Raw genomic sequence first — 113,757 nt, forward strand, 5'->3', positions numbered from 1 at the left:
GAACCGGTTGGCGTCGAACAGGCAGGCGCTCGGCAGGGGATCGGCGCTCACCGACAGCGTACGTGCCACGCCCGCGTACAGGGTGACACTGCGGTCGAGCCGGTCGCCTGTCAGGTGCGTGTGCTGCAGGATGGCCTCGATGTCAGGCTGAAACAGCATGACGCCATTCGCATCGCCACCGTCACGCCTGGCGTCGAGGTCCTTGGGCGAGATCTTTTCCCAGTATTGGTCGCTGCCAGCCTGCGCGTAATAGAACACGTTTTCCACACTGCCGTCGTCGGGAATGACGGGCACCACGAAGAAGATGGGGGCACTGCCTGGCACGGATGCTGCAATGGAGACCGGCGCTGCTGTTGTCATGGTGCGATCCTGGTTGAAACTGCTTTAAGAAATGCTGGCGATTGCGGCCGGTAGCCGCCTTGCGTCAGCGTTTGCACATCGGCGCCGGTGATGGCGCCTTCCCCTGCACATGCACGTGCCACCAGCCAGGCTTCGCGCACGAATCCCGCCTGGCCAGTGTCGATGGCCGGCTGCAAGGCGCTGCGCGCCGCCTTGCACTGCGCGGCCGGATAGGGGCTAGTTGCCGCGCCGGCCTCGGCCTGCAACAGCAGCATGGCGGCCCGTGCCTGCAGCTCCCGGCCCTGCCACAGATACGGGTACTGCGCCATCAGGCCGCGGATGTCCTGCGCCGCGGCGCTGGCCTCGGCCCGCCCTTTGGCCGGATCGCGTGCCCGCAGCGCTTGCGCGGCGATCACGAGGCGCGCCTGCACGGCGCTCTGGCGCCACTCGCGTATGGCCTGGCCGGCCTGGTCGTGACCCGCCAGGCGGCGCTGCAATGCGGTCATCTCGGCAGTGACGGACATGCCGGCATCCGACTGCGCCAGCAGCAGGGCGCTGTCGGCCAGCAGGCTTTCGGCCTGCCAGAAGGCGTTGCTGGCGCCGGCGACCAGCGCCTGGCGCATCCAGCGGGCCCCCGCCTGTCTGGCCGCGATGGCGTCAAGGTGCCGGCCCAATGCCTGCAGTGCTTCGGCGCGCCGACTCTCGATGACGCCCAGATCGCGCAGCCGCACCGCTTCGCCCGGGCGTGCCTGTTGCAGCCGCTGCTGCACAGTGCGCGCGGTGTCGTACAGCGCCAGCGCGCGTCGGTTGTTGCCTTTCAGATGCGCGAGCTGGCCCAGCCAGGCGCGCGCGCTGGCAACCGCGTCCTGGGCGTCAATATCGTCCGGATGGTCGGCCAGCACCGCCAGCTTGAGTGCGAGCGAGGCCTCGAAGCCGCGCTGCGCATCAACCCAGCGGCCGCGCCGCATCGCAATCGAACTCAGGCTGCCGAGCGCATAACCCAGCTCGGCCCTGGCCTGGGGATGCGCCGGCGCGGCGGCCAGCCAGGCCTGGCTGGCCATGCGATAGCGGTTCATCTGCACTGTGGCGTCATCGAGGCGGCCGGCGTCATAGGCGATCTGGCCCAGCCAGAACGCGCTGGCGCCCAGCGTCTTGTAATACTCGCCAGAATCGAGGCCCGGCGCCGGTCCCATGGCCGCGAGCAGGGCGTAGGCGCGCGCCAGCGCCGTGCCGGCCATCGCGAGCTGCTGCGTTCCCCGGCTGCTGTTGACTTCGCCGATCACGACGAGCGCCTTGGCGCGCTGCAGGGTGTCGGCCGGCAGCTCGTCCCGGACATCCTGCGGGTTGAGCACCTGCAAGCCTTGTTCACCGATGCTGCCGAGCAGATCGAGCTTGCCGATCGGCCGCAGCTGGTCGGCAAGCTCACCGAGCATGAAGGTGGCCAGGCGCCGGCTCTGGCGCTCGCGTGCGGTCACGGTGTCGGCCAGTTGTGCGTTGTGCACGGCGACCAGGCCGGCGGTCAACGCCAGCGCCAGTGCGCCGACCAGCGCGCCCACGCGCCAGCGCGCCAGCGCCGTGAGCCGCGCCTGGGAGCGCGTCACGAAGTCATGCTCGTCGCGCCCGAACAGTTGCGGCGCGGCGCGCACCGCATCCCGTGATTGCCACAGCAGCGGCACCCGCGGCAACAGGCACGTCCTGGCGCGGCCACTGTCCAGCCAGCGGCGCACCCACGGTCCCAGCTCGGCGCGGGCGGTCAGCGTCGCCCGGTGCTGCGCAATCCAGGCAGTAACCCGTGGCCAGCGGCGCAGCAACGCTTCGTGCGCGACGCGAAAGCCGATTTCGCCGCCGCCTAGGCGGTCGGCCACCAGCAGGCGCGCCTCGATCAGCGCATCGACCAATGCCCGCTCATGCACGTCGGCCAGGCTGGCGCCGGTGACCGAGCGGCTGCTGGGCGAGGCGTCGTCGGCCGACAGGGTGACCAGACGCGGCAGCAGGCGCGTCAGCGCAGCCTGCTGGGCGACCGGCAAGGCCGCCAGGATCGCCTCGGCCCGGCTGCCGATGGCGCCTTCCAGGCCGCCCAGCGCATCGTAGGCGGCCCAGGTCAGCTCGTCGCCCGGCGCACGCGCCAGGTACAGGGCTTGCAGCGTGTATTGCAGCAGCGGCAGGGCGTCGCCGGCCTGCATCGCATCGGCGCACAGGCGGTCGTCAAGCCGGTTCAGGCTGCTCGCATCGCTGCCATAGACCAGGTTGGCCGCGCGGGCGGGCAGGCGGATCATCTGCATGATCGCCTGGGCGTCGGGCGGGGCCAGGTCCATGTGCGCGCCGTGCTCCTTGTCGTGCATGAACAGGCGGTGGGACGACAGGCTGGGATAGACATCGTTGCGGCACACGGCCAGCACCAGCGCCATGCCGCTGCGTACCAGCCGCCCGATACAGTCGAGAAAATCCGGCAGGCCCGCGGCCATGGCCGGGCCGAACAGGCTCTCGAGACGGTCCAGTACCAGCAGCGGCAGGTCCTGGTTGCCAGCGCGCCGTGCCTGCAAACCGATCCGCAGCAGCCGCAGCACGTCGTCCGGTTCGGCGCGCAGCAGCGCCGCCAGTGAGGCAATGCTGTGGCCCGACAACAGCGCGACACTACCGATCTCCCAATCGAGCAGGGCGCCGGCCAGCGCCTGCCAGGGGCCGGTCTCGTCGAGTGCGCCCAGATCCAGCACCGTCGCGGTGCAAGCCCGCACGCGCGCATCGCCCGGCGCGGGCGCGGCCAGCATGGCGGGAATGAGGCCGGCCCGTACCAGCGACGTCTTGCCGGAGCCGCTCGGACCCAGCAGCACCACCAGCGCATGGCCCCGCGCCTGCTGCTCACCAAGACGCCGATGCAGTTGCTTGATGGCCTCATCACGGCCGAAGTACACGGCCGCATGTTCCGTGCCGAACGGTTCCAGTCCCCGAAACGGTGACGCGCCGCGCCACGCGCCGCTCAGGCTGCGCGGTCCGCCATCGGACAATACGCGGATCGGGGCGATCATCCGGTAGCCCTGCTTGCGGATCGTTTCGATGTAGCGGGGGCTGGCGGCCGCGTCCTGCAGCGCCCGGCGCAGGCCGGCAATCACTTTGTGCACCTGGTTGTCGCCCTGCACCTGGCCAGGCCAGCAGGCATCGAGCAGGGTATCGGCCGTCACGACCTCGCCGCTACGGCGGCACAGTTCAGCCAGCACGGCCATCGGTCGCGGCTCCAGTGCGATCACGTCGTCGCCGCGCGCGATCCGGTGCGCCGCCACGTCGATCGTCCAGTCGCCAAGCAGGAAACGGCCGTTGTCGATCAGCGGGTCGCCCTCGCGTAGCGCACGTAATTCCGGTGGTGATGCGTAGTTCAAGATCACTCCCTGGGGGTGGGTGAAGCGCATCCCGGTCGGCCGGGGCAGGCGGGGCAGGGCCCGCCGACTTTGTAGGCTGTAAATATCTCACGTGAAAGATGGTTTTGTAAACCTGACAATCTTTCGGTTGCACTGACTGTGGTTATCTGGATGGACGCCGCGCCGCTGACTGCAGGTGCGGGAGCGGGCAGGATGGACTAGTCACTTTACTCAGTCGAATCAAGTACTTGCGGTATGTGCAGGCGCGGGAAGGTAACCGGAAGGCGCCGACGCCGGGGTTGCCATAGGATGCGTCGGCACAGTGCGTACAACACGCGCCAGAGGAGAGCACGATGAACCCCCCCGCATTGTCACTCATCACCGGAACGCCGGCCGTCGCCAGTGCGCCACGGCCATGCTCCGATGACGTCGTCCGCGAGGCGTTGCAACGTGTGGTGATGAGCAAGCGATTTGCCAAGGCACGCCGGTGCACGGCGCTGCTCAGCTATCTGGTCGAGCGCGTGCTGCGGTGCGACGAGACGGCTGCCTCGCCGCCGGAACACGAGATCGGCGTTGCCGTGTTCGGCCGCGATCCGGCATCGTATCTCCCCGCAGACGATCCCATCGTCCGGGTCCAGGCCGGGCGTCTGCGCCTGCGCCTGACCGCGTATTACGCGGACGAAGGGGCCGCCGATCCCTTGCGCATCACTGTGCCGCAAGGCCGCTACCACGCCCGCATCGCACTCGCCGACAGCCAGCCGGCAGGCAACGCAAGCCAGGTCGCCGCGCCGCTGTTGCTGTTCAGCCCACTCATCTGCCTGTGCGGCGACGCGCAGGCCGCGCACTTTACTGCAGGCTTGAACGACGAACTGGGATTCCGGCTGTACCGTGAACTCCACTCACTCAGTCTGGCGAGCGCGGACCGCGCGGCGCCACCGGCCGACCGGCCTCGCGCCCTCTACCTGCTCGAGGGCGCCGTGCGCCAGGATGCCTTGCTGCTGCGGGTCTCCCTGATCCTGCGGCAGGGGACAGGCGGGGCAGTGCTGTGGTATGCGCAGTTCGACCGCGCGCATGACAGCGACCTGGACAGCGACAACGCCATCGGCGACCAGGAGCAGATGGCCGCGCGCTGCATGGCAGCGTTGCAGGAACATCTGCCCCGTTGCCTTTCGCTGCGGACGCCATAAGGCGATGGCCAGGTACCGGCCCATGCTGGCCATCGTGGTCAGTCACCCGCATCTGGCGGGCAGGGCCATTGACCTGCGCTTCATCCCCAGCCTTGAGACGACGGCGCTGATGCTGCGCGACGGCCTGCTGCTGCGCCATACGCCGGATGGCGCCGAACTGTGGTGCGATGCCGCGCAGGCGTCGGCAGCAGCACAGCATTTCGTCGTGCTGCCGCTGGTGTTCCAGGTATTCACGCGCAATGCCCGGCTGGAAGCCTGCACCCACTGGCCGGTGGCGCGCCCACTGCGTTATGTCTGCGCTGCCGGGGAGGCGCAGATGCAGCCCGAGACCCTGGCTGGCTCGGGCGCTTCCCGCCGGCCCTTGCTGACGGTCGAGATCGGCCACCGTCCGGCGCCCGATGGCGCATGCGCCCTGTACCGGATCGCGCTGGCGGCGAAACGGCCTCAATGAAGGCTTCATTGAGCGCTTTATTAAAGCCCGGTGCTACGGGCGAGTATCGTCTTCACCATCGATGTACGGACGGGGCGATTGGTAGGACGACGATGCGCGATGTGCGGCGTGCTCAACGAGGCGACAGTCAGTTGGCATAGCCGCTATAGTCTGCGTTATCAAAATTACCAATAAGGTCAACCCCATGTCTACTGTCACCACGGCCAGCGCAGGCTATGTCCGCGCGCCAGGCGTGCTCCACACGATCCTGCTTGCCGGCAGTGTGTCGCTGTTCCTCGGCGCATTGCTCAGCGATTACACCTACTACAACACCTACCAGATCCAGTGGAGCAATTTCGCTTCGTGGCTGAACGCCGGTGCCTTGCTGTTCGCCGGACTGGCGCTCGTGTTCGCGCTGGTCAATCTGCTGCGCGCCAGGCCAATGGCCGGTCGGCCGTTGAACTACTTCGTGCTGCTGCTGCTGACCTTCGTGATCGGTCTGGTCAACGCGTTTCAGCATGCCAAGGATGCCTGGGCGCTCATGCCGACCGGCCTGTTGCTGTCGGTCATCGTCTTTATCCTGATTTGCATTACCGCTGTCTTAGGCCTTAACCCACGTTCGGGAGGACTGAAATGAATCGCTCGAGCGCACTTGCCCTTTTTAGCATGACCCTGCTGGCCAGCGCCTGCAGTAATGAAGCCAATACCAACCTGGCCAGCGGCCCGGATCCGAAGCTGCCGGCGCCCGAGCGCGGCCTGTTCCCGAGCATGAAGATTGCCGAGCCAACCGCATGGGGTGATCAGAAGCCGACCGTGCCAGAGGGTTACAGCATCACGGCCATCGCGACCGACCTGAAGATTCCACGCCAGATGCTGGTGCTGCCGAACGGCGACATCCTGGTGGCGGAAGGGCGTGGCGGCAGCGCTGCCAAGCTCAAGCCGAAAGACGTCATTGCCGGCTACATCAAGGCGCAGGGCAATACCAAGGTCAAAGGCGGCAATCGCCTGACGCTGCTGCGCGATGCGGACGGTGACGGCCAGTACGAGCTCAAGACCGTGTTCGCCGAGAACCTGAACGCCCCATACGGGCTGGCGTTTGCCAACAACAAGCTGTACGTGGCGAACCAGGATGCAGTCGTCACCTTTGATTACCAGCCGGGTCAGACCAAGGCTGCCGCAGCGCCGGTGACGCTCACCCAACTGCCCGCCGAGATCAACCACCACTGGACGAAAGCGATGACCATCAGCCCCGATGGCCGCTATGTCTACGTCGGTATCGGTTCGAACAGCAACATCACCGAGCGCGGCATGGAAGCCGAAGTCGATCGCGCAATGGTCTGGCAGATCGACGTGACGACGGGCGCCCACAAGCCGTACGCCACGGGCCTGCGCAACCCGACAGCGCTGGCGATGAACCCGGAAACGGGCCAGTTGTGGTCAGTCGTGAACGAGCGTGACGAGCTGGGCCCGGACCTGGTGCCGGATTACCTGACGTCGGTGAAAGAGGGCGGCTTCTATGGCTGGCCGTACAGCTACTGGGGCCAGAACGTCGATCCGCGCGTGATGCCGCCGAACCCGAAAAAGGTGGCGGCTGCGATCAAGCCGGACTATGGCCTTGGCTCGCACGTCGCGGCGCTGGGTCTGCACTTCTCGCTGCCGACGATGGGCGCAAAATTTGCCAATGGCGCGTTTGTGGGCGAACACGGCAGCTGGAACCGCGACAATCCGGTGGGCTACAAGGTGATCTTCGTGCCGTTCGCGAATGGCCGTCCAGCCGGCACGGCGATCGACTTCGCCACGGGCTTCCGGGATGCCAACGGCAAGACGCGTGGCCGCCCGGTCGGTGTGACGGTCGATCCGCGCGGCGCGCTGATCATTGCCGATGACCTGGCCAACACGGTCTGGCGCGTGGTGCCGAACCGCTGATCGGCCTCTAGAGCAACCGCCGCAGCGTGAATGATGCCAAGCCTGGCGTCATTCGCGCTGCGGCTTTTTTTCGCCCTTTACTTCCCCCACTTGCAGCGTGATGTTTCCATTGCGCCCATGTCTTCCTCGAATCTGAACGTCTTCTTGTCCCGGGCACGCAGATACGTGAACTCGTTGATGAGCGCGCCCTGGGTCGCGACGGTGTACGTGCCGCCGTTCTTGCCGGGTTCCTGCCAGATTGTGGTGAACTCGAACGGTCTGCCCGGTGTCATCTCCACTGAACTCGTCTTGAGCGCCCGCAGTGGTATCGGCTTGCTGCCGCGCTGGTAGCGCACGGCGGCGTGTGCGCGTTCGGACTGTGGGAAGTCGAACTGAAGCCGGATGGGCGTCGTGGCGTCGATCGAGACCAGGCAGCGAAACTCGGTCGCCTGCGCCATCGCAGGGTTGGCAAGCAGAGCGGCGAACAGCAGGGCGGTCAGATGCTTCATAAACACAATTTTCATGGCGAGTTGGCTTGCCTCGGTGGGGCGATGATTCAGCATACCCCATGCCGAGCAACATCCCACATATTGCCATCTCTACTGAGAATGGTTTATCATTATCGACTCAGCGGGCATCGCCGCTTGCGCCGTTCATGACAAGGTTTTTCTGATGACATTCAAGCTCCTTCCTGTTGCCCATGCACTTGCTCTGGCAACTCTCGGTTCCACGTTGGCTCACGCCGCCGATCCTGCAATCGTCATGGGCGAGGTGCGCGTGAGCGCCCAGCGCGATGCCGGCGCCTTGCGTTCGAGCCGCGTCCTGACATCGGTCGACGTACTGGGCGCGGACAAGATCGAAGACAAGAACGTGACCAACAGCTGGGAGCTCGTCGGCCAGTTGCCCGGTGTGCAATTGACCGAGACGCGGATGGGCGCCGAGTCGGGCAAGGCGAGTTTTCGCGCATTCAATGGCGAAGGCTATATCAATGGCATCAAGGTGCTGATCGACGGCATCCCGAGCAATGTCAACAGCGGCAACCAGCGCTTCATCGACATGATCTTCCCGCTCGAAGTCGACTATATCGAAGTGGTGCGCGGCACGAACGACCCGCGCTACGGCCTGCACAATATCGGCGGCAACCTGAACATCGGCACGCGCCAGGGCGGCAATTACTTCGACAGCCGGTTCACCTACGGCAGCTTCAATACGCGCGAAGTGCAGGCGGCATACGGTCGCGAAGCCGATGGCTTTGCGCAAAACTATTTCGTGGCCAGGCAATTGACTGACAGCTACCGCGCGAACGGCGACTCCAACAAATACACGGTCGGCGGCAAGTGGTTCGTCACGTCGAACGACAAGGCGGTCACGGCTGGCCTGGTCGTGCGCACCTATCAGCACACGTCGGGCGAGCCGGGCTTCCTGACCGCAGCCGAGCTGGCTGCCGACCGCCGCCAGTCGCCGCGCAAGAACGCCAACGACAAGACCGACCGCGACATGCATCACGCAAGCGCGCACCTGGACTGGCACATCACGCCAAACGCGTTCCTCAGCAACAAGCTGTACTACAACGAGTACAAGGACGACCGCCGCGTCACCTTCACCAGCAATCCCGAAGGCAATGCACCGCGCCAGCGCCGTCTGTGGGATGAAGAGCAGCTCGGTTTCATGAGCACCCTGACGTGGCGGGCGAACGAGCGCGTCACGGTCGATGGCGGCGTCAACACCGAGCGCCAGGACAACGGCTACCGCCGCCTGCGCTACAACTTCTCGATCCCGACGGACTTCACGACGCCGGCCCGCATCCAGAACGACGACCGCTACAAGTTCAACAATGTCGGTGCCTATGTGCAGGCGGTGATCAAGGCAACGGACACCATCCAGCTCGTGCCGGGCTACCGGGTCGACCGCTTCACCGGCAACCAGCCACTGGCGGGTGGAACGAGCGCAGGACTGCAGGATTACGGCTGGATCAAGCAGCCCAAGTTCAGCATGGTCTGGAGTCCGGCGACAGACATCAGCGTGTATGGCAACTGGGGCCGCACGTTCCAGATCCTGACGGGTTCCGTGGGCCCGGCTTACCTGGTACCGGGCCAGGCGCCGTTCGACGCGTCGGTCAATACCGGCAAGGAAGTCGGCGTCAAGCTCAAGCCCACCACGCGCAGCGACCTGCGTCTGGCGCTCTGGCGCCAGGATGCCACCGGCGAAGTGGCAAACATGCCGGCCACCGGCACCACGGTGGGGCTGGGCGAGACGCGCCGCGAAGGTCTCGACTTCCAGCTGTCGGGCAAGGTCACCGACAAGCTCGAACTGTCGCTGTCGCACTCGCTGCAAAAAGCGGAAGTGCTCAAGGCCACGGGCGCAAATGGCGTCTCGCTGGCCGGCAAGGAAGTGTTCTCGACGCCGCGCCACATCACCAATGTGAGCCTGGACTACAAGCATTCGGACAGCTGGCGCTTCGGCCTGCAGGGCCGTTCGCAGGGCAGCTACTACATCGACAATCCGAACGAGCAGGGCAAGTTCGGCGGCTTCGTGCTGTTCGACGCCAATGTGCGCTACACGATCTCGGCGCGCACCAGCATCGATGTCCAGGTCAAGAACATCGCGGACCGTCAGTACGAATACGCGTGGTACGACAACTTCTTCTGGCCGGCAAGCCAGGCGCAGCCGATGTTCTCATCGGGTAACGGCCGCGCTGCGTATATTTCACTGAACGTGAAATTATAGGGCGCTCAGACCAGCTGCTCAGAGGGGACGATGTGCACGCCCGGGCGCGCCTGCAGCGCGGCGTCGATCAGGGCGTGCGCGATGCGCGGGGCAGGGTTGATGCGCCAGCGGCGCGGCAGCACGGGCCCGAGCAGCCCCAGTATGACGCCAGACACGCGTTCACCGGGGCGTTGTTCATGGCGCTCTCCGCCAATCAGGCCCGGCCGCACATGGGTCAGCGACGCGAATCCCAGCCCTGCCAGGTCGCGTTCGAGTTCGCCCTTGACGCGGTTATAGAAAAAACGTGCGTCCGGATCGGCGCCGATGGCCGAGTTCAGCACGTGACACGGCGTGCCGTGCTGGCGCGCCAGCCTGGCCACGGCCAGCGGGTAGTCATGGTCCACGCGCCGGAACGCAGCTTGCGAACCGGCACTGCGCATCGTCGTGCCCAGCGTGCAGATGACGGCGTCGGCCTGCCACCAGGCCGCGTCCGGCGGCAAGGCGTCGAAGTCGACGACGGGCGCCTGCAGTTTTGGGTGCACCGGCAGCGCTCGCCGCGTGGGCGCCACCACCGACGTGACCTTCGGGTCGGCCAGCGCCATCTCCAGCACGTGGCTTCCAACCAGTCCGCTCGATCCAACCAGCAGCAGTTTCATGGGGTGTCCTTCGTCGCAAACGTAAACGACGCGAGGCCGGCATCATGGCCGGCCTCGCGTGTGAAGCATGGCCTGCAAGGCAGGCCCGGGCAACGGCTTATTTGGCCAGCGCTTCTTCGTAGCGGCGTTCGACTTCCGCCCAGTTGATGATGTTGAAGAAGGCCGCGATGTAGTCAGGGCGCTTGTTCTGGTATTGCAGGTAGTACGCGTGTTCCCACACGTCCAGGCCCAGGATTGGCGTGCCGCCCGACATGCCGGCGAACTGGCCCATCAGCGGGCTGTCCTGGTTGGCGCTGCTTTCGACCAGCAGCTTGCCATCCTTGCCGACGGTCAGCCAGGCCCAACCGCTACCGAAGCGGGTCTGCGCGGCTTTGGTGAAGGCATCCTTGAACTTCTCGTAGCCGCCCAGGTCGTCTTCGATCGCCTGTGCGACCTTGCCGGTTGGCTGGCCGCCTTCGGGAGTCAGCACGGTCCAGAACAGCGAATGGTTGGCGTGACCGCCGCCATTGTTGCGCACGGGGCCCTGGACGGCTTGCGGCAGGCTGCCGATGTCGGCGATCAGCTGCTCGACTGGCATCTCGGCGACGCCGGCTTCACCCAGCGCGTTGTTGACGTTGGTGATGTAGGCCTGATGGTGCTTCGTGTGGTGGATTTCCATCGTGCGCGAATCGAAATGCGGCTCGAGGGCATCGTAAGCGTAAGGCAGTGGTGGCAATGTGTATGGCATGATCATTCTCCGTTCAGATGGTTGGGAACACTGTTCCGGTATGAAGCGAGGCACCAGGGCCATGTTCGTCACGGCCCGGCGTCGTGCATGTGCTGGTCAACGTGGGATGGGCAACGCACACCCCGGGGCACCCGCCGAAACGTGTTCAGCGTGCGCCCTGACTTGTCCAGAATACCAGCATCTGCAATTGGCTGCCGCGCAGGGCGAGCGCGAAGGCAGTTATCAGCGTGCCGGCCGGATCTCGGTGCTCTGCATCATCGTGTTGCGCCAGCCGTCGGTCTGCAGCTGCCAGACGCGGACATAGCGCCCGCGAAACTCGCGCGGCCCGCCGGCTGGCTGCAGATCGGCCTGCATGCGACCGCGGACGATGGCCGTGTGGCCGCTGTCGAGCAACTGGATTTCCATGCTCACATTGCTGTACGTGCGAAACTCGTATTCGTCGCGCGCCAGCACCTGCATGAATTCGCTGCGGGTGCGCACGCGGCCATTGGTTTCGACGTGATAGTAGTCGGTGGCGATCAGGTCGCGCAGGGCATCGACGTCGCGGGTGGCGACGGCCTCGGCAAGATGCCGTTCGGCATCGCGCAGCGCCACCATCAGTGGCGACTGCGCGGTCGTGACGGCGAGGCCGGGCGGGGCGCCCCGCAGCGGCACGTGCGCCGTCGCGACGCCCGAGGCAAACAGGCATGACAGGAAGAGAGCAGACGGCGAGACGCGCATGATGACTGGTCCAGAGAAACTGTAAGTCAGTATATAAAGTCTGGTGTGCCACGAATGTAACAGAATGTTTCACCAGAAGGCGGTTGTTGTACGTATTTCTGTTGTCGGCACGACAATAGGACTACACTGGCGGCTCCGGCACGATTGGCCGGTGACTTACCGGAGTATTTCATGACGATGGCAGGCGGCGGAAACGTCCCTTCGAACGACGTCGCACTGCGCGCGTCGATGGGTATCGATGCCGTGCGCGTCGCGCTGGCAACGGCGATGATCCTGCTGGTGCCGCTGGCGGGGATGCAATTCGCGCATGGCGTTCAGTGGACCGGTGTCGATTTCGCGGTGGCCGCAGTGCTGCTGGCCACCGCTGGCTGGACCTGTCTGCGCACGGGCCGCCGCGTCGCGCGCCTGGTCCTGTGGCAGCGCGTCGCCGTTATCGGCGTGCTGGCGCTGGTGTTTGCCGCGCTGTGGGTCGAACTCGCGGTAGGCGTGCTGTTCAACTTCGGCAGCTAACCTAAGGCACACTTCACCAGAGTGTTGACCTGCCCGCAGTGGGAAGGTTTATCCTTGTCGGATGGATGCCAATACACTCTCTCCCGCACAGCCGCCGGTCACACTGGTAATCGATGGCATGACCTGCGCCTCCTGCGTGGCACGCGTCGAAAAAGCCCTGGCACACGTCCCTGGCGTCACGGGCGCCAGTGTCAACCTGGCCACCGAAAAGGCCCGGATTGACGGCGCTGCGCCACCGGCAGCACTGTTGGCCGCCGTCGAAGCGGCCGGCTACGCGGCCCGCATCGAGACGGCTGACGCGCCGACTGTGCCTGTCAAGACCGGCGCCGCCACATGGTGGCCGGTCGCCGTCGGCGCGCTCTTGTCCATCCCGCTGGTGTTGCCGATGGTCCTGGCGCCGTTCGGCATCGACGCGATGCTGCCCGGCTGGGTGCAGTGGCTGCTGGCCACGCCCGTGCAATTCTGGCTCGGCGCCCGCTTTTACCGCGCCGGCTGGAGCGCACTGCGCGCCGGTGCCGGCAATATGGACTTACTCGTGGCCATCGGCACGAGCGCCGCCTACGGCCTGTCGCTGTACCTGCTGCTGACGCAGAGCAGGCATGCTGTATCCCACCTGTATTTTGAATCGTCGGCCGTTGTCATCACGCTGGTTCTACTCGGTAAGTGGCTGGAAGGCCGCGCCCGGCGCCAGACGATCGAGGCACTGGGCGCGCTGGAACGCCTGCAGCCCGCCGACGCCCTCGTGCGGCGCGACGGCGCCGATGTGCGCGTGCCGTTGGCAGCGCTGCGCGTGGGTGACGTCATGGTGGTCAAGCCCGGCGAGCGGGTTCCTGCCGATGGCGTTGTGCTCGAGGGCCTGAGCCACGTCGACGAGTCGCTGCTGACCGGCGAGAGCCTGCCACTGGCTAAGGGACCGCTTGACGCGGTCGTGGGCGGTGCCGTGAACGCGGAGGGCCTGCTGCTGGTGCGCGCCAGCGCCGTCGGCAGCGCCACGACGCTGGCGCAGATCATCCGCATGGTCGAAGACGCGCAGGCGGCCAAGGCGCCGATCCAGCGCCTGGTTGACCGTGTCAGCGCCGTGTTCGTGCCGGTGGTGCTCGCCATTGCGCTCGTCACGCTGCTGGCCTGGGGCGTGGGCACGGGGGACTGGCAGGGCGCGCTGCTCAACGCAGTGGCCGTGATGGTGATTGCCTGTCCGTGCGCGCTGGGCCTGGCCACGCCGACGGCGATCATGGTCGGCACCGGCGTGGCTGCGCGTCACGGCATTCTGATCAAGGACGCCGAGGCGCTGGAAACGGCGCATGCCGTCGACGTCGTCGTGTTCGACAAGACCGGCACCCTGACCGAGGGCCGTCCGCAATTGCTGGCGCTGGAAGGCCCGGATGCGACGCGCCTGCTCACGCTGGCTGCCGCGGTCCAGCAAACCAGCACCCATCCGCTGGCACGCGCCGTGCTGGACGAAGCGGCGCGGCGCACGCTGCCCGTGCCGGATGCGACCGACGGGCGCGCGGTGCCGGGCCGTGGCGTGCAAGCCGACGTCGAAGGCGCGACGATCCTGCTTGGCAACCGGCGCCTGATGAACGACCTCGGCGTCTTGGCGGGCGGGGCAGAGGCGCATGAGGCGGACGGGCGCACCGTGTCCTGGCTGGCCGAGCGGCGCGGCGACGCCGTCACCGTGCTTGGCCTGCTCGCGTTCGGCGACCGGCTCAAACCCGGCGCGCAGGATGCTGTCGCGCGGCTGGTTGCGCGCGGCATCACGCCCGTGCTGCTGACCGGCGACAGCGCCGGGGCCGCGCAGGGCGTGGCGCGCGCGCTCGGCATCACGTGCGTGCACGCTGAGGTGCTGCCGGCCGACAAGGCCGCCGTCATCGCGGCGCTGCGCCAGGCTGGCCACACGGTCGCCATGATCGGCGATGGCATCAACGATACACCCGCGCTGGCTGCCGCCGATGTCGGCATGGCGATGGCAACCGGGACCGATGTGGCGATGCACAGCGCCGGCATCACGCTGATGCGGGGCGATCCGATGCTGGTGGCCGACGCGCTCGACGTCTCGCAGCGTACCTGGCGCAAGATTCGCCAGAACCTCGGCTGGGCCTTCGTGTATAACCTGATCGGCGTGCCGCTGGCCGTCTTCGGCCTGCTCAATCCGGTGCTGGCCGGCGCCGCGATGGCGCTCAGTTCGGTCAGCGTAGTGGCCAACGCCTTGCTGCTGCGCCGCTGGCGCGCCGCGCCGAATGCCACCCCTGCCACCCCTGTCACCGGTGCGCCTGCACCCGAGTCCGACCCCATTCCTGCACCCCCAACCAAAGGAGAACTTCCCATGTATGAATTGACTGTTGCCGACATGACCTGCAAACACTGTGTTGGCCGCGTGACGGCCGCCGTCCACGCCGTCGACCCGGCCGCCACGGTGAACATCGATCTGGCCAGCGGCAAGGTCCGCATCGACAGCGCGCTTGAGGTGGCCCCGCTGGCCGCGGCCATTGACGGCGCTGGCTATCCGGTGACGGCCGGCGCCTGAAGCAGACCGGTCACACGGCCCAATGTGTTTCCTGGACGATAAGCGGATAAATACACCCCCAAACAATATTCATTTAGGCTATATTTTGTAGAAAGAACAATACCGAACACTGGCATCCCCGACCGACCTCGTCAGCGGAATCCTCATGAGAGATGGTGTGCTCGCAGAACCGATCGACCTGGTCAAGCATCCGCCCGGTAGAGCCCAGCTGCGTCGGGCGGTCATGGTGCTCGCGGCGCTGGGGCTGCTGTTTGCAGTCCTGGTGCCGGCAGCCGGCGTGCCCTTGCCGCGCGCGCCCGAATTCCTGCCGATCTATCTGTCGACGCTGATCGCAAGCAACTTCGTCACCGGCATCCTGCTGCTCGGTCATGTCCACACGCGACGCTCGCTGGCCCTGGGCATCCTTGCCCTTGGCTACCTGTTCACGGCGCTGATCGCTGGCGCCCACATGCTTACGATCCACGGGCTGCTTGGCGACAAGGGCGTGCTCGGCGGTAATCCGCAAACCGCCGCCTGGCTGCACGCGGCGTGGCACGCGCTGTATCCGCTGTTCGTGCTTGGCTACTCGCGCAGTGCGCGCGGGCGCCTGGCCGGGGCGCCGCTGCCACCACACTTCATGCGCATCGGCGCGCTGCTGACCGCGCTGTTCGTGTCGCTGCTGGTGCTGGTGGGCACGACTGGCGCGCCGTATCTGCCCAGACTGATCGATGGCACGCGCACCTTGCCGCTCTACCATGGTATTTCGGCTGCGATACTGGCGCTGTCGGTCTACGTCCTGTACGCCACGGTGCAAAAGCGCCCGCGTACCGTGCTCGATGTCTGGCTGACCGTGGCAATGGCGGCCTGGGTGTTCGAAGTGGGCCTGTCCTGCGTGTTCAATACGGGTCTCTACGACCTCGGGTTCTATGCCGGGCGCCTGTACGGGCTATCGACGTCGCTGTTCGTGCTGGGCGCGCTGGCGATCGACAATATCGCGCTGCATGCGCGCCTGCATGCAACGTTCCAGGAAATGATCGAAACGCGCGCCCATGCGCAGTGGCAAAGCCTGCTTGGCACCGTGTTGCGCCAGTTGCCCGACGGCGTGCTGATCGTCGATGCCCGGGGCTGCTGCGTGATGGCGAACGACCAGGCGACGCAGATGGCGCGCCACTTCGGAGCCGACGGCGTCAAGGGCATGCTGGACCTGATCTGCGAACCGGTCGCACGTGCGATCAGTGGCCGGGCCTTTGACGATGCCATGATCGAGAGTGTGCAGGGCGGCGCGCGCCGTGTGTACGCGGTCAGCGGCGCGCCGCTGCGCGAGAGCGCCGCCGAACTGGCCGCCGCCGTGATCGTCATCGACGACATCACCGAGCGCACCGAGGCCAGTGCGGCGCTGGCACGGGCGCTCGACCAGACCCGCTATCTGATCGAGAACACGCCGCTGGCCGTGATCGAATGGGACCGCGACCTGGTCATCACGCTGTGGAACCGCCGCGCCGAAGAGTTGTTCGGCTGGTCCGCAGGCGAGGCCATCGGCCAGCGGATCGACGGCATGGGCATGATCCACGAGGGCGATGCCGATCAGGTGGGCGCGATGATCGCGCGCCTGATCGACTCCGGCACGCGCTACGCCAAGTCGGCCAACCGCAACCGCACCCGCGACGGGCGCGCGCTGTGCTGCGAATGGTACAACTCGGTGCTGGTCGACGAGGCAGGCGAGATCCAGACCGTGTTCTCGCTGGTGCTGGATGTGTCCGAGCGCGAAGCGGCGATGCACAGTCTGCGCGAGGCCGACGGGCGCAAGGACGTCTATATCGCCACGCTGGCGCACGAGCTGCGCAATCCACTCGCGCCGATCGCCAACGCGGCCTCGCTCCTGCGCAGCAAGGCGCTGGCGCCGGAACGCATCGAATGGATCGCCGCCATGGTGGCGCGCCAGACCGACCAGATGGCGCGCCTGCTCGACGACCTGCTGGACGTATCGCGTATCAGCCGCGGCAAGATCGAGCTGCGCCGCGTGCGTGTGGACCTGGGCCGCCTGCTGCGCGAAACGCTGCAAACGAGCATGCCGCTGATCGAGGCCGGGCGCCATCAGGTGGCGCTGCGGGTGGTCGACGAACCGCTCTGGGTCGACGCCGATCCGCTGCGCCTGACGCAGGTGTTCGCCAACCTGATCACGAATGCGGCCAAGTACACGCCGCCCGGCGGCGGTCTCGAACTGGGCTTGCGGCGCGAAGATAACCAGGCCGTGGCGTGGGTCGCGGACAGCGGCGTGGGACTGGCGCCCGACATGCTCGAACGCGTGTTCGAGCCGTTCGTGCAGGCCGGCAGCGCCAGTCACCTGGCGCAGGGCGGCCTGGGGATCGGGCTGTCGCTGGCCAAGGGGTTCGTCGAACTGCATGGTGGCAGCATCCGCGCCGACAGCGACGGGCCGGGCCACGGCGCGACCTTCCTCGTGCGCCTGCGCCTGTGCGAGGAGCCGGCCATGGCGCCGGGCGAAGTACTTCCCGTGACTGATGGCGCTGCGCTGGGCAAGCATATTCTGGTGGCCGACGACAATGTGGATGCGGCGGAATCGCTGGCCTGGCTGCTGCGCTCGGAAGGCGCGACCGTGATGGTGGCGCACGATGGCGCAGAAGCGCTGCGCCTGCACCGCGAACGGCCGGCCCGGATCGCGGTGCTCGACCTGGGCATGCCGCACCTGGATGGCCTGGAACTGGCGGGCATGCTGGCCCAGGATGCGCCGCGCCCGTACCTGGTGGCCGTGACGGGGCGCGGCAGAAAGGAAGACCGGGCCGCCTCGCTGGCGGCCGGCTTCGACGAGCACTTCACGAAGCCGGTCGCGCCGCAGCAGCTGATTGCGCTGCTACGCCAGGTACCCGAGGTACCCGAGGTGCCTGAGGCACCTGCAGCAGGCTAGTGGTGTTCGTGCCCCGTCATGTCGTTCGCGCCGGGTTTGCGCGCATCCATCGCCTGGCCGGCGGGCGCCGGTGCCGGGCGGGCATCGGGCGCCCGTGGCGCTGGCGGTAGCGCCCCGGCCCCGTCACCGGTCCATTCGCGCGCCACCGTGCCAGGCGGATGCCGGTACCAGCCAGGGTCGCTGTAGTCGCCGCGTTTGAGGCCTTCGCGCACCTTGAGCACTGTGAACATGCCGCCCATCTCCAGGTTGCCGAACGGGCCGTCGCCGCTCATCATCGGCAGCGTGTTGGCCGGCAGCGGCATCTTCATGTCGCCCATCGAGCCGCCCTTGTCGCCCATGACCATATAGCCCGGCACCAGCTTGTTGATCTTCTCGGCCACGCCGCGATGGTCGACGCCGATCAGCGTGGGCACGTCATGGCCCATCGCGTTCATCGTGTGGTGCGATTTGTGGCAGTGGAAGGCCCAGTCGCCCGGTGCGTCGGCCACGAACTCGATGGCGCGCATCTGGCCGACGGCGACGTCGGTCGTCACCTCGGGCCAGCGCGCCGACTTCGGCACCCAGCCGCCATCGGTGCCAGCGACCTCGAAGCGGTGCCCGTGCAGGTGGATCGGGTGGTTCGTCATCGTCAGGTTGCCCACGCGGATACGCACCTTGTCGCCCAGGCGCGCGACCATCGGGTCCAGGCCCGGGAACACGCGGCTGTTGATGGTCCACAGATTAAAGTCGAGCATCGTGTTGGTGCGCGGCGTATAGCTGCCCGGTTCGATGTCGTACGAGGACAGCAGCATCACGTAATCGCGATCGACGGCGTGCTGGCGCGGGTTCTTCGGGTGCGTGACCCAGAAGCCCATCATCCCCATCGCCATCTGCTGCATCTCGTCGGCGTGCGGGTGGTACATGAAGGTGCCCGCATGACGCGCGACGAATTCGTAGACGAAGGTCTTGCCGGGCTGGATGCCGGGCTGGGTCAGGCCCGTCACGCCGTCCATCCCGCACGGTAGCAACTGGCCGTGCCAGTGCACGCTCGTGTGTTCGGGCAGCTTGTTGGTGACAAAGATGCGCACGCGGTCACCCTCGACCACTTCGATGGTCGGGCCCGGGCTCTGGCCGTTGTAACCCCACAGGTTGACTTGCATGCCGGGCGCGAATTCGCGCACGACCGGTTCGGCCACCAAGTGGAATTCCTTGACGCCGTCCTTCATGCGCCACGGCAGCGTCCAGCCGTTGAGCGTGACGACGGGGTTGTACGGTCGCCCGCCCGTCGGGGCCAGCGGCGCGGCGGTGGCGCTTGACGTATGGGTCGGGGCTTCCGGCAGCGACGCCGCGCCGGCACGGCTCACGAGCGAGGCACCCAGTGCCGTGATGCCGGCGCCGGCACCGGTCAGGAACGATCTGCGGTTGGTCATGGTGGGGTGTCCTTCATATCAGTGGTCGATGGCGCCGGCAGGCGCGTGCCGATGGCGGTTTCCAGGTCGACCTGGGCCAGCCAGAAATCCTTCAGCGCTTCGATGGTGGCGTGCACCGCGGCAGCCTGTTCGCGCGCGTCGGCCAGCAGCTCGAACGGGCTGGCCAGCATGCCGTTGTAGCGCAGCAGCATCTCGTCCGCGATCTGCTTGCGCAGCGGGATCACCTGATCGCGGTAGTGGCGCGCCACGTCGTAGCTGGCGCGGTAGGCGAGGTAGCCCGCGCGCGCTTCGCTGCGGGCGTTGACCGCGACCGCCGCGACCTGCCCGAGCGACTGCATGTACACCGCTTCGGCGCGCGCCACGCGGGCGCCGCCCCAGTCGAACAGTGGCAGCTCCAGGCCAATCTCGTAGCCATCGCTTTTCGGTTCGCCTGTCTCGCGCTTGTCCGCATAGCCCAGGTCGAGCACATTGACGAAGCGCGTGGTGCGGGTGAGGCCCAGGTCGGCGGCGGTGCCGGCTGCGGCGGCGCGCGCGGCCTGCACGTCCAGGCGCTGGCTCAGCGCCGTGCGCTCGACGCCGGCCAGTTCGGCGGGCGCCGCCGGCAGGTCGGGCAAGCGCTCGGGCAGTGTGTAGCTTGCCTGCGCGCCCCACAGGCCGAGCTGGCGCGTCAGATGTTCGCGCGCGGCGTTGGCCAGGCGGTCGGCGCGCAGTACGCCGGCACCGGCTTCGGCGTGGAAGGCCGACTCGCGCGCCAGGTCCAGCGCACTGGCATTGCCGGCCTGGGTCATGCGCGTCATCAAGGCGCTTGACGCGTCGGCGGCGTCGGCCACCTGCCGTGCGTAGGCCACGGCCTGGTGCGCCGCCACCGCCTCGATCCAGGCGCGCCGGGTGGCGTTGACGTGATGCTCGATGGCCGCGGCCACGCGCAGCGTCGTTTCGTCAAGGCGCCGCGCGGCCATGCGCTGGCGCAGCGGCATCGTGAGCAGGCCCGCCAGGTCGATCGAGACCGAGCGTTCGGTTTCCCGGCTGCCGCCGCCGTCCATGCGCGAGAACCCGAACCCCGGATTGCGCAGGCGCGCGGCTTGGGCCACGTCGGCTTGGGCAATGCCGGCTTCCCAGTAAGTGGCCTGCAGGCCAGGGTGATTGAGCGCGGCGATGCGCACGGCCGCGTCCTGCGTCAGCGGCGCCTGCAGCAGCGTGTCGATCTCCGTTTGCAAGGCCTGGCGGTCGGCATCGCTGCGCAGCAGGCGCGCATCCACGCCCGTGCGCGCCTGCGCTGCAGCGGCGCTGGCCTCGAAGGCGCGCTCGGGCGCGACGCTGGCGCAGCCGGCCAGCAGCAGGCCCAGGCTTACGGCCAGGCTCGGGGCCAGCGCGGCATGCCATGAAATTGGACTAGCCATCAGTGGTGCTCCTTGTGGTCTGGCTGGGCAGGGGTGTGGTGGTGCGCGTGTGGATCGGGCGCCGGCTTGCCGTGCCCGGCATGCGCGTCGTGGCCGGGCTGGGCTGCCACGATGCGGTTGTGTTCCTGCCAGGCGCGATCGGGCGTGGTCGTGGCGGCGGCGCGTGCCGGGGGGACGTACGCCGGCTGGTAGCGGGTTTCGGGGACGGCGGCGTCCGGGTCGGTGGCGTTGGCGGCCGGCGTGGTGCGGTGGCCGCTCTGCGCTGCGGCCGGCGTCAGGGCGCTGGCCAGAATGCAGGCCAGCAGCAGCTGTGGTCGGGTAAAGGTCGACATGGTTCCTCGTTCGGTGAAATGCAGTGATGCCGCGCCAGCGTGGCGCGGTGGTGTGCTGATTCAGGCGAGCGGGAGGCGGGGAGGTCGTTCGGGTAACGCAAGGTCGACGGCCTCGGGGCGGCCGGTGGCTGCCTCGATCAGCCGGGTCGACAAGGTCTGCGGCGCGGCAGGGACAGTGGGTGCGCCAGCCATGGCGGCCCCGATGCAACAGGCGGCGCAGGCGCTGCAGCGCTCCTGGTCGTGGTCCGTCGGCCCATGGTCGGTGGCCTTGGTAACCTGCGGGCCGGCATCGTGGCAGTGCTCCGCCCCGGCAGCCATGTCGTGCGGCGCGGTCACGGCGGTCACGCCGCCGTGCTGCATGGCCGCATGGGTGCACGCCAGCATGCCTGCCGAAGCGATGCCCTGGAAGGGAATCGCCAGCAGCAGCAGCCACACGAGCGCGCGGCGCAGGCAGACATGGACGGTTGAATTCACCCGGTAATTCTAGCATGGCGTCCGCGCAACACTATCGTCATGATGGCGGTCGGAAACCTTGCCGGGCAAAGGGTGTGGCTGATAGCATGCCGACTTGATTCAATGACAATTCAATGACAAGGGCAGGCATGGTGTTGATCGAGCGGCTGCTCGCTCTGCGGCGCAGGAAGAATCAGGAAGAAGTAGCCGGCAGGGCGGCCGAAGTCATCGCGCACGTGCTGTTCGACGTTGGCGCCGACCGTTTTCTGAACGGGAGCATGCTGCTCGATCGCCAGTTCCGCCTGCGTTTCTACGCAGTGCTGCCGCCAGCGTCGGACGACATGCTGGCGGCTATCGCGCTGTGCGACTTGCCCGAAGCGCAGCACATGCGCAGCTGCATGGCCGACGTCGCTTTCGATGCCGAGGTCGTGGCATGTCATACGCAGGGTCTGGCCGATGGTCTGATGCGCGAATTGCTCGCTTGTTCGGGTGAGCTGCGTGCGCTGCCCGAGCGGCGCATCGGCGGCGTGTTCGCCTTTCGCTAGCCGCAACGCAGGATTTTGTGCGCGCTGCAGCACGCCATAGCGGTATGCTGGTGGTCCTTGACGCCACTGACGCAAAGGTCCCATCCATGTCGCATGCCGCCTGCTTTCTGAACCGCCCGGCCATGCCGCGCACCTTCCCCGTACGCTCATGAGCGTCCGTAACCTGCAGCACCTGTTCGCGCCGCGGTCGGTGGCGTTGATCGGCGCCTCGGCGCGCCCGGGCAGCATGGGCGCCACGCTGCTGGCCAATCTGCAGGGCGGCGGCTTCAAGGGCAAGCTGTTCGCCGTCAATCCCAAATACAAGCAGCTGGGCGACTTGCCGTGCTACGCCAGCGTGGCCGACCTGCCCGAGGCGCCCGACCTGGCCGTCATCTGTACACCGGCCGCCACCGTGCCGCAGCTGGTGCGCCAGCTGGGTGAACGCGGCACGCGCGCCGCCGTGGTGCTCACCAGCGGCCTGGCGCGCGGGCGCGATGCCCGTGGGCGCAGCCTGCGCCAGGCCACGCTCGACGCGGCGCACCCTTATCTGCTGCGTCTTCTCGGCGCGAACAGCGCGGGCTTGCTGGTTCCTGGCCTCGGCCTGAACGCCAGCGTGGCCCACAGCGGCGCACTGCCGGGACGGATTGCGTTCGTCTCGCAGTCCGGGTCACTGATGACGGGCGTACTCGATTGGGCGCGCACGCGCGGGATCGGCTTTTCGCACTTTATTTCGCTGGGCGACTCGGCCGACGTCGACCTGGGCGACGTACTCGATCACCTGGCCAGCGATGGCAATGCCGGCGCGATCCTGCTGTATGTCGACCAGCTGCGCTACGCGCGCAAATTCATGTCGGCGGCGCGCGCCGCCGCGCGCAGCAAGCCGGTAATCGTGCTCAAGTCGCGCAGCGATACCGACGGCGCCCGGCCTGCCGCCAGCGAAAGCGGCGCGCTGGCCACCGAGGACGACGTGTTCGACGCCGCGATCCGGCGCGCCGGCATGCTGCGCGTGCACACCACCGAGCAGCTGTTCGCGGCGGTCGAGACGCTGGCCTATGCGCGCGTGCTGCATGGCGAGCGCCTGGCCATCGTCAGCAACGGCCTGGGACCGGGCGTACTGGCGCGCGACGCCCTGCGCTACGGCGGTGGCGTAGCGGCGACGCTGTCGCCCGAATCGGTCACGCGGCTTGATGCCGTGCTGCCGGCCGGCTGGAACGGTGCGCAGCCCGGCAATCCGGTGCGTGCCAGCCCGGTGAACCTGCTGGGCGGCGCGCCGCCCGAGCGCTACGCCGCGGCGCTCGACGTGCTGCTGGCCGACCCCCAGGTCGACGCCGTGCTGATCGTGCATTCACCGACGGCGACCGTCGACAGCCGCGACGTGGCCAATGCGATTGCGCCACTGGCGCGCGCCGCGTCACGCCCCATCCTGTCGTGCTGGCTGGGCGGCGCCTCGGTCGTCGCTGCGCGCGCCATTGCAGCCGAGGCGCGCATGCCCACGTACCGCACGCCCGAAGACGGCGTCAACGGCTTCCTGCAACTGGTGAACTACCGGCGCAACCAGAACCTGCTGATGGAAGTGCCGCCGTCGATGGCGGGCCATATGGCGCCCGATCGCAGCGCCGCGCGCGCGCTGGTGCGCGAGGCGATTGCCGCCAAGCGTCTCTTGCTGTCGGATCCCGAGACCAAGGCGATCCTGCGCGCGTACGGCCTGGCGCTGGTCGAGACGCGCGCCGCCGTGGACGCCGACGCGGCCGTCGCGGCGGCGCGCGCGATCGGGTTTCCGGTGGCCGTCAAGATCCTCACGCCCGACGTGATGCACAAGTCCGATGTGGGCGGCGTGACGCTCGACCTCGATTCGGAAGACGCCGTGCGCGCCGCCGCGGTGCGCATGCGCGCGCGGCTGGGCGAACTGTTCCCGCAGGCGCGCTTCGACGGCTTTTCGGTGCAGGCCATGTGCCGCCGCACGCACGGCCACGAACTGATCGTCGGCGCTGCGCTCGACCCGGTGTTCGGGCCGGTGCTGGTGTTTGGCCAGGGCGGCGTGGCGGTCGAGGTGCTCGACGATTATTCGGTCGGCCTGCCGCCGCTGAACCTGGTGCTGGCGCGCGACCTGGTCGACCGTACGCGCGTGGCGCGCCTGCTGGCTGGCTACCGCAACCGGCCGGCCGCCAATCTCGACGCCGTGCTGGCGGTGCTGATCCAGGTCTCGCGCCTGATTTCCGATATTCCTGAAATCGTCGAGCTGGACATCAACCCGCTCGTGGTCGACAGCCGCGGCGCCATCGTGCTCGATGCGCGCATGCGGCTCGCGCTGGCCGACCGTTCGGGCAGCACGCTCGACCGGCTGGCGATCCGGCCCTATCCGCGTGAGCTGGAAGAGACGATCGAGTGGCAGGGCGCGCCGCTGCTGCTGCGCCCGATCCGCCCCGAAGACGGGCCGGCGCACCTGGCGTTCTTCGACGCGCTCACGCCCGACGACGTGCGCTACCGGATGTTCGTGCGCATCCGCGAGCTGCAGCCTTCGCAGCTGGCGCGCTTCACGCAGATCGACTACGACCGCGAGATGGCGTTCATCGCCACCCGCAAGAACGCGGACGGGGTGTTCGAGACGCTGGCGGTCGCCCGTGTCGTGGCCGATCCCGACAACACGAGCGCCGAATTCGCCGTCACCGTGCGCTCGGATCTCAAAGGCATGGGGCTGGGACGCATCATGATGGAAAAGCTGATCCGGTATTGCCGCGCGCGTGGCACCGGCGAGATCGTCGGCGAAGCGCTGCCGCAGAATTCGCGCATCGTCGCGATGGTCAAAAAGCTGGGCTTTGACGTGACGATCGACCGCGAGGACGGCACCCGAAATATGCGCCTCGCATTACGCTAACCGTTTCGCGCGCCATGTGACATTCGGAGGATTTTGGGCTGTTTTGCGGTGGTAAGGTGGCGGTGTTTGTCGCCCTGTCACGTCGTGACGATTTGTACCGCCTCTTGTCAACAGGGTCCGACCCTGCACCTGCGATGTCCCGACTCGGTTTGTTGTTGTGCGCCCCGTACGCCGTGTTCATTCTGGTCTGCGTCGGCATTGTCTCGCTCGGCGCTGGCGACGATGCGTCGCAGTTGATCTTCCTGCAATTGCCGATTGCCGCCCAGCTGGTCGTGGTGCAGGCGCTGGGCCTTGGCCGCGCCCTCGAATTCCTGTCGTGGCCCGACGCATACGGCCTGTTCGTCACGCCGGCCTTTGTGCTGCTGTATGCCGCCGGTGCGCTGTGCGAACGGGGCCTGGCGCGCCGGCGCGGCCTGGCGCCCGCGCGCAGCGGCGTCTGATCCGGGCGCGGCGCAACGCCGGCCTGGACCGTCTAATAAAACCTGTTATTGGCTTTCGCGGCAACATGGCCGTACAGTCAGCCATACCGACCGTCCGCTTTCCGCCCAGACTGTGTAAAAAATTAAAAGTAGGCCTAAACGTGATCTTGGTCTGCATCCGCTGCTTTGCCGCTCATCCGCTGAGCTATCGGCACCTTGAGGAGATGATGCAAGAGCGTGGCGTGTCGGTCGACCATTCGACGATTAACCGGTGGGCGATCCGCTTCTTGTCACTGATTGAGAAAATGGCGCGCAAACTAATGAGCGGAACGGTGCCCTTACAGCATATTCCTCCGTTTGGTCAACAATGCGAAAGAACCGTCAGTTCGGTGACGTCTTGAATCTGAGTGGAGTTTCCAGACGACTCATATCGACCAGGCTGGTACGAGGGCTATATTCGCATCGCAGGCGATGAGTCGGAAGTGGTAGATCTCGATTAGACGACTGTGGCTGCAAACAGTTTGCGTCAGAGAAATCGAAGATTTCAGTGGAAGAGCTTGGCAAAGCTGCCAATATCCTGCGTTTGCTTTACGTAGTTATTGCAAGGTGACCGCCCCCGCGTGGCGTGCCAGTTTTTGAGGATTGCACATGACTGACTTGCCGTTTGACCCGCTCGAGTTACTGCGTAGCGGTTCGGGTTCTTTGAACATTCCCGGTGGACTCCTAACCAGGAAAGGCGCCCAACCCTACGTCGGCTGCGTGCCGGCTATTGCTGGGACTCTGTTCTTTGCTGATGCGCATCTCCCTGCAATGCGCGATGCTATCAAAGTATGCTTCGAAGACTACATTGCGATTGCTCAACCAAACCTCACATGGCTCTTCCGAGAAGACCCGCCAGAAGGGCCGAGCAAACAGGTGTTCGCAAAGGCTAGGCCGCTGGCATCCATGCTCACTGACATGGATAAGGACAACGCCCTGAGCTTTTGCTACACGAGCGGCAAGGAGGCGCACGATGCCGGCCCTTGGGAATTTCAGATTTTCGGTTTACCCGCCTGGCGAGCCGAAATGGGTGACTGGGGCCTTTGCGGGATCCGTTTTTCTGTTCCACTACTGTTCGTCGAGGAGACTCCAGGCGTCTTCCGCGATATGTTCGTTGCTTTTGCAAAACGACTACGAGCCGTGCACGGTTACGCCGGTTACAGCCTGATCCGGTCGGCTCTGCGCGACCTTGAAAACCAGGCCTTCGAGGCGTTTTTGACATCGAAGTTTCGCGGATTCGACGCTGGGAACCTAATTCCAGGCGCAACCAATGCACACCTGGGCATTAAGACGGTCAGTTGGCTTACGGCTATTAACCACACTTACCTCGAGACGGTCGGTGGGGAAGGTACATTGCGCTCTGAACTGCCTAGCGATTGGTTCGGCGCATTCGATTACGGTAGTGGCGTTGTCATCCAAGCGGGCCCACGGCCAGAAGCCGCCCCTGTCGACGCAGCGCTACCAGCCTTGCTCGCTCTGCCCAACATGTTCTTGCGCAACGTGCGAGTGCCAAAGGCACGCTTGCATTACGCATCTGCAAACAATGAGCCCAAGCTGATAGGCTGGGCGGCGGAGCAGTGGCTCAAACGCCTCGATGTCGATCCTGATCAACTGCTTGAGTTTAGGGCACGACTCTTGAAAGAGCCAAAACTCTAAGGAACGGACATTTATATCTTGCACCCGTATGGGCCTAAGCCTGGAAACCATTTTGCAACGTCGACCACGGGGTTAAAGGGCCACTCCTTATCTCTGCCCGGGCGAAGGAATCCAGTACTTCATTGAAAACGGTGACAATCCAAAGTGGGGTGATACCGTTGTGAAGTTTTGAAATGATCACATTGAATATTTACTTTTCTTCGAACGACGGTGTTTTGCGCACCGATGATCAAGTGCTAGCCTGTCCCGGCTTTGCACGCCTGGAATTCGACCATGGGTTCGGCCAGCACATGACCGGACAAAACTCCGGTCCGGATTTCGTTGTGTATGGGCCGGTTTCGGTTCAGCTGTGGGGACAGGGCTTCGTGGTCGGTCTCAGATTCTTCAAAGAGGTCGTACATGGGGTCACCCTGACGCTCAAGCAGAGCAGGACGGCAGCCCTGGATTATGACGCCACTGAGACAGACCTCTTGGCCGAGAAGAAGAAGCTGACAACACTGCTTTCAAAACAACTGGAATGCTCGCCGTCATCGACATCAACTGGCGCCGACGTGTTCGAATTTTCTTGGGGCGGCATAGTTTCGAGAACAGATCTGAAGTCGACTTGGTGCGGTATCGAGGTTCGGTATAAATGAACAACCTTGTATTCGTTGAAGATTTCGTGTTAGTGATTATCCTTGAGTGTCCTGGCTATGGCGTTCATTTCGCAGGCAGTCCGGCCTGGGGTGTCTGTCGGCGCGAAGTCCCGGCCTTGTTCTCCACTGCGCCGCAGGCATTGCATGCTGCAGGAAAGCCATGTTCGTATTCGCCATAACGTCCGCGTGGTTGGCATTGCTGCAGGCGTTCCTTGCGAAGCGTTTGCCGCGCGAGCAGTTCGGACGCGCGGCAGCATCGTGCAGACTGTCTGTACATACAGTCGCCGTAATGACGTGGCGGAGGGGACATCATGAAGAGTGAAAATCGCGAACCTGTAATGCTGAGCCTTTAGTTATCCCGACAGCACTGAAGGAAAAGTAGAAGGAAGCGATTTCCTGGCCTGACTGTATGGGTGGCGAACTCGCCTCGTGACGCAATCAAGTCGATTCGGCCGGTATAGGGTCCGGTCAAGAGCTCCCTGCGTTGGTGCTCGTCGCTAGGCTGGTCCAACGCAAAGGCAGCAGCTCGAATCGCGCGCTATGGCGTAGAGTCGCGCGAACCGCTCGGCCCATGACCGCGGGGCGTCGAGCGCGCCTTGGGTTGGCGACACCGCTTTCGCAGACTGCGCGCACGACTTGAGCGACGAGCAGACATCCGCCAGGCGTTTCTCTCACTTGCCCGCTCGCTCATCTGTTCTCGATATGTCGAACGGTTTGTCAGCCGCTCTTAACGCCGAAAGCGCACATCCTCGCTGACCACCGGCGCATTGCCCTTGGGCTTCTTCGGCTTTTTTGGCTTCTTGACGATTTGCCCCTTTGCATCGGTCTGCGGCACGCGGTGCTCGGGTGCATAGCCCGGTTCTTCCACGCGTTCGAGCGTCTGGCGCGTGAGCACTTCGATCGCCGCCAGTTGCTCCACTTCGTCGGCGCACACCAGCGACACCGCTTCGCCGCTCGCGCCCTTGCGGCCCGTGCGCCCGGTGCGGTGCACGTAGTCCTCGGCCACGATCGGCAAATCCACATTGATCACGGCGGGCAGGTCATCGATGTCGATGCCGCGCGCGGCCACGTCGGTGGCGATCAGTACGCGTACCTCGCCGGCCTTGAACCGGTCGAGCGCGCGCAGGCGCGCCGGCTGCGGTTTGTCGCCGTGGATCGAGTCGACCGGGATGCCCTTTGATTCCAGCAGGCCGACCAGTTCGTCGACGCCCTTGCGGGTACGGGCGAAGGCCAGCACCTGCGTCCAGTCGCGCCGTTCGAGCAGGTGCACGAACAGCGCGGCTTTGCGCTTCTTGTCGACCGGGATCACCCACTGGCGGATCGCAGCGACGGTCGTGTTGCGGGGCGTTGCCTCGATGCGTACCGGTTCGCGCAGCATCTGGTTCGACAGCGCGCGGATCGGGTCCGAGAACGTGGCCGAGAACAGCAGCGTCTGGCGTTTCTTCGGCAGCAGTTTCAGGATGTTGTCGAGCTCGCGCGCAAAGCCCAGGTCGAGCATGCGGTCGGCTTCGTCCAGCACCAGCGTTTTGACTTCGTTGAAGTGCACCGCGTTCTGCCGGTGCAGGTCGAGCAGGCGGCCCGGCGTGGCGACGAGGACATCCACGCCCTTGCGCAGCGTCATCATCTGCGGATTGATGCTGACGCCGCCATACGCGACCATCGAGCGCAGCGGCAAGCCTTCGGCATAGGTGCGCACGCTTTCGTGCACCTGCTCGGCCAGTTCGCGGGTCGGCACCAGGATCAGCGCGCGCGCCGCGTTGTTGCCGACCTTGCCGCCCATGACGAGACGCTGCAGGATCGGCAGCGTGAAGCCAGCCGTCTTGCCGGTGCCGGTCTGAGCGGCGGCCATCACGTCGTTGCCAGCCAGGATGGCGGGAATCGCCTGCTCCTGGACGGCGGTGGGCGTGTGGTAGGCGAGGGCGTCCAGGGTGCGGACGATCGGCTCGATCAGGCCGAGGGAAGCAAACGACATGGGCAGGACACCTTGCGACGAAAAATGGACAGGCCGCAGTGTAACCTGCCGGCGCCGGCATGGCGATCATTGGCACGCCGCCAGGGTAAGCGTGCCGCGCTCATTCGTACAGGATCAGGACGACACTGGCGTGTGCGGCGCGGTTTGCGCGGCAGGGGCGATTGGCTGGGCCGGGCCATTGTGTTCGCGGCAGCCGCCCAGCATCAGGCAGGCGATGGTCAGTACAGCGGAGCAATAGGTGCGTAGTTGCATGATGAATCCTCCGGGTAGCAGACAACCATCATACGCCGGACCAGCGCCTGCTGGCACAGTTCCGGTTGCGCGGTGCCCCTTACGGCAGGATGTCCTTCCTGACGGGAACATAGCGATAGAGTGCGTGGCCGACTGGTCCGTCGCAGCGTTCACGCAGCGCCGTGGCGTCGAGAATGACCCAGTCGCGGCGATGGGCCTGGCCAAGCACGCGTTGTCGCGTCAGATCGAAACAGCGCAGCGCCAGATGGTCGGGCACCAGCAGCACGCGCGCAGGATCGGCGCGCATCCAATGCCATGCGCTCGACTCTTGCTGCGCCAGCGGCGCCAGATAGCTGAAATGCACCAGCGGCCGGTCCGCAAACAGCAGGAACTGCTCCTTGAACTCGAGCATGCCGACCTGCGTCCCTGGTGCAATCTGGCGCTCGAGTTCCTGCAAGACGGCGCGCGGCGTGCGATGCGGGTCGAGGGTTGGCCATAGCCAGAAGGCGACGCACAGCCAGGTCAGCAGGCTGGCCAGCGCAAGTTGCTCGAACAAGGCGCGCTTGCGCAGCAGCAGGGGGATGCCGGCCAACGCCAGTCCCAGCAGCAGCACACCGGGCGCCAGTGCCGCGACGGCATCGGCATAGTCGTCCGCCCGGGCTGGCAGCCGGTGAGGCGCCAGCCATGCGACGCCCGCCAGCGCGATCAGCAGCACGCCCATCAGCACGAGCACTGCGCGCAACAGCACTGACGCGGCGCGGCGGCCCGCAGGAGGCGTTTGCTCCCAGACGCGGGCGAGCGCCAGCGCGCACATCGGCAGCGCGGGCAGGATGTAGACCTCGCGCTTGCCTGAGCTGAGCGAAAAGAACAGCAGCACGAGTGCAACCCAGCTCAGCAGGATGCGCAGCGCTGCGTCACGCGGCCACAGGGCGGTGATGCCGCGTAGCCGCAGTACGAACAGCACGACCAGCGGAAACCACATCGTCGGCAAGGCAGTCGTCAGGTAGTAGTGCCACGGCTGGATGTGGTGCCATGCATTGGCGTAGCGCTCGGCCGTCTGCCTGAACAGGATGTTGTCGCGGTATGCGAGCAGTTCGGGGCTGTGCACGCGCTCGACCGTGAGCCACATCGGCGCCAGCCACAGCGCGAGCGTGGCCAGCATCAGTGCGGGCCCCCACCACGCGCGCAGGCGCCAGGCCTGGTGCCCGGATTCATCAAAGCGGTGGCGCCAGATGGCCAGCGGGATCAGCATCAGTGCCGGGAGAAACCCCACGCCCTTGGTCATGACGCCCAGTGCCATTGCCACCCAGCTGGCGGCATACCAGCCCCAGGCGGGCCCGACCAGAAAGTGGCGGACCAGCCCGTAGCAGCCGAGCGTGATCCAGAAGCACAGTACCGCATCGATCTGCGCCCCCTTGGCCTGCAGCAGGAACTGCGGCGTGAACACGAGGATCAGCACGGTCGAGCGCGCGACGTGGTCGCCCCACAAGCGGCGCCCCAGGTCGAACACCAGCCACAGCGTCCCCAGCCCCGCCAGCGCACTGGGCAGCAGAAACGCGATCTTCAGTTGTCCGGTCAGCTGATAGAAGAGGGCGATCAGCCACATGAAGACGGGCGGCTTGTCCGGATAGAATTCGCCGCCCCGCGTGGGAAACAGCCACTGGCCCGATTCCACCATTTCGCGTGCGACCTGGGCAAAGCGCGGCTCATCGGCTGGCCAGGGCGCGCGCAGCCCGATGCCGGCGAACAGCGCAATGAGCGTCAGCCCGACGAGCCACGGCCACCAGCTTGGGGCCTGATCAAGGTTGCCGGTGTGCGGGCGTGGCATGCATTTGCCCCCGGATGTGCTGCAGACGCTGCTTGAAGCCATGATGGTAGAGGTAGAGCGCGAGCGCCGTCGACAGCGCCAGCGTCAGCAGGCCGAACCAAAGCTGCTGTTCGTCGTGCAAGGCCAGGCCCGCGCCGGCAAAGCTGAACAGCAGCATTTGCGGCAGGTAGCCCAGCAGGCTGCCCCAGAACACTGCCGGTATGCTCAGCCGGGCCAGTCCCACGGCAATATTGGTCGCCAGGTTGCTGCCGACCGGCATCAGCCGCAGCGTGCAGATCCACAGCCAGGTGTCGCGGGCCAGCAGTTGGCGGATGATGGTGACCCAGTCGCCATAGCGGGTACTGGCCCAGGCGGTGCCGATGTGGCGCACGCAGCAGATTGCCAGCAGGGCGCCGAACCCGGTCAGCAGAGTGCTCAGCAACGCGCCCGGCACGCCACCGATGACGCAGCCGCAGGCGAAGGCGAGCACCTGGCGCGGGCCGCCAAGCGCGGTGTAGACGATGCCGGTGATCGCGAACACGGGCCAGGCAACGGCCCAGTGCCGCTCGAACAGGTGGTTGAGCAGATCCAGTTCGGTAAACGACCCCCACCACTGGAAATGGAGCGACACGAAGCCGAGCGTCAGCACGCTAGTTAGCAGCAGCGGTTTGACCAGCAGGGCCAGCGCGGGCTTCACTGCCGCACTTCCATGCGGTCGATCAGCGGCACCTTGTTGCGGCGGATGAGCCAGGTGACGCCCCACATGTCGACGATGCCCACCCACAGCCGGTTCCACGCCGTGTATTTCGACACGCCGGCAGTGCGGTGGCGATGGCGCACCGGCACGATGGCGATCACGCCGCCCAGGCGCTTGACCAGCGCCGGCACGAACCGGTGCATGTGGTCGAAATAGGGCAGGCACAGCCAGGTGGCGCGCGGCACGAGCTTCAGGCCGCAGCCGGTATCGGGCACCCCGTCGTCGAGGATGCGGCGGCGCACGGCGTTGGCAATGCGCGACTGGATTTTTTTCCAGCGCGTGTCGCGCCGGTCGGCGCGAAAGCCGGCAATGCAAAAATGCCGGTGCGTTTCACTTAGAGTAAGTCCCTGCGCCACCAGCGCTGGAATGTCAGCCGGGTCGTTCTGGCAGTCACCGTCTATCGTGACGAGAAAACGCCCGGTGGCGTGGCGCGCGGCGGTCCACAAGGCCGTGCTTTGACCGGCACTGTGTGCGTGGCGGATCAGCCGCGCCGGCATGCCCCATCGCTGGCAATGCTGCAGGAAGACGGCGCCGGTGTCGTCGCCGCTGCCATCGTCCACCAGCACGACCTCGTGCGTCAGATGCCCGGCGAGGGCATGGTGGATTTCGTCCACCAGATGGCCGATATTGCCGGCTTCATCCTTTGCGGGAATCAGTACCGACACCAGCCACGCATGCTCGTTGTTCGCTTCGTCAGCCATATCGCGCAAGCTCTCCAAAAAGAGCGCAGCACACACACTGCGCATCATGTTCTGCAAGAATTCTGGATAACGACGTCTGACGCTCGCTCGCTAAAGATGAGCTGTCAATACAGGCTAGTGTACGAGTTCGTGATCACTTTGGAAAGTCATAGTTGATGGCAAGCGCCTGGGGCGGAAAGGTTGTCGCGAGCGCGTCAGAAGCTGTACGACACGCTGGCGCGCAGCACGGGGAAGAACTTGTGGTCGGCCAGTTCGTTCGTCAGGCGCGCTTCTTCGACAGCGACGTCACGGGCCAGCACGGTGCAGACGGCCTGCGACGTGCGGCAGCCGCGGCTGATCAGGTCGACCTGGCCCTTGCCCTGGTAGAAGGCGCCGAGATCGGCGCTGACGTTCCAGCGCTTGTTCGGCGTGAGGGCATTGCCCCAGCCGATGCCGAAGTAGGGCGCGGCCTTGCGGAAGTCGACGTCGCCATCGAGCGTGCCGACGTCTGCCGCGCTGTAGCTCTGACCATTGATGAGGTAGCGGCCGTTGCTGTTTGGCCGCGCTTTGGCCGTCACTTCGTTGCCGTTGTAGACCACGCCGGCGGTGAGGCGGAGCGCGGTGTCGGCGAATGCATACCAGTCGAACAGGGCGTCGAACGTTTGCAGCTTGGCGTCGCCGTCGTAATCGATGCCGCCCGAACGCTTGTCGAAATCGTGCTTGTAGTAGTTGATGCCGAAACGGCCATTGAGCGTGCGTTCCATCGGCACGACCAGATGGACGCCCGCGCCGGTGGTGCCCAGGGTGGCCGTGACGCCCACGCCGATCTCGGCATGGGCGGATGCGGCGGCGACAGTGGCGGCAATGGTTGCGGCAATGGCAATGGCGTTACGTGGGATGGACATTTCGACGACCTCTCTGTCAACAAACGGAAAGGCGCGATTGTAAGGCCACGGCTCATGTGCATACTCAGCAAATTTGTAATGCGGCGGGTTGGCAACACTGGCTTGCGCCCAACGGGAAATGCCGCCAAGGCCGGTTTCGTCGGCCCAGCCGCGGCTTCGTCGCATAATGCTGTCTTGCGAACCATGGCGTGCCTATGCTGGCGCCATTCTTCAACGCTTGAAAGCCCATCATGATGTCGAGTTTTTTCCACCACGGTCGCCTGGTTGTTGCCTGGGGCGCCGTGTACCTGGCGCTGAGTATCTTCATCAGCGAAACCGTGCTGCACGATATCGATCTGAATATCGAGGCGTATGTCACGTTGCTCGGGTTCGCACTGGTCGGCTGGGTGCTTCTGATCGCGTTCTCGCACACGCGCCGCGTGCGGCTGCTGGCCGGCACCGTGAACGCGGCCACGCTGGCAAACCGGCAGCGGCGCCAGATCGAAATCCCGTTCGAGGCTGGTGAAGCGTTCGACATGATCGACGCCGCGATCCGCGAACTGCCCGGCGTGACCGCCGTCGACAGCGCCCGCGACAGCCTGCAGGTGCGCGCCAAGGTCGAGCGCACCGACCTGTATGGCGGCAATGCGTCGGCCGGCGCGGCGCTGGCCCGCCTGTCGACCTGGCGCAACCAGATCCGCGCGACGATCACGCCCAATGGCGACGCGGCCGGCAGCGTAACCTTGATTTGCGAACCGGAAGACCCGGCCTGGATCGACTGGTTCCTGGTCGACCAGGGCAGCAACCTGGAAAACGCCGACGCCATCGTGCGCGCCATCACGCGCCGCATCGCCGAGCGGCGCCGCCTGGAAACACAGGCCGTGCGCGAGAGCGCGACCGAGAAGGAATTGACGGTGGCGCGCCTGAACCTGCTGCACGCCCAGGTGGAACCACATTTTTTATACAACACGCTGGCCAGCGCCCAGGTGCTCACGCGCACCGATCCGGCGCGCGCCGACGCCATGCTCGGTAACCTGATCCAGTACCTGCGCCACTCGCTTCCACGCACCGAGGATGCACCGTCGACGCTGGGCGAAGAGCTCGAACGGGCGCGCGCCTACCTGGAAATCCTCGCCATCCGCATGGGGCCGCGCCTTGCGCTGCAGGTCGACGTGCCGGACGAACTGCGCCGGCTCGTGTTTCCGCCGATGATGCTGCAGACGCTGGTCGAGAACGCCATCAAGCACGGGCTCGAACCCAAGCCGGGTGGCGGCACCGTCTGGATCCTGGCGCGCGCCATCGACAATGCCGCGGCCGTCACGGTGGCCGACGACGGCCGCGGCTTCTCGCTCGAGACGGCCGGCACCGGCATCGGCCTGCGCAATGTGCGCGAGCGCCTGCGCCTTGGCTACGGCAGCATGGCGAGCTTTGCCATCGTCGCCAACTTCCCGAGCGGCGTGGCCGCTACCATCACGGTGCCGCTGGCGCTGCAGGGTGCGGGGGTGCGCACATGACCCGTTGCGTGATTGCCGAAGACGAACTCCTGCTGCAGGAAGAGTTGGTCAAGCTGCTGGGCGAGGTGTGGCCGGACCTCGAGATCGTGGCCGCCTGCGACGATGGCGGCAGCGCGCTCGACGCCATTGCCAGCTACCGGCCCGAGGTCGCGTTCCTCGATATCCGCATGCCGGGGCTGTCGGGCCTCGAGGTAGCCTCGAGCGTGCTGGCGGCGGGACTGCGCACGGAGATCGTGTTCGTGACCGCGTATGACCAGTACGCACTCGACGCCTTTGACCGGGGCGCCGTCGACTACCTGCTCAAGCCGATCGGGCGCGAACGCCTGGCCGCGACCGTGGCCCGGCTGCGCGATCGCCTGGCGCGCGGTGTGGCGGATACGACACAGCTGGCGGCGCTGCTGGCGCGCCTGCAGAGCGTCGCGCCGCCGGCGCCGCGCGCCCAGCCGCTGGTCTGGCTGACGGCCAGCCGCGGCGTCGAAACGCGCCTGATCCTGGTCGACGACGTGGCGTATTTTCAGTCCGACTCGAAGTACACGGTGGTGATGACGGCCGAGGGCGAGTCACTGCTGCGCAAGCCCATCCGCGACCTGCTCGAGGTGCTCGACCCGGCCATGTTCCGGCAGGTGCACCGCTCGACGATCGTGAACCTGCGGGCCGTGGCGGGCGTCACGCGCGACGACAGCGGCAAGGGCGTCATCCGCCTGCGCAACCGGCCCGAGACGCTGACAGTCAGTCAACCGTTCATGGCGCTCTTTCGTCACATGTAAGCGCAGCCCAGCGTTCGCGACGTTGCCGTAGTAAAATCTCAGATGGCCATCAGGCCGGCGTTGTTGCCGGTTGGGGCATCAAGAAGGAGGCAAGCTTGCGTAGCGATATCGTGATCGTGGGTGGCGGCGCTGGCGGTCTGGAGCTGGCATGCAAACTGGGCCGTAAACTCGGCCCGACAAAGGTGACGCTGGTCGACAGCCGCCTGTACCACATCTGGAAACCGTCGCTGCATGAAGTCGCGGCGGGCACCCTGGACATCCACCAGGAAGGTCTGTCGTACGCGATGCTCGCGCACGACAATGGATTCAATTTCGTGCTCGGTCCGATGACCGGGCTGGACGAGGCCGGCCAGGCGATCGAGATCGGGGCCGTGTATTCGGCCACCGAACACGACGAAGTGCTGCCGGCGCGTCGCCTGGCGTACACGTCGCTCGTGATCGCAATCGGCAGCACCTCGAACTACTTCGGCGTGCCGGGCGCGCAGGAACATTCCATTTCGCTGAATGCGACCGAAGACGCCGAACGCTTCCGCCTGCGCATGCTGCGCCTGATGCTGGCGGTCGAGCAGCAGCGCGAAGAGGGCCGTGAGACCGGCCTGGACGTCGTCATCATCGGTGGTGGCGCCACCGGCGTCGAACTGGCCGCCGAACTGCGCGAAGCGTCGGGCGCGTATGCGCGCTACGGTTTTGCACGGATGGACGTCAAGCGCGACGTGCGCATCACGATCCTCGAAGGCGCGCCGCGCATCCTGGCGCCGCTCCCCGAGCGCGTGTCGAATGCGGCGCTGGGCCTGCTGAACAAGCGCGGCATCCGCGTCGTCAGCGATTGCCGCGTCACGGCGATCGACAGCGACAAGGTGCTCGACGCCAATGGCAACGTGTATCCGGCCGACCTGTGCGTTTGGGCGGCGGGTATCCGCGCCCCCGAGATGCTCGGCAAGCTCGGCCTGCAGACCGCACGCGGCGGCGGCCTGGATGTCGATTCGCATCTGCGCGTCAAGGGCGCCAAAGCGATCTGGTCGCTGGGCGACTGCGCGGTCTGCATCGACGGCAACGGCTTGCCGGTGCCACCACGCGCGCAGGCGGCGCACCAGCAGGCCGATTATCTCGTCACGACCTTCCTGCGCATGGACAAGGGCCAGCCGGCCTTGACCGAGCCTTACGAGTACCGCGATTACGGGTCGCTCGTGTCGGTCGGTCAGAACACCAGTGTCGGTAGCCTGATGGGTTCGCTTCGCGGCGCCAGCTGGTTCGTGCAGGGCGGCATTGCGCGCCTGATGTACGCCAGCCTGCACCTGATGCACCACCGCGCAGTGATGGGCATTACCCGCACGGGCCTGCTGGCCGTGGCGCGCTTTCTGATCCGGCGCAGCACACCGCTGGTCAAGCTGCACTGACGGGATTGTCGTCAGGCGACAAACAACAACGGCGGCCAGTGGCCGCCGTTGTTGTTTTTAAAGACCCTACCGCTGTCTAGGCCGGCAATTCGCGCGGCAGCGTCATTTGCAGCATGGCGCCGCCTTGCTCGGTGCGCACCAGGATCAGATTGCCACCGAGCGTGCGGGCGCGTTCGCGCAGCAGGCGCAGGCCATGGCGTTCATCCGCGGCCAACGGATCGGCGCCGGGACCGACGCCATCGTCGCGCACCGTCAGCATGGCCATCTCGCCATCATCATCCAGGATCACGTCCACGCGCGTGGCCTGCGCATGCGCCGCAGCGTTACGCAAACCTTCCTCGGCGCAGCGCAGCAGCAGCACGGCGTGTTCGCGCGACCAGGCGCCATCTTCCTCGGGCAGGCTGGCTTGCGCCTGGATGCCGTGCTCGGCGCCGAATTCAGGCACCAGCTCGGCCAGCGCGGTGCGCAAGCCCAGAAATTCGAGCTTGTCGTTCCACAACGCGAGCTGCATCTGGCGGTTGGTCTCGATGACGCCGCCGAGCAGGACCTTCATCTGCGCGGCGCGATCGCGCAGCGCTTTGTCTTCGGCCGGCAGGCGTTGGGTGAGCAGGGCGAGGTGCATCGTCAGGGCCGTCATCGACGAACCCAGACTATCGTGCAACTGGCGCGCGAGCTGGCGACGCTCCTGGTCCCAGCTGTTGGCCAGCCAGGACACCATGTCGGAGAGTTCAGCAGTGCGCGCCGCGACCAGGCGTTCCAGCTCCGGGTCGGGATGCGGTAGGACCGGTTCAGTCATCAGGGTCTCAATTAAATGTTTCCCAAATCATACAACAATTGTCATTTATCCGTCGCGCATTGGGTGCTGCAAGAGCGGTTCGTTCTGTTCGCACCGAGTGTGAGGTCGCGAACAGTGCCGATCGCGTGGCAGGCGCACTCTGGGGATGTGGCCAACGAGTCATCATTCAACCAACAATACGGGGGTAATACCATGACCAAAGCAACGACCAAAAAGACGAGCGGCCCGCAGGATGCGCTGGAGCTGTTGAAAAGCCAGCACGACGAAGTGAAAGACATGTTCGACAAGTACGAAGAACTCGGTGAGCGCGCCAATGTCAGCAAGAAAAAGCTGGCCAACGAGATCTGCGAAGCCCTGATCATGCACACGTCGATCGAGGAAGAAATCTTCTATCCGGCGCTGCGCAAGACGTCGAAGGAAATGGAAGACATGCTCGACGAAGCGTTCGTCGAACACGCGTCGGCCAAGGACCTGATCGCACAGGTGCAGGAGATGGAGCCGGACGAAGACTACTACGATGCCAAAGTGAAGGTGCTGGGCGAATACGTGTCGCACCACGTCGAAGAGGAAGAGGAAGAAATGTTCCCGAAAGTGCGCAAGCTCGACCTCGACCTGGAAGCCATGGGCGCCGAGATGGCTGCCCGTCGCGACGAAATTCTCGCCACGGTCTAAACCGTCGTTGACAGACTGGCCGGCCTCCCCGGGGCCGGCTTTTTTACGCCCATGCCATTGAGCAAAGAATTCGACGGTGCGGACGGTCAAGACGTTCGCTGCCGCACATACGTGCTATTGCTGGTATGCGATAGTGAAAGCTAGCCGGTTCCATCGAGGACGGGAGCGTTATATAAGAGAGGACACACCATGAATATCGATAACATCGTAAATGAGCAGTTCCGTGGCAAGAGTTTCCGTGAACTGGCCGACGCGCCATTGTCGGCACTGCGCGGCATCGGCGAGCAGCAGGCCAATGCGCTGGCCGACACGCTTGGCGTGAAGACCATCGGCGACCTGGCCAGCCTGCAGGCAGTCAGCTTCGCTGTCGCGATCAAGGCACTGGCTGGCAGCGAGACGCAGTCGAGCAAAGAGCAGGCCGAACAGACCTTGCTCGATGATGCCGTCGAAATGACGTTCCCGGCCAGCGATCCGATTTCGGTCGACGCCGGCATCACCCGCATCGAAGTACCGCCCGAGATGGTCGACGCAGGCCGCGATCACCAGAACGCGCGTTCGATCGAAGAAACGAGCACCATTCGCGATTGCCCACCCGCCGAAAAGCGTTAAGCACACAGCAGGGCAGGATGGAGCAGGCCACGGAACGCAGGTTCCGTGGCCTGTTTTTTTATGGCGCAGTCAACGTTAAATAGAGACTAGCTTTGAACTGACGAGTAGTCCAGTGGTCCAACCCCTGTCCCCAGCGTCAGGAGTCGATCATGAAAGCGCCACGTTTCAAGGGCTGGTTCGCAAAACTGCCTTCCCTGAACCAGCCCCAGCGCCGGCAAGTGCTGGATGCCCTGCATCCTACAGCCGGGCTTGATCAGGTTGTTGCGCTCATCACTGAGGTCAGAACGCCAGGCCGCTGCTGCCCCAGGTGCAGCAACGAGCACTGCTACCGGCATGGTTTCGCCAACGACTTGCAGCGCTATCGCTGCTGCGCCTGCGGCCGCACCTTTAACGACCTCACCGGCACGCCACTGGCGCGGCTCAGGCACAAAGCCAAATGGCTCGCGTATTCGCAGGTGCTGCTCGATTCACTCCCCGTGCGCAAGGGCGCAGATCGGGTCGGCGTACACCGCAACACCGCCTTTCGCTGGCGACACCGCTTCCTGCATCGGATCAAGCTCGACCGGCCCGCGCTCCTGAATGGCATCGTCGAGGCTGACGAAACATTTCTGCTCGAATCACAAAAAGGTTCGCGTACGCTTGATCGGCCACCGCGCCACCACGGCGGCCATGCTGCCAAACGGGGCATTTCCAGCGAACTCGATTGCATTCTGGTCGGCCGCGACCGCGAGGGTCGCACGGTCGATGCCGTCACTGGCAGGGGTGCTCTCACGGCTGCGCAAATCGAGCGTGACTTGTTGCCCAGACTTGACAGGCAAGCCTTGCTTGTCAGTGACGGCCATCCCGCTTACCGCACGTTTGCACACAAGCACAGGATCGCGCACGAAGCGGTCAATGTGCGCGCCGGTGTACGTGTAAGACGTCTGGGGAGTCTTGCCATCCACGTGCAGAACGTGAACGCCTACCACCAGCGCTTCAAGTCGTGGCTACAGGGCTTTGGTGGCGTGGCGTCGCGCTACCTGCCCAATTACCTCGGCTGGCGCTGGGCGTTGGATGGAGAGCGGGTTATTTCGCCGGAACAGTTGCTTCGCATTGCCATCAGCGTCATCAACAGATAACGCTAAATGAGCCTTTTTTATTGGCGCAGCCGATGCAAAAGCAAACCGGGGCGCTCGCTTGCGCGAGAGCCCCGGTTCTTAGTCAGCTGAAAGCAGATGACGTATCAGCGATGCGGCGTTGCCAGCTCGGGCGTCAGCGCCGGCACTGGCGCGCCGGTGGTCTTGGACGCTGCTTGGCGATTGGCCGCCGGCGAGCAGAAGCGGTTCTTGCCGGCGCGCTTGGCTTCGTACAGCGCGTAATCGGCGATATTGATCAGGGCGTCGACCGATTCGGCGTCGTCCGGATAGATGCTGATGCCAATCGACGTCGACAGGCGCAGCGTCAGGTCGTTGATGAAGAATGGCTCGGACAGGGATTCAACCAGCTTGGCCGCCGGGCCCTGCGCGTCGACCAGACCATGGATGTCGCCGAGGACGACCATGAATTCATCGCCACCCAGGCGGGCAACGGTGTCTTCCTTGCGCGAGCTGGCCAACAGACGCTGCGACACGGCTTTGAGGATCTCGTCGCCATAGGCATGGCCATAGGTGTCGTTGATCGCCTTGAAGCCATCCAGGTCGAGATACATAATCGCGGCCTTGGCATGGGTACGGTTGGCATGCTGCAGTGCCGTCTCGATGCGGTCTTCGAGCAAGCGACGGTTCGGCAGGCCGGTGAGGGCGTCGTGCAGTGCCAGCTCCTGCTGGGCCTTCGAGTACTGGGCCAGCTCCTTGTACAGCAGGCGCACTTCGAGCATATTGTGGATGCGCTTGTGCACCTCGAGCAGGTCGAACGGCTTGCTGATGAAGTCGCGGGCGCCGGCTTCGAGCGCGGCAATCTTGAAACTTGGCTGGGCCGTCAGGGCAAGCACAGGCAGATAGCCGCCTTGTTCAATTTCCTTCAGGCCCTTCATGACCTGGAAACCATTCAAGCCCGGCATTTGCAGGTCGAGCAGAATGAGGTCGTAATTGTGTTCACGATGGAGCGGACACACCTGCTCCGGCAGCATGGTCGAGCTGACGCAGGTATAGCCTTCTTCGCGCAATATCTCTTCCATCAGCTCGATATTGTCGGGCGAATCGTCTACCACCAGAATTTTGGCGTTCAAAATGTCTTGTCTGCTCGGCATGCTTATCTCTTTATCGAAACTGGGCGGCGCCCCATTTCGGGGTGGAATCTAACGATACCTTACCTCTAATTAGTGTAGCAAGGACCATAAAATTTCTTGTAGGACAGCGCCGCGTCCGCAGGTAGGAACATCAACGACTATGGCCGCGACCGCTTTCCGCGAGCATTGGGACGGCGGGTGGCGTGCTGACCATGCCGATGGCCGCCATCAATTCGCTCTGTTCGACCGGCTTTGACACATGGGCCGAGAAACCGGCCTCGAGCGCCTTCAGGCGGTCTTCGGAGCGTGCAAACGCCGTCAGCGCGATGGCCGGAATCAGGCCGCCAGCGTCGCGCGGCAGGGCGCGGACCCAGGCGAGGAACTCGAGGCCGTTGACATCGGGCATGCCGAGATCGCTGATCAAGAGGTCGGGCGGGTTCGCGCGCAGCTGCGCCATGGCGTCCTGTGCGCTGCCGGCCAGCCGCACGTTGGCATGGCAATCGGACAGGATGCGGGCAATCAGCTCGCGCGCATCGCGGTCGTCGTCCACGACCAGCACCGACATGCCGCGCATGTCGCGCACCATGGGTTCGGGCGCTGCCTCTGGCGCAGCAGGCAGGGTGGCTGACGCCATCTCGGGCAGCGCGCCACCGGCAAGGTCCGCCTGGCGGGATGCGCGTGGCATGCTCGACAGCGCTGCCGGCAGTTCGAGCGTGAAGCTCGCGCCCTGGCCAGGTCCGGCGCTGTCGGCGCGTACCGTGCCGCCGTGCTGCTCGATCAGGTGCTTCACGATCGACAAGCCCAGGCCCAGGCCGCCATGGCTGCGTGTCATCGACGCATCGCCCTGGCGGAAGCGTTCGAACACGTGCGTGATGAATTCGGGCGCGATGCCCGAGCCCGTGTCGCGGATCGTGATGGCCACCTGGCCGTCGTGGTAACCCAGCTCGATCGTGACCAGCCCGTCGCGCGGCGTGAACTTGATCGCGTTCGACAGCAGGTTCCAGACCACTTGCTGGAGCCGACCCGGGTCGCCCGCGACGGACGGGATGGCGACGCCTTCGGGATAGAGCCGCTCGATGCGGATGCCCTTGGCGTCGGCCGCCGGGCGCACCGTTTCGATGGCGGCGTCGATGAAGCTGCCCGGCGCCAGCGTCTGCATGTCGAGCAGCACCTTGCCGGACGTGATACGGCTCATGTCGAGCAGGTCTTCGATGAGCTGCGCCTGGGCGCGCGCATTGCGCTCGATCGTCGACAGGCCCCGCTGCAGGTCGGCGCCATCGCGGCTGCCGCGCCGCAGCACCTGCGACCAGCCAAGAATGGCCGACAGCGGCGTGCGCAGCTCGTGCGACAGCGTGGCCAGAAATTCATCCTTCATCTGGCTCGTGCGTTCGGCTTCGGCGCGCGCTTCGCGCTCGTTCTCGAGCAGCACCTTGCGCTCTTCAGCCGCGCGGCTGGCCACTTCGTACAGGCGGATATTGTCGACCGCGATGGCAGCCTGCGCCGCGATGCCGCTGACGATGCGTTCACTGCGCTCGGTGAACACGTTCGGTTCAGGATGGCCAAAGAACATCGTGCCCAGCAGTTCGCCCGAGCGCGCCATGACAGGCACGGTCAGATAGCTGCGCACCGGAGGATGGCCGCTCGGCAGGCCGAACTGCAGCGCGCTGCTGGCCTGGACCGGATCGGCCGCGAGGTCGGCCACGCGTTGCAGAATGGTGGTGCGCAGGCCTGGCCCGAACAGTGCGCTGGCGCCCGGTTCGGCAAAGTCCTGGAACTGGGCCGACGTGGCGCCCGACAGCGTGTGGAGCGAATACAGCGTGCCCTCGCCAGCCTGGCCGTAATGGACGAAGGCGGCATGACGCGCGCCGCAGACGCCGCCGGCCACATCGGTGGCGGCCTGCATCACGGCGCGCAGATCGCGTGTCGAGGCCAGCATGCTGCCCGTGCTGTTGAGCAGTTCAAGCACGTGCGATTCGTCGCGCAGCGCCTGTTCTGCGCGCTTGACCTGGTCGACGTCGGTGTTCGTGCCGAACCAGCGCACCACGTTGCCGTCGCGGTCATGCACGGCTTCGACCCGCGTCAGGAACCAGCGGAAATTGCCGTCGGCGCCGCGAATGGGAAATTCCATCTCGAACGCCGTGCCGGTGCGCACCGACTCATCCCAATGTTCGAGCACGGCAGGCAGCACCGCCGGGTCGTACACTTTTTGCCAGCCCCAGCCCGTCGATTCTTCGGGCGTGATGCCCGTGTATTCATACCAGCGCTCGTTGAACCAGACGATCGAGCCATCGGGATCGGCCATCCACGCCAGTTGCGGAATGGTGTTGGCCAGCGCGCGCAATTCTTCTTCGCTCTGGCGCAGGTGGTCGTCGGCCGCGCGCCGGGCGCTGATGTCCTGCGCCATGCCCGTCATGCCCAGCACGCCGCCGCCGTCGACGGCGCTGGCGTAGTCGGGGCGGCCGACCAGGGCCACGCAATGCGCGGCGCCGCCGGGCAGGTTGCCGCGTGCGAGCAGGCGGCATTCGAGATCGAGGTCGGTGCCCTGCGAGAAGGCGGCCAGCACGGCGCGCCGCACGACCTTGCGGTCTTCGGGTTGCAGCCGCTCGCGCAGGCTTGGCCACGCCAGCGCGACATCGGCCGGCAAGCCGAGGATTTCGGCTGCGCGCGCGCCGAACGTGACACGGTCGGTGGCCGCATCCCAGCGCCAGTCGCCCAAGCGCCCGGCGGCGATCGCCAGTTGCAGGCGGTTGTTGTTGTCGATGAGCGCCTGCTGGTCGAGCTTGCGCGCCGTGATGTCCTGGAAATACAGGGTCAGGCCTTCGGGGGACGGGTAGACCCGCATGTCGAGCCAGGCATTCAGGCGGCGGTAATAGAATTCGCGATTGACGGTAACGCGCTGCTCCATTGCGCGCACGCAATCGAGGGCGACGGTCGTGCCGTGCAGGTCTTCGAACTCATCCCACAGCTTGGCCCCGACCAGGTCGCCACGCCGCTTGTTGAGCGGCTCGACCATCTGCAGGGCGCGGCCATTGATATAGGTGATGTGCCAGTCGCGGTCGACCGCGCAAAAGCCGTCGGTGAGGCTTTCGAGCATGTTTTCCATGCGCTCGGTGGCGCGCTGGAGCGCCTCTTGCGCGGCGACCAGATCCTGGCCGGACACGTCGCGGGCAGTGCTCATGCCGGCCTCCGAAGGTGGCGCGCGATGCGGCGGACGTGTTGTGATGAAGAGTTCATGCCGGGGTTGCCATGCGCCCGAAGCCGGGCAGGATGCGTTTCATTGTAGACCAGCCGGGCGGGTCCGACTCACACTTTGTGAATACGGACCGTTTCGCCCATCGGTCAGCGTCGGCCCGGCTGACGCACTACCTTGGCCAGCGCATCCTGCAGCTGGTCGATTTCATACGGTTTTTGCAGCGACTGGTACGGGAACTCGAGGTGCCGCAGCAGCGTGTCGCCGTAGCCCGACGCGAAGATGATCGACAGTGCCGGGTCGTCGCTGATGGCGCGCTGCACCAGTTCGACGCCGGACATGCCGGGCAGGCTGACGTCGGAAAACAGCACGTCATAGCGCTGGCTCGCCAGCAGTGTCAGGGCATCGTCGGGATGCGCGACGCCGTCGGCTTCGTGGCCGAAGGCCTTGAGCATTTCGCACACCAGATACTGGGAGTCGACATTGTCTTCAACGACCAGGATGCGCAGGCCTGCATCGTCGACCGCTTCCTGGGCCGGCTGCGCGGTGGCCGGGGCCAGGGCGATCTGCACGCCACGCACGGTGCCGGTTTCGTCGCGCACCGGGGACAGGCGCAGGTCGAAACGGTTGTCGGCGTTGCCGTCGAGGCGGCGGAAGGTCAGGGCGGTGTCGGCCAGCACACCGGCCTCACCGCGCCAGGCCGCAGCCAGCGCCGCACCGGCCGCAGCCAGCGGTGGCGGCATCACGGGCGGCACCGAGCCGCCCGGCACGCGGCCATAGCCGGGGCCGGCCAGAGCGGCGTAGGCCTCATTGAATACCAGGACCGTTTCCGGTCCCCATACCAAGAGGGTCGGGAGCGACGAATTGAGCAACAAATCGCTGCACAACCGCAGCGGCAACGGCCAGCGGGCAGCGTCGCCCAGGGCGGTCGTGCTCCAGTCGTAGGAAGCGGTGCTCCGGGCGGAAAGGTCGAGGTCGGGCATGGATTGTTGTAAAAACGAAAATATGGGCGGCATCCTACACCAAACGGGATGCACCTGCTCGGGCAACCGTGCGCGCAAAAAAAAGCCCGCTTCGTGAGAGGCGGGCTGAATCTATTTCCTAGGAGGAGAATAGAGGAGACAGTGCAATCATGCTGCATTGCGTCAAATCAGTCCAATTTATATTTCCAATAACCGTCATTGGTTTAATCAATATCCCGCGGATGTTGTCAAGAACCGCGTTGTGGCGTGTGCGCACTTGGTGCGATCGAGAAAATGTTCTACGATGGCAACTATGCCACCTTTTTCGTTGTACGTTTGCGCCATTGCCGCACTGTTATCGACCGCCTATTCCTTTGATGCAAGCGCGCAGGATGGCTCGGGCCCGCTGCCGTGGGCCGATTATTCGCTCGAGCAATTATCCGATATCGCCGTGACGTCCGTCTCGCGCCAGAGCGAGCCGCTGGCGCGCGCGGCGGCGTCGGTGTTCGTGATCAGCGCTGCGGACATCGCCCGCTCGGGCGCGACCACGCTGCCCGAAGTGCTGCGGTTGGCGCCGAATCTCCAGGTTGCCCGCATCAATACCCATGAGTATGCGATCAGCGCCCGCGGATTTTTGTCGCCCCAGGCCAACAAGCTGCTCGTGATGATCGATGGCCGCAGCGTGTACTCGCCGTTGTTCTCGGGCGTGGTCTGGGAAATGCAGGATGTGGGGCTGGAAGACGTCGCGCGCATCGAGGTGGTCAGCGGGCCGGGCGGCACGGTATGGGGCACGAACGCCGTCAATGGCGTCATCAATATCATCACACGCAGCGCGGCCGAGACCCACGGCGGCGTCGTCACGGCGCACGCCGGACCGGACGAGCATGGCGCCAGCGTCCGCTACGGCGGGCAGTTCGAGAACGGCCCGCACTGGCGCGTGTATGCCAGGCAAACGCGGATCGAGGCCGATCGCAGCGCGCCGGCTGACACCCCCGACAATCGCATGGCGCGCGAGCAGGCGGGCTTTCGTCTCGACTGGGAAGGCAGCGAACAGGATGTCACGCTCAGCGGCGATGTGTACCAGGGACGCCTGCGCAACACGTCCCTGTTATCGAGCGGGACGATGTCCGGCGCCAATCTGCGGGCAGAGGTCCAGCGCGACCTCACTGATGCCGGCCAGGTGCGCATGCATGCGTGGCTCGATCAGACGCGCCGCAGCAAGCCGGGCGTGGGAATGCAACAGATCGACACGGTCGACGTCGAAGCCCAGCACCTGGTGCGCTTCGGTGAGCATGGCATCACCTGGGGCGGCGGCTATCGCAACAGCCGCGACCAGATCGACGGCGGGCCCGTGCTGCGTTTCACGCCGGCGCGCCGCAACCTGCGCTGGTCGCACCTGTTCGTGCAGGATGAATTGACCCTGACGCCGACGCTGCGCGCCGTGGCCGGCATGCGCGTCGAGCACAATGTATATACGGGCAGCGAGTTGCTGCCGAATCTGCGCCTGGCATGGGACGCGAGCGACCAGGCAACGCTGTGGGCGGCCCTGTCGCGCACGGTGCGTGCGCCGTCGCGCATCGACCGTGATCTGTTTCTCGTCAATCCGGCTTCGCCGCGCCAGTTCCTGATCGCCGGCGGCGCTGACACGGTGGCGGAAACGGCGCGCGTGGCCGAACTGGGATACCGCGCCCAACCCATGCCGACGCTGTCGTATTCGGCCACGCTGTTCTATACCGACTTCGAACGGCTGCGTTCCCTGGAGCCGGCGACGCCCGGTGTGCGGTTGCCGTATGTCATCAACAGCCTGGGCAAGGGCAACTTGCGCGGCATCGAATTCTGGGCCAGCTGGCAGGCCGCGCGCGGCTGGCGCCTGCACGCCGGCGGGGTGCTGCAGGACGTCGACATGGGGCGCGAACCGGCCAGTCGCGACACCACCGGGTTGTCCGGCCTGGGCGGGAATGATCCCAACCTGACCTGGACCTTGCGCAGTGCGCACGATCTGAGCGAGCGCATCTGGGCAGATTTTTCACTCCGTTACGTCGCACGACTGCCGCAGCTGGCCGTGCCAAGTTATCATGAGCTCGACGCGCGGATCGCGTGGCAAGTGCGTCCCGATCTCGAGCTCGCGCTTGCCGGGCGCAATCTGTTGCATGCCCGCCACGCCGAATTTGTCGCGGCAGGCAGCCGCCAGTTGCTCGAGCGCACGGTGTTTGCCAGCGCCACGCTGCGTTTTTGACGTGCGAATGGATTTCATGACTATCAATCAACCAGCTTGTCTGCCGCGCCGCAGGGCGTGCCTGGCCTTGATGCTGCCGCTGCTGGCCAGCCTCGGCCTCGGCCTGCCTGCGCACGCGATCGTGGTCGACGCTGCGCCCGTACTCGAACGACGCGTCAAGGCCGCTTTTTTGTACAAGTTTTTGGGGTATGCCGATTTTCCGGCCGGCTCGTTTGCCGATGCGACGACGCCGGTCAGCATTGGCGTGGTGGGCGCCGACGACATGGCGGCCGAGCTCACCCGGATTGCCGCCGGGCGCCTGGTGGCCGGGCGCATGATCACGGTGCGCGCGCTGCGCGAGCAGGATCTGGCGCAGCCGCTGCACGTGCTGTTTGTTGCCGGCCAGGATGATGCGCGCGCCGCACGCCTGCTGCGCGCCGCCAATGCGCAGTTGACCGTGACCGAGTGCGATGGCGGGCTGCGCAGCGGCAGCGTCATCAATTTTACGATCGTCGATGATCGGGTGCGTTTTGACGTCTCCCTCGATGCGGCGGAAAAGAAGAATGTAAAGCTCAGTTCGCGTCTGCTGACAGTGGCGAACCGTGTGCAAAAAGGAGCCACGTGATGTCTATGCACGATACCGGCTCCGTGCGCAGCAAATTGATCCTCATGGCGGTGTCCACCACCGCAGTGGCGTTGCTGTGCGCGGGTATCGCCATGCTGTTGCTCGACCTGCGCACCTTCCAGCGCTACTGGATCGACGATCTGACCACCCAGGCCGACATCGTCGCCAGCGTGACTGCACCGGCCGTCTCGTTCAACGACCCGGCCGACGTGGCGCAGAGCCTGACCCTGCTGCGCGTGCGCCCGCAGATCGTGGCCGCGGCCGTATTCACCGCCAACGGCACGCGCTTTGCCACCTATGTGCGCAGCGGCGTCAAGGCCAGACTGCCCGAGCGGCCAGAGCCGGCTGGCTATCGCATCGAGCGCGGCGAAGTCGTCATGTACCACGACATCGTCGAAAATGGCGACCGGGTCGGCACCGTCTACCTGCGTTCGCGCTATGGCGTGCTGGACCGTGCCCTGAGCTACGGTGCGATTCTTGGCGGCGTGCTGCTGGGCGCCCTCGTGATTGCCGCCATCGTCGCCTCGCGCCTGCAAGCATCGATCACGCGCCCGCTCGAAGCCGTGACCGATATCGCGCGCCAGGTCATGCTGCGGCGCGACTTCAGCCTGCGCGTGCCGGGCCACCAGAAGGGCGAGATCGGCGTACTGGTCGAAGCATTCAACGACATGCTGGCCGAGATCGGCCGTCGCTCGGACGCGCTGCAGACGGCCAACCGCACGCTCGAGCACGAGATGGACGTACGGCAGAAGGCCGAGGGCGCGCTGATCGTGGCAGACCGCCGCAAGGACGAGTTCCTCGCCACGCTGGCGCACGAACTGCGCAATCCGCTGGCACCGATCCGCACGGGGCTGGATATCCTGCGCATCCGCAGCGGCGACGCCCAGGCCACGCAGCGCGCGACCGACATCATGGAACGCCAGCTGCGCCAGATGGTGCGGCTGGTGGACGATCTGCTGGACGTCTCGCGCATCAATACCGGCAAGTTCACGATCAAGATGGGCCGGGTGGAGCTCAAGGCCGTCGTCAACGATGCACTCGAAGTGGTGCGCTCGTATATCGAACTGCACGGGCACGAACTGGTGCTCGAATTGCCCGACCGCCCCGTGTTCCTGCATGGCGATGCGACGCGTCTGGCCCAGGTGCTGTCGAACCTGCTCAACAATGCGGCCAAGTACACCAACCGGGGCGGGCGCGTCGTGCTCAAGGGTGAGGTGGACGAGAACACCCTGATCCTCGAAGTGGCCGATACCGGCATCGGGCTGGCGCCGGAGATGCTCGACTCGGTGTTCGACATGTTCGTGCAGGTCGATTCGACGCTCGAACGCAGCAATGCCGGCCTGGGTGTGGGCCTGTCGCTGGCGCGCAAGCTCGTCGAGCTGCATGGCGGCACGATCACGGCGCACAGCGAAGGCCTCGGCCATGGCAGCCGCTTTGTCGTGCGCCTGCCGATCGTGGTCGAACCGGAGCCGCCCACCAAGCCGACCCCGGCCGCGTTCATCAGCGCCGAGAGCTACCGCATCCTGCTGGCCGACGACAACGTCGACTTCGTCAACAGCATCGGCGCGCTGCTCACGGCCATGGGGCACAGCGTGGTCATTACGCACAACGGACCCGATGCGCTGGCCGCCGCCGCGCGCTTCTGTCCGGACTACGCGTTTCTGGATATCGGCCTGCCACACATGTCGGGTTACGACCTGGCGCGCGGGATCCGCAAGCTGCCCACCGGCGCACTGACCGTGCTGATCGCCGTCACGGGCTGGGGTCAGGAAAAAGACCGTCAGCTGGCGTTCGAGTCGGGCTTTGACCACCACATGGTCAAGCCGGTGCGCTTCGAGCAGATCGAGGAAATCCTGGGCAGCCGCAGCATCATCAAGAAGCTGCGTACCTGAGTGTGATGCGTCGTCTAGCAGGGCAGGGCAAGCCTGTCCTCTAGATGACGTGGTGATGTCGATGGCAATGTAAAAAAGCAGCGCGCAAAGAAAAATGGCTCAGAATTTCTTCTGAGCCATTCTCTTGAAACTTTGGTGCGGCTGGCAGGAATCGAACCCACGACCCCTTGGTTCGTAGCCAAGTACTCTATCCAGCTGAGCTACAGCCGCCCGAAGCACGCATTATAGCAGCATGTATCGGATTGGCAAAGTCTGCCGTGTTTCAGTGTGGTCGCTTACCGGGAGACATCTCGACCGATCAGGAAGCAGCAGAAACTGACGCGCAAAAGAAAAATGGCTCAAAATTTCTTCTGAGCCATTCTCTTTGAAACTTTGGTGCGGCTGGCAGGAATCGAACCCACGACCCCTTGGTTCGTAGCCAAGTACTCTATCCAGCTGAGCTACAGCCGCCCGAGGCACGCATTATAGCGGGCTGTGGTGATCTTGGCAAATACCTATCGGGAGATTGTTTCTGCCGGCGTCGGCGAGGCGTCAGATCCGTCGCAGGGCATCAATGACGACCGCATCGTTCGGATTGCCCAGCACCGTCTCCAGCAGCGCCATCGGCACCAAGTGCACGGCCTGGCTTTCCCAGCCCATCAGCGCCGGATTGCCGCCCAGGCGCCGCGCCAGGTAGTAGCGCGTGAGCGTTTGCGTGCGCCGGCAGTCGATCAGGTGCCGGACGATCTGCACGCGCAGACCGGATTCCTCGAACGCTTCACGGATCGCCGTCGCCTGCAGGCTGATGTCCGGGTCGACACGGCCCTTGGGGAAGGTGGCGTCATATCCGCCAAAGGCGTTCGACGGCGCCACGGCCCACACACGGCCATCGTCTTCCACGATCACGACGCCTGCAGCGGGCGCGAACCCTGCGGGCACAGCGAAGGGCGGCTCCTCGATGGCAGCCTGGCCGGGGACCGTTTGCCACTCGGCGGTGCTGGCCGGGATGTCGAGCCAGGGCGCAAACGGCACATCGTTCAGCGATGGGGGCAGGGCGCCGAGCGGAATCACGGTGGCGATGCTGGCCGGGTCATCCCAGGTGGCGGTGGCTGTTGGCGTCGACGGATGCGCGAGACGTACCGGCGCACCGTGCTCATCGGGTTGGGGATGGAAGGTGGTCATTGGCGGAGAGTGTATTGGGAATAGCGCGTGACACGAGCCCAAATGCAATAAGGGCACTTCTTGCGAAGTGCCCTTATCTTGAAAAGGTTTGGTGCGGCTGGCAGGAATCGAACCCACGACCCCTTGGTTCGTAGCCAAGTACTCTATCCAGCTGAGCTACAGCCGCCCAATGCGAGCATTATAGCGGGCGCGGAGCATCTTGCAAAGACTGATTATTCATTCGTCATCGCCGATACAACCGGCGCCCGGAAAAAGGCGCAGTCACGTTCAATGGAGGAGGGCTTTGAACTGATGAGCAGCCATCGGCGTCATCAACAGATAGCGTTGACAGCGCAAAGAAAAAGGGCCAGATCTCGCGATCTGGCCCTTCGTATTTTCTGGTGCGGCTGGCAGGAATCGAACCCACGACCCCTTGGTTCGTAGCCAAGTACTCTATCCAGCTGAGCTACAGCCGCCCGAGGCACGCATTATAGCAGCGACATTTTATTTCTGGAAGACTCAAATTATTTCACGGCAACAAAGTCCTCTGGTAGATTGATTGCAGCGCAAATCGATCGGATGACCATGCCAGGTTCTACCTGGGCTGCCTGTAGCAGCCTGTTTCGTTTCACCTTCTTCCTGCTGCTGGCGCTGGCCTTGCCGGCCGACGCCAGCCAGCGCAATCTGCGCTTCGAGCGCCTGTCGGTCGAAGAAGGCTTGTCCCAGCACTCGGTGATGAGCATCCTGCAGGACCGCCAGGGCTTCATCTGGTTCGGCACCCAGGCCGGCCTGCACCGCTACGACGGCTATCGGCTCGTCATCTTCCGCAACGACGCCAATGATCCTGCCAGCATCCCGGACAACTTCATCTCTGCCTCGTACGAAGATCCGGCCGGGGGCCTGTGGTTCGGCACGAAAGGTGGGCTGGCGCGGCACGATCCGGCGACCGGCCGGTTCGAGCGGTTTGCGCTGGCCCAGCCGGGCCGCACCGTCAAGCGTTCGGTGGTGGCGATCGTGCCGGGGCCCGATGGCGCGCTGTGGCTCGCAACCAATGACGGCGTGGTGCGCTTCGACCCGCACACGGGCCAGCAGCGCAACTACGTGTCCGATCCGAACAATCCGGCGAGCCTGCGCGACAACCGCGTCAACGCACTCGCATTCGACGGGCGCGGGGCGCTGTGGGTCGGCACCGCGGCTGGCCTGGACCGGCTCGACCCGGCCAGTGGCCAGGTCACGCGTTTCACGATGGCGCCGCTTGACGATGTCGAGCGCAATGCCGTGCTGGCGCTGTCGATGGGCCCGCGCCAGACGCTGTGGATCGGTACCGCGGCGGGCCTCGAGGCGTGGCGCATCGATGGCGATGTGCCGCAGCGGCGCCGGATCGGCGCGGCGGACGGGATGCGCGGCGCGCGCATCCGCACGCTGTATCACGACAGCGGCGCGCAGCTGTGGGTCGGTACCTCGTCCGATGGCCTGAAGTGGCTCGATCCGGCCAGCGGCCGGTTCACCGGCTACCGCCACCTGCCGCAGGACCGGCACAGCCTGTCCGACAACATGGTGTCGGCGTTGCTGGTCGACCACACCGGGACGCTGTGGGTCGGCACGTATTTTGGCGGGATCAACCGCACCGACCTGGCCAGCGGGGGCTTCGCGCGCTTTGGTGAAACGGAAGGGATGGGCCGCGCCAGGGTGCGCGCCATCGTCGACGATCCGGCCGGGCGCCTGTGGCTGGGCACCAGCGGTGATGGCCTGATGCTGCTCGATCCGGCCTCACGCACGACGCGGCGCTTCGGCACCGATGCGTTCACGGGCAAGGTCGTCACCGCGCTGGCCCAGGCCGGGGGGCGGCTCTGGATCGGTACACCGACCGGCCTGGCGTGGCGCGACGCGCGCGGGCGCATGGGGCGTGTCGAATTGGGCCAGAGTCCGGGCGCTAACCATATACAGGCGCTGCGCGAGGGCCGCGACGGCACGCTGTGGGTGATGACGCGCGACGGCCTGTCCGCAGTCACGCCGGGCGCCACGGCCGTGCGCAACTGGCGCAACGTGCCGGGTGACGCCACGAGCCTGGGCGACAACTATGGCTTTGCCCTGGTCGAGGACCGGCGCGGCGTGCTGTGGATCGGCACCGAATCGGGCCTGGAGCGCTTCGACCCCGTCAGCGGCACCTTCAGCCGTTTTCGCCATGACCCGGACGACAGTACGAGCCTGCGCCACAGCCGCGTCTACCATCTGCTCGAGTCCAGGGCGGGCGACCTGTGGGTCGGCACCGCAGGGGGCTTGCACCGGATGGTGCAGGCTGGCGGACGCACGTCGTTTCGCTACTACCCGTTCAGCAGCCAGGACGCGCAGTCGATCGGCGCCATCCTCGAAGACAACGACGGCATCATCTGGGTCAGCACCACTGCCGGCATCACGCGCGTCGATCCGGTCACGGGCCAGACCAAGAGTTATAACGCCAAGGATGGCCTGATCGACGGCGCCTATTTCGTGGGCGCCGGCCGGCGCGGCGCCGACGGACAGCTGCATTTCGGCGGCGTCAGCGGCGTCACGTCGTTCAATCCGGCCGATGTGCACGACAATCCGTTCCCGCCGACGGTGGCGATCACCGACCTGCAGGTGCTGAACCGCTCGCGCGGCATCCACAACCTGGCGGCGCAGCGGGCGATCACGCTGTCGCACCGCGATACCGTGATCTCGCTCGAATTTGCGGCGCTGCACTACGCCGACCCGATGGGCAATCTGTATGCCTACCAGCTCGAAGGTTTCGACGCCAACTGGGTCAACACCGGCGCAGGGCGGCGCTTTGCCACCTACACCAATCTCGATCCCGGCCATTACGTGTTCCGGGTCCGGGCCAGCAACAAGGATGGACTCTGGAGCAAGGAGGCAGCCACGCTCGCGATCACGATCACGCCGCCGTACTGGAAGACATGGTGGTTCCGTACGCTGGCCGTGGCGCTGGTGGTGACGCTGTCGTACCTCGCCTATCGGCTGCGCATTGGCGCGCTCGTGACGCGCCAGGGCTTGCTCGCGCGCGAAGTTGACGCCCGCACCGGCGAGCTGCTGCTGCAGAAAGAAGCGGCCGAACGGGGCAAGCGCGAGGTCGAACGCCAGAAGGAATCGGTCGAGCGCGCGCACCGCAATATCGCGCTGCTGTCGGAAATGGGACGCATGCTGACCACGAACCTCGACCACGAGGCGATCATGCTGACGCTGTACCAGCACGTCAAGGCGCTGATGGATGCGCCGTTGTTTGGTGTCGCGCTGCGCCAGGGCGAGCGCGGCGTGCTCGAACTGCCGTTCGCAATGGCGTTCGGCCGGCGCGAGACCCCGCGCGAGCTGGCCTTCGATCCGGCCAGGCACCTGCTGGCGCGCTGCGTGAACGAAAACCGTGCCTTCCTGCTGGCGGACGTCGACGCCGAGCTGCCCGCGTATCTGCCCAGCGCGCCCGACCTAGGCTCTGCGGTGGCGCTGACTGCGCCGGCAACTGCGCTGCCGATGCCGCGCTCGCTGCTGTGCGTGCCCGTGACGGCGGGCGAGCGTGTGCTGGGCGCGCTGACGGTGCAAAGCCTGGAGGCGAGCGCCTACGGCCAGGTCCACCTCGACATGCTCGGCACGCTGGCCGCCTACGTCGGCGTGGCCATGGACAATGCCGAAGCCTACGCGCGCCTGAAAGAAACGCAGGTGCAGCTGGCAGCGCAGGAACGGCTGGCGTCACTGGGCTCGCTCGTGGCGGGCGTGGCACACGAACTCAATACGCCAATTGGCAACAGCCTTCTGATGGCCAGCACGTTGCAGGAACGCACGCATGCGGTGGCGGCGCAGTTCGAGGCGACCACGCTCAAACGGTCCGACCTGGCCGACTACATGGGCGCGGCGCGCGATGCGTCGCAGCTGATCGTGCGCAGCCTGCACAATGCGGCCGAACTAGTGAGCAGCTTCCGCCAGGTGTCGGTCGACCAGGCCAGTGCCCAGCGACGCCGCTTCGATCTGGCCCAGGCCTGCCAGGAAATCGGCGCGACCCTGATGAACACGGTGCGCCTCGCCGGGCACCGGCTCGACATCGACGTGCCGGCCGGGATTGCGATGGACAGTTTTCCGGGCCCGCTGGGGCAGGTTATCATCAACTTCGTCAACAACGCGATGCTGCATGCGTTCGACGGTCCGGGCGGCGTCATGACGCTGACGGCGCTGGAAACCGATGGCCGCGTCGCGCTCACGTTCCGCGACGACGGCCGCGGCATCGACCCGGCCCACCTGGGCCGCATCTTCGATCCGTTCTTCACGACGCGCATGGGCCAGGGGGGCACCGGCCTGGGACTGAACATCGTCTACAACATCGTCACGACGCTGATGGGCGGGACGATCCGCGTCGTGAGCCAGCCGGACGCCGGCACCGCCTTTTTGCTCGAACTGCCGCAAAAGGCGCCCGAGGCCCTGGCGCCCACCGTCAGCGCCGCGCCCTAAACGACGTTGATCGGCGTGCCGGCATGCCACGCTTCGATATTATCGACCAGCATGTCGGCCAGCGTCTGCATCGCACCAAAGCTGGCCCACGCGATGTGCGGCGTGAGAAGGAAGTGCGGCAGGCGCAGGCGCAGCAGCGGATTGTTCGAGCCGGGCGGCTCTTCGCTCAGGACATCGAAGCCGGCACCGATGCGGCCTTCCATCAGCACGTTCGCCAGTGCCGCCTCGTCGACCAGGCCACCGCGCGCCGTGTTGATCAACAGCGCGCCGGGCTGCATCAGAGCGAGTTCGCGCGCGCCGATCATGTGGCGCGTGGCGTCGGTCAGTGGCAGGTGCAGGCTCACGACCTGCGAGGTGGCCAGCAATTCGTCCAGCGGCAGTTCTGTGACGTTCGTGTCCGTGATCGGCGAGCGCGAAGTGGCGACGACCTCCATGCCGAACGCGCGCGCGATGCTGGCCACTTGCCGGCCCAGCGCGCCGTAGCCGATGATGCCCAGGCGCGTGCCAGCCAGGTCGCCGATCGGATGGTCGAGCAGGCAGAAGCGGCTCGAGGTTTCCCACTTGCCCGCCTCGACGTCGGCCGCGTAGGCGCGCAGGTTGCGGCGCAGCGCCAGGATCAGCGTGAAGCAGTGCTCGGGCACCGACACCAGCGAATAATTGCGGATATTTGCCACCACGATACCGGCCGCGCGGCAGGCCGCCAGGTCGACATTGTCGGTGCCGGTCGCGGCGACGGCGACCATCTTCAGGTCGGGCAGGCGCGCGATGGCGTCGGCCCGCAATGGCACCTTGTTGGTGATGGCGACGGTGGCGCCGGCCAGGCGCGCCACGACATCCTCGACGGCGGTGGCGGCATGGTCCTCCCATGCATGTTCGAAGGCGGGCACGCGAACATTGGCGCGCAGGCTGTCACGGTCGAGAAAAACGATTCGCTGCATGGGATCCTTTTGCGGTTGGCGGCTTGCAGTAATCATAACAGCCCCTGTCAGCGTGAGTTGCCGTACAGTCTGCGGCGCGCCGCAGGGCTACGCTGGCACGATCGAATTTCCCAGGGGTTGCCATGACGGACGCGCTCAAAGCCTATAAAGCCAAACGCAATTTCGATATCACGTCCGAGCCGGCCGACGGCGGGAAGGCGGGGCAGGACGTGCTCACCTTCGTAATCCAGAAGCACTGGGCCAGCCGCCTGCACTACGATTTCCGGCTCGAGCTCGACGGCACGATGAAAAGCTGGGCCGTGCCGAAAGGCCCCAGCTACGACACGCACGACAAGCGGATGGCCGTGGAGGTCGAGGACCACCCGATCTCGTACTCGGACTTCGAAGGCACGATCCCGGCCAAGCAGTACGGCGCCGGCAAGGTGATCATCTGGGACAAGGGCACCTGGGAGCCACTGGAAGACCCGCGCGCGGGCTTTGCCAAGGGCAGCATCAAGTTCGCGCTGCACGGTCACAAGATGCACGGTCGCTGGACGCTGGTGCGGATGAAGGGCCGTGGTGAAAAGCAGCCGCCATGGCTGCTGATCAAGGAGAAGGACGATTACGCGCGTCCGGCCGCCGAATTCTCGCTGGTCGACGAACTGCCCGACAGCGTGAAGGCATTGCCGATGCCGAAGCGGGTTGCGCAAAAGGTCGAGGCGCTGCGCGAAGAAGCGAAGGCGGCGCCTGCAAAGAAGGCAGCTGCCAAAAAAGCACCCGCCAAGAAAGCGGCAGCAAAGAAGGTACCGGCAAAACGCGCCACGACGGAGGACGCCACGTCGCCGCTGCCCGCCAAATTCTCGCCTGAACTGGCCACCCTTGTCGACGCACCGCCGCCCGACCCCGAAAACTGGCTGTTCGAAGTCAAGTTCGACGGCTACCGCATGCTCGCGCGCATCGAGGAGGGCGCTGTGCGCCTCATCACGCGCAACGCCAACGACTGGACTGACAAGCTGACGCCTTTGAAGGAAGAGCTGGAACGCATGGCGCTGCCCGACGGCTGGTACGACGGCGAGATCGTCGTGCACGATGATGATGGCAAGCCCGATTTCGGCCTGCTGCAGGCAGCGTTCGACGGCAACGGCGCCGTCGACATCGATTATTTCCTGTTCGATGTGCCGTATTTCGACGGCCACGATCTGCGCGAGATGCTGCTGGTCGACCGGCGCACGGTGCTCGAACAGGTGCTCGAGAACGCCAAATCCGACAAGGTGCGGTTCTCGGCAGAATTCGGGGCCAAGCCGGATGAACTGATCGTTGCTGCCTGCAAGATCGGCCTCGAAGGCGTGATCGGCAAGCGGCGCGACGCGCGCTATGTCTCGCGTCGCTCGCCCGACTGGATCAAGCTCAAATGCGGCCGGCGTCAGGAATTCGTCATCGGCGGCTTCACCGATCCGAAAGGCGCGCGCACCGGCATCGGCGCGCTGCTGCTCGGGGTCCATGACGAAGACGGCGTGCTGCGCTACGCCGGCAACGTCGGCTCGGGCTTCAACCATGCGACCCTGACCAGCATCGCCGAACAACTCGAGGCGCTGCGCACCGACACGAGCCCGTTCCCGCCGCGCGCCGTACCTGGGCGCGCGCACCACTGGGTCAAGCCGGTGCTGGTGGCGGAGGTGAGTTTTTCGGACTGGACGAGCGGTGGCGCCGTGCGCCATCCGGTGTTCCAGGGGCTGCGCAAGGACAAGCCGGCCAAAAATATCACCCGCGAGCAGGCGCTCCCGGTGGAGGACGTTGCGGGCGAGGTAGCCGATAAGGCGGCAGATGACGAACCGGTGGCGGCACAGGGCAAGCTGCCGGAATCGCTGAAGATCACCAACGGCGAGCGCGTGATCGACAAGGCGTCGGGCGCCACCAAGCTGGCGCTGGTGCGCTACTACGCGCTGGTGGGCGAGTTGATGATGGAACATCTGAAAGGGCGCCCGGTTTCCCTCGTGCGTGCACCCGAGGGCGTGGGCGGCGAGCTGTTTTTCCAGAAGCACGTCGACGTGCGCAAGATGCCCGGCCTGCGCGACCTGGACCAGGCGCTCGACCCGGAGCATCCGCCGATGCTCGAAGTGGCCACGCCGCTGGGCATCCTGTCGTCGGCGCAGTGGAACGTGGTGGAGATCCATACCCAGAACGCGTTCAAGGGCAGTTACCAGAAACCGAACCGGATGGTGTTCGACCTCGATCCGGGTGACGGCATCAAGTGGCCCGAAATGCAGGAAGCAGCGCAGCTGATGCATGCCTTCCTGGATGAACTGGGTTTGCCGGCATTTCTGAAAACCAGTGGCGGCAAGGGCCTGCACGTGGTCGTGCCAATCAAGGGCAACCATGACTGGGACACGGTCAAGCGCTTCTCGCAGGCGATCGTGCACCACATGGCGCAAACGTTGCCCGAGCGCTTCGCCTTCAAGAGCGGCCCGAAAAACCGGGTCGGCAAAATCTTCATCGATTACCTGCGCAACGGGCAGGGGGCGACGACGGTAGCTGCATGGTCGGCGCGTTCGCGCCCGGGGCTGGGGATTTCGGTGCCGCTGGGCTGGGATGAGCTGGAGAAACTGACGTCGAGCGACCAGTGGACGATCGCCAATGTGCACGAGCGGCTGGATGTGGGAAATACGCCGTGGCAGGACTATGCCACGGCGGCCAAGACACTGACCAAAGCGATGAAGCAGCTCGGGTTCGTGCCGTAGGGGTAGGGCGAGCGCGGTGCGCTAGGCTTCGTTCCTGAAGATGCCGCGCACGTTCATGGCCAGCAGCGCGACCTGTAGCGCGATGAGCGCCCACGCTTCATCGTGCAGACCCCAGACGATCCACAGCACATTACTGAAGATGAAGGTCCAGAAGCCCAAGATACGGCGCTCGGCGCGCTTGGCGCCGACCAGGTAGGCGGCAATCAGGCTGACGGCCATCGCAGGCCATTGGAGAAAGTCGATGAATCCGTCCATCCTCACGCCGCCTTCTTGCGCGCAGGCGCCTTGGTTGCGGACTTGGCCGCCGCCTTCTTCGCTGCTGGCTTGGCCGCTGCCTTTGTAGCCGTGGCACGGGCCCCTGACGTCGCCGCCTTGCGCGCGCGTGGCGGCGGCTGGTCGTCCCCGCTGTCCTCGTCGTCGGCCGGTTTGCGCGACTTGCGTGGTGGCGGATCGTCGTCGTCATCATCGTCATCAAGGGCAGCCAGCGCCGCCTTGGCCGGCTTCTTGCCAAGGCTGGCCTGGAGCAGGGCAACCAGGTCGATGACCTTGCCGGTGGTGCGCTTTTCCTTCTCGGGCTCGGGCTGGGTGATGGTCTTGGTCTGCTTGGCCTTGATCTTTTTCTTGACCAGGGCCAGCACGTCTTCGCGATAGCTGTCGTGGTACTGCGCCGGCGCCCAGTCTTCGCTCATGCCCTCGACCAGGGCCATCGCCATCTTGAGTTCCTTGACGGTGACGGCAGCCGTTTTTGAATTGGGCGACGGGATCTTGAGTTCACCCGCGTCGCGCATCTCGTCCGGATAGCGCAGCGTATTGAGCACGATCGTGTCGCCCACGCAGATCAGCGCCGCCAGATGCTGCTTGACGCGGATGACGACGTGCGCGATGCCGATCTTGCCCGCTTCGCGCAGCGTCTCGCGCAAGAGCGCATAGACTTTCGCGCCGCCCTTGCCAGGCGCCAGGTAATAGGGCTGGTCGTAGTAGATCAGCGGCACATCGCCAGCGTCGACGAAAGCCTGGATGTCGATCGTCTGCGTCGCTTCCGGGTTGGCGCGGCGCAGGTCTTCGTCCGACAGCACGACGTACTCGCCGTCCTCGTACTCGTAGCCCTTGACGATGTCGTCCCAGACGACTTCCTTGCCATTGCCCTTGTTGTAGCGTTTGAACCCGACCGGCGAAAAATCACGCCGGTCGAGCATCGTCAGGTCGAGCCCCTTGGTCTCGACCGCGGGGTACATATCGACCGGAATGTGGACCAGTCCGAAACTGATCGCGCCCTTCCACATGCTGCGTGCCATTGCCTGCTCCTCGCTGTCTTCCGTTATTCGCCGACGACGCCGGTCACCGGCAACACGATGCCCGTGATGTAGCCCGAGCACACGGGCGAGGCCAGGAACACATAGGCCGGCGACAGTTCTTCAGGCTGGGCCGGGCGCCGGTAGTCGGTGCTGGCGCCGAATTCGGTGATGTCGTCCGGGCCCTTGTCGGCCGGGTTCAGTGGCGTCCAGACCGGGCCTGGCGCCACCGCGTTCACGCGGATGCCCTGGTCGAGCAGGCTGCCGGCCAGCGACATCGTGAACGCGTGGATCGCGCCCTTGGTCGACGAATAGTCGATCAGCTTGGCCGAGCCTTTCAGACCGGTGACCGAACCCGTATTGATGATCGACGCGCCGCGCTTGAGATGCGGCACGACGGCCTTGGCCATGTGGAAGTAGCCAAAGATATTGGTGCGGAAGGTTTCCTCGAACCGCTCCTCGGTGATATCGAGGATCGAATCGGCGTGTTCCTGGAATGCGGCGTTATTGACCAGAACGTCCAGGCGGCCGAATGCCTTGACCACCTGCTGCACGGCGTCGTTGCAGAATGCCGGATCCTTGACGTCGCCTGCGATCGTGATGCAGCGGCGCCCTTCGGCCTCGATGCAGCGCTTGGTTTCTGCGGCATCGACGTCCTCGTTCAGATACATGACGGCCACGTCCGCGCCTTCGCGTGCGAACAGCACCGCGACCGCGCGCCCGATGCCCGAGTCGGCGCCGGTGACGATGGCGGCCATGCCGTCAAGCTTGCCGCTGCCCTTGTAGCCCTCGGCCATGAACTTCGGCTTGCTTTCCATGTCGGCTTCGAGGCCCGGCTTGGCAAGGTGCTGCGCCGGCATCGGCGGCGCTGGCTGGTCAACCCCGGTCTGGACGGCTTCCTTGCTCTCGGAGTCGTTCTTCTTGGCGTCGCGCGCGTCCTGTTCTTCCTGGATGGCGCGCTGCTTTGCTGCCACGTCGTCTTGATGTGCCATGGTGATTCTCCCGTGAGTGTGGTTTCGTTCGCAAGAGTATTCGGCGCGCACCCTGGTGCGACGGTGCGCTCCCACACACAGGACGACAATTGCTATGCTTGGCACGCCCGCTTATGGCAAACTTGCTTTGCAGCCATGCCGACAGGGCGCGGCTGGACCCATATCTGGAGAATCACCATGCATCAAGAAGACGGCGCGCGCGAAGACTTTACTTGCGTCTTCGTCAATCCCGTCGGCCAGCGCCGCGCCGATTTCCAGCACGGCTGCGACGGCATGTTTGCCAATCTGCGCGTGGCGGCAGGGGCCGAGCAGGCGCGCGCGCTGCTGGCGCGCGAACCGGCCGACCTGCTCGTGCTCGACCTGGAACGCTGCGACCTCGCCATCGACCTGGCAGCGCTGGGCGCCCTGGTCGCCGAGCGCGCCGGCGCACCGGTGCTGGTGCTGTGTCCGTTCACGAACGCGCGCTGGGTGCCGGCGCTGATGGCCTTCGGTCCGCTCGACTACGCCATCGGCCCGCTGCGCGCGCAGCAGACCCGCGCGCTGCTGGCTGCGCGCATGCGCACTGGTTTCAGTGTTGCGGCGCCTGGTGCACCCACCCCTTCAGAAACTGAACTGCGCACACTGCTGGCAGTGCGCAGCGCCTGTCAGCAGGCACTGGCCGATGCCGACGACAGCGGGCGCTTTGCCGAGCACCTGTGCGCCGCGCTGGCCGGCTGGCCGGGCGTCGTGCATGCGGCGCTGTTCCAGCATCGCGATGGCGACCTGCATCTCGAGGCCGAGCAGGGCGTGGAAGGGCTGCACTTGATGGCGCTGCTCGCGCACGACGGCCGCTTGCTGCACTCGCCGCTGCGCCATGCATTCCCGGGCCTGCTGGCGGCAGCGACAGGCGAATTCACGCTGCTCGATACGCTCGACAAGGCGGGAGAACCGGCGCTGGCAGTGCGCCTGGACACCTTTGGCGCGCGCATGGTCGTCGGCGTGCCGATCCCGGGGCAGGGACCGGGCGGGCCGATGGGCTCCCTGTGCCTGCTGTTCGGCGACGCACGGGCCTTTTCGCCCGCGCAGTTGCAGGCGCTGGACGACCTGGCCGGGCTGGCCGCGCATGGCCTGCGCATGGCCGAGGTCACGCGCGAGAACGAGGCGCTGCTGGCGCGCATCACGCACCTGGCCACCACCGACGCCCTGACCGACCTGGCCAACCGCCGCCACGGCGAAGGCTTGCTGGAGCAGGAAATCAAGCGTGCACGCCGCTACCGGCTGCCGCTGGCGCTGATCCTCTTCGACATCGACCGCTTCAGCCAGATCAACGACACCTTCGGCCACCCGGTGGGCGACCTGGTGCTGCGCACGGTGGCCGATACGGCGCGCGCGCTGCTGCGTTCGAGCGATGTGCTGGTGCGCTCGGGCGGCGAGGAATTCCAGGTAATCGCATCGCACACGAGCGCGATTGACGCGCTGAAGATGGCCGAGAAGCTGCGCGCGGCGATCGAGCAGGTCGAGATACCCGGGTGTGACCACGTCACGATCAGCCTCGGCGTGGCCCAGCTGGGCGAGGGCGAGAGCGGCGACTCGATGGCGGTGCGTACCCACGCCGCATTGGCGCGTGCCAAGCGGGCGGGTCGTAACTGCATCGAGCTGGCGATGTCCTGATACGTTCGGGTGCAGCGCGCACCTTCGCGGTGCGCATCCACCGCAGAATAGGCGTCCCACGCCATGTGAGGACGCTGGCACGCATCGTGCTGTTTCATCAAGCATGCGCGATTGCACCTCCACCGATGCACCCACCGTCTTCCCCGCCTGGCAAGCCAGCCTGGCGCTGGGCTTCTTGCGCGATGGCGCCACGACGCGCCTCGTGCGCCGCACGCACCGCGGCCCGCTGCGGGTCCAGAAGGCGCTGTATCCCGAAGGCCCCGGCGCCTGCCACGTGATCGTCGTGCACCCGCCGGGTGGCGTGGTCGGGGGCGACCGACTCGAGATCGACGTCGACGCCGGCCCCGCGTGCAACGTGCTCGCCACCAGTCCCGGCGCGGCCAAGTGGTACCGCGCCAATGGCCGCGTGTCGCAGCAGGCGGTGCGCTTGCGGGTTGGCGCGGGCGCCGCCATCGAATGGCTGCCACAGGAAACCATCTTCTATGACGCGGCCAGCGTCGACCTCGACCACGAGGTCGATCTCGCCGCAGGCAGCACCTATATCGGCAGCGAAGTGCTGTGCTTCGGCCGCGTGGCCGCCGGCGAAGCGTTTGCGCGCGGACGGATCCGCCAGCGCACGCGTATTCGCCAGGAGGGCCGCCTGCTGTGGTGGGAGCAGGGCATCCTGACCCCAGACGGAATAGCCAGCCCCCTTGGCATGCGCGGCCATGCGGTGTGCGCGACCTTGCTTGCTGTCGGCCGGCCCGTGCCCGCCGCGCTGCAGGCGCACGTACGCGCGCTCGACCCGCAGCTGGCCTCGAGCCAGGTGAAGTCGGTGTTCGTCGCGCGGTATCTCGGCGACGACGGCGAAGCGGCGCGCGCCGTCATGGCGCAGGTGTGGGCGTTGCTGCGCCCCCATCTGCTCGACCGCCCGGCGTGCCCGCCGCGTATTTGGCTCACCTAGACAGGCTGACTTGATACGGACCCTCCCATGGACCTGACACCCCGCGAAAAAGACAAGCTGCTGATTTTCACTGCCGCGTTGCTGGCCGAACGCCGGCGTGCGCGCGGCCTCAAGTTGAACTACCCGGAAGCCGTGGCCCTGATCACGGCCGCCATCATGGAAGGCGCGCGCGATGGCCGCAGCGTGGCCGAGCTGATGAGCGAAGGCACGACGATCCTCGCGCGTGGCGACGTGATGGAAGGCGTGCCCGAGATGATCCCCGATATCCAGGTCGAAGCGACGTTCCCGGACGGGACCAAGCTCGTGACCGTCCACCATCCGATTCCCTAGCCGGAGCCCAGCGTGATCCCAGGCGAATACTTTCTTGACGACGGCGATATCGAACTCAACGTCGGTCGGCGCACGCTGACTGTGGTCGTGGCCAACGCGGGCGACCGGCCGGTGCAGGTCGGCTCGCACTATCACTTTTATGAAGTCAATCCCGCGCTGCAGTTCGAGCGCGAAGCGGCGCTCGGCACGCGGCTGAACATCGCGGCCGGCACCGCAGTGCGCTTTGAACCCGGGCAGCGCCGCACGGTGGAACTGGTCGACCTGGCGGGCGAGCGCATCGTGCATGGTTTCCAGAGCCGCGTGTCGGGGCTGTTGCCTGCCGCCGCGCCACCAACCTCAGGGGACGCATGATGGTCACGCTCAGCCGCCAGGCCTACGCCGACATGTATGGTCCCACCACGGGCGACCGGATCCGCCTGGCCGACACCGACCTCGTGATCGAGATCGAACGCGACTTCGCGACCTACGGCGAAGAGGTCAAGTTCGGCGGCGGTAAAGTCATCCGCGACGGCATGGGCCAGTCGCAGCGCCTGCGCGAGGGTGTCATGGACACCGTCATCACCAACGCCGTCATCGTCGACCACTGGGGCATCGTCAAGGCGGATATCGGCATCAAGGATGGCCTGATCGCGGCCATCGGCAAGGCCGGCAACCCGGATATCCAGCCAAATGTCACGATGGCCATCGGCGGGGCCACCGAGATCATCGCCGGCGAAGGCATGATCGTCACGGCCGGTGGCGTTGACACGCACATCCATTTCATCTGCCCGCAGCAGATCGACGAAGCGCTGTATTCCGGGATCACGACGATGCTGGGCGGCGGCACCGGGCCGGCTGTTGGCACGGCCGCCACGACCTGCACGCCGGGCGCCTGGCATATTCATTCGATGCTGCAGGCGGCCGACGCGTTCCCGATGAACCTGGGCTTTTTCGGCAAGGGCAACGTGAGCCAGCCCGGTCCGCTCGAAGAGCAGGTCCATGCCGGCGCCGTGGGCCTGAAGCTGCACGAGGATTGGGGCAGCACGCCCGCGGCGATCGACAACTGTCTGTCGGTGGCCGAACGGCTGGACGTGCAGGTGGCGCTGCACTCCGACACGCTCAACGAAGCAGGGTTTCTGGAGTCGACCGTGGCGTCGTTCAAGGGTCGCACAATCCACACATTCCACACCGAGGGCGCCGGCGGCGGGCACGCGCCGGACATCATCGCGGCCGTGGGCTACGACAACGTGCTGCCATCATCGACCAATCCCACGCGCCCGTTCACGGTCAACACGCTCGACGAGCACCTGGACATGCTGATGGTCTGCCACCATCTCGACCCGGCGATTGCCGAGGACGTGGCGTTTGCCGAGTCGCGCATCCGGCGCGAGACGATCGCCGCCGAGGACATCCTGCACGACCTGGGCGCGATCTCGATGATGTCGTCGGACTCGCAGGCGATGGGCCGCGTGGGCGAGACGATCATGCGCACCTGGCAGACGGCGCACAAGATGAAGACCCAGCGCGGCGCGTTGGCGGGCGATAGCAGCCGCAACGACAACGCCCGCGTCAAGCGCTACATCGCCAAGTACACGATCAATCCCGCGATCACGCACGGCATTGCGCACGTCGTCGGCTCGCTCGAGGTGGGCAAGATCGCCGACATCGTGCTGTGGCGGCCGGCCTTCTTTGGCGTCAAGCCGTCGATGGTGGTCAAGGGAGGCATGATCGCGGCCAGCCTGATGGGCGACCCGAATGCTTCGATCCCGACGCCGCAGCCGGTGCATTACCGGCCAATGTTCGGCGCCTTTGGCGGCGGCCTGCGCAAGTCGTTCACGTTTGTGTCGCAAAGCGCGTTCGAGGCCGGCATCGCAGGCACGCTGGGCTTGAGCAAGACGACGATCGCCGTGCGCGGCACGCGCGGCCTGCGCAAGCGCGACATGATCCACAACGGCGCCACGCCGCACATGGAAGTCGATCCCGAAACCTATGAAGTACGCGCCGACGGCCGCCTGCTGGTGTGCGAAGCGGCGAACGTGCTGCCGCTGGCGCAGCGTTACTTCCTGTTCTAGAGGCCATCCATGATTTCACTGCATACCCGCATCCTTGTTGCCGACGTCGTGCACGACACGCTGGTGCTGCCGTTCGAACAACGGGAGCGCTGCCGCCAGCGTGCACGCCTGGCTTCTGGCGAAGAAGTCGCGCTGTTCCTCGTACGCGGCACGGTGCTGCGCGATGGCGATCTGCTGCTGGGCGAAGGCGGGCGCGTCGTGTGCATCGAGGCGGCGCTGGAGCCGACGTACGTCGTGCGCTGCAGCGACCCGACGCTGCTGGCGCGCTGCGCCTTTCACCTGGGGAACCGGCATACGCAGACCCAGGTAGGCCCCGGCTGGCTGCGCATCCGTGTCGATCCGGTGCTGCGCGAGATGGTCGCAGGGCTGGGCGCGGACGTCAGTGAAGAACTGGCGAAATTCGAGCCGGAGGCGGGCGCGTATGGTGGCGGTCACGGTCATCATCATGATCAGGGGCCGGGCGGCTTGCTGGCGCCGGTGCCGCTGCGCCAGAAGATTCACCGCCCGTCAGACGTCACGCCGGTTGAACCGGGGCCGGCATGAATGCCGCCAGCCTGCTGCACCTGCTGCAGTTTGCCAGCCCGGCCTTGCCGATCGGTGGCTACAGCTATTCGCAGGGTCTCGAAGCGGCGATCGAAGAAGGCCTGGTCACGGACGCCGACAGCGCCCGCGCGTGGATCGTGTGCTATCTGGATGAGGTGGTGGCGCGCTGGGATGCGCCCGTGTTGTGGCGTCTTATGAGTGCGTTCGCTGCGCACGACGCCGGGACGATTGCACAGTGGGGCGGGTGTTTTCTTGCGTCGCGCGACACGGCCGAACTGCGCGCTGAATCGGTCCAGATGGGCTATTCGCTGAGTCGCCTGATCGCCGAGCTGGGCGTGGCCGACACGCGCGCGCTGGGCGAAGACGTCACGCTGCCGCTGGCATTTGCCTGCGCGGTCGACGGACTCGCTATTCCGCATGAAGAAGCGCTGCTGGCGATGGTGTTCGCATGGGTCGAGAACCAGGTGCTGGTGTGCGTCAAGTCGGTGCCGCTGGGGCAGGTGGCCGGCCAGCGCCTGCTGCTGTCGCTGCGGCCCGAGATCGAGCGCGCCGTTGAATTGGCGCGGCGCTTGCCGGACGACGAACTGTCGAACTGGGCGCCCGGCCTGTCGATGCTGTCGATGCGCCACGAAGTGCAGCATGGCCGCCTGTACCGGTCATGATCATTGTTGATGAAGGAGGAAGCATGACTACATCCAATCCGCTGCGGGTCGGCATTGGCGGGCCGGTGGGCTCGGGCAAGACCGCGCTGTGCGAGCTGCTGTGCCGCCACATGCGCGACGACTACGACATGGCCGTGATCACCAACGATATCTACACGCGCGAAGACATGGACATCCTGCTGCGCGCCGGCGCGCTCGCGCCCGAACGCCTGATGGGCGTGGAGACGGGCGGCTGCCCGCACACGGCGATCCGCGAAGACGCGTCGATCAACCTGGAAGCCATCGCGCGCCTGCAGGCCGATTTTCCGGACCTGCAACTGGTGCTGGTCGAATCGGGCGGCGACAACCTGGCCGCGACCTTCAGCCCTGAGCTGTCCGACTTGACGCTGTACGTGATCGACGTCGCGGGCGGCGAGAAGATCCCACGCAAGGGCGGGCCGGGCATCACGCGCTCGGACCTCCTGATCATCAACAAGACCGATCTGGCGCCGCATGTCGGGGCCGATCTGTCGGTGATGGCGAGCGATGCACGGCGCCAGCGTGGCGAACGGCCCTTTGTCTTTACCAATATGCGCACGGGCGAGGGCGTGCAGGAGGTGGTCGCGTTCATCCGCGAGCAGGGCTTGCTCGACGCAGTCCACCAATAACAACAGGGAGATGATCATGACGACAAGCTTGCGCGCGCTGCGCCACACTATCCGCCACCACTTTGCCCGCGCTGGCGTGGCCGTGACCGCCCTGACACTGGCGCTGCCGGCGGCCGCGCATCCCGGGCACGCGCCCGACAGCGGCTTTGTGGCAGGCCTGCTGCACCCGGTGACGGGCGTCGACCATTTGCTGGCGCTGCTCGCGGTCGGTCTCTGGAGCCGCCAGCAGCACGGCTACCTGCTCGCGCCGACGTTTCTCGTGATGATGGCGCTGGGCGCGGCCAGCAGTGGCGGCGTCGCGTTGCCGGCACTTGAACTGTCGATCGCGGCGACCGTGCTGCTGCTGGGCGGGTTGGCGGCGTATGCGCCGCGCCTGGATGCGCGGATACCGCCGCAGATGGCGGTACTCACCGTCGGCGCCTGCGCGTTCGTGCACGGACTCGCGCACGGTAATGAACTGACCGGCATGGCCAGCGGCGCCGGCTTCATCCTGGCCAGCGCCGCTCTGATGCTGCTGGGCGCCATCCCGGGCGGGCGCCTGGGTCGGCCACTGGCTGCGGCCATCGGCGCGGCGGGCATCTGGCTCGTGGCGCTGGCCCGCTAAGGCCCTGCCGGTACGGGTAATTATGCTACGCTAGCGCTCTTTTTACCGTCGGCCGTCCCGGCCAGGACTTTCCATGCTTGAGTGGTTGCGCCCGTACCGGCGCGCCGCGCTGCCGGGCGATATCAGCGCCGGCATCGTGGTGGCGATGATGATGATCCCGCAGGGCATGGCCTACGCACTGGTGGCGGGCCTGCCGCCGGCGGTCGGTATCTACGCCAGCATCATCCCGCCCTTGCTGTATGCGCTGTTCGGCACCAGCACCACGCAATCGGTCGGACCGATGGCGATCATTTCCCTGATGACGGCGTCCACGCTGGCGCCGCTGGCCACGCCTGGCACCGCGCTGTATGGCGTGCTCGCCGCGCAACTGGCCTTGCTATCCGGCCTGGTCCTGCTGCTGTGCGGCCTGCTGCGCATCGGCTTTCTCGCCAATTTTTTCTCACGGCCCGTGATGAGCGGCTTCACCATCGGCTCGGCAATCGTCATCGCATGGGGCCAGCTGCGCACGCTGATAGGTGGCCCCATCGAGCTCGGCATGCGGCCGCACTGGCCAAGCATCCTGCTGGGCGTGGGCTCGCTCGTGCTGCTCCTGGCCGCGCGCAGCCACCTGGCGCCATTGTTGCGCCGGTTGCGCGTGCCCGCAGCGGCGGCCGACGTCGGGTCCAAGCTGGCGCCGATCGCCGTCGTGCTGGGGGCGATGGCGCTCGTGCAGCAGCTGGGTCTCGTGCAGATGGGGGTGGCGACGACGGGCGCCGTGCCGACCGGCTTGCCGGGCCTGAACCTGGCGACGTCGTCGCAGCACTGGCAGGCGCTGCTCCAACCGGCGCTCCTGATCGGCTTCATGGTGTTCCTGATCAGCATGTCCGGCGCGCAGGCACTGGCGCTCAAGCGCGGCGGCGAGAAACTGGTCAGCAACCGCGAACTGGTCGGCCTGGGCGCCGCGAACATCGGCAGCGCGCTGACGGGCGGCTTTCCTGTCACCGGGAGCCTGTCGCGTTCGGCCGTCAATTTTGCGGCCGGCGCCAACACGCAACTGGCCAGCATGATCACGGCCGGCCTGCTGGCGCTGGCGCTCGTGCTGCCCACCGGCTGGCTTGCGCTGCTGCCGCTGCCGACGCTGGCCGCGACGATCATCGTGGCCGTGCTCGGGATGCTCGACCTGTCGACGCTGCGCACGGCCTGGCATTACGACCGCGCCGATGCGCTGGCACTGCTGGCCACTGCCGGCGGCGTGCTGCTGCTGGGCGTCGAAGCGGGTGTCCTGGTGGGCGTGGCGCTGTCGATGGTCGTGCTGATCTGGCGCGCCAGCCGGCCGCATATCGCGGTGCTGGGTCGCATCCATGGCACCGAACACTTCCGCAATGTCGAGCGCTATTCTGCCGAGACGACGCCGGGTCTGCTGATGCTGCGGGTCGATGCCGGCCTGTTCTTCGGAAACGTGGATGCGGTCAACGAGCGCATCGACGAAGAACTCGTCGCCCATGCGGGCACGCGCCATCTGGTGTTGGTGCTGTCGGCCGTGAATGCGATCGATACGTCGGCGCTGTTCGGGCTGGAAGAGTTGAACAGCTCGCTGAACCGGCGCGGTGTGCTGATGCACCTGGCCGAAGTGAAGGGGCCGGTCATGGACCGGCTCAAGGAAAGCGATCTGCTGGGTAAGCTCAACGGCCAGGTGTTCCTGAGCGCCGCCATTGCGTGGGACCAGCTGGCCGGATCGCGTGCTGCCGGCACGCCGGCCGCTGCCGCGCAGCCGGCGGGTAAGCCGTAGCCGTTCGCGTGCGTTGCTGCCGTCAACGCCACGGATAATTACAAGGCGGCTGACTGCTGCGCGATGAATTCCCTGAACCATTGCTGAGCGGGGTTGCTGTCGCTACGGCGATGCCATATCAGGTGAAACGTGATTTCCGGCAGGCCCAAGGGTGGCGTGAACATGACAAGCCGATGGCTGGCCAGCGAATCATCCGCTACACGCTTGAGGACGGTGGCAGCCATCTTCGTGCGCGCAATGATCGCGGGCACGGCAAATAGTTGCGGCACAGTCAAGGCAAGCTTGCGTTGCTTGCCCTGTTGCGCGAGGGTTTGATCGACGAGGCCATGCAACTGCCCTTCGGGTGACACGAGCACGTGCTGCAGGTCGAGATAGGTGCGCAAGTCCATCGGGCCACTGGCAGTCGGATGGTCGGTCGACACGATCGTGACAAACGCATCGCGCATGAGCGGTCGGGTCATGATGCGGGCATCCATCACGGTCGGCGCCACGCCAATGGCAATGTCGATCGATCCGGCGTCGAGCAGATCGATGGCAGTATCCCGGTCGTTATACCCGAGCACATTCAACGATATGCCGGGCGTGGCGCGTTCAAGCGCTTCCACAAGCGCTGGTAGCAGGACCAGCGTGGGATAGTCCTGCAGGCCCAGTCTGAACGTCACCGATGCCGTCGTGGGATCAAACGCAGGTTGAGTCAACATCGCCAATTCGATTTGGCGCAGGGCCGCAGCCACGGGCAAGGCCAGGTCGCGTGCGCGTGCGGTGGGAACCAGGCCGGCACTGCTGCGTTGGAACAGGGGATCGCCCAACAAGGTACGCAGCCGGGACAGGGCGGCGCTCATTGCCGGCTGACTGACGCCCACCTGGGTCGCAGCACGCGTGACATTGCGTTCGTTCATCAACGCGTCGAACGCGACCAGCAGATTCAAATCCAGGCCATGAAAATCCATGAGCCGAATAATACGGTATATCGGTTATTTGTTGGACTGATTGAACTGCGGGCACCACACTGGTGCCTCATTCAACTTCGAGCAGATCACTTCCATGACGACGTCAACGACCGCCTTATCGCAGCAGCTGCGCACCGAACTTACCGTCGTGGAGACGCTGTACCGCGCGTTCAGCGAACAGAACCCGGATCTTGTCGATGCGGTGCTTGCCCCCACGTGGGAGGACATTCCGCTGGCCCCGGGTCAGGGCCCTGGGCCAGCGGGCATCAAGCCGATCATCCGCATGCTGGCGGCCGCATTTCCGGACGTGCACATCACCATCCATGACACGATTCAGGCGCCTGGGAAGGTTGCCGTACGTGCGGAGATCAGCGGGACGCATCTGGGCGAGCTGTTCGGCATCGCGCCTACTGGCAAGAAAGTGAGCTTCCCGTTGCACGAGTTTCACACGCTTGAAGGCGGCCTGATCACCACCACCTGGCACATGGAGGACTGGTTCGGTCTCTTCCTGCAGCTTGGTCAGTTCCCGCCACAAGGCTGAACCTGTTTACCGCCCTTGAACGGTGTCAGGCCCGCTTGCGCTGTGCAGGTTGCTCGTCGCGTGGCGGGGCCAGCACGATCGGTGCGGCGTTCTCCGGATACAGCGCCTGGCTGCCGACGTAGACGGCGCGGATGGCGTCCATGTCGCGCTCGACGTCGCCGGTCGGCGTCATCGTGTCGACGAGGCTCAGCTCTTTCTTGCCGTAGTCAAAACGCACCAGCACCATCGGCACGTTGGCCGTCACGGCCAGGTGGTAGAAGCCGCTTTTCCAGTTGGGACGGTAGGCGCGCGTGCCTTCCGGCGTAATACCGATCCAGAACGATGGCGCAGCGAGCATCGTGTCGGCCAGCTGACGCGTCGCGCCCATCGGTGCGCGGCGATCGACCGGGACGCCGCCCCAGTGGCGCATCAGGCGGCCCATCGGTCCCCGGAACAGCGTGTCCTTGGCCAGCCACTTGAACTGCGTGCCCATGGCCCACGTGGCCAGCAGGCCGATCGGGAAATCCCAGTTCGACGTGTGCGGATAGATGACGCAGACGCCGTGCGGCCCTGGCAACGGTTTGAAGAACACCTTCCAGCCGAAACACTGCAGTACGCGCAGCGCCGCGCGCTGGCGCAGGGTGGGCAGGGCTGCAGGGCGCAGCAAGTAGTCGGTCATCGGGTCTCCGGAGGGTGGCGTCAGTCATCTGCAATGGTTGCAGTTCTCACGCTCGATAAAATCAAGCGTGCGATTCTAGCCCGGCCCGGAAGGGGGAACAAGCAAAATAGTGGTGACGGGTATGCGCTGTGGTTATCATGTCGTTGTCCGATTCACCACATTATGATGAGAAAAACACCGTTGTTATGACCATGGCCATCACGATTTACCACAATGCCCGCTGCGGCATATCGCGCAACACGCTGGCCGCCATCCGCGACGCCGGGTACGAACCGCAGATCATCGACTACCTGGCCAACCCGCCAACACGAGACACGCTGACCCGCTTGATTGCCGATGCGGGCATCACGGTGCGCGAGGCCGTGCGCAGCAAGGAAGCGGTCTTTACCGAATCGGGACTGGACCAGCCGGACTCCAGCGACGCTGCGCTGCTGGACGCGATGGTCGCGCATCCGATTCTGATCGAACGGCCATTTGTCGTGACACCCAACGGCGTGCGGCTATGCCGTCCGTTCACACGCGTGCACGAGATTCTTTAAGCGGGCCCGCCCACGATCACGGGCATGTATGTGTCCAGGAATGGCGCAGGCATGCGGCGCGGCCGGCCGCTCGAGAGTTCGATGCAGACCAGGTCCCAGCGGCCGCGCAGCACCGTGGCGCCATCGCTGTCGCGCACGAGCTGAAAGCGCCGTTCCATCGACAGCTTGCCGTCGCCACCGACGAGCCAGGTGGCCAGGCGCAGCGCTTCCCCAACGAACGTGGGCAGCAGGTAATCGTATTCGCCGCGCCGGATTGCCATCGCCCGGTCCAGGCGCCGGTAGTCGTCGAGTGACAGGCCAAGGCTGTCGGAGTGCGCCCAGCCGGCCTGCTCGCACCAGCGCACGTACACGGCATTGTTGGTGTGGTTCAGGCCATCGATGTCGCCGGCCTGCGGCGTCACCGCCAGGATGAACGGTTGCGGATAATCCCAGTCCAATGTGTTGTCTCCGTGAGCGGCATGGGGCCGCAAGCGGCTATTTTACGGCAGGGCGGGGTGGCGGTGGATGGCGACTGTGCTGCCTGTCAGTGGCTCAGTCGGGTTTGAACTCCACGCGGGTCGGGCATCGAACCGTGCCAGCGAAGCCGCCACCACCGGCCTTGTCGAACAGCGCCGCGCCGCCAGCCTGAGCGCCGAACGGGCTTGGCCTGATGTCGCCGCCAGTCCGGCACCAGGTGCGCCCGCCCTGGCGGAAACGGTACACGACAACGCCGTCCGGCGCCGTATAACTTTCCGATGTCAGCGTGCGCGAGGTGTCCACGCGGGCGTCGCCGACGGCCTGTGCAAAGCGCTGCCACTTGTTGTCGCCTGGGTCGAGCGGCGCCAGCTTCCCCTTGCGCAGCTCGTGGTCGACCGCGCCTGCCGTGCGCTTGCCGCGGCTGGCCAGGCTGTCGTCGCCTGTGGCAATGCGTTCTTGTGCTGATGCTGAAGGGGTGGGGAAATGATCTGCAGCAGGTTCGCTCATGGCCGGAGGCGGCGCGGTGTCAGCAGGCGCTGGCGTGATCGGTTGTAGCGCCACTGTCGACGCGGCAGGAGCGGCGCGCGCAGGAATTGCTTGCGCTGCGCGCGGTCGTGGTGACGCTGCGGCAGCGGGTGCAGCGGGTGCAGCGGGTGCAGCGGGTGCAGCGGAAGAACGCGAAGGCGCAGGCGCCAGCACTGCCACCACGATGAATTCACGGGGCGCCGGCAGATCTGCCGGCAGCACCCGCACGCCCGTCGCCTGCAACCACGACCAGCCCAGCAGCAGGTGCAGGCCAAGGGTGACTACAAGCGGCCAGCCGGGCGAGCGGCGTGGCGTCAGGACCCCGGCAGCCAGCATGCGGCGATCAGCCTTTCGGTGCGCTCAGCTTTGCCTTGATCGCCACACAGCGCTGGTCGTCCTGCAGCGTGTCGAGCAGCGTGCGGCGCGTGAACGCCGACAGGTCCGTCATCGTGGCTGCTGCGCGGCTCAGGCGCGCCACGCTTTGCGGCGTGCAGGTCGCCGGGATCATCGTGCCCGCATACGCGCGCATGAAGACCGGGCCGGCGGTCTTGTCCACCTGCGGCAGGCGTGCCAGACGTGCATCGGCATCGCGCTCATTAAGCGCGCCCTGTTCGGGCGGGAAGATGCTGCCCATCGCGGTGCGGATACGCGAGAACGGCAATGCCGTCTTCTGGTCTTCGATCTGCTTGACCCAGTCCGCCTTGACGGCGGCATCGGGACGGACGACCGTCGCTGCCACGGCCGCGATCTGGCCCGCGTCCGATTTGTCGCGCGCGGATTCCTGCGCGATCAGGTCGAACGCGCCCGGATAGTTGTACCGGTTCAGGTGCGCGATGATCGACCAGCGCTGCGGCTGGCCCACCGGCACGCCGGCCGCATCGACCTGGCCACCCAGGATGCCGGCCAGGCGTGTCAGCGCATCCGGGCTGCTGGCAACGCTCACGTACTGGTTGAACCAGCGGCGCTGGAAGTCGGCATTGCCTTTGTTGGCCAGCACGCCGTCCCATGCCATCTTTTCCAGTGCCAGCGTGGTCTGGCGCGTGTACGCGTTATCCAGGTTCATCGCATCGAGGTAGGCCTTCGACTCGCTGACCTTGCCCAGCACATCGCCCAGCAGCGTGTAATCCTTCTCGAGCGGCGCATTGTTCAGCGCCACGGTGAGGAAGTCGTTCAGTGGCATCTCGGCGTCGCGCACGCCATCCCACAGGCTTTGCCACAGCATCGCGCGCAGCAGCGGATCGTCGACCTTGGCCAGGCTGGTTCGCGCGGTGGCGAACGAGCGCTTGTCCAGCTTGACCTTGGCGTATCCCCAGTCCTGGTAGTTCGGGTAGACCAGATCCGGGCAGGCCGTGCCGTTCATGTCCGGCACCGCGGTCTTGGCGCCCGTGTAGGTGACGGGGACGTTCTTTACCAGCGTCAGCTTGCCGCCGTCGATCTTGAAGGCGCCGATCTGCACGCGCTGTTCGCGCAGCGTCGGCAGCTCTTTCGATGGCGCGGTCTGCGCCAGCGTGAAGTTGCGGATCTTGCCGCCGCTGCAGCTGTAGTTCGCGGCGATGGTGTTCACGCCGGCGTTGTACAGCCACTGCTTGGTCCAGCCAGACAGGTCACGGCCGGCCGCTTCACCGAGGCTGCCGATAAAATCGTCGAGCGTCGCGTTCTTCCACGAGTACTTGACCAGGTAATTGTGCACGCCCTTGCGGAACACGTCTTCGCCCAGCAGGTGGCGCAGCTGCTTGAGCGTCGAGCCGCCTTTGGAATAGGTGATCGCATCGATGTTGTCGAACGCATTGCTCGACGACGGCACCGGCACTTCGATCGGGTGCGTGCTCGCGGTCTGGTCCTGGATGTAGGCGCGCTGCTTGCCGCTCTGGTAGAACTTCTGCCACGAATCCTTGAACTCGGTCGATTCGACCGTCGCCAGCACGCCCATGAAGGACGCGAAGCTTTCGTTCAGCCACAGGCCGTTCCACCACTTCATGGTCACCAGATTGCCGAACCACTGGTGCGCCATCTCGTGCATGATCACTTCGGTCAGCGACTGCTTCTGCTCGGCCGTCATATTGGCCACGCCGTAGCGCGCTTCGGCAAACGTGATCGCGCCGGCGTTTTCCATCGCGCCGTACAGGAAGTCCGGCACGATCAGCTGGTCGTACTTTTCGAACGGATACGGGACACCGAAGTATTCTTCGAAGAAGCCGAGGCCGGCCTTGGTCTGGCGGAACCAGTCTGCCGGGACCACCAGCTTGGCCAGCGACTGGCGCGCGAACAGACGCATCGGGTACTTGCCGCTGTTGTCTTCCCAGACCTGGTACGGGCCGGCGTGCAGCGAGAAGTTGTACGGGCTGAGTCGCTTGGTGGTCTTGAAGGTCCAGTGGCGGTTCGCGCCACGCTCGTCGATCTTGGTCTCACGCGTGGTCGTGACCACGTGCCAGTCGCGCGGCGCGGTGACCGACACCGTGTAGCTGGCCTTCAGGTCAGGCTGGTCGAACACCGCGAACATCTGCTGGGCCGCGACCGGCTCGAAGTGCGAATAGGTATAGACGCGGCCATCGGCCGGATCGACCATGCGATGCAGGCCTTCGCCATTGGTGCTGTGCAGGCGCTCGTAATCGATGACGACCGTGTTGCGGCCCTTGGCCAGGCTGGCCGCGTCGAGCGTGACGAACCATTTGTTGTAGCGCGTGGCGACCGGTTTGCCGTTGACGCTGACCGATTTGACGGTGGCGTCCTTCAGGTCCAGCGTGACCGGCGCGTCGGCATCCTTCAGGTCGAACGTGACAGTCGTGGTGCCGGCAAAGGTTTCCTTGCCGGTCAGCGTGAAGTCCAGCACATAGTCCACGTTCGATACGCGTGCGGAGCGGGCAAAGGCGTCGACCTGCGACAGGAACGGCGTCTCGGCGCGCGCGCCCTGGGCCGCCGGCGCAGCGTGGACGGCGCTGCCAAAGGCGATGGCGGAAGCGATGGCAAGCGCCATGGCGCGGTGTGCTGGAACGTTCACTGAAAATCCTCTCTCGGTAGGCGCATCGAGACGTGCGCACAGTAACAATCTAACAATCGCGCAAGAATATCACTAACGTTCGTGGCTGGACACCCATCACGATGATCCTTTTTCACGCATGCATATGGCATACATATGCTTCATCCAAGCGTCAATACGAAAAAAAAGGCGCAGTCAACATTATCTGTTGATGACGCCGACAGCGATGCAGAACAACTGTTCTGCGGAACTGACCCGCCCACCATCCAAGGCCCAGCGCCATCCCAGGTAATTGGGCAGGTAGCGCGATGCCACCCCGCGAAAGCCCAGTAGCCAGGCCTTGAAGCACCCGTGGTAGGCGTTCACGTTCTGTACGTGGATAGCGCGGCTGCCCGAATGCCTGACGCGCACGCCGGCGCGCAGATTGACGGTCTCGTGCGCAATACTGTGCTTGCGTGCAAAGGCCCGGTACGCGGCGTGGCTGTCGGTGACCAGGAGCGCCTGCGGATCAAGCCTGGGTAGCAAATCGCGTTCGAGTTGGGTGGCAGTCAGTGCGCCACGGCCAGTAACGGCATCGATGGTGCGGCCATTCCGGTCGCGCGCCACCAGGATGCAATCGAGATGGCGGGAAATACCAGGCTTGGGCGCGCGGCCGCCTCGTCGGCGTGGCGGGCGGTCGAGCGTGCGTGATCCTTTTTGCGATTCGAGGAGGAATGTTTCATCGGCCTCCACGATGCCGTTGAGCGATGCAGGCCGGTCGAGCTTGACCCATTCGAGAAAGCGGTGGCGCCACCGGAATGCCGTGTTGCGGTGTACGCCGACCTGGTCTGCGCCCTTGCGCACGGACAGTGAATCGAGCAGCACCTGCGAATACGCGAGCCATTTGGCCTTGTGCCTGAGTCGTGCTAGCGGCGTGCCGCTCAGGTCGTTGAACGTGCGGCCACAAGCGCAGCAGCGAAAGCGCTGCAGGTCGTTGGCGAATCCGTGCCGATTGCAGCGTTCGTTGCCACAACTGGGGCAGCAGCGCGCTGGCGCTCTGGCTTGCGCGATCAGTGCAACTACCTGGTCGAGGCCAGCTGCGGGATGCAGGGCGTCGAGCACTTGCCGGCGCTGTGGCTGATTCAGCGCTGGCAACCTGGCAAACCAGTTCTTGAAACGAGGCGCTTTCATGATCGACTCCTGACGCTGGGGACAGGCGTTGGACCATGGGACCGCTGATCAGTTCATAGCTCGGCTCTATTTAACGCTGACTGCGCCAAAAAAAACAGGACCCGCAGGTCCTGTTCGAAGAAGCGCCGCCCCTCGCCGGCGATAGCGGGCGAGGGCGCGGAGAAAGGGATGCTTACACCGTGGCCGGCAGCGCCGGATAATCGGTGTAGCCAGTTGCGCCCGGATGGTAGAACGTGTCCGGGTTCGGCTTGTTGAGCGGTGCGTTCAGTTGCAGGCGTTCCACCAGGTCCGGGTTGGCGATGTACAGCTGGCCCCACGAGACGGCATCGGCCGTGCCGCTGGCGATCAGTTCCTCGGCCTGTTCCTTGCTCAGCTGCTGGTTCGCGATCCACACGCCGCCGAATTCTTTCTTGATCATCGGACCCAGTTCGTCCGGGCTTTGGCCTTCGCGGGTGAAGATGAACGCGATCTTGCGGCGGCCCAGTTCACGCGCCACGTAGCCGAAGGTTTCGGCCGGCGTCGAGTCGCCCATGTCGTGCGAGTCGCGTGCCGGCGCCAGGTGCATGCCGACACGGTCGGCGCCCCAGACGTCGATGCAGGCATCGGTCACTTCCAGCAGCAGGCGTGCGCGGTTTTCGATCGAGCCGCCATATGCGTCGGTGCGCTGGTTGGTCGAATCCTGCAGGAACTGGTCGAGCAGGTAGCCATTGGCGCCGTGGATTTCCACGCCGTCGAAGCCGGCCAGCTTGGCATTCTCGGCGCCCTTGCGGTAGGCCGACACGATGCCCGGAATTTCTTCGATGTCCAGCGCGCGCGGGGTGACGTATTCACGCTTCGGGCGCAGCAAGCTCACGTGGCCGTCCGGCTTGATCGCCGATGGGGCCACTGGCAGCTGGCCGTCCAGGAACGACGGGTCGGAGATGCGGCCGACGTGCCACAGCTGCAAAAAGATGCGGCCGCCGGCAGCGTGCACGGCGTCGGTCACGAGCTTCCAGCCTTCGACCTGTTCGTCGGACCAGATGCCCGGCGTGTCGGCGTAGCCCACGCCCATCGGGGTGACCGAGGTGGCTTCGGACAGGATCAGGCCTGCCGACGCGCGCTGCACATAGTATTCGGCCATCAGGGCATTGGGGACACGGCCGGCATCGGCGCGCGAGCGGGTCAGCGGCGCCATGACAATGCGGTTTGGCCATTCGAGGGCGCCGACCTTGATCGGATCAAACATGGTAGTCATCTTGTTTTCCTAGATTGCGTCGTTCAATTGGGCGAGGAAGGCCGCAATGGCTTCCTCGTTGCGATGATAAAAAACCCACTGGCCGACCCGGCGCGTGCCCACCAGGCCCGTGCGCTGCAGCGTGGCCAGGTGCGCCGACACGGTCGACTGCGACAGGCCGGTGCGCTGATCGATCAGCTTGCAGCACACACCCATCTCGAGCGGGTGTTCCTGCTCGCTGAAGTGCAACTGCGGATCCTTCAGCCACTGCAGGATCTGGCGCCGCACCGGGTTGGCCAGGGCCTTGTGGATCGCGTCGATGTCCATCGGTTGGTTCCTTATATCGGGATCTTTCGATCCGAATATCGTCATCTTACGATATTCAAAAAAAGTCTGCTGGCGGCGGCCCGATTTTCGCTTTAGGGCCGGCTGCGGCCTGGCGCTGCGCTTGCTGGCGATTGCGCTGATCATCAGCGGCATCGTGATGCTCAAACTGCTGTCGCCGGCGTGAAGATCAGTTCTGTTCGCGTCCGAATACCGGATTCGGGCGGGTGAGGTAATACCACTCGGTGTTGGCGGCAGCGCTGGCGGCCGGGAACAGGATGCGGCCGCCGAATTCGGCGGTCACCGGCGTGCCGTCGGCGCGGGTGCCGATCAGTTCACCTTCGGCCACCGGATCGAAGCTTTTCCACGGACGCACGAACGCGTCATCCGCGTGCAGCTTGTCATGCACGACGACCATCGACAACGCTTCCATGGCATCGAAATCGACGGGCACGGGGTCGGGCGCGGCGATCAAGCCCAGGTGCGCCAGCGTATTCATGATCGCGCGGTACGCCACATCGGGCGCGGCCGGATCGTCGTGCTGGCCGGCTTCGAGCGTCAGCGCGTAGCCGCCTGTGCTGCGCATGTATTCGGTGGTGCCCACGCCGTAGCGCAGGACGGTTTCCAATTCATCAGCACTGCGGCTGCGGCGCTGCACGCCGTCGCCATAGGTCGCCAGCCAGCCATCGACGAAGCGGCGCACGCCCAGGCGGCGCGCCCACGCACGTTCTTTTTCGGCGTGGCGGAACGGCTGCAGCGTGCCGTCATTGTCGAGCGGACCAACCATCACGAACGGCTCGCCCGTGGCGGCAAACGAGTGAATATCGAGCAGCACGTCGTGCTGGCCGAGCAGGGGGCACAGCCAGTTCGCGATCTGGTCTTCGAAATCTTGTGGGTTCGCTTTCGGGAACAGATCGCGGTTCAGGTTACGGTCGCCATTGCGCGTGACCTGCTGGTACGCCAGCGGATTGACGATCGGGACGAACGTCACGCTGCCGGCAGCAATGTGCAGCGCGCCGCTGTCGATCTCGTCCATCACGCGCCGGATGGCTTTGGTGCCGCACACCTCGTTGCCGTGGGTCGCGCCCATGATGATGACGCGCGGACCCGGCTGCAGGCCGGTGTAGTTGATGGATTTGAACTGGAACTGGCGGGGCGAAGTCATGGGCGATATGGGCAGTTGAAATAGTGGCGATATTCTATCGGTAAACTCAGCGCATCACGCAACTTGCTGCAGGCCCGAATGCGCTGGTCGATCGCTCGACACGTGGGGCAAAATCGGCGTTTCCTGGTGCTGCCGGATGCACGCAGGCGCGGTGGTCGAGATGGCCAGTGGACGGTGCATTCGTCGATAACTTGTGGCATAGTGGGTGCATGAAAGCGCTCAAAAGCAAACTGGCGTCGCAGCTCTTGGCTGATCCTCAAGCAAGTGATCAGCTGCTCGATTTCGTGCTCGGCAAAACTGCGCGCGCGGGTGTCCAGAAATCCGCCGTGACCGGTCAGTTCGTTATTCGTGGCGAGGACGGCCGCCCTGTGCAGGTCAGTGCAAGAGTCGTGCCGAACGCGTCAAAAGCAGCCTAACGTGATCGTTACCAATGAACCTGGCGCTGCCTGCGTTAATCGCATTTCTGGTACTGCTACCAGGATTCGTATTTCGTAGTGGGCTTAAACGGACAGAGAGCGAGTCACTTGATTTTTCTCCATTCGGTCGCGTGGCGGCAGAAGGTGTGCTGTTTTCGCTGATCCTGCATGCAGTCTGGCTGAGCATCTCTTCGCTGGTTGGCTTTCGGCTTGATCCACTGACCTTGATGAATTTGCTGTCTGCGCATGCTGCAACGCAAGCACGAGGCAACGTACAAATCGCAAGTCAGTTCGGTGCGATTTCAGCTTACTTCATCTCATTGCTGGTCGCATCGCATGTCGTACCAGCGCTGATACGTCGTGCGATTTCCACGTTCAAACTTGATTTATCGATACGGTCGCTGGTTCCGTGTTTCGATTTCATGACGCGCCCTGGTACTACCTGCTTACTGGCGCCGACTTTGAAAAGCAGGATGAGCCTGACCTCATCTACGTGTCCGCGATCGTTGAGGTAGGAAAGGAAGCGGTGCTGTACGTCGGGGTGCTCAATAATTTTTACTTCGACAAAGACGGCCAGCTCGACCGGCTTATTCTTCAGAGAGTCAAGCGCCGCCCCATGTCGGCCGACAAGTCCGCGGACGGGCAAGACATCGAGCGCTTTTATCCGGTCGACGGCGATAGTTTTGTGCTTCGCTATTCTGAAGCCATCACGTTGAACATCCAATACGTGAAATTGACTGCTAACGAAGTTGGGACAGTGGCCTGACCATCGATCGATTGGTTGGACTAGCCCCGCGCCTCGATCACACCAAAGCCCGCCGGCGCATCGCCCAGATACGCCAGCACCGCATGCGCCTGAATATTCGCATCGAACTGCGCGTTGGCCGCGATCGTCGCGCGCAGGCCCGGCACGATGTCCGGTGTGTGCGGCTGACGGTATGCCTTGATCAGCAGCGCCACCAGATCAGCCGGCGCATCGGCGCGGCGCAGGCGTGCTTCGATGATGGCCAGGAGCGCGCGCTGCATGCGGGGCGTGGGATTGCGGATCTCGCCGAACACGTAGGGCGTGTTGGTGATGGCCGCGCAGATGATGGTTTCCATCCGCTCGGCCTTGAGGTCGGACGGGATGTCGAAGTACGCCTTGTTCCAGCGGGTGTACGGGGAAGCGTGACCGCGCGGGAAGCGGTCGGCGTTTTCCAGCCCCAGCGCGTAGCTGGCGCGGGCGAGCAGGTCGCCCAGGGTGTCTAGCAGTGCCATGGCAGGCTGTGTTGCGCTTGTGTCATCCCGAGAGTGTAGCGCATGCCTGCCAGGTACGTAGATTGGCCGCTGACGAAGCGCTTATGCGAAACGCCCGGCGCGAAAATCCTCGACCGCCTGATGCAGCTCGGCCTGCGTATTCATCACGAACGGTCCGTACTGCGCGATCGGCTCGCTCAAAGGGCGCCCGGCCAGCACCAGCAGGCGCGTGGGTGCGATCGCCTTGATCCGCACGCCGTCGGCACCGGCGGCATTGTCGAGGATCGCCATGCGCGTTTCCGGCACGCCTTTGCCGTCGATGACGGCTTCACCACGGAACACATAGACAAACGCATTGTGCCCCGCTGGAAGCGGCTGCTCGAACGTCACGCCGGCCGGGATCTCGAGGTCGAGGTACAGCGGCTCGGTATGGGCCCGCTGCACCGCGCCGTCGATGCCGTGCGTGCGGCCCGCGATTACCTGCACGGTCACGCCGTCGCCAGTCGTCAGGCGTGGCACTTCCTCGAGCGGGATGTCGCGGTACCACGGCGCCGTCATCTTGTCGCTTGCGGGCAGGTTGAGCCACAGCTGGAAGCCTTCCATCAGGCCGGCGTTCTGCTCCGGCATCTCGGAGTGAATCACGCCGCGCCCGGCCGTCATCCACTGCACGCCGCCATCCGTGACCAGGCCTTCGTTGCCGGCGCTGTCGCGGTGGCGCATGCGCCCGGCCAGCATATAGGTGATGGTCTCGAAACCCCGGTGCGGGTGCTCCGGAAAGCCGGCGATGTAGTCGCCCGGCTTGTCGCTGCCGAAGGCGTCGAGCATCAGGAACGGGTCCAGGCGGCGCTGCAGGGGACCAGTCAGGATGCGGTTGATGCGTACGCCCGCGCCGTCCATCACGAACTGCCCGTTGATGATGCGCTCGACGCCGCGGCTTTTGACGAGGGGCGCCGTGGTGGCCGGCTGCGGGACGGAAGTGGTCAATCTGTTCTCCTGTTGGTTGCGCCGCCTGACGGCGGCCGGGGTTTTACCAGTATTACGCCAGCGCCGCTTCGATGGCGGCATTGGCTGCTGCCTGGCCCGCAGCCACGGCATCGGGGCCCATCGCCATGCCAGACGAATAGATATAGGTCTGGTCCGAGAGGCCCAGGAAGCCCAGCAACGCGCGCATCTGCGGCACTTGCGGATCCTGCGCCTCTTCATACACACCACCACGAGCTGCGGCCACGTAGACCTTCTTGTTCTTGAGCAGGCCTTCCGGACCGGTCTCGGTATAGCGGAACGTCACACCAGCGCGGGCAATGGCGTCGAACCAGCTTTTCAGTTGCACCGGCATCGAGAAGTTGTACATCGGGGCGCCCAGCACGATCACGTCGGCTGCCTGCGCTTCGAGGATCAGCGCGTCGTCCTGCTCCACGCGCGCCAGTTGCGCGGCGCTGCGCTGGTCACCCGGCGTGAACAGCGCGCCCAGTGCTGCGCCGTCGAGCAGCGCGACCGGGGCTGCGCCCAGGTCGCGGCGCACGATGGTCGCGCCCGGGTTGGCGGCGACCAGCTTGTCGACGATCTGTTGCGTGACGCGGGTCGATTCGGAGGCGTCGCCGCGGATGCTCGAGGTGATGTGCAGGATGTTCATGGTGGTGGTCCCTTCGTGGTTGGAGTAGCGATGGGTCTACTTTAGTCTTTCCAAAAACAATGCGAAAGCCCGTAAAATGGATAACATTATTCTGCTGATGGGACAATCATGGACGTCGAACCGAATGACCTGCTGCTCTTTGCCCGCATCGTCGAGGCGGGCAGCTTCACGCGCGCTGCCGACCGTGTCAATTTGCCGAAGTCGACCGTGTCGCGCCGCCTGGCGCTGCTCGAGACGACCCTCGGCGAGCGGCTGCTGCAGCGCACGACGCGCAAGCTGGTGGTGACGGAATTCGGCGCCAGCCTGTATGAACACGCGCGGCGCCTGGCCGACGAAGTGGAGGCGGCCGGCGCTTTGGCCCAGCACCGCCAGGGTGAGCCGAGCGGCAAGCTGCGCATCTCGGCGCCGGGCGACTTCGCCAACAGCACGCTGAATCACGTGATCGCGCGTTTTCTCGAGCGCTACCCGGCCGTCACGCTCGAGATGGACCTGACGCCGCGCCGGGTCGACCTGGTGGCCGAGAATTTCGACATTGCCATCCGCATGGGCGACTTGCCGGACGACGCCACGCTCAGCGCGCGCCCGTTCATCCTCGAGCAACCGGGCCTGTTCGCATCACCGGCCTACCTGGCGCGCCACGGCATTCCCGAGCATCCGGACGACCTGGCCACGCACGACGTGCTGTGCATCCTGAGCCGCAGCGGCGGCCCGATGCCATGGACGCTGATTCGCGGGAAGGTGCGCTGGCAGCGCGCGCTGCCAAGCCGGCTGACGGCCAATTCACCGGACCTGCTGGCGCGAATCGCCGCACGTGGCGCTGGGATCGCGCTCAGCTCAACGCTGTTCGCCGAACCGTATATGCAGACCGGTGAACTGGTGCGGGTGCTGCCCGAATGGGAGATGCCAACCGCGAATGGCTGGGCTGTGTTCCCGAGCCGCAAGCTGATGCCGGCCAAGACGCGCGCATTTCTGGCGATGATGGAAGAAACCTGCACGGCCCACGGACACGGGCCGGAACAGATCGCTGCGGCCTTCAGGGCGAAGGCTGCATTGGAGGAGGGTGCGTCTGACGCTGCCTGAGACCGGTCAGCGCAGCGGCCGGTTGCCCATCACGTCGCCCAGGCGCACTTTGCCCTCGGGCGCCCAGGCCGGATTGAAGCGGATTGCGCCTTTCTGGAACAGCATCACGACGGTCGAACCCAGCAGGAAGCGGCCCATCTCGTCGCCTTTTTTCAGCGTGACCTGGCCCGGTTCATATTGCCAGTCGCAGATGCGCGCCATGCGCGGCGGATTGACGACGCCATGCCAGACGGTGGCCATGCTGCCGACGATGGTCGCGCCGACCAGCGTCATCACGAATGGCCCGAATTCGTCGCTGTCGAACACGCACACGACGCGCTCGTTGCGCGCGAACAACCCCGGCACGCCGCGCGCCGTCGTCGGGTTCACCGAGAACAGCTTGCCCGGCACATAGATCATGCGCGTCAGACGCCCGTCGCACGGCATGTGGATGCGGTGGTAATCCTTTGGGCTCAGGTAGACGTTGGCGAAGTGGCCGTGCTGGAAGTGCGCCGCCAGCGTCTGGTCGCCGCCGACCAGTTCGGCCGTGGTGAACTTGTGGCCCTTGGCCTGGAAGATCTGGTGATCATCAATGTCGCCGAACTGGCTGATCGCGCCATCGACCGGACACACATAATCGGCCTGCGCCAGTGGGCGCACGCCATCGCGCAGGGCGCGGGTAAAGAATTCGTTGAAGCTCGGGTAGCTGGCGATGTCCGGATTGGCCGCCTCGCTCATGTCGACGTTATATTTGCCCACGAACCAACGGATCAGGCCAGTCGTCATCGACCCGCCACGATGGCCGGCAACGCGGCCGGCAAGGTTGGTTATTGCCTGCTTCGGCATCACATATTGGGGCAGGACTTTGAGTCTGGACACGGTCGATCGCCTTTCGCGGAAAAGTGCGCATTATAGCTGGGCATGTCAGACGGAAATTCTGTTGCCGCTTTTAACACTGTTGAGGCGAGTGTACCGCAGGTAGCCGGGGGATGGCGGACAGTGCAAGTATGCGCTTCCCTGTTATCTATAAGTTCCATGAGCTAGCAATATAGGGTGCACTACAGTCGAATAAAAAATGTCTATTTTTACGTTTACATTCTGCTACGAAGTGGCATATTCTGGCCCGGCCTGTTCAATAACCTGGAGAAGCCGCCGTGACGAATCTGCCAACGCACTACACCGTGTCTCTGTTGATCGCTGCAAGCCTGCCGATATCGGCAACTGCCCAGACTGAACCTGGCATGTCGCAAGTGGATATCCGGGGCAGCGCTGCCGGCTACGACGCGCGTCGCGACGATACCGCCACCCGCATCGTCATCAAGCGCGACGAACTCACGCGCTACGGTGATCGCTCGATCCTGGATGCGCTGCGGCGCGTACCCGGTGTGACGATCGACGGCAGCAGTGGCCAGGGCGGAACGATCCAGCTGCGTGGCCTGGGCGCCGGCTATACGCAGGTACTGATTAACGGCGAACGGGCGCCCGGCAACTTCAGCTTCGACACACTGTCGCCCGAGGTGGTCGAGCGCATCGAAGTACTGCGCGCCGCGACTGCAGACCTGTCGACGCAGGCGGTGGCCGGCACGGTTAACATCGTCCTGCGCCACGTGGCCAAGACGCGGGAGCGCGAACTCAAGCTGGGCATGCTCGGTTCGGATGTGTTCAGTGGGCCGAACGCGTCCCTGCAACTGAGCGACCGGCGCGAGGGCTTCGCCTGGTCGCTGGCCGGCGATGGCGTGAGCGAACGGCTCGATCGCGTCAATGGGATGGTGCTGGAGAACACGGGAACCGACGGCGCCCTCGACTTGCTGCGCACGACGGCGACCGATGAACGTGGCCGCATGCGACGCCTGAACCTGACGCCGCGCCTGGAGTGGACACTGGCTGGCGGCGACAAGATCACGTCCGAAACGTTTGTGAACGTGACCCGGTTTCGCAACCGTGGCCATGCCCTTGTCACCACGCTGATCGGCGGCCCGCCACCTGCGCCCGACCTGGTCTCGCATTACCGCGCCGATGACGAAACCGCGCGCACCGACCTGCGCTGGAGCAGGGGCTTCCCGTCCGGCGCCAGCATCGAAGCCAAGCTTGGCCTGACGGGTGAGCGCAGCGAGAATGTGAGTTTGCGCGATGGGCGCGACGCGGCCGGCAATCCCGAGACCGATGGCCGTATCGACGGTGCGCGGCGTGACCGCGGCATCAATTCGACCGGCAAGGCGATGCGCAAGCTCGGCAGCGGTCACGCCTTTGCCACTGGCTGGGACGGCAGCGTCACGTGGCGCGACGAGACGCGCATCGAACAGGATCGCGTGCGCACGTTTCCGTCCGGGCTGGCGCTGGACGAAACGTTCGAGGCGCGCGTGACCCGGTTGGTCATGTATGCCCAGGACGAGTGGGACATCACGCCGCACTGGTCGATGTACCTGGGCCTGCGCTGGGAGGGCATCCGCACGCGCGCTTCCGGCAATTCGTTTGCCTCGACCCGCTCCGGTTCCGGGGTCTGGAGCCCGGTCATGCAGACCTTGTGGAAGATCCCGGGCCGCAAGGGCGACCAGGTACGCTTTGCACTCACGCGCACCTACAAGGAGCCGGACTTGTGGAACCTGCTGCCGCGGCGCCAGGCGTTCGAAAACAACAGCGCCACCGAGGCCGACTTCCAGGGCAATCCGAACCTCAAGCCCGAACTGGCGTGGGGCGTCGACGCCGCTTACGAGCATTACTGGGCCGAGAACGCGATGGTGTCGCTCGCCACCTCGCTGCGCCGCATTGACGACTACACGAGCAACCGCATCTATTTTGACGGATACCGCTGGATCTTCACACCGGTGAACGACGGCCGCGCCGAGACCCGCACAGTGGAACTGGAAACGAAGTTTCCGCTCAAGTCCCTGTTTGCGGATGCGCCGGAGATCGACGTGCGGGCGGGCGTGGCGCGCCACTGGTCGCGCGTCAAATCCGTGCCCGGCCCCGATAACCGTCTCGAACGGCAAACGCCACTGTCGGCCAACCTGGGGATCGATTACCGAAGGGGCGCGCTGACACTGGGCAGCAGCGTGGCGCACAAGCGCAATGGCATGGTGCGCGTCACGGCCAATCGCGGTTACTACACCGCGCCGCGCACTGACCTGGATGCGTACGCCGCCTGGCGCATCGATGCGAAGCGCCTCCTGCGGCTGTCGCTGGCCAATCTGCTGCGCGAAAACGAAGGCTTCGAACCGTCGTACGCCGACCCGGTGACGGGCCTGGAAAAACGTCGTTTCTACTTCACCGGCCCGCTGCGCGCCACGCTCACGTATCAGCTGGCGTTTTGACGTGGTGGCCCTTGAAGTAGCGCCAGGCCACGATCAGTGCCAGCAATTGCATGAAGGCGCACAGGTAGAAGCTGCTGCCGACGCGCCAGTCCGATTGCGGCAAGTGGCTGACGGCGCTGAGGATGCCGGTGCCCAGCAGCGGGGTGATGATGACGGCGAGGCTGCCGATCGCTTGCAGGGAGCCCATCAGCTCGCCCTGTTGCTCGGGCGGTGAGGATTTCGAGACGAGCCCCTGCAGCGCCGGGCCGGCGGCGTAGGCGAGCACATTGCACATGATGAAGACGTACATCATCCAGCCTTCGGTGGCCAGGCCGTAAGCGGCATACGCCATGGCGCCGGAGCCCAGGCCCAGGAGGGCCAGGCGCGGTTCGCCATAGCGCCGGATCAGGACGCCCAGCAGCCCGGCCTGCACGATGACCGACGTCAGGCCCACGCAAAAGAGGGCGATGCCGTTGTCGCGCGGCGTCCAGTCGAAGCGGAAGGTGGTGTACAGCACCCAGGTCGATTGCAGCATCATCTGGGCGAAGGTGGCCAGGAACACGGCGACGACGAGACCGCGGATGTCCTGGCGCCGCACGAGGCGCATCAGCGCCGTGAACGGGTTCAGGCGCGCCCATGCGAATGGCGGGCGCGCGCCCGGCGCCAGCGACTCGGGCACGAAGAAGTAGCCGTACACGAGGTTCGCGCCAGAGAGCGCAGCGGCGACGTAGAACGGCAGGTGCAGGTTGGTTTCGCCAAGCACGCCGCCGAGCATAGGGCCGCAGATGAAGCCCAGGCCGAAGGCGGCGCCGATCTTGCCGAAGCTCTTGGCGCGGTTTTCGCGGGTCGAGATGTCGGATGCGTAGGCTGACGCCACCGACATGCTGGCCGACGACATGCCGCCGATCACGCGTCCGAGAAATAGCCAGGCCAGGCTGGGCGCCCAGGCCGTGACGAGGAAATTCAGGCACATGCCGCCCATCGAATACAGCAGCACGGGGCGCCGGCCGACACGGTCGCTCAGCGCGCCCAGCGCCGGCATGAACAGGAATTGCAGCAGGCCGAACACGGTGGCCAGCACGCCATACCAGAGCGCGCGCATGTCGGGTCCTTCGACAAACTGCCCGACCAGCAGCGGCAGCACAGGCACGATCAGGCCAATGCCGAGCATGTCGATGAACACGCAGACCAGCACGAAATTGAGGTTGCCGCTGGACGCTTGCGGCACGGTGGTCGTACTGGTCATGGACACCTCGGCGGTTGGCGGTCGCCTATCTTAGCATTGCGGCAACGCCTGCATGCCCATAACAACCGATAGCAACCGTCAGGCGCCGCTCCACTCGGCGGCGAACTGCGCGCGGAACGTCATCAGCTGTTCAAGGCGTTCGCGGCCCACGGCGCGCGCGGCCTCCGTCTGCATCATGTCCGGCAGCTTGTCGAGCTTGACGACGATGTGGTCGAGCGCGTAGCGGCGATCGTCGTGCGCGCGCTCGTCGCCCAGCGGATCGGTCGGATGCGCCAGGCCGCTTTCCATGCGCCCCGCGATGTAGAACATGCGCGCCAGTCCCACCAGGCCCAGACCGTCGAGACGGTCGGCGTCCTGCACGATTTTTGCCTCGATCGTGGTGGCAGGAATCGCCGCCGAAAAGCTGTGCGCTTCGATGGCATGGGCGACCGCGTCGAGCTTCTCGGGCGGGAAGCCCAGCGGCGCGAGCAATTCGCGCGCCAGTTCGGCCGAGCGGCGCGATGCCTGGTTGCGCGCGGGGTCGTTCTTGGGCAAATTCACCAGGTCGTGCAGGTAGCTGGCCGCCAGTACCACCAGGCGGTCGGCTTCCGGGTGGTGCGCGAGCAGGGCCTGGGCGTTGCGCCAGACGCGGTCGAGGTGGGCGCCATCGTGGGCGCCGTCGGTGCCGGCATCCTGCGCGGCCAGGGCGACGAGCTGCGTGCGCCAGGCGGCGAAATCGGTCGGAGTACGTTCTAGCATGTTGATGTTTCCGGTAAAAGAGGCGGCACGGCGCGCTGCGAGAGCGCATCGGCTTCTAAATTCTTGTGACGCGGGATCCAGCGCAGCTGCGCCTGCGGCAGGCGCGAGAGCAGGGCGCAGGCGCGGTCGCGGTACTCACGCAGGCTGGGCGCACTTGCGCTGGCGGGGCCATTCACGTCGTCGATCACGACCTGGCTGTCGCCAACCACCAGCACATCGTGTGCGCCGTGCGTCACGGCGGCATCCAGCACGGCGATCAGCGCCAGATATTCCGCTTCGCTGCTGTTGCCGTAGCCGGCGTCGTGCGAGATGGCGACGCGCACGCCGCCGGGGCCTTCGAGCACGGCGCCAATGCCGCAGCGGCCGGGATTCGGACGCGCCGAGCCGTCGAACCAGGCGCGCCACGCCGTCTTGCCGGCCCCCGCGCCCCGCGTGCGCGCCGCGCTGGCCAGCGCTGCGCGCCTTGCCGACTGCTGCGCCGCGTGCAGGCGCAACGCTTCGCGTTCGGCCAGCAGGTGCGCCAGGCCAGCCAGGCCGGCGCTGTGCGTGAGCGTGCGGGTGAGGGCCTCAAGTTCGCTCAGGCCGGCACGCGCCATCAGGCGCTCGCTGGCCGCCAGTTCGGTCTTGAATGCGGCGGCGCGCAAAAGGCTCAGGTCGTTCATGGCGAGAGCATAACCGATCTTGATTCGTTGACAGAAGTTAAGACTTTTGAAACACTGGATCGATGCTGTCCAACCTGAGGAGAAGCGATGCGTCCGTCCCGTCATGCAGTCCAATTGTCCCTGTTCGCCGTGTTGGTCGGCGCCGTGTCGATGCCGTTGCAGGTCAGCGCACAGGTTGCGGCGAAAGCACCGCTGAAACAGGGCAAGCAGGTCAAACGCTACACGATCGAGCAGTTCATGGCGACGACCTCCGTGACCGGCGCCTCGTTCAGCAAGGACGAGCGGCAGATCCTGTTCAGCAGTAACGCATCCGGCATCTTCAATGCATACACGCTGCCGGTGGGCGGCGGCACGCCGCGCGCGCTGACCACGTCCACCGGTGATTCGACCTACGCGGTGGGCTACTTCTACAACGACGACCGCATCCTGTTTACGCGCGACACCGGGGGCGACGAGCAGAATCACCTGTACGTGCTCGAACCGGGCGGCAAGGAGCGTGACCTGACGCCCGGCAAACTGAAGGCCTCGTTCGCCGGCTGGAAGCCCGACGGCAGCGGCTTCTACGTCGCCACCAACGAGCGCGATCCGAAATTCTTCGACATCTATCTGTACGACGCGGGCAGCTACGACCGCACGATGGTGTACCAGAACGACAGCGGGATGAACGTCTCGGACATCAGCCGCGATGGCAACTGGCTCGCGTTCGACAAGTCCAGCACCACGTCCGACAGCGACGTCTACGTGTACCACCTGCCCACGCGCACGATGAAGCACATCACGCCGCACACGGCGCCGGCCAGCCACTCGGCGGCTACGTTCGATCCGCAATCCAAACGCCTGCTGTTCACCACCAATGCCGGCGGCGAGTTCACGCGCATCGCCGCATACGATCTGGCCAGTGGCGCGACGAGCGATGTCGAGAAGGCCGACTGGGACCTGCTCGACACGAGCTATTCGCGCAATGGCGCGAACCGGGTCAGCATCGTCAACCGCGATGGCAGCATTGACGTGCGCGTGTTCGACGCTGCCGGCAAGCCGGTCACGCTGCCAAAACTGCCGGGCGGCGAAATGCGCCAGGTGACGTTTTCGGCCAGTGGCCGCCTGATGGCGTTCTATCTGAATGGCGACCGCTCGCCGAACAACCTGTACGTGCACGATTTTGGCAGCAAGAAGACCACGCAGCTCACGCGCAGCCTGAACCCGGCCATCGATCCGAACGACCTGGTGGAAGCCGAAGTCGTGCGCTTCAAGTCGTTCGACGGCACGGTGATCCCGTCGATCTATTACAAGCCGAAAGGCGCAGCGCCAAATGCCAAGGTGCCGGCGGTGGTGTACGTGCACGGTGGGCCGGGCGGGCAGACAATGCGTGGCTACAGCGCGCAGATCCAGTACCTCGTCAATCACGGCTATGCGGTCCTGGGCATCAACAACCGGGGAAGCTCGGGCTATGGCAAGACGTTCTTCCGCGCGGACGATCGCAAGCACGGCATGGAGCCGCTGTGGGATTGCATCGAAGCGAAAACCTGGCTGGCCAGCCAGTCGTACATCGATCCCGAGCGCATCGGCATCATGGGCGGCAGCTACGGCGGCTACATGACGCTGGCGGCGCTGGCGTTCCGGCCGGAGGCATTCAAGGTCGGCATCGACATCTTTGGCGTGAGTAACTGGGTGCGCACGCTCGAGAGCATTCCGCCGTATTGGGAAGCGCAGCGCAAGGCGCTGTATGACGAAATTGGCGATCCGGTCAAGGACAAGGAATTTCTGGTCGAGACGTCGCCGCTGTTCCACGCGCACCGCATCATCAAGCCGCTGATGGTGATCCAGGGCGCGAACGACGCGCGTGTGATCCGGCCCGAGAGCGACGAGATCGTGGAAGCGGTCCGCAAGAACAAGGTCGACGTCGAGTACGTCGTGTTCGACGACGAAGGCCATGGTTTCTCGAAGAAGAAAAACCAGACCGAGGCCAGCGCGAAGATCCTGGCGTTTCTGGACAAGCACCTGAAACGCCAGGCCGTGAATTAACAGCGTGAATTAACGGCGATACGGATTGTCCGGCCGGCTGTCGTGGCGGTTACGCACGCCGTCGCCATCGCGGTCGCGGTCATGGCGGTTGCGGATGCCGTCGTTGTCGCGATCGCGGTCACGGTAGTTCGGGATGCCATCGCGGTCGAAGTCCGGTCCGCGCCCGCGGCCGTTGCCGTGATGCCGATCGCGGTCGCGGTGGTGGTCCCGGTAGCCGCGGTCGCGATCATAGCCGTCAGGGCCGCGCACATACACCGGCTGCGGGCCGTAGTGGTGGCCCGGGCCGCGATTCCAGCGCGACGGTTCCATCACCCAGCGATTGCCGCGATGGTGCCAGCTCGGCGGCGCATACACGTAACCGGGGCGCGCCACGACGTAGTGGCCGGGTACCCAGTCATGGCGGTGACCGCGCCATTCCCAGTAGCCGGGCGCCCAGACGTGGCCGTGACGCGGACCGGGGATGCGCTCGTAGATGGGGGCGGGCGGGGCGTTGCTGATCACGACCGAGACATGCGGCTGGGCCTGTGCAGACAGCGGGATGGTGGCAGCCGCGCCAATGGCGATCAGGGCTGCAAGAATAAGGGGGGATTTCATGGTCGTCTCCAGATCCGTAAGCGGATAAGCGGAATATAGCAATCCGGGATCGGTGACGCGAAGCTTGAAGCAAGTTATTACATCTGACACAGTTTGGTGGCGTGATTGGTGGCGTGATCGGTCCACCTGGCCGCCGCGCGCCGCCCGTGGGCAGCGCCGCGACGACCGACCGCGGTCACAGCCGGCTCGCTGCGGTGACGGTGTCCAGTGCCAGCAGTTGCGACTTCTCGGCGTTGCTCAGGCGCTTGGCGGTGACGGTCACGGTGGCGACCTTGGCGCCGCTGGCGATGGCCGCGCTGCTTGCAGTGAAGGCGTTGGCATTCGCGTCCGATACCTTGGCCAGATAGCCGACAGGAACAGCGATCAGGGCGGCGGCGATGAAGACGGCTTCCATGTGTTTGAGGACGTTCATTTTGCTTCTCCTTGGTGGGTGAGTGGTGTGTCGATGTGTGTACTGTAGGCGTGTCCCCGCACGGCTTCCAGCGGCGTGCGACGAGTGGCAGAAAACGGGTGGTGAGCTGCATCAGGGCGGCCCTGAAGACAGGCGCGCGGCCCGATCCGCTCAGCGGTTTCACCAGCCCTCCGCTAGTCCTGCGCAAGGGCGCATGGGCGCCACGCTACCGACTGGACTCGTGCATGACCGGCCCCTTCGCCACCCTGACCCGCAACATCGCTGCGTCACGCACGGCGCGGCGGCGCGCCCGCAATCTGCGCCGGAGCTGGACCATTTCGCTTGGTCCGGCCTGGGCCTGGGCCGCGCTGGCGCTCGTGATGGGCGGCGCGGTCGCGCTGGCGCTGCACGCGCGCGCGTTGCCGAACGATGCCCAGGACGTCCCCGGCACCCAGGCGCTGGCGGCGCTGCAGCCGCTGGCGCCGGGCCTGGAGATCGTCGTGCCGGCGGACAGCGGCGTGTCGCTGACGCAGCGCGGCGCGCTGGCGCTCGTCATTGCGAGCGGCATGCAGGCCGGGCCGGCGGTCCGGGTCGACCTGTGCACACAGATGCTCGATCCGGCGAACGGACGGCTGCTGCCGCTACGCGTCGGTTATCCGTTTGGCGAAGCTGCCGTACTCGCGCGGAGCAGCAATGGGCCTCCACGCAGCGTGCTGCTCGCGCGCGATGGGTCCAGCATGCCGCGCATCGACATCACGGGCAATGCGGGCGGGGGGATGGCGATCGCCTGGAACGCAGGGTTTGAAACCGCGAGCTGGATCAGCGACGCGACGGGCGGGGTGGCGACGCATGCGCGCCAGGGCCAGGCCGCGCTGGGCAGTACGAGCTGGCTGCTGTGGCGCGGCGAAGCGCTGCGGTTCACGCGCCAGCCGAGCGGCGCCTGCCCGCAGGCTGGTGAACTGGTGCTGCAGCATTTTCAGCATGGTGAACAGAAGGCAGCGGCAGCGCTGGTGCAGGCCTTCCCGGCATCCGGCGCGCCAGTGTCGCTGCGCTTGCGTCCCGGCGTCTGGACTGTGCCGCTGGTCGCGGGCGCCGGCCTGGAAGACCAGGCGCTGTTCGAGGCGTTGCGGGCGCGCGGCTTGCTGCGCCTGGGTCGCGACGGCTTGATCGAACTGGCGCCGCGCGATTTGCTGGTCTGGCTCCAGGCCGACGAATCCGTACGTGCGCCTCTGCCCGGCTGGCAGCATTTTCAACTCGATGCCGGCGACCGGCGCCTGCTCGAACGCCTGCATTACCGGGCCGACGGCGCCTTCGTGCGCGAACAGGTGCGCGTGTTCAACAGCGAACGGCGGCTGGTGGCGTGGCGCGTGCGGCCCGGTGCAACGGCAGTCTGGCAAGCGGCAGTGGCAGGCAGCCCGGCCGTGCGCGAGGCCGGCTTGCCGCTGGCGGCGATGCGCCTGTTCGCGCAGTTGCCGCAGGACTGGGCGCCGTGGAACCGTGTCGGCGGCTGGGAAGGCGGACGGCGTGACAGCCTCGTGATCCTGAATTTGAGCCTGAGCACACGAGCCGAAGGCAAGCCGCTGGAGCTGCTGGTTGCCGGCCGCGTGCGCAGCGTGCTGGGCGCCACGGTGACGGCCCGTGGCGTCTGCGACGGGCGCGCCTGTCCGGATGCAGGGGCCGTGGCGCACCTGCTGCTGTCGCCGCTGCCGGGCGCGACGTCGGTCAAGGTCGAGATCGAGCCGCTCGACCTGGCGAGATTGTCCGGCGGCGCCGACGCGGCTTATCGCCATCTGAAGGTCGAGCGGGGCGTGCTCGCGTGGCAGGCGCTGCCTGCTGGCAGCCGCAGCGTGCAGCCCGCCGGCGCCGCGGTGCGCCTGGTCGACCGCAACGGCGACGCTCTGTGGCAGGATGGTGCGCCGTCGGTCCAGGCGACGCTGGCCGGCCTGGCGCCGCTGCTGGGCGTGCATCGCCAGCACGACGGCAGCGTGGCCGGCATGCTGGCACGGCTGGGCGGGAGCGACCATGCGGCGAGCCTGACGCTCGATCTGACGCTGCAAGCGCGCGCCCAGGTATTACTTGACTGCATTGGCCAGCAGGGCGGCCAGTGGGATGGGCGCGCCTGCCATGGCGCCCAGCCCGCGCCCGCCGAGCGGCGCGCCGGCCTGGTGCTGCTCGACGCCGGCACGGGCGACATCCTGGCCGCCGCATCGAGTGGGGGAAATACTGCTGCGCCGGACAACTGGGCCGAGGTGCGCGACTTCGACCGCGCCGACCCGGCGCGCAGCCCGTTGCGGATTGCCGCATTCCAGCACGACGGCGGCGCCCACCGCGCGCCCGGCTCGACGTTCAAGGTGATCACCGCGCTCGGACTCGAGCAGGCCGCGCGCGGCGACAAGCAGCTCGATGCGCTGCTGGGCGGCTTGCCATTGGCGCAGGTCGACCGTATCGCGGGCGCTGGCGGCTACGACTTTCGCACCGATGCGCCCAGCTACCCGGCGGGTGGCACGCGCGCCCGCATCACCAATTTTCGCGACCAGATCACCGGCGCGCGCGCCGCCGACGGTCGCCTGGGCCTGGCCGGCGCCATGGCGCACAGCGTTAATACGTGGTTCGCTTGGACCGGTGAACTGAGTGACCGCACGCTGCTCGGCCAGCCCGATGGCGGCTTGCCTGGCGCCGCCGCGCTGGAGCCGGGGGCGCTCGATGCAGCGCGGCCGGTGGCCGCGATGGCGGCGCGCCTGGGCTTTGGCCAGCCGTTGCGGCTCGATGGCGGCTTGCTGCCGCCGGACTATCGCTGGGGCGACTGGGATGCGCTGTCGGCGTCCGCGTCGCAGCTCGATCCGGTCCACAGCCGCCATGAGCTGCGCCAGATGGCGATCGGCCTGCGCATGCAGACCACGCCCCTGCAAATGGCGCTGGTGGCCGCGAGTGTCGGCGAAGGGCGCAGCGTGACGCCGCGCCTGCTGCTGGCGCTCGACGGCCGCGACGCTGCGTCGAGCCAGGGCGCACCCCTTGGCGTGCGGCTGGACCGGGTGCGCGCCGGCATGAAGGGCGTGATTGATTACGGCACCGCGGCCGGTGCATTCCGCAGCCCGGCATTCGCTGCGCTGCGCCCCGGCCTGTATGGCAAGACAGGCACCGCGCCGGTCGGCAACGACGATCTGGCCACGGTCTGGTTCATGGGTTACCTGGAGCCGGGCAGCTTGCCGGGCCAGACTCGCCGGCTCGCATTTGCCGCCTTTGTCAGCCACTCGGCGCTGACGGGTGGTGGCCACGCGGCGCCGGTCGTGGCGGCCCTGCTGGCATCCATGGCTGGGCAGTCGTTGGAAAAGAGGCACAAATAGGGGTCTCCATCGCGCCTGAATGCTGTAGTTGTATGGCATCATCTATTTCACTGTGCAACACGTGCGCAGCGAAATCGAGGACGAGGAAGGTATGCGTTTACCGGGTACCCGGTATCAGGAGCACGGCTGGGAGCAGGTCCGCAAGTTGCTGGGTCAGTGTTCCCTGCAGGCGCTCGCCCGCATCGACCCCGCCAGTCTGCAGGGCGCCGATACGGACGGGTCGCTGGCCGCGTATGTCGAGGCGGTCGCGCCGATCCTGCACGCAGGCGGCAGCCGGGCGCATGCCCCCGGCAACAGCTACGGCGAGACCACCGCCGAGCTGGCCCTGAGCCTTGTCTACGAATTGCAGGCGCGGCCCGCCGACTGGGCCGCACTGTGCACGGCCGTGGCCACCGAATCTGCGCGCATCGGCCCGTTCTGGGCGCAACCTGGCGGCGAAGCACTGCTGCGCAAGAAATTCAATGACCTGTATGCGGTGTTGCGCGACAAGGTCGACAGCGACCACTATCAGGTGGCGTGCGGCCGGCCCTGCAGCCCGAACCGCATGTACGCCTACCGGATGCTCGACACGGCGTACCACGACATCGCGCGCCTGTTCGAGGGCTGGCGCGAACACGCGGCGCAGGTCGGCGCGATCCTGGACCGCAGCGTCGAGGCGATGCCAATCGAAGTGCGGCAGCTGCGCGCGATCGGCGACTGCAAGCCCGAATGGATCATGCGCTGGAGCGAGAGCCTGGAAGCGCACACGGGCGCGCCGGGGCCGTTGCACACGCGCTCGAAACGCTTCGCCAGCCTCAAATCGAACCCTGACAAGATCGGCGCGATGCTGCGCGAAATCGGCGAGTACGACGCGCTGTCGGCCAACCGCGACAGCGACTGGTTGCAGGACGCCAGTGCGGCCGATGCCTGGCTCGACGATTACTGGCGCGTGCTGAACGAGTCGGAACAGGGCAGCACGCCCGGCCCGGATCAGATCCTTGAAGCACGCCAGGAAGCGCTGGACATCGATCTGGATGCAGAGCCGGGCATCGAAGCGCCAATGACTGCACCACTGACCTCCATCGCGCCCTGCGTTTCACTTCCCCCCAACTACCTGGTAGTGGCAGCGACGGTCGAGGACCGCGCCAGCTGGGCGGCGCGCCGGATGGCGCAGGACAGCTTGCCGGTACGCCTTGCGGTGTACCTCAAGCTGCTCGGGCCATTCGACGACTGTTATCCTTCCGAATGGTGCGACCCCGCCACGGGCGAATTGCCGACGATGGGCCAACTGGCCCTGCTCGACGGCGTCTCGCTGCCAACCCTGCGCAAGCGGCGCGACGCCGCGATACTGCGCCTGAACGAGGTGGCTGGACTACAGGAGGAACAACGATGGGCATGACGAACCTGGATCGCAAACTGCAAGCCGGCGCACTGCTGGCGCGCCGCGTGGAAGGCGATGGCCTGATGCTGGCCGACGCTGTCCTGCTGCAGGCATTGGACGGCAGCCGGCCGCTGACGCACGGCGAACGCGCGGCGCTGCAGGCATCGCCCTTGACGCTGCGCCGCATGCGCCATCTGGCCGATGTGCGCCGCACGCAGCACATGACCTGGACCGGCAGCGCGGGACTGCTCCGCGCGGCCGACAGCGGCGCACCACTGGACGTGCTGCGCACGGATGACCGGATGTGGCGCCTGCACTTCGTCGACCAGGGCGGCGTAGCCGGCGTGGTCGTGCAGCTCGATCTGGACGCGCCGGGCGCGGCGCAACTCCTGGCAGCGCGCGCGGCAATCGCCGTGCGCGACGGTGCGGGCAGCGTGATCGTGCAGGGCACCCTGGACGCGGACGGCGAGTGCGAAGGCCCGTGGCCGTTTGCAGCCTCACTTTCCTCACACTTTCAACGGCACGGGGCGCGCTTTGATGTGATGCCCGTGCCCCCATCCACATAGTGCAGTTCCCGAATTCGCTCAAGGATAACGATGCTAGGTTCACTGTTCAGGAATCCCCTGCGACGCCCGCCACGGCAGGACGCGTTCGACGCGACCCTGCTCGGCAGCGTGGCAATCGCGTTGCCGGCGCCAGCCGGGATCACCATTCCTGCGCCGTGCGCCGCCGTGCTGGTCGACCGGGGTGGCCGCAGCCGGCGCCTGGCATCGGGCAGCCGTATCGCAGCCATCGATGGGGAAACCGCCTGGTGCGTCCATCCGGGGCCCTACACCTGTGACCTCATCCCGTTTGCGGGCGCGCCCGAGATCGGCCTGCACGTGAGCTTTGCCGTCGACGCCAGCGATCCGCGCGCCACGCACCAGCGTTTCGATCTGTTCCTGGCCAGCGAAGCGGGTAGCGCGGTCGACCTCGCGGGCTTTGGCGCGCTGGCGCAAACGGCGCTGCAGCGCGAGCTGGCCCAAGGGAACCTTGAACTGCCGCCCTGCACGACGCTCGAAGAATGGAACACATTCCGGTCGGGCTTCAACCAGTTGATGTACACGCGCTTTGGCGTGACGGTCGACGATTGCGTGCCGGTCGACCTCGGCGCGGCGCACGATTATCCGGCGCTGCTCGAAGCACGGCTGGCGGCGCAGGTCGTGCCAATGACTGCGGCAGCATCTGCCGAACCAGCCGCTGCGATGCCGGCCGAAGCATTCGTGCCCGCCTGCGAAGATGCCCGCGCATTGCGGCGCCTGTTCCTGGAGCTGCCGTGCCTGATGTGCGCGGTGCGCATGGCCGTGCTGCCGGCGGATCAGGTGCGCTTTCGCCAGCACCAGGAGTTGTTGCGCCGGCTCGACCTGGTGAGCCTGTCGGTCGGCACGATGCCGGCGCTCGAACTGGCCGCGCCCGGCCAGCCACTGGCGCCCGAGGAGCAGCTGCGCCGCGCACGCCACAGCCGCCGCGCCGCGGCTGCGCTCGACGAAGCCTGGGCGCTGCTGGCGCGCATGAAGGTTGCCGGCGAAGGCCCGCTCGACGTGCTGTTCGACGAAGCCGACCGCATCGTTGCCAATCTCGAGGTTGAAACTGGTGCGCGCCGTCTCACGCACGTGCAGGACGAGGTGACGGCATGACGGCGCCCGTGTTCGAAGCGAGCTGCCGCAGCATTCTGCCAGACGGCAGCATGCTCACCATCACCGCCACGCGCCGCCCGCGCGCGGGCCGCGCCGACGTCAAGTGCAGCGTGCCCGGCGTACCGGCGCAGGCCGAGCGGATGCAGCAGGTAGTGCGCCTGGCGCGCCATACCGAGCCGCGTTACGACAGCCGCGACCAGGTGGTGCTCAGCGCCGACCGCGCGCTGGATGCGGCCACGCGCGACTGGGAACTGGCCGCCGTACTGGCCGACCGCATCGTGCGTGGCGTGTTTCAAGCGGCGCGACCCGTGGTGGCCAATGGCTGGTCCGACGCCTGGCATTTGGGGCGGATCGACGGCCGCGCGCTCGTCAATGTGCCCGACGGCGTGCTGGCAGGCGGTCCGGACGCCTTGCCCCACCTGGGCGCGCTGACGGGGCAGCCCGATCCGGGCGCAGCCACGGCCAGCGCGCGTGCCTGGTTCCCGCTGCACAGCGGCGGCGAGCACGATGATCTCGGCTGGGTCGAGGTCAGCGTGCGGCCGCTGGCCGGTGCGCTTGACGCCGACGACGATGCCATCAGCGTGCCCGACCTGGACGCGCTGCGCCAGGGCCAGGTGCGATCCGTGCTGGCCGGCGCCCGGCATTTTGACGGGCGTGGCCAGGGACAATGGAAAACGACGGTGCGCTTTGGCGAGACGGGTTTTTCGGGCGACTCGTACGGGCTGGCGCTGGTGATGGCCGATCGCATCGCGCGCGGCCGTGAATTCATGGCGCGTGGCCGGGTGATCGCCACCGGCACGTCGAGCGCCTGGCATGCGGGCAAGGTCGAGACCGTAGATGCGCTGGCGCCGAAGTGCGCGCTGATCCTGCGCGAAGCAGGGCCGGGCGACCGCATCCTATTGCCCAAGGCGTGGGAAAACGCGCTGCCGCAAGGCATGCGCGAAGCGTTGCGTGCGCGCGGCGCGAGCCTTGCGTGTGTGGAGCGCATCGGCATCATTTGAGATCACGGGTTTTAAATCGCGGGTGTGCACAAGCGCACCGCGGCCGCAGATCGTGCGCTGCTAGAATCGGTGAGTTGGACGGCAGGTTGGCAAGCAGAAGGCAAGAGAGAAAACGGAGTCAGCTATGTTGCACATGTTCGGAGTAAACGGCGCCAGCTGCCCGCGGTGCGAGCGCAAGAATGGGGCCGATGCACGCTACTGTGCGGGCTGTGGCGTGATCCTGGGTGCGCCGCGCAGCAAGCCGGTGCTGGTTGAGAACCGCTGGGTGCCCGCGCCCGATGAACTGGCCGTGTTCTTTGGCCTGCGTGAATTGTCCGGGCTGTTCGTCAAGACGCTGCGCGTGCCCGCCACCGCGCGCGGCTTCATCCTGCAGGGCGACAAGGCGACCGAAGTGCCGCAGGGCGAATACGAACTCGAAGGCTTTTTCACGCGCCTGAACCATCTGCTGCGCGACCAGCACGCCGAAATCCTCGTCACGCGCACGACAGCGCTGCCGGTGCCATTCGAGTTCGACGACATCCCGACCTGCGAGCAGCTTGCCATTTCGGTACGCTTCACAGTCAGCATCAAAATTGAAAACGTTCCGGCCTTTGCGCGCCACTTCATGACCACGCCCGGCACCATCGGCACGCCCGAGTTGCGCGAACTGCTGGCGCATCCGGTGCGCCAGCTGGCACTCGAATTCATCGGTGCGCGCTCGATCCGCGAGATGGCGGCCGGTGGCGCGCTGCGCGAAGAACTCGACGAACGCCTGCAGGGCGGCCTCAAGCTTTTGCTGGCCGATTACGGCCTGGCCGTGACGAGCGTGCAGACGGTGGAGCTGCGCCACGACAAATACGACGCCAACCGCGCGCGCGTGGGCAGCATGTGGCTCGCGGCCGACGAGCAGCACGTGCAACTGGCGCACAAACGCCACCTGGACGAGCTGTACACCGCCGAAGAATGGCAGGGCATCAAGCGCAGCGAAGAAGAAGCGCGCCTGCGCATCCGGCGCGCCGAGCTGCGCCAGGACGATGCCATCGCGCGCGCCGAAATGTCGCTGCAGGGCGCCGACCGCGCGCACGGCGTGCGGGCACGCCAGATCGAACTGTATGGCCGCATCCTCGAAGCGAACTCGCGCGAGCAGGCGCTGGCGCAGGGCGCGGGTGACGTGCTGGCCGAGCTGCAGCACGAGGCCGCGCAAAAAGGGGCGCAGCGCGCCGACGAAGCGGCGCAGTGGCAGCACCTGCGCGCGCTGGCCGCCGTGCACATGCGCGCCGAAGTCGCCAGCGCCCAGCAGGAAGCGCAGCATGCGCGCCAGTCGGCGCAGCAGCGCTTCTCGCAGCAGTTGCTGCAGCAGCAGATCCGCCACAAGATCGACCAGGCGCGTCTGATCGAGGACGCGACGCGCCAGCGTGACGAACTGATTCGCCTGCGCGAGAGCGAAGCCGAAGCGGCGCGGCGCATGCGCGACATCGATGAAGCCGAGTACCAGGCGCGCTACCAGGCCCTGAAGCTGGTCAACGACGCGCGCCTGCGCGAGGCCGGCCGTACGCAGGAATGGGAAGACGAACAGGCGCGCCAGCGCATCGAGGGTGCCCGGCGCGGCGCCGGCAAGCTCGATGCCGAGGCCCAGCAGGACAAACTGCAGCGCACGATCGAGCTCGAAGCATTGCAGGCGCGCTCGCTGCAGGACGTGACACTGCACGCCGACGAACGCCGCGCCGGCCTGGGCGAAGCCGCCCGCGCGGGCGAGCGGGCACACGAAATCGCGCTTGCACGGTTGGCGATGGAGCGCGCCGCGGCGCTGGGCGCGATGGATGACACGGCCAAGCTGGCCCTGGCCGACGCCGCCAATGCCGTCGTGCTGGCCGATTACCTCAAAACGCGCGTGCATGCCGACATGGATGCCGACCAGTTGACGGCGCTGGCCGGCGTGGCCGGCGCCGGCAAGGTCGACCTGGGCGAAGCGGCGCGCGCAGCGGCGCAGCTGGTGCGCGACGAACAGGCGCGCCGTGAACACGAAGTGGACAAGGACCGGCGCCACCAGCTCGATCTGTTGACCCTTCAAAACGACGTGAACAAGGCCGCCTTGCATGCGCAGGCCAGCGTGGCGGGCGCGCGCCAGTGCGTGCACGGCCACGCCCTGCAACGCGACGAGCGCGTGTGCGCCGCCTGCGGCGGGGCGCCGTCTGCCTGATCGATCAATGCAAACAGCCATCGACAAGATCCGCGAACTGCGCGCACTGCACGACGACGGCCTGCTGAGCCGGCAAGAGTTCGAGCTGCGCAAGAACGCGATCCTCGACGCGGCCTATCAGCCGGGCGAGCGGCCTGCCGACCCGGATGCGCTCTACGACGCCTCTGCACCTGCAGCGCGCCCGGGCACCGAAATCGGCCTGATGACGGGTCAGGAAATCGGCCCGCAAAACCGGCGCTACCGGCTCGAACGCCTGATTGCGCACGGCGGCATGGGCCAGGTGTGGCAGGCGACCGACCTCGCCACGCATGCCGAGCTGGGGCACAGCGCCCAGGTGGCGCTCAAGATCCTGCCGGCGCATGCGACGTCTGCTGCCAGCCACGCCAAGCTCCTGATCCAGGAAGCCACGCGCGCGCGGCGCCTGGCGCACGAACACATCGTGCGCGTCTACGAATGGGCGCAGGACCCGGCCACGTCGAGCTTTTTCCTGATCATGGAATATCTGGAGGGCGAGGACCTCGACGCCGTGCTGGCGCGCGAAGGCCGACTGCCATTGGCGCGCGTGCTGGCCTTGCTCGACCCTGTCGCCGCTGCGCTCGACTATGCGTGGGACCGGCATCACCTCGTCCACCGCGACATCAAGCCGGGCAATGTGTTCGTCACGACCAAGGGCGACGTCAAGCTGCTCGACTTTGGTATCGCGGCGCGCGCGCGAGCCAGCGGCCCGGCATCGAAGCTCGATGCCCCGGCCACGTCCGGCACGGCCGGCTACCGCGCGCCGGAAGCCGTGATCGAAGGCCGCACACCGGAGTCCACGCTGGACGTGTATGCGGTGGCCGTCATGATCCACCAGCTGCTCACCGGCGTGCTGCCTGGTGAGCCGGGTGGCACGGTGCCCGAGACGCTGGGTGCGCGCCAGTGGGAGGTGCTGCGCGGCGGTTTCGGGCGCGATCCGGCGGCGCGCCCGGCCAGCGTGCACGCGCTGCTGGCGGCGATCCGCGCGGCGGCCGGGCCGTCGGCCGTCGAACAGGCGGCGCAGGATGCCCGCGAGCGCATCGAGCAGGAACGCGTGGCGCGCGAACTGGCAGCGCGGCGTGCGATCGAGGCCGAGGCGGCCGCCGTCGTCAAGGCGCAGCAGGACGAACAGCGCCGCGTGCAGCTGCGCGAGCAGCAGCGGCGTGAACGGCTCGAGGCCGAACAGGCGCGCCTGGCGCGCAAGGAATCGCTGCGCCAGCAACTGCTGGCACGGCGCGACGAAGAAGTCGCCAAGACCCAGGCGGCCAAAGAGGAAGCCGCGCGCAAGGCCGCGCAACTCAAAGCGGCGGCAGCCTATCTGGCGCAGCAGAAAAAGGCGCGCGAAGAGGCTGCTGCGGGCACGGTGAACGAGCCTGTCAGCCAGGAACGGGCACCCGACGCAGCAGCGGCCGTGGCGGTGGCAGTGGCAGTGGCAGATGCGCCGGCAGCGACGGCGCCGGTCGCCGACACCGGCATCCTGCGCGACGCCTTCATCGACGGCAGTGGCAGTGGCCCGGCGATGGTGCTGATCCAGACAGGCCGCTTCCAGATGGGTTCTCCCGAGCACGAGCGGCGCATCGCGATGGCGGCCGGTTCGCAGAAGAACTGGATCGCGCGTGAAACCCCGCAGCACTGGGTCGGCATCGAGCGTCCGTTTGCGATGGGCCGCTATCCGGTGACGGTCGGCGAGTGGCGCGCCTTCGCGCAGGCAAGCAGCTGGCAGCCGGCCGGCGAGGTGGACTGGGCCGCGCCGGGCTTCCCGCAAACCGACGACCATCCGGTGGTCGGCGTGACGTGGTTCGATGCGCTGCAATACGTGGCGTGGCTGAGCGCAGCGACGGGCAAGCGCTATCGCCTGCCAAGCGAAGCGGAATGGGAATACGCGTGCCGCGCCGGCACGAAGACGGCCTTCAACACGGGCGACACCATCGCCACGACGCAAGCCAACTTCGATGGCACCTTTACCTACAACGGCGGGCCGCGCGGCGAGTTCCGGCACGGCACCACGAAGGTCGACACCTTCGCACCGAACGCCTGGGGCCTGCACGATATGCACGGCAATGTCTGGGAATGGGTGCAGGATGTCGTGCACGAGAACTACGACGGCGCACCGGGCGACGGCAGCGCCTGGGAAACGGGCGGCGACCAGGTGCGCCGCATCCTGCGCGGCGGATCATGGCTGTACAACCCGCGCTACCTGCGCTCGGCGCTGCGCAACGGCTTCTCGGCCGTGCTGTCCAATGACATCGTCGGGCTGCGCGTCGTGCGCGAGCTGATGTAGACAAGACTGGAAGGCGCCGGGCGATCCGGTGTACAGTCAGGCATTCCCTTTCCTTTTTTACGACACCTGCCATGGCCATCGCGCACCTGTTTCGATCCCACGATAAAGACCTGGGCGGCGGTTTTACCGTGCGCCGCCTGTTGCCCGCTGCAGCCCGCCAATCCATCGGCCCGTTCCTGTTTTTCGACCACATGGGACCGGTGGAAGCACCGGCCGGCGCCCGCCACGATGTGCGGCCGCATCCGCATATCGGGCTCGCTACGGTGACGTACCTGTTCGAGGGCGCGATCATGCACCGCGACAGCCTGGGCACCGAGCAGCGCATCGAGCCGGGCGCCGTCAACTGGATGACGGCCGGTAGCGGCATCGTGCATTCCGAGCGCACGCCTGAAGATCTGCTCGAACGCACGCGCCGCACGCACGGCCTGCAACTGTGGGCGGCGCTGCCGCGCGAGCACGAAGAAACGCCGGCTGCGTTCAGCCACACACCGGCCGACCGGATTCCCGAGATTGCACTTCCGGGCGCCACGGTGCGGCTGCTGGTGGGCAGCGCGTTCGGCCAGACGTCACCGGTGCCGACCTTCAGCCAGACGCTGTACCTCGATGTGCAGCTGGCGCCCGGGGCTGCCATCGAACTGAACGACCTGCCCGATGAAACCGCGCTGTACGCGCCGTTCGGCACGATCGAGATCGACGGCGAGCCGGTCCCCGCCAACACGATGGCGATGCTCGAGCCGGGGGCGGCGGTGCGGGTGAGCGCCGCTGCCGGCGCACGCTTTGTCGTGATCGGCGGGGCGCCGCTCGACGGCAAGCGCTTCATTTTCTGGAACTTCGTCTCCAGCAGCCGCGAGCGCATCGAACAGGCGGCGCGCGACTGGGAAAACGATCGCTTCGTGCCGTTGGCGGGCGACAATGAACGCATCCCGCTGCCGCAGTGGCCGCCAACCTGGCGCCGCGACTGACCTTGCCGCGGGGCTAACGCGCGCCCGTTCGGTGCGGGCGGGCGTAATCTGGCATCACTCTGTACGTGTCAATACGAGGGAGGTGATGCCATGAAAATTCCTGAACACCTGCGTGCGCCGGCGATCGTGTTCGCCCTGCAGGCCGTGTTGCTGGCGGGTGCGGCGCTGGTTTTTCTGGTGCTGGTGCCGTCGTACGGCTGATCAGGCGCTGAGGGCGGCAGCAAGCAAACTGCGGCGGTCGACGCTGCGCCGGTCGGCGCGTGCCTCGGGATAGGCCGTGGGGACGAAGCGCGCCGCCATGCCCATGCCGGATTGTTGTACGCGGTCGAGCGTGCCACTGATCGCCAGCGGCGCGTCGCGCCCGCTGGCGCGGTCACGTTGCCAAAAGCCGCCATCACGGTGGAACAGCAGCGGAAGGGCGACCGCACGCGGCATTGCGACCGGCTGTGCGCCAGCGCCGTTGAGCGCTGCCTGACCGGCCGGCGGCACCGCATCCGGCGCCATCAGATAAAAACACTCGGCGCGTGCGCCCGCATCGAGCCGGTGCAGCACGACCGCGTGCGCCAGCAGCGCCGTCACCTCGAGCGTGACGATGCCCTTGATGCTGGCCGTCAGTTCGATGCGCATGCCCAGGCGCAGCTGGACCGGCATGTGTTTGCCAGGCCAGACGCCGTCGAGCAACAAGCCGTAGCGCGAGACGTCTTCGATTTCGAACCCGGCGCGGCTGCGGCGGATGATGGCGTGCCGGCCCGATAGCCGGCGCGTCAGGCCACCGATCTCCATGCCGGTTTCGCCATGGTGGGCCAGCAGCACGTCGGCGTCGGGTGCGTCGAGCTCGAAGCGGCCGAGCATGAATTCATCGAGCGCGAACAGGCGCACGTGGCGCTGCGTGGCTGAATCGGCTTCGGCGTGCACAAGGCACGCGCTGTCGGTCAGGCACGGGTGCGCGGCAGGCTGGGCCGGCAGGTCGATCTCGATCAGGTCTTCGTCCCAGGCAATGGTGGTCATGCCCATATCGATCTTGCCGGTGCCGTTGCCGCCGTCCAGGTTCAGGTGGGCAATGGATGCGTTGCGGGCGACGACATCGATATCGATCCGGCCGCCGCCCGGTGCATTGACGCGGGCGATGCCGGCGTCGTCGGCCGTGACGCGCACGTTCTTGTGCGTGGCGAGGAAGGTCTGGTGGATTTCACCCAGGCTGGCATCCTGGCGCGGCACCAGGATCACGGGCGAGCAGGTCCAGGTGCGACTGGCATCGGGCGCATGGGCATGGCGGCTGTGCAGTTCGATCTCGATGCGGTACTGGCCGTGTTCGAGGCCGCGCGATGAAAATTCGAGAAACAGCGGCCGCCAGTCGCCGCGCGAGGTGCGCTGGAAGCAATAGCTCTCGCCGCCGTGCAGGCGCAGCGCCGAATGAACAAGCATGCGCACGTCGGGCGCGCAATCCATCGGCATGCCACGCAGCTCGAGACGCAGGGCCTGGCGACCACCGGCCGCGCGCGGATCGAACCCGCTGATGTGCAGTTGCGGGCGCTGCAGGCTGGTCGGGGCTGGTGTAGCCGGGACGACCGTGTCCCGGCGCGTGCGCACCGCGCTGATCGTATCGAAACTGGCTGGCAAGCCATCGACCACCGCGTTTGCCGACGGCGGCAACGGCGCAGCGTGCGCCTGATACGCACCGGCCGCCGCCTCGGGCTGGGCATGCCCGTGCGCGCACCGCACCTCGCCGGGGGCGACCCAGACGGTGCAGTGCGGATGCGCGGGATTGCGGCAGCGATTCATGTCAGATTGATCAGTTTAGAAAGTTCGAAAACGGTATTGCAAGCTTACGCTGTTTTCAGCAGGCACGGCGCACCGAGCTCGTTGATTATCAACATTATTTACCTACAGCATCAAATTATTTTGCCATCTTTCCAACGTTCAATATCTGGCGCCGTCGTCGTCCAGCGGCAAGGCGGTTTCGTCGGCGTGGCGGGGCAGGGGGCGCAGCACGAGCGCCGTCAGATTATCGGGTTGCAGACCAGCAGGCGGCTCGTGTTCCATCAGTCCGAACAGGCGTTCGACGAGCGTCGCCGCCGCTGGCGCATCGGCCAGCAGCGCCGGCCAGCGCGCGACAAACCTGTCCGGCTGGGCGCACGACCAGAAGCCGTCGGTGGCCAGCAGATAGGCTGCGTCGGCCCGCAACTGCAGCGCGCGGCGGTCGGGCAGGTGGGCCAGCCAGCATGGCAGGTTCGCGGGCGTGAGCGCAAACAAGCCATCGGACAGGCGCGATGGATCGGCAAAGGCATTGCCAAGAATGAATGCCTGGGCAATCTGCGGCGCGTGGCGGCCATGGACTTCGCGCCACCAGTCGGCTTCGCCAAGGCGGCCGGCGAGTGCGGCGCCGGTGGCCGGTACGTGGTCGACCGTCAGCGCCGTGGCCTGCTGCGCATCGAGTTCATACAGCCGCGAGTCGCCCACGTGGTACAGCAGCGGCGCGGCGCCGGGCGGCAGTTCGAGCAGCGTGAGCGTGGTGCCGGGCCGGCCCGTCGCGCCGGCGCCATCGGCAAACTGTGCCTGCAGCGTGGCGTGCAGGACATCGAGGTGGGCCGTCAACGCAGCGAGTGTCGTGCAGGGCGGCATGGCAAGAAGACCGGCGGCAAGCGCTTCAGCCGCTTCGCGCCCGTGGCCATGGCCGCCCATCCCGTCGAGGACTGCCAGACGACCATGCCCGGCGGGCCAGCCGGTGATCGTCGAGATGACCGGCAGCTGGTCATGCAGATGGCAGGCGCGGCCGTCGAAATCGATGACGACGAGATTGTCCTGGTTTTCGCTGCGGGTGGCGGGCCCCACGCCGACGCGGCTCGCGACGGCGACATCGAAGGAGGGGGCAAAGCGAAAGTCGGCAAGCGTCGAAGGCATGGGCTGGGGCTGTGGTGGGATGATGACACTGTACTACTGTTTGTTGGCAAGTCATGCGCTGAACAGATGCGATTATTCGCGCCACCCGAGGGCAATGAACCTGCAGCCTGGAACACCGGGCATGGTATGTTGACGTTTCCATCACACCCTCCTCGAAAAACGCGCCATGGTCATCCGTCCCCTCGATTCTGCCGACGTGCCGGTCCTGGCGCCGGCCATGGCCGCGCTGCTGCGCAGCCTGGCGCTGGAATTCATCGTGCACGAATCAACGCCGCTCGGCGCCGCGGCCTTCCTGGCCGAGAATGACGAGCAAGGCATCCGCGGCTACCTGGCGCGCGGGTATGCCTATCATGTTGCGCTTGATGGCGAGCGGCTGGCCGGCTTCATCGCGATCCGCGACAACAGCCATCTGTTTCACCTGTTTGTCGGCACGGCCTGGCAGCGGCAGGGACTGGCGCGGCGCCTGTGGCACGCCGCGCGCGCTGCCGCCATCGCGCGCGGCGGAGACGGCAATTTCACGGTCAATGCGTCGAACTACGCCGTGTCGGCCTATGAACGGCTTGGCTTCGTGCGGGTGGCGCCGACCCAGTGCGTGAAGGGCCTGTCGTTCAATCCGATGCACCTCGCCTGGGCAGGGAATTGACCCAGTTGCCTGACCTAAGTCGCCGGCCATGTAACGTACTGTGCACTTTCAGTATATATTGCCTCGCGACAAAAGTTTTCGTTTTGGCAGCAGGTTACAATGGTGGTCGTCCGTATTGATCGGACGTGAGCGGTGCATTGGCGCGCCGTGCTCGACAAGTTTTGATGATGATGATTCTGCATAACCCGATCCGCACACTTCCTGCAACCGTCCTGCCCAAGGCAGCATGGGAGACATGGGCATGAGCGCGACAGCGCCGTCGATGCCTTCCATTTCGCGCGCGTTCGGCAAAACCCTGATGACCACCATGGGCATGACCGTGGTGGGATTCATCTCATCCGTCATCACCGCCCGCATATTGGGTCCGGAAGGGCGCGGCCTGCTGTCGGCGGCCATCCTGGTCTGTTCGCTGTCCGCCGGTATCGCGCAGTGCGGCATGGGCAGCAGCTATCTGTATCACTTCGGGGCGGCGCGGCAGTTTCCGTATCTGCGCTTCCTTCTGCTGTCACTGCTGAGCATCAGCATCTTTGCCACTGCGCTGGCCGCGGCAGGGCTGCAATTGAGCGACGCGGTGCAACTGCACCGGTTCATGTGGCTGATCCTGGCGTTTGCCGCGTTCATGGCAAGCCAGATGTATCTCTTCACGCTGACCCAACTGCATTCGGATCTGCATTTCTTCAACATTCTGCGCTTTACGCAGGTGTTCGGGAATCTGGTCCTGATGCTGCCCCTGGTGCTGTGGTTCGACGTGGTGAGCTTTGAACAGATCCTGGCCACGCAATTGCTGATGCTGATTGGCGTCACGGGCATGGGGCTGTGGTGGACACGCAAGCACCGTGTCTGGCAATTGAAGGTCGAGGTCAAGGAGCCGGTTCAGCCCTGGGTGGTCTTGCGCTATGGTTTTCACCAGCAGGGCATTGGGTTGCTGAGCTTATTTCTGGTCAATTTCGACAAGCTGTTCCTGCTCAATCGCGGCACTATCCGCGAATACGGTTTCTATGCGCTGGCATTCACGACGTCGCGCCTGATCGGGGCGGTGCAGGAATCGGCGTCGGTCGCGCTGTTTTCGCGCTTTGCCGGCCGGGATGAGCAAGCACTGAGCCAGTCGGTGCGCAATACCTTCCGCGTGACGTTCATGCCGCTGATGGTGCTGGCCGCGATCGGCGGTGCGCTGTCGCCCTGGCTGCTTAACCTCATCTATGGCAAGTCCTTTGCGGCGATGACGATGCCGTTTGCGATCTTGCTGTTCGAATGCGTGATCGGTGGCGCCAGCTGGACGCTGGCGCAGCGTTTCACCGCCGCCGGGCAACCGGGGCTGGTACTGGCGCGCCAGATCATCGCCGTGGTCCCGGTGCTGATCGCGATCCCGTTTCTGCCGCAGGAAAATACGTATGTCTGGCTGGCGGGATTGATGCTGGCGGGGGCGTGTCTGCGCTTGATCACGACGATCATTCTCGGGGTGCGCCGGCTCAATGAGCCGATGCCCGATTTCATCCCGACCCGCGGCGACCTTGCCATCCTGCGCCGGCTAGTGACGCGTACTAAGTAACTTGATTTTTCGGGAGTAGCCTTGAGTAACCATCGTTTGATGATGCAGGATCTGCAAAACAAGCATGACACCATTCATGATTTGCTGAAGGGCAGAGACTTTCATTACATCGATATTCCGATGCACGACAATATCGGCGACCTGCTCATCATGCAGGGCACGCTGGCGTTCTTCAGGAAGAAGCGCCTGTCGCCGCGCACGATATCGACGTCGTGGGCATTCGATCCGTCATGGGTCAAGCCGGGCGATATTCTGGTGTTTCACGGGGGCGGCAATTTCGGCGACCTGTACGCGAACATCAACGAGATACGCGAAGAGATCATCACGCGCTTTCCGGCTAACCGCATCGTGATGTTGCCGCAAACCGTGTTCTTTGCGAGTGAAGCGACGCGTGACCGGTCGGTCGCCGTGTTCCGG

Annotated in this window: 98 protein-coding genes, 4 tRNA genes and 4 pseudogenes (2 of these 106 running past the window's edge); 57 read left to right on the top strand and 49 right to left on the bottom strand. The window is 65.8% G+C overall.

The genetic code is table 11. The annotated features are described in order from the left end of the window. Nucleotides 1-360 carry the 5' portion of a hypothetical protein gene (locus HD842_RS04335; RefSeq protein ID WP_183551392.1) on the bottom strand. Its footprint begins 141 nt before the window's first position, so the window shows 360 of its 501 coding nt (coding positions 1-360); its start codon is at nt 358-360; the stop codon falls past the left edge of the window. Continuing rightward, the gene (locus tag HD842_RS04340; protein WP_183551395.1) at nt 357-3,713 is read right to left on the bottom strand and encodes an nSTAND1 domain-containing NTPase; all 3,357 of its coding nucleotides are present in this window, start codon (nt 3,711-3,713) and stop codon (nt 357-359) included. The genes HD842_RS04335 and HD842_RS04340 overlap by 4 nt, the downstream gene beginning before the upstream one ends. Nucleotides 3,714-4,150: 437 nt before the next feature. Between HD842_RS04340 and HD842_RS04345 the strand changes: the two genes are divergently transcribed. The 4 genes from HD842_RS04345 (at nt 4,151) to HD842_RS04360 (ending at nt 7,235) form a co-directional block, all read left to right on the top strand. Beyond that, nucleotides 4,151-4,879: a hypothetical protein gene (locus tag HD842_RS04345; protein ID WP_183551398.1), complete on the top strand. Its 729-nt coding sequence runs from the start codon at nt 4,151-4,153 to the stop codon at nt 4,877-4,879. A 22-nt stretch (nt 4,880-4,901) separates the two neighbouring features. Further along, nucleotides 4,902-5,330, top strand: coding sequence for a hypothetical protein (locus HD842_RS04350; protein ID WP_183551401.1), 429 nt, complete (start codon nt 4,902-4,904; stop codon nt 5,328-5,330). Between the two features lie 184 nt (nt 5,331-5,514). After that, nucleotides 5,515-5,946, top strand: a complete 432-nt coding sequence (locus HD842_RS04355; protein ID WP_183551404.1) for a DUF2231 domain-containing protein — start codon at nt 5,515-5,517, stop codon at nt 5,944-5,946. A 29-nt stretch (nt 5,947-5,975) separates the two neighbouring features. Further along, complete coding sequence (locus HD842_RS04360; RefSeq protein WP_370660813.1) at nt 5,976-7,235, top strand: PQQ-dependent sugar dehydrogenase; 1,260 nt, start codon at nt 5,976-5,978, stop codon at nt 7,233-7,235. A 77-nt stretch (nt 7,236-7,312) separates the two neighbouring features. Here the strand turns inward: HD842_RS04360 and HD842_RS04365 are convergent, their stop codons facing one another. After that, nucleotides 7,313-7,777 carry a hypothetical protein gene (locus HD842_RS04365; RefSeq protein ID WP_183551409.1) on the bottom strand — a complete coding sequence of 155 codons (465 nt, stop codon included), beginning with the start codon at nt 7,775-7,777 and terminating at the stop codon, nt 7,313-7,315. 109 nt (nt 7,778-7,886) lie between these two features. Here HD842_RS04365 and HD842_RS04370 point away from each other — a divergent pair, with 109 nt between their 5' ends. Next, a complete protein-coding gene (locus HD842_RS04370; RefSeq protein WP_183551412.1) occupies nt 7,887-9,941 on the top strand; it encodes a TonB-dependent receptor in 2,055 nt (684 codons plus the stop codon). 5 nt (nt 9,942-9,946) lie between these two features. Here the strand turns inward: HD842_RS04370 and HD842_RS04375 are convergent, their stop codons facing one another. The 3 genes from HD842_RS04375 to HD842_RS04385 form a co-directional block, all read right to left on the bottom strand. Then, the gene (locus HD842_RS04375) at nt 9,947-10,576 is read right to left on the bottom strand and encodes an NAD-dependent dehydratase (RefSeq protein ID WP_183551415.1); all 630 of its coding nucleotides are present in this window, start codon (nt 10,574-10,576) and stop codon (nt 9,947-9,949) included. 97 nt (nt 10,577-10,673) lie between these two features. After that, on the bottom strand, nt 10,674-11,303 hold the full coding sequence (locus HD842_RS04380; RefSeq protein ID WP_183551418.1) for a superoxide dismutase: 630 nt from the start codon (nt 11,301-11,303) through the stop codon (nt 10,674-10,676). A 222-nt stretch (nt 11,304-11,525) separates the two neighbouring features. Then, nucleotides 11,526-12,023, bottom strand: coding sequence for a nuclear transport factor 2 family protein (locus HD842_RS04385; RefSeq protein ID WP_183551421.1), 498 nt, complete (start codon nt 12,021-12,023; stop codon nt 11,526-11,528). Between the two features lie 171 nt (nt 12,024-12,194). Here HD842_RS04385 and HD842_RS04390 point away from each other — a divergent pair, with 171 nt between their 5' ends. The 4 genes and pseudogenes from HD842_RS04390 (at nt 12,195) to HD842_RS04400 (ending at nt 17,959) form a co-directional block, all read left to right on the top strand. Then, the gene (locus HD842_RS04390; protein ID WP_221290120.1) at nt 12,195-12,533 is read left to right on the top strand and encodes a hypothetical protein; all 339 of its coding nucleotides are present in this window, start codon (nt 12,195-12,197) and stop codon (nt 12,531-12,533) included. 61 nt (nt 12,534-12,594) lie between these two features. Beyond that, a pseudogene (locus HD842_RS04395) lies at nt 12,595-14,778 on the top strand (heavy metal translocating P-type ATPase); the annotation flags it as partial. 99 nt (nt 14,779-14,877) lie between these two features. Then, nucleotides 14,878-15,057: pseudogene (locus HD842_RS24435) on the top strand (heavy-metal-associated domain-containing protein); the annotation flags it as partial. Between the two features lie 145 nt (nt 15,058-15,202). Further along, nucleotides 15,203-17,959 carry an ATP-binding protein gene (locus HD842_RS04400; protein ID WP_183551425.1) on the top strand — a complete coding sequence of 919 codons (2,757 nt, stop codon included), beginning with the start codon at nt 15,203-15,205 and terminating at the stop codon, nt 17,957-17,959. On the opposite strand, the gene HD842_RS04405 is transcribed toward HD842_RS04400, so the two are convergent. From HD842_RS04405 to HD842_RS04420, 4 genes are read right to left on the bottom strand one after another with little or no spacing between them, the layout of a single operon-like run. Then, nucleotides 17,956-19,368 (bottom strand): multicopper oxidase family protein, encoded by a 1,413-nt coding sequence (locus tag HD842_RS04405; protein WP_183551427.1) that lies wholly within the window; start codon nt 19,366-19,368, stop codon nt 17,956-17,958. The two genes, HD842_RS04400 and HD842_RS04405, sit on opposite strands and share 4 nt — an antisense overlap. After that, nucleotides 19,365-20,768: a TolC family protein gene (locus HD842_RS04410; RefSeq protein ID WP_183551433.1), complete on the bottom strand. Its 1,404-nt coding sequence runs from the start codon at nt 20,766-20,768 to the stop codon at nt 19,365-19,367. Before HD842_RS04410 ends, HD842_RS04405 begins: the two co-directional genes overlap by 4 nt. Continuing rightward, nucleotides 20,768-21,100: a hypothetical protein gene (locus tag HD842_RS04415; protein WP_183551436.1), complete on the bottom strand. Its 333-nt coding sequence runs from the start codon at nt 21,098-21,100 to the stop codon at nt 20,768-20,770. The genes HD842_RS04410 and HD842_RS04415 overlap by 1 nt, the downstream gene beginning before the upstream one ends. Nucleotides 21,101-21,160: 60 nt before the next feature. Beyond that, nucleotides 21,161-21,574, bottom strand: a complete 414-nt coding sequence (locus HD842_RS04420) for a hypothetical protein (RefSeq protein ID WP_183551439.1) — start codon at nt 21,572-21,574, stop codon at nt 21,161-21,163. A 113-nt stretch (nt 21,575-21,687) separates the two neighbouring features. On the opposite strand from HD842_RS04420, the gene HD842_RS04425 reads away from it, so the two are divergent. The 7 genes and pseudogenes from HD842_RS04425 to HD842_RS23950 all read left to right on the top strand — a co-directional run. Further along, nucleotides 21,688-22,098: a hypothetical protein gene (locus HD842_RS04425; RefSeq protein WP_183551441.1), complete on the top strand. Its 411-nt coding sequence runs from the start codon at nt 21,688-21,690 to the stop codon at nt 22,096-22,098. A gap of 148 nt (nt 22,099-22,246) precedes the next feature. Continuing rightward, nucleotides 22,247-24,952, top strand: coding sequence for a bifunctional acetate--CoA ligase family protein/GNAT family N-acetyltransferase (locus HD842_RS04430; protein WP_183551444.1), 2,706 nt, complete (start codon nt 22,247-22,249; stop codon nt 24,950-24,952). A gap of 134 nt (nt 24,953-25,086) precedes the next feature. Next, nucleotides 25,087-25,392: a hypothetical protein gene (locus HD842_RS04435; protein WP_183551446.1), complete on the top strand. Its 306-nt coding sequence runs from the start codon at nt 25,087-25,089 to the stop codon at nt 25,390-25,392. Nucleotides 25,393-25,502: 110 nt separating this feature from the next. After that, a pseudogene (locus HD842_RS24525) lies at nt 25,503-25,688 on the top strand (IS6 family transposase); the annotation flags it as partial. Between the two features lie 331 nt (nt 25,689-26,019). Beyond that, complete coding sequence (locus tag HD842_RS04445; RefSeq protein ID WP_183551449.1) at nt 26,020-27,066, top strand: type VI immunity family protein; 1,047 nt, start codon at nt 26,020-26,022, stop codon at nt 27,064-27,066. Between the two features lie 173 nt (nt 27,067-27,239). Next, nucleotides 27,240-27,701, top strand: a complete 462-nt coding sequence (locus tag HD842_RS04450; protein ID WP_183551452.1) for a hypothetical protein — start codon at nt 27,240-27,242, stop codon at nt 27,699-27,701. Between the two features lie 584 nt (nt 27,702-28,285). Further along, nucleotides 28,286-28,432 (top strand): annotated as a pseudogene (locus HD842_RS23950) (IS5/IS1182 family transposase); the annotation flags it as partial. Here HD842_RS23950 and HD842_RS04455 read toward each other — a convergent pair. From HD842_RS04455 to HD842_RS04480, 6 genes are all read right to left on the bottom strand, one after another. Next, nucleotides 28,429-29,673 (bottom strand): DEAD/DEAH box helicase, encoded by a 1,245-nt coding sequence (locus HD842_RS04455; RefSeq protein ID WP_183551455.1) that lies wholly within the window; start codon nt 29,671-29,673, stop codon nt 28,429-28,431. The pseudogene HD842_RS23950 and the gene HD842_RS04455 sit on opposite strands and share 4 nt — an antisense overlap. A 114-nt stretch (nt 29,674-29,787) precedes the next feature. Beyond that, entirely contained in the window at nt 29,788-29,925 is a 138-nt protein-coding gene (locus HD842_RS04460) for a hypothetical protein (protein WP_183551458.1), read from the bottom strand. Between the two features lie 79 nt (nt 29,926-30,004). Then, nucleotides 30,005-31,732 carry an ArnT family glycosyltransferase gene (locus HD842_RS04465; protein WP_183551461.1) on the bottom strand — a complete coding sequence of 576 codons (1,728 nt, stop codon included), beginning with the start codon at nt 31,730-31,732 and terminating at the stop codon, nt 30,005-30,007. Beyond that, nucleotides 31,704-32,408: a TVP38/TMEM64 family protein gene (locus tag HD842_RS24260; protein WP_183551464.1), complete on the bottom strand. Its 705-nt coding sequence runs from the start codon at nt 32,406-32,408 to the stop codon at nt 31,704-31,706. Before HD842_RS24260 ends, HD842_RS04465 begins: the two co-directional genes overlap by 29 nt. Beyond that, nucleotides 32,405-33,169, bottom strand: coding sequence for a glycosyltransferase family 2 protein (locus HD842_RS04475; RefSeq protein WP_221290123.1), 765 nt, complete (start codon nt 33,167-33,169; stop codon nt 32,405-32,407). The genes HD842_RS24260 and HD842_RS04475 overlap by 4 nt, the downstream gene beginning before the upstream one ends. Before the next feature lie 194 nt (nt 33,170-33,363). Next, nucleotides 33,364-34,053 (bottom strand): hypothetical protein, encoded by a 690-nt coding sequence (locus tag HD842_RS04480; RefSeq protein ID WP_183551467.1) that lies wholly within the window; start codon nt 34,051-34,053, stop codon nt 33,364-33,366. Between the two features lie 230 nt (nt 34,054-34,283). Between HD842_RS04480 and HD842_RS04485 the strand changes: the two genes are divergently transcribed. The 3 genes from HD842_RS04485 to HD842_RS04495 all read left to right on the top strand — a co-directional run bounded on the left by HD842_RS04485 (nt 34,284) and on the right by HD842_RS04495 (nt 37,710). Next, nucleotides 34,284-35,546 (top strand): sensor histidine kinase, encoded by a 1,263-nt coding sequence (locus tag HD842_RS04485; RefSeq protein WP_183551470.1) that lies wholly within the window; start codon nt 34,284-34,286, stop codon nt 35,544-35,546. Next, complete coding sequence (locus tag HD842_RS04490; RefSeq protein ID WP_183551475.1) at nt 35,543-36,313, top strand: LytR/AlgR family response regulator transcription factor; 771 nt, start codon at nt 35,543-35,545, stop codon at nt 36,311-36,313. The genes HD842_RS04485 and HD842_RS04490 overlap by 4 nt, the downstream gene beginning before the upstream one ends. A 95-nt stretch (nt 36,314-36,408) precedes the next feature. Further along, entirely contained in the window at nt 36,409-37,710 is a 1,302-nt protein-coding gene (locus HD842_RS04495) for an NAD(P)/FAD-dependent oxidoreductase (RefSeq protein WP_183551478.1), read from the top strand. Between the two features lie 76 nt (nt 37,711-37,786). Here HD842_RS04495 and HD842_RS04500 read toward each other — a convergent pair whose 3' ends face one another. After that, nucleotides 37,787-38,506: a sensor histidine kinase gene (locus tag HD842_RS04500; RefSeq protein ID WP_183551481.1), complete on the bottom strand. Its 720-nt coding sequence runs from the start codon at nt 38,504-38,506 to the stop codon at nt 37,787-37,789. 192 nt (nt 38,507-38,698) lie between these two features. On the opposite strand from HD842_RS04500, the gene HD842_RS04505 reads away from it, so the two are divergent. From HD842_RS04505 to HD842_RS04515, 3 genes are all read left to right on the top strand, one after another. After that, a complete protein-coding gene (locus HD842_RS04505; protein WP_183551484.1) occupies nt 38,699-39,178 on the top strand; it encodes a hemerythrin domain-containing protein in 480 nt (159 codons plus the stop codon). 189 nt (nt 39,179-39,367) lie between these two features. Then, nucleotides 39,368-39,787, top strand: a complete 420-nt coding sequence (locus HD842_RS04510) for a hypothetical protein (RefSeq protein WP_183551487.1) — start codon at nt 39,368-39,370, stop codon at nt 39,785-39,787. Between the two features lie 149 nt (nt 39,788-39,936). Continuing rightward, nucleotides 39,937-40,905 carry an IS1595 family transposase gene (locus HD842_RS04515; RefSeq protein WP_183551490.1) on the top strand — a complete coding sequence of 323 codons (969 nt, stop codon included), beginning with the start codon at nt 39,937-39,939 and terminating at the stop codon, nt 40,903-40,905. 104 nt (nt 40,906-41,009) lie between these two features. Here HD842_RS04515 and HD842_RS04520 read toward each other — a convergent pair whose 3' ends face one another. From HD842_RS04520 to HD842_RS04530, 3 genes are all read right to left on the bottom strand, one after another. Next, nucleotides 41,010-42,014, bottom strand: a complete 1,005-nt coding sequence (locus tag HD842_RS04520; RefSeq protein ID WP_183551493.1) for a GGDEF domain-containing response regulator — start codon at nt 42,012-42,014, stop codon at nt 41,010-41,012. 130 nt (nt 42,015-42,144) lie between these two features. Continuing rightward, a complete protein-coding gene (locus HD842_RS04525; protein WP_183551496.1) occupies nt 42,145-45,171 on the bottom strand; it encodes an ATP-binding protein in 3,027 nt (1,008 codons plus the stop codon). 161 nt (nt 45,172-45,332) lie between these two features. After that, complete coding sequence (locus tag HD842_RS04530; protein ID WP_183551499.1) at nt 45,333-46,166, bottom strand: response regulator; 834 nt, start codon at nt 46,164-46,166, stop codon at nt 45,333-45,335. A gap of 292 nt (nt 46,167-46,458) precedes the next feature. On the opposite strand from HD842_RS04530, the gene HD842_RS04535 reads away from it, so the two are divergent. From HD842_RS04535 to HD842_RS04545, 3 genes are read left to right on the top strand one after another with little or no spacing between them, the layout of a single operon-like run. Beyond that, entirely contained in the window at nt 46,459-48,381 is a 1,923-nt protein-coding gene (locus tag HD842_RS04535; RefSeq protein WP_183551502.1) for a TonB-dependent receptor plug domain-containing protein, read from the top strand. 16 nt (nt 48,382-48,397) lie between these two features. Then, nucleotides 48,398-48,985, top strand: coding sequence for a YfiR family protein (locus HD842_RS04540; protein ID WP_183551505.1), 588 nt, complete (start codon nt 48,398-48,400; stop codon nt 48,983-48,985). Next, nucleotides 48,985-50,877 (top strand): hybrid sensor histidine kinase/response regulator, encoded by a 1,893-nt coding sequence (locus HD842_RS04545; protein WP_183551508.1) that lies wholly within the window; start codon nt 48,985-48,987, stop codon nt 50,875-50,877. The genes HD842_RS04540 and HD842_RS04545 overlap by 1 nt, the downstream gene beginning before the upstream one ends. A gap of 133 nt (nt 50,878-51,010) precedes the next feature. On the opposite strand, the gene HD842_RS04550 is transcribed toward HD842_RS04545, so the two are convergent. From HD842_RS04550 to HD842_RS04570, 5 genes are all read right to left on the bottom strand, one after another. Further along, nucleotides 51,011-51,087 (bottom strand) — tRNA-Arg (locus HD842_RS04550). Nucleotides 51,088-51,250: 163 nt separating this feature from the next. Next, nucleotides 51,251-51,327, bottom strand: a tRNA-Arg gene (locus tag HD842_RS04555). Between the two features lie 81 nt (nt 51,328-51,408). Beyond that, nucleotides 51,409-52,038 carry an NUDIX hydrolase gene (locus tag HD842_RS04560; protein ID WP_183551511.1) on the bottom strand — a complete coding sequence of 210 codons (630 nt, stop codon included), beginning with the start codon at nt 52,036-52,038 and terminating at the stop codon, nt 51,409-51,411. Nucleotides 52,039-52,127: 89 nt separating this feature from the next. After that, a tRNA-Arg gene (locus HD842_RS04565) sits at nt 52,128-52,204 on the bottom strand. A gap of 212 nt (nt 52,205-52,416) precedes the next feature. Continuing rightward, nucleotides 52,417-52,493, bottom strand: a tRNA-Arg gene (locus HD842_RS04570). A 109-nt stretch (nt 52,494-52,602) separates the two neighbouring features. On the opposite strand from HD842_RS04570, the gene HD842_RS04575 reads away from it, so the two are divergent. Continuing rightward, on the top strand, nt 52,603-56,487 hold the full coding sequence (locus tag HD842_RS04575; RefSeq protein WP_183551515.1) for a sensor histidine kinase: 3,885 nt from the start codon (nt 52,603-52,605) through the stop codon (nt 56,485-56,487). Here HD842_RS04575 and HD842_RS04580 read toward each other — a convergent pair. Next, nucleotides 56,484-57,425 carry a D-2-hydroxyacid dehydrogenase gene (locus tag HD842_RS04580; protein WP_183551517.1) on the bottom strand — a complete coding sequence of 314 codons (942 nt, stop codon included), beginning with the start codon at nt 57,423-57,425 and terminating at the stop codon, nt 56,484-56,486. The genes HD842_RS04575 and HD842_RS04580 overlap by 4 nt on opposite strands. 122 nt (nt 57,426-57,547) lie before the next feature. Between HD842_RS04580 and ligD the strand changes: the two genes are divergently transcribed. Beyond that, on the top strand, nt 57,548-60,142 hold the full coding sequence (gene ligD, locus HD842_RS04585; protein ID WP_183551519.1) for a DNA ligase D: 2,595 nt from the start codon (nt 57,548-57,550) through the stop codon (nt 60,140-60,142). Between the two features lie 21 nt (nt 60,143-60,163). Here the strand turns inward: ligD and HD842_RS04590 are convergent, their stop codons facing one another. The 3 genes from HD842_RS04590 to HD842_RS04600 are packed head-to-tail and all read right to left on the bottom strand — an operon-like array spanning nt 60,164 to nt 62,426. Continuing rightward, nucleotides 60,164-60,397, bottom strand: coding sequence for a hypothetical protein (locus HD842_RS04590; protein ID WP_183551521.1), 234 nt, complete (start codon nt 60,395-60,397; stop codon nt 60,164-60,166). Nucleotides 60,398-60,399: 2 nt separating this feature from the next. Next, a complete protein-coding gene (ku, locus tag HD842_RS04595; RefSeq protein WP_183551523.1) occupies nt 60,400-61,437 on the bottom strand; it encodes a non-homologous end joining protein Ku in 1,038 nt (345 codons plus the stop codon). 23 nt (nt 61,438-61,460) lie between these two features. Beyond that, complete coding sequence (locus tag HD842_RS04600) at nt 61,461-62,426, bottom strand: SDR family oxidoreductase (RefSeq protein ID WP_183551525.1); 966 nt, start codon at nt 62,424-62,426, stop codon at nt 61,461-61,463. Nucleotides 62,427-62,603: 177 nt separating this feature from the next. Between HD842_RS04600 and HD842_RS04605 the strand changes: the two genes are divergently transcribed. The 10 genes from HD842_RS04605 (at nt 62,604) to HD842_RS04650 (ending at nt 71,624) form a co-directional block, all read left to right on the top strand. Then, a complete protein-coding gene (locus HD842_RS04605) occupies nt 62,604-64,076 on the top strand; it encodes a GGDEF domain-containing protein (protein WP_183551527.1) in 1,473 nt (490 codons plus the stop codon). 103 nt (nt 64,077-64,179) lie between these two features. Continuing rightward, a complete protein-coding gene (locus HD842_RS04610) occupies nt 64,180-65,019 on the top strand; it encodes an urease accessory protein UreD (RefSeq protein WP_183551530.1) in 840 nt (279 codons plus the stop codon). A 27-nt stretch (nt 65,020-65,046) separates the two neighbouring features. After that, complete coding sequence (locus HD842_RS04615) at nt 65,047-65,349, top strand: urease subunit gamma (RefSeq protein ID WP_183551533.1); 303 nt, start codon at nt 65,047-65,049, stop codon at nt 65,347-65,349. A gap of 12 nt (nt 65,350-65,361) precedes the next feature. Next, nucleotides 65,362-65,700, top strand: coding sequence for an urease subunit beta (locus HD842_RS04620; RefSeq protein ID WP_183551536.1), 339 nt, complete (start codon nt 65,362-65,364; stop codon nt 65,698-65,700). Further along, nucleotides 65,700-67,400 carry an urease subunit alpha gene (gene ureC, locus HD842_RS04625; protein WP_183551539.1) on the top strand — a complete coding sequence of 567 codons (1,701 nt, stop codon included), beginning with the start codon at nt 65,700-65,702 and terminating at the stop codon, nt 67,398-67,400. The genes HD842_RS04620 and ureC overlap by 1 nt, the downstream gene beginning before the upstream one ends. Before the next feature lie 9 nt (nt 67,401-67,409). After that, the gene (gene ureE, locus HD842_RS04630) at nt 67,410-67,943 is read left to right on the top strand and encodes an urease accessory protein UreE (RefSeq protein WP_183551542.1); all 534 of its coding nucleotides are present in this window, start codon (nt 67,410-67,412) and stop codon (nt 67,941-67,943) included. Further along, the gene (locus HD842_RS04635) at nt 67,940-68,605 is read left to right on the top strand and encodes an urease accessory protein UreF (RefSeq protein WP_183551545.1); all 666 of its coding nucleotides are present in this window, start codon (nt 67,940-67,942) and stop codon (nt 68,603-68,605) included. The genes ureE and HD842_RS04635 overlap by 4 nt, the downstream gene beginning before the upstream one ends. A gap of 23 nt (nt 68,606-68,628) precedes the next feature. Further along, nucleotides 68,629-69,252 carry an urease accessory protein UreG gene (ureG, locus tag HD842_RS04640; RefSeq protein ID WP_183551548.1) on the top strand — a complete coding sequence of 208 codons (624 nt, stop codon included), beginning with the start codon at nt 68,629-68,631 and terminating at the stop codon, nt 69,250-69,252. A gap of 16 nt (nt 69,253-69,268) precedes the next feature. Beyond that, the gene (locus tag HD842_RS04645; protein WP_183551551.1) at nt 69,269-69,856 is read left to right on the top strand and encodes a HupE/UreJ family protein; all 588 of its coding nucleotides are present in this window, start codon (nt 69,269-69,271) and stop codon (nt 69,854-69,856) included. 73 nt (nt 69,857-69,929) lie between these two features. Further along, nucleotides 69,930-71,624, top strand: coding sequence for a SulP family inorganic anion transporter (locus HD842_RS04650; RefSeq protein ID WP_183551554.1), 1,695 nt, complete (start codon nt 69,930-69,932; stop codon nt 71,622-71,624). Nucleotides 71,625-71,662: 38 nt separating this feature from the next. On the opposite strand, the gene HD842_RS04655 is transcribed toward HD842_RS04650, so the two are convergent. Then, complete coding sequence (locus tag HD842_RS04655) at nt 71,663-72,574, bottom strand: LysR family transcriptional regulator (protein WP_183551557.1); 912 nt, start codon at nt 72,572-72,574, stop codon at nt 71,663-71,665. A 94-nt stretch (nt 72,575-72,668) separates the two neighbouring features. Here HD842_RS04655 and HD842_RS04660 point away from each other — a divergent pair, with 94 nt between their 5' ends. Beyond that, nucleotides 72,669-73,115 carry an ester cyclase gene (locus HD842_RS04660; RefSeq protein WP_183551560.1) on the top strand — a complete coding sequence of 149 codons (447 nt, stop codon included), beginning with the start codon at nt 72,669-72,671 and terminating at the stop codon, nt 73,113-73,115. Between the two features lie 25 nt (nt 73,116-73,140). Here the strand turns inward: HD842_RS04660 and HD842_RS04665 are convergent, their stop codons facing one another. Next, nucleotides 73,141-73,773, bottom strand: coding sequence for a 1-acyl-sn-glycerol-3-phosphate acyltransferase (locus HD842_RS04665; protein WP_183551563.1), 633 nt, complete (start codon nt 73,771-73,773; stop codon nt 73,141-73,143). A 191-nt stretch (nt 73,774-73,964) separates the two neighbouring features. On the opposite strand from HD842_RS04665, the gene arsC reads away from it, so the two are divergent. After that, on the top strand, nt 73,965-74,312 hold the full coding sequence (gene arsC, locus HD842_RS04670; RefSeq protein ID WP_183551566.1) for an arsenate reductase (glutaredoxin): 348 nt from the start codon (nt 73,965-73,967) through the stop codon (nt 74,310-74,312). Here arsC and HD842_RS04675 read toward each other — a convergent pair. The 6 genes from HD842_RS04675 to HD842_RS04700 form a co-directional block, all read right to left on the bottom strand. Further along, nucleotides 74,309-74,749, bottom strand: coding sequence for an acyl-CoA thioesterase (locus tag HD842_RS04675; RefSeq protein ID WP_183551569.1), 441 nt, complete (start codon nt 74,747-74,749; stop codon nt 74,309-74,311). The two genes, arsC and HD842_RS04675, sit on opposite strands and share 4 nt — an antisense overlap. Nucleotides 74,750-74,843: 94 nt before the next feature. Further along, the gene (locus HD842_RS04680; protein WP_183551572.1) at nt 74,844-75,629 is read right to left on the bottom strand and encodes a hypothetical protein; all 786 of its coding nucleotides are present in this window, start codon (nt 75,627-75,629) and stop codon (nt 74,844-74,846) included. Nucleotides 75,630-75,636: 7 nt separating this feature from the next. Beyond that, nucleotides 75,637-78,291: an aminopeptidase N gene (gene pepN / locus HD842_RS04685; protein ID WP_370660785.1), complete on the bottom strand. Its 2,655-nt coding sequence runs from the start codon at nt 78,289-78,291 to the stop codon at nt 75,637-75,639. Nucleotides 78,292-78,471: 180 nt separating this feature from the next. Beyond that, nucleotides 78,472-79,440, bottom strand: coding sequence for an IS1595 family transposase (locus HD842_RS04690; protein WP_183551575.1), 969 nt, complete (start codon nt 79,438-79,440; stop codon nt 78,472-78,474). A gap of 172 nt (nt 79,441-79,612) precedes the next feature. Further along, nucleotides 79,613-80,674: an alkene reductase gene (locus HD842_RS04695; protein WP_183551578.1), complete on the bottom strand. Its 1,062-nt coding sequence runs from the start codon at nt 80,672-80,674 to the stop codon at nt 79,613-79,615. 9 nt (nt 80,675-80,683) lie between these two features. Beyond that, nucleotides 80,684-80,980 (bottom strand): ArsR/SmtB family transcription factor, encoded by a 297-nt coding sequence (locus HD842_RS04700; RefSeq protein WP_183551581.1) that lies wholly within the window; start codon nt 80,978-80,980, stop codon nt 80,684-80,686. Between HD842_RS04700 and HD842_RS04705 the strand changes: the two genes are divergently transcribed. Further along, the gene (locus HD842_RS04705) at nt 80,973-81,164 is read left to right on the top strand and encodes a hypothetical protein (protein WP_183551584.1); all 192 of its coding nucleotides are present in this window, start codon (nt 80,973-80,975) and stop codon (nt 81,162-81,164) included. The two genes, HD842_RS04700 and HD842_RS04705, sit on opposite strands and share 8 nt — an antisense overlap. Before the next feature lie 3 nt (nt 81,165-81,167). On the opposite strand, the gene HD842_RS04710 is transcribed toward HD842_RS04705, so the two are convergent. Continuing rightward, nucleotides 81,168-82,142: a succinylglutamate desuccinylase/aspartoacylase family protein gene (locus HD842_RS04710; protein ID WP_183551587.1), complete on the bottom strand. Its 975-nt coding sequence runs from the start codon at nt 82,140-82,142 to the stop codon at nt 81,168-81,170. A gap of 209 nt (nt 82,143-82,351) precedes the next feature. On the opposite strand from HD842_RS04710, the gene HD842_RS04715 reads away from it, so the two are divergent. Genes HD842_RS04715 through HD842_RS04725 form a run of 3 tightly spaced genes read left to right on the top strand, consistent with a single transcriptional unit; the run spans nt 82,352 to nt 83,324 of the window. After that, on the top strand, nt 82,352-82,558 hold the full coding sequence (locus HD842_RS04715) for a hypothetical protein (protein WP_183551590.1): 207 nt from the start codon (nt 82,352-82,354) through the stop codon (nt 82,556-82,558). 14 nt (nt 82,559-82,572) lie between these two features. Beyond that, nucleotides 82,573-83,073: a hypothetical protein gene (locus HD842_RS04720; protein WP_183551593.1), complete on the top strand. Its 501-nt coding sequence runs from the start codon at nt 82,573-82,575 to the stop codon at nt 83,071-83,073. After that, nucleotides 83,052-83,324 carry a hypothetical protein gene (locus tag HD842_RS04725; RefSeq protein ID WP_183551596.1) on the top strand — a complete coding sequence of 91 codons (273 nt, stop codon included), beginning with the start codon at nt 83,052-83,054 and terminating at the stop codon, nt 83,322-83,324. The genes HD842_RS04720 and HD842_RS04725 overlap by 22 nt, the downstream gene beginning before the upstream one ends. Nucleotides 83,325-83,344: 20 nt before the next feature. On the opposite strand, the gene HD842_RS04730 is transcribed toward HD842_RS04725, so the two are convergent. The 3 genes from HD842_RS04730 to HD842_RS04740 all read right to left on the bottom strand — a co-directional run bounded on the left by HD842_RS04730 (nt 83,345) and on the right by HD842_RS04740 (nt 85,427). Further along, nucleotides 83,345-83,815, bottom strand: coding sequence for a hypothetical protein (locus HD842_RS04730; RefSeq protein ID WP_183551599.1), 471 nt, complete (start codon nt 83,813-83,815; stop codon nt 83,345-83,347). 81 nt (nt 83,816-83,896) lie between these two features. After that, entirely contained in the window at nt 83,897-84,691 is a 795-nt protein-coding gene (locus HD842_RS04735) for a pirin family protein (RefSeq protein WP_229424670.1), read from the bottom strand. Between the two features lie 139 nt (nt 84,692-84,830). Then, a complete protein-coding gene (locus tag HD842_RS04740) occupies nt 84,831-85,427 on the bottom strand; it encodes an FMN-dependent NADH-azoreductase (RefSeq protein WP_183551605.1) in 597 nt (198 codons plus the stop codon). 108 nt (nt 85,428-85,535) lie between these two features. Between HD842_RS04740 and HD842_RS04745 the strand changes: the two genes are divergently transcribed. Beyond that, nucleotides 85,536-86,507: a LysR family transcriptional regulator gene (locus HD842_RS04745; protein ID WP_183551608.1), complete on the top strand. Its 972-nt coding sequence runs from the start codon at nt 85,536-85,538 to the stop codon at nt 86,505-86,507. Between the two features lie 6 nt (nt 86,508-86,513). Here HD842_RS04745 and asd read toward each other — a convergent pair whose 3' ends face one another. Beyond that, nucleotides 86,514-87,332 (bottom strand): archaetidylserine decarboxylase, encoded by an 819-nt coding sequence (asd, locus tag HD842_RS04750; RefSeq protein ID WP_183553610.1) that lies wholly within the window; start codon nt 87,330-87,332, stop codon nt 86,514-86,516. Between the two features lie 308 nt (nt 87,333-87,640). Between asd and HD842_RS04755 the strand changes: the two genes are divergently transcribed. Further along, the gene (locus tag HD842_RS04755) at nt 87,641-89,797 is read left to right on the top strand and encodes a TonB-dependent receptor plug domain-containing protein (protein ID WP_183551610.1); all 2,157 of its coding nucleotides are present in this window, start codon (nt 87,641-87,643) and stop codon (nt 89,795-89,797) included. Here HD842_RS04755 and HD842_RS04760 read toward each other — a convergent pair. From HD842_RS04760 to HD842_RS04770, 3 genes are all read right to left on the bottom strand, one after another. Further along, nucleotides 89,775-91,022, bottom strand: a complete 1,248-nt coding sequence (locus HD842_RS04760; RefSeq protein ID WP_183551612.1) for a TCR/Tet family MFS transporter — start codon at nt 91,020-91,022, stop codon at nt 89,775-89,777. The genes HD842_RS04755 and HD842_RS04760 overlap by 23 nt on opposite strands. A gap of 78 nt (nt 91,023-91,100) precedes the next feature. Further along, on the bottom strand, nt 91,101-91,760 hold the full coding sequence (locus HD842_RS04765; protein WP_183551614.1) for an HD domain-containing protein: 660 nt from the start codon (nt 91,758-91,760) through the stop codon (nt 91,101-91,103). Continuing rightward, complete coding sequence (locus tag HD842_RS04770) at nt 91,754-92,422, bottom strand: ribonuclease HI family protein (protein ID WP_183551616.1); 669 nt, start codon at nt 92,420-92,422, stop codon at nt 91,754-91,756. Before HD842_RS04770 ends, HD842_RS04765 begins: the two co-directional genes overlap by 7 nt. An 87-nt stretch (nt 92,423-92,509) precedes the next feature. Between HD842_RS04770 and HD842_RS04775 the strand changes: the two genes are divergently transcribed. After that, entirely contained in the window at nt 92,510-94,444 is a 1,935-nt protein-coding gene (locus HD842_RS04775; protein WP_183551618.1) for a S9 family peptidase, read from the top strand. 9 nt (nt 94,445-94,453) lie between these two features. Here the strand turns inward: HD842_RS04775 and HD842_RS04780 are convergent, their stop codons facing one another. Both HD842_RS04780 and HD842_RS04785 read right to left on the bottom strand, forming a co-directional pair. Continuing rightward, nucleotides 94,454-95,038 carry a YXWGXW repeat-containing protein gene (locus HD842_RS04780; protein WP_183551620.1) on the bottom strand — a complete coding sequence of 195 codons (585 nt, stop codon included), beginning with the start codon at nt 95,036-95,038 and terminating at the stop codon, nt 94,454-94,456. Nucleotides 95,039-95,213: 175 nt separating this feature from the next. Beyond that, nucleotides 95,214-95,450 carry a hypothetical protein gene (locus HD842_RS04785; RefSeq protein WP_183551622.1) on the bottom strand — a complete coding sequence of 79 codons (237 nt, stop codon included), beginning with the start codon at nt 95,448-95,450 and terminating at the stop codon, nt 95,214-95,216. A gap of 224 nt (nt 95,451-95,674) precedes the next feature. Here HD842_RS04785 and HD842_RS04790 point away from each other — a divergent pair, with 224 nt between their 5' ends. The 8 genes from HD842_RS04790 (at nt 95,675) to HD842_RS04825 (ending at nt 108,247) form a co-directional block, all read left to right on the top strand. Next, nucleotides 95,675-98,773, top strand: coding sequence for a penicillin-binding transpeptidase domain-containing protein (locus tag HD842_RS04790; protein WP_183551624.1), 3,099 nt, complete (start codon nt 95,675-95,677; stop codon nt 98,771-98,773). Between the two features lie 91 nt (nt 98,774-98,864). Continuing rightward, nucleotides 98,865-100,151: a hypothetical protein gene (locus HD842_RS04795; RefSeq protein ID WP_183551627.1), complete on the top strand. Its 1,287-nt coding sequence runs from the start codon at nt 98,865-98,867 to the stop codon at nt 100,149-100,151. Beyond that, nucleotides 100,142-100,699 carry a hypothetical protein gene (locus HD842_RS04800; protein ID WP_183551630.1) on the top strand — a complete coding sequence of 186 codons (558 nt, stop codon included), beginning with the start codon at nt 100,142-100,144 and terminating at the stop codon, nt 100,697-100,699. Before HD842_RS04795 ends, HD842_RS04800 begins: the two co-directional genes overlap by 10 nt. A gap of 30 nt (nt 100,700-100,729) precedes the next feature. Then, nucleotides 100,730-101,809, top strand: coding sequence for a hypothetical protein (locus tag HD842_RS04805; protein WP_183551633.1), 1,080 nt, complete (start codon nt 100,730-100,732; stop codon nt 101,807-101,809). Then, nucleotides 101,806-102,810 carry a hypothetical protein gene (locus tag HD842_RS04810; RefSeq protein ID WP_183551635.1) on the top strand — a complete coding sequence of 335 codons (1,005 nt, stop codon included), beginning with the start codon at nt 101,806-101,808 and terminating at the stop codon, nt 102,808-102,810. The genes HD842_RS04805 and HD842_RS04810 overlap by 4 nt, the downstream gene beginning before the upstream one ends. A 124-nt stretch (nt 102,811-102,934) precedes the next feature. Then, on the top strand, nt 102,935-104,989 hold the full coding sequence (locus tag HD842_RS04815; RefSeq protein ID WP_183551636.1) for an SPFH domain-containing protein: 2,055 nt from the start codon (nt 102,935-102,937) through the stop codon (nt 104,987-104,989). 7 nt (nt 104,990-104,996) lie between these two features. After that, complete coding sequence (locus HD842_RS04820; RefSeq protein WP_183551638.1) at nt 104,997-107,285, top strand: SUMF1/EgtB/PvdO family nonheme iron enzyme; 2,289 nt, start codon at nt 104,997-104,999, stop codon at nt 107,283-107,285. 71 nt (nt 107,286-107,356) lie between these two features. Beyond that, nucleotides 107,357-108,247 carry a pirin family protein gene (locus tag HD842_RS04825; protein ID WP_183551640.1) on the top strand — a complete coding sequence of 297 codons (891 nt, stop codon included), beginning with the start codon at nt 107,357-107,359 and terminating at the stop codon, nt 108,245-108,247. Nucleotides 108,248-108,448: 201 nt separating this feature from the next. Here HD842_RS04825 and HD842_RS04830 read toward each other — a convergent pair whose 3' ends face one another. Both HD842_RS04830 and HD842_RS04835 read right to left on the bottom strand, forming a co-directional pair. Continuing rightward, entirely contained in the window at nt 108,449-110,029 is a 1,581-nt protein-coding gene (locus HD842_RS04830) for an FHA domain-containing protein (protein ID WP_183551642.1), read from the bottom strand. Between the two features lie 138 nt (nt 110,030-110,167). Further along, on the bottom strand, nt 110,168-111,148 hold the full coding sequence (locus HD842_RS04835) for a PP2C family protein-serine/threonine phosphatase (RefSeq protein WP_183551644.1): 981 nt from the start codon (nt 111,146-111,148) through the stop codon (nt 110,168-110,170). Between the two features lie 166 nt (nt 111,149-111,314). Between HD842_RS04835 and HD842_RS04840 the strand changes: the two genes are divergently transcribed. The 3 genes from HD842_RS04840 to HD842_RS04850 form a co-directional block, all read left to right on the top strand. Next, nucleotides 111,315-111,791, top strand: a complete 477-nt coding sequence (locus tag HD842_RS04840) for a GNAT family N-acetyltransferase (RefSeq protein ID WP_183551650.1) — start codon at nt 111,315-111,317, stop codon at nt 111,789-111,791. Nucleotides 111,792-112,032: 241 nt separating this feature from the next. Next, nucleotides 112,033-113,340, top strand: coding sequence for a lipopolysaccharide biosynthesis protein (locus HD842_RS04845; protein ID WP_183551652.1), 1,308 nt, complete (start codon nt 112,033-112,035; stop codon nt 113,338-113,340). Between the two features lie 21 nt (nt 113,341-113,361). After that, nucleotides 113,362-113,757, top strand: the start of a protein-coding gene (locus tag HD842_RS04850; RefSeq protein WP_183551654.1) for a polysaccharide pyruvyl transferase family protein. It continues 546 nt past the right edge of the window; only the first 396 of its 942 coding nucleotides appear in the window; the start codon lies at nt 113,362-113,364; its stop codon lies beyond the right edge, outside the window.

The organism is Massilia aurea (genome assembly GCF_014200505.1).
Lineage (GTDB): Bacteria > Pseudomonadota > Gammaproteobacteria > Burkholderiales > Burkholderiaceae_D > Telluria > Telluria aurea_B.

Excerpts from the sequence above, each read along its gene's own strand:
- HD842_RS04350 (WP_183551401.1), top strand. The coding sequence starts at position 4,902 with ATGCTGGCCATCGTGGTCAGTCACCCGCATCTGGCGGGCAGGGCCATT.
- HD842_RS04800 (WP_183551630.1), top strand. The coding sequence starts at position 100,142 with ATGGGCATGACGAACCTGGATCGCAAACTGCAAGCCGGCGCACTGCTG.
- HD842_RS04810 (WP_183551635.1), top strand. The coding sequence starts at position 101,806 with ATGACGGCGCCCGTGTTCGAAGCGAGCTGCCGCAGCATTCTGCCAGAC.
- HD842_RS04345 (WP_183551398.1), top strand. The coding sequence starts at position 4,151 with ATGAGCAAGCGATTTGCCAAGGCACGCCGGTGCACGGCGCTGCTCAGC.
- HD842_RS04405 (WP_183551427.1), bottom strand. The coding sequence starts at position 19,368 with ATGACCAACCGCAGATCGTTCCTGACCGGTGCCGGCGCCGGCATCACG.
- HD842_RS04720 (WP_183551593.1), top strand. The coding sequence starts at position 82,573 with ATGAACCTGGCGCTGCCTGCGTTAATCGCATTTCTGGTACTGCTACCA.
- HD842_RS04370 (WP_183551412.1), top strand. The coding sequence starts at position 7,887 with ATGACATTCAAGCTCCTTCCTGTTGCCCATGCACTTGCTCTGGCAACT.
- HD842_RS04460 (WP_183551458.1), bottom strand. The coding sequence starts at position 29,925 with ATGCAACTACGCACCTATTGCTCCGCTGTACTGACCATCGCCTGCCTG.
- HD842_RS04825 (WP_183551640.1), top strand. The coding sequence starts at position 107,357 with ATGGCCATCGCGCACCTGTTTCGATCCCACGATAAAGACCTGGGCGGC.
- HD842_RS04665 (WP_183551563.1), bottom strand. The coding sequence starts at position 73,773 with ATGACCGACTACTTGCTGCGCCCTGCAGCCCTGCCCACCCTGCGCCAG.
- HD842_RS04730 (WP_183551599.1), bottom strand. The coding sequence starts at position 83,815 with ATGGCACTGCTAGACACCCTGGGCGACCTGCTCGCCCGCGCCAGCTAC.
- HD842_RS04705 (WP_183551584.1), top strand. The coding sequence starts at position 80,973 with ATGTCCATCGGTTGGTTCCTTATATCGGGATCTTTCGATCCGAATATC.
- HD842_RS04365 (WP_183551409.1), bottom strand. The coding sequence starts at position 7,777 with ATGCTGAATCATCGCCCCACCGAGGCAAGCCAACTCGCCATGAAAATT.
- HD842_RS04775 (WP_183551618.1), top strand. The coding sequence starts at position 92,510 with ATGCGTCCGTCCCGTCATGCAGTCCAATTGTCCCTGTTCGCCGTGTTG.
- HD842_RS04540 (WP_183551505.1), top strand. The coding sequence starts at position 48,398 with ATGACTATCAATCAACCAGCTTGTCTGCCGCGCCGCAGGGCGTGCCTG.
- HD842_RS04785 (WP_183551622.1), bottom strand. The coding sequence starts at position 95,450 with ATGAACGTCCTCAAACACATGGAAGCCGTCTTCATCGCCGCCGCCCTG.
- HD842_RS04780 (WP_183551620.1), bottom strand. The coding sequence starts at position 95,038 with ATGAAATCCCCCCTTATTCTTGCAGCCCTGATCGCCATTGGCGCGGCT.
- ureG (WP_183551548.1), top strand. The coding sequence starts at position 68,629 with ATGACTACATCCAATCCGCTGCGGGTCGGCATTGGCGGGCCGGTGGGC.
- HD842_RS04760 (WP_183551612.1), bottom strand. The coding sequence starts at position 91,022 with ATGACCAGTACGACCACCGTGCCGCAAGCGTCCAGCGGCAACCTCAAT.
- HD842_RS04480 (WP_183551467.1), bottom strand. The coding sequence starts at position 34,053 with ATGTCCATCCCACGTAACGCCATTGCCATTGCCGCAACCATTGCCGCC.
- HD842_RS04455 (WP_183551455.1), bottom strand. The coding sequence starts at position 29,673 with ATGTCGTTTGCTTCCCTCGGCCTGATCGAGCCGATCGTCCGCACCCTG.
- HD842_RS04805 (WP_183551633.1), top strand. The coding sequence starts at position 100,730 with ATGCTAGGTTCACTGTTCAGGAATCCCCTGCGACGCCCGCCACGGCAG.
- HD842_RS04600 (WP_183551525.1), bottom strand. The coding sequence starts at position 62,426 with ATGGCACATCAAGACGACGTGGCAGCAAAGCAGCGCGCCATCCAGGAA.
- HD842_RS04385 (WP_183551421.1), bottom strand. The coding sequence starts at position 12,023 with ATGCGCGTCTCGCCGTCTGCTCTCTTCCTGTCATGCCTGTTTGCCTCG.
- HD842_RS04425 (WP_183551441.1), top strand. The coding sequence starts at position 21,688 with ATGACAAGGGCAGGCATGGTGTTGATCGAGCGGCTGCTCGCTCTGCGG.
- HD842_RS04530 (WP_183551499.1), bottom strand. The coding sequence starts at position 46,166 with ATGCCCGACCTCGACCTTTCCGCCCGGAGCACCGCTTCCTACGACTGG.
- HD842_RS04765 (WP_183551614.1), bottom strand. The coding sequence starts at position 91,760 with ATGCTAGAACGTACTCCGACCGATTTCGCCGCCTGGCGCACGCAGCTC.
- HD842_RS04745 (WP_183551608.1), top strand. The coding sequence starts at position 85,536 with ATGGACGTCGAACCGAATGACCTGCTGCTCTTTGCCCGCATCGTCGAG.
- HD842_RS04650 (WP_183551554.1), top strand. The coding sequence starts at position 69,930 with ATGCTTGAGTGGTTGCGCCCGTACCGGCGCGCCGCGCTGCCGGGCGAT.
- HD842_RS04355 (WP_183551404.1), top strand. The coding sequence starts at position 5,515 with ATGTCTACTGTCACCACGGCCAGCGCAGGCTATGTCCGCGCGCCAGGC.
- HD842_RS04505 (WP_183551484.1), top strand. The coding sequence starts at position 38,699 with ATGACCAAAGCAACGACCAAAAAGACGAGCGGCCCGCAGGATGCGCTG.
- HD842_RS04645 (WP_183551551.1), top strand. The coding sequence starts at position 69,269 with ATGACGACAAGCTTGCGCGCGCTGCGCCACACTATCCGCCACCACTTT.
- HD842_RS04475 (WP_221290123.1), bottom strand. The coding sequence starts at position 33,169 with ATGGCTGACGAAGCGAACAACGAGCATGCGTGGCTGGTGTCGGTACTG.
- HD842_RS04500 (WP_183551481.1), bottom strand. The coding sequence starts at position 38,506 with ATGACTGAACCGGTCCTACCGCATCCCGACCCGGAGCTGGAACGCCTG.
- HD842_RS04525 (WP_183551496.1), bottom strand. The coding sequence starts at position 45,171 with ATGAGCACTGCCCGCGACGTGTCCGGCCAGGATCTGGTCGCCGCGCAA.
- HD842_RS04485 (WP_183551470.1), top strand. The coding sequence starts at position 34,284 with ATGATGTCGAGTTTTTTCCACCACGGTCGCCTGGTTGTTGCCTGGGGC.
- HD842_RS04815 (WP_183551636.1), top strand. The coding sequence starts at position 102,935 with ATGTTGCACATGTTCGGAGTAAACGGCGCCAGCTGCCCGCGGTGCGAG.
- HD842_RS04715 (WP_183551590.1), top strand. The coding sequence starts at position 82,352 with ATGAAAGCGCTCAAAAGCAAACTGGCGTCGCAGCTCTTGGCTGATCCT.
- HD842_RS04410 (WP_183551433.1), bottom strand. The coding sequence starts at position 20,768 with ATGGCTAGTCCAATTTCATGGCATGCCGCGCTGGCCCCGAGCCTGGCC.
- HD842_RS04830 (WP_183551642.1), bottom strand. The coding sequence starts at position 110,029 with ATGAATCGCTGCCGCAATCCCGCGCATCCGCACTGCACCGTCTGGGTC.
- HD842_RS04845 (WP_183551652.1), top strand. The coding sequence starts at position 112,033 with ATGAGCGCGACAGCGCCGTCGATGCCTTCCATTTCGCGCGCGTTCGGC.
- HD842_RS04490 (WP_183551475.1), top strand. The coding sequence starts at position 35,543 with ATGACCCGTTGCGTGATTGCCGAAGACGAACTCCTGCTGCAGGAAGAG.
- HD842_RS04580 (WP_183551517.1), bottom strand. The coding sequence starts at position 57,425 with ATGCAGCGAATCGTTTTTCTCGACCGTGACAGCCTGCGCGCCAATGTT.
- HD842_RS04535 (WP_183551502.1), top strand. The coding sequence starts at position 46,459 with ATGCCACCTTTTTCGTTGTACGTTTGCGCCATTGCCGCACTGTTATCG.
- HD842_RS04790 (WP_183551624.1), top strand. The coding sequence starts at position 95,675 with ATGACCGGCCCCTTCGCCACCCTGACCCGCAACATCGCTGCGTCACGC.
- HD842_RS04400 (WP_183551425.1), top strand. The coding sequence starts at position 15,203 with ATGAGAGATGGTGTGCTCGCAGAACCGATCGACCTGGTCAAGCATCCG.
- HD842_RS04445 (WP_183551449.1), top strand. The coding sequence starts at position 26,020 with ATGACTGACTTGCCGTTTGACCCGCTCGAGTTACTGCGTAGCGGTTCG.
- HD842_RS04835 (WP_183551644.1), bottom strand. The coding sequence starts at position 111,148 with ATGCCTTCGACGCTTGCCGACTTTCGCTTTGCCCCCTCCTTCGATGTC.
- HD842_RS04610 (WP_183551530.1), top strand. The coding sequence starts at position 64,180 with ATGCGCGATTGCACCTCCACCGATGCACCCACCGTCTTCCCCGCCTGG.
- ku (WP_183551523.1), bottom strand. The coding sequence starts at position 61,437 with ATGGCACGCAGCATGTGGAAGGGCGCGATCAGTTTCGGACTGGTCCAC.
- HD842_RS04690 (WP_183551575.1), bottom strand. The coding sequence starts at position 79,440 with ATGAAAGCGCCTCGTTTCAAGAACTGGTTTGCCAGGTTGCCAGCGCTG.
- HD842_RS04615 (WP_183551533.1), top strand. The coding sequence starts at position 65,047 with ATGGACCTGACACCCCGCGAAAAAGACAAGCTGCTGATTTTCACTGCC.
- HD842_RS04375 (WP_183551415.1), bottom strand. The coding sequence starts at position 10,576 with ATGAAACTGCTGCTGGTTGGATCGAGCGGACTGGTTGGAAGCCACGTG.
- ligD (WP_183551519.1), top strand. The coding sequence starts at position 57,548 with ATGACGGACGCGCTCAAAGCCTATAAAGCCAAACGCAATTTCGATATC.
- HD842_RS04770 (WP_183551616.1), bottom strand. The coding sequence starts at position 92,422 with ATGAACGACCTGAGCCTTTTGCGCGCCGCCGCATTCAAGACCGAACTG.
- HD842_RS04515 (WP_183551490.1), top strand. The coding sequence starts at position 39,937 with ATGAAAGCGCCACGTTTCAAGGGCTGGTTCGCAAAACTGCCTTCCCTG.
- ureC (WP_183551539.1), top strand. The coding sequence starts at position 65,700 with ATGGTCACGCTCAGCCGCCAGGCCTACGCCGACATGTATGGTCCCACC.
- HD842_RS04520 (WP_183551493.1), bottom strand. The coding sequence starts at position 42,014 with ATGCCGAGCAGACAAGACATTTTGAACGCCAAAATTCTGGTGGTAGAC.
- HD842_RS04380 (WP_183551418.1), bottom strand. The coding sequence starts at position 11,303 with ATGCCATACACATTGCCACCACTGCCTTACGCTTACGATGCCCTCGAG.
- HD842_RS04840 (WP_183551650.1), top strand. The coding sequence starts at position 111,315 with ATGGTCATCCGTCCCCTCGATTCTGCCGACGTGCCGGTCCTGGCGCCG.
- HD842_RS04740 (WP_183551605.1), bottom strand. The coding sequence starts at position 85,427 with ATGAACATCCTGCACATCACCTCGAGCATCCGCGGCGACGCCTCCGAA.
- HD842_RS04560 (WP_183551511.1), bottom strand. The coding sequence starts at position 52,038 with ATGACCACCTTCCATCCCCAACCCGATGAGCACGGTGCGCCGGTACGT.
- HD842_RS04435 (WP_183551446.1), top strand. The coding sequence starts at position 25,087 with ATGTCCCGACTCGGTTTGTTGTTGTGCGCCCCGTACGCCGTGTTCATT.
- HD842_RS04605 (WP_183551527.1), top strand. The coding sequence starts at position 62,604 with ATGCATCAAGAAGACGGCGCGCGCGAAGACTTTACTTGCGTCTTCGTC.
- HD842_RS04795 (WP_183551627.1), top strand. The coding sequence starts at position 98,865 with ATGCGTTTACCGGGTACCCGGTATCAGGAGCACGGCTGGGAGCAGGTC.
- HD842_RS04390 (WP_221290120.1), top strand. The coding sequence starts at position 12,195 with ATGACGATGGCAGGCGGCGGAAACGTCCCTTCGAACGACGTCGCACTG.
- HD842_RS04735 (WP_229424670.1), bottom strand. The coding sequence starts at position 84,691 with ATGGACGGCGCGGGCGTACGCATCAACCGCATCCTGACTGGTCCCCTG.
- HD842_RS04680 (WP_183551572.1), bottom strand. The coding sequence starts at position 75,629 with ATGCTGGCTGCCGGGGTCCTGACGCCACGCCGCTCGCCCGGCTGGCCG.
- HD842_RS04820 (WP_183551638.1), top strand. The coding sequence starts at position 104,997 with ATGCAAACAGCCATCGACAAGATCCGCGAACTGCGCGCACTGCACGAC.
- asd (WP_183553610.1), bottom strand. The coding sequence starts at position 87,332 with ATGCCGAAGCAGGCAATAACCAACCTTGCCGGCCGCGTTGCCGGCCAT.
- HD842_RS04700 (WP_183551581.1), bottom strand. The coding sequence starts at position 80,980 with ATGGACATCGACGCGATCCACAAGGCCCTGGCCAACCCGGTGCGGCGC.
- HD842_RS04415 (WP_183551436.1), bottom strand. The coding sequence starts at position 21,100 with ATGTCGACCTTTACCCGACCACAGCTGCTGCTGGCCTGCATTCTGGCC.
- HD842_RS04450 (WP_183551452.1), top strand. The coding sequence starts at position 27,240 with ATGATCACATTGAATATTTACTTTTCTTCGAACGACGGTGTTTTGCGC.
- HD842_RS04430 (WP_183551444.1), top strand. The coding sequence starts at position 22,247 with ATGAGCGTCCGTAACCTGCAGCACCTGTTCGCGCCGCGGTCGGTGGCG.
- HD842_RS04510 (WP_183551487.1), top strand. The coding sequence starts at position 39,368 with ATGAATATCGATAACATCGTAAATGAGCAGTTCCGTGGCAAGAGTTTC.
- HD842_RS04695 (WP_183551578.1), bottom strand. The coding sequence starts at position 80,674 with ATGACTACCATGTTTGATCCGATCAAGGTCGGCGCCCTCGAATGGCCA.
- HD842_RS04545 (WP_183551508.1), top strand. The coding sequence starts at position 48,985 with ATGTCTATGCACGATACCGGCTCCGTGCGCAGCAAATTGATCCTCATG.
- ureE (WP_183551542.1), top strand. The coding sequence starts at position 67,410 with ATGATTTCACTGCATACCCGCATCCTTGTTGCCGACGTCGTGCACGAC.
- HD842_RS04465 (WP_183551461.1), bottom strand. The coding sequence starts at position 31,732 with ATGCCACGCCCGCACACCGGCAACCTTGATCAGGCCCCAAGCTGGTGG.
- HD842_RS04710 (WP_183551587.1), bottom strand. The coding sequence starts at position 82,142 with ATGACTTCGCCCCGCCAGTTCCAGTTCAAATCCATCAACTACACCGGC.
- HD842_RS04635 (WP_183551545.1), top strand. The coding sequence starts at position 67,940 with ATGAATGCCGCCAGCCTGCTGCACCTGCTGCAGTTTGCCAGCCCGGCC.
- HD842_RS04575 (WP_183551515.1), top strand. The coding sequence starts at position 52,603 with ATGCCAGGTTCTACCTGGGCTGCCTGTAGCAGCCTGTTTCGTTTCACC.
- HD842_RS04360 (WP_370660813.1), top strand. The coding sequence starts at position 5,976 with ATGACCCTGCTGGCCAGCGCCTGCAGTAATGAAGCCAATACCAACCTG.
- HD842_RS04660 (WP_183551560.1), top strand. The coding sequence starts at position 72,669 with ATGACGACGTCAACGACCGCCTTATCGCAGCAGCTGCGCACCGAACTT.
- arsC (WP_183551566.1), top strand. The coding sequence starts at position 73,965 with ATGGCCATCACGATTTACCACAATGCCCGCTGCGGCATATCGCGCAAC.
- HD842_RS04655 (WP_183551557.1), bottom strand. The coding sequence starts at position 72,574 with ATGGATTTTCATGGCCTGGATTTGAATCTGCTGGTCGCGTTCGACGCG.
- HD842_RS04590 (WP_183551521.1), bottom strand. The coding sequence starts at position 60,397 with ATGGACGGATTCATCGACTTTCTCCAATGGCCTGCGATGGCCGTCAGC.